This is a genomic window from Streptomyces sp. NPDC002467 (assembly GCF_042889825.1).
Classification (GTDB): Bacteria; Actinomycetota; Actinomycetes; order Streptomycetales; family Streptomycetaceae; genus Streptomyces.
This window is the reverse complement of sequence record NZ_JBIARJ010000004.1, coordinates 349,368-463,984: the sequence shown is the minus strand read 5'-3', so window position 1 is coordinate 463,984 and position 114,617 is coordinate 349,368. Positions and strand designations below refer to the sequence as shown.

The window sequence follows — 114,617 nt, the reverse complement described above, 5'->3', positions numbered from 1 at the left end:
GTCAGGCATCGTGACAGCGGAGAGTAGTCGCTTCGTATCCCACGTGGGCGTCGTGGCAATGGACGATTCATGCGATGTGCCGTCGTCGTCGTTTCCTCAGACTGATCAAGAACCGCGGAATGCAGAAGTCCGCGGGGAGCAGTTGATCGAGAGAGGAACAGCGCATGACCGCAAGGCTCCAGCGAGCCCGCCCCGGCAGCCCCGAACTCCAGGCACTCGTCGACGAGCTCGCGGAGCGGCTCGGCCGGTCCGTCGCCGTCGACGACCCGCTGGTCCGCATGGTCTGCACGAGCCGCCACTTCGGCGACGAGGACCCGGTCCGCATCGGCACCCTGTTGCAGGGCCGCGCCGACAACGCGACCATCCGCCACGTCCTCGCGCAGGGCGTGACCCGGTGGTCCCGAGCCGGATTCATCGACGGCCGTGACGATCTCGGACTGCTGCCCCGTTACGTCGTGCCCCTGCGCGAGCGCGGGCATCTCCTCGGACTGCTCGTCGTGGTCGTGCCCGAGAAGACGCTGGCGGAGCACGAGACGCGTGCCATCGCCCGTGCCGCGGACGCGATGGCCGCCCAGATGTACGGGGAGCACATCGCCACCGACACCCGGAAGGCCGACGAGCGGGACCTCGTCCTCGAACTCGTCGGCACCGACGTCGCCGCCCGTACCTCCGCACGTCGCCGGGGCAGGGAACTCGGACTGCTCGGAGCGGCCGAACACGTCCTGGTCACCGTCGTCCAGTTGAGCTGCGCGACCGAGCTCGGGCGACAGTCCGAGGTGGCCCTGTGGGGAGCGCTGGAGGGGTTCCGGCAGACGCGTTCGGCCCGGGGCCTCGTCGCGATCGGCAAGGAGCGCGCGACGCTGCTCCAACTCCGCGACCGCCCACCCGGCCCGGACGAGGTCGCTGCCCAGTCCGCTCGCATCCTCGATGAACTCCGCACCTTCCTGGGCCCGTCGGCGGATCCCGTGATCGGCATCGGTGGCCGGCACCCCGGCCTGGACGACGCGTGGACGTCGTACGAGCAGGCGCTCGTGGCGGCGCGTGCGGCACGCCGACTGCCCGCCCTGAAGAGCGTCGGTGACTGGGAACTCCTCGGGGAACTCACCGTGCTGCTCCAGCTCCCCGAGCACGTCCTGAACACGTCCCTGGTCCCGAAGGCGCTCCGCACCCTGACCGAGGCGCATGGCGGCGACCGCCTGCGGGACACCCTGCGCTGCTTCCTCGAACACGGGGGATCGATTCCCAGGACCGCGGGCACGCTGGGAATCCACCGCACCTCGCTCTACTACCGCCTGCGCCAGATCCGGGAGATCACCGGACTCGACCTCGACGACGGCGCGAACCGGCTCACGCTCCACCTCGGCCTCAGGGTCGGGGAACTCCTCGCCCCGGGCGACGACGCGGCCGCCTGACCACGGCCTCGCTTCGACAAAGCGAGGAGGATCCACGGCCCGATTCCTACAGCTCGCGGTGGTGCGGGCAGCGGGCCCCATTCGATGATGTTCGGGACGGGCGGGGGCGACGCACCGCCTCTGACCAGGGAAGAGGTCAAGGAAGAACCCCCGTCCCCGAACCGAACCTACGGCAAGGACCCCCATGCCCCACACCCTGATGTCGCGCGCGCCCGAACGGGTGCCCGAACGGGTGCCCCGGCAAGCGCCGGCGCCGCCCGGGTGGCTGGTCCAAGTACTGTCCGAGATGCCGGACACGAACGACCGGAACCACGTGTACCTCGGCGTCCATGTCCGTGGGCCCGTCACCGTCGACCACGGGCGTGCCAGGACCCCGCTGGAGCCGAACGACCTGGTCTTCTGCGACCCGGCCCGACGGCACCTGCTGCAGTTCGGCGAGGACTGCCAGATGATCTTCTTCCGGGTGCCCCGCTGCTATCTGGGCGTCACGGAGTCGGAACTGAACCGGGTGCTCGGCGTACCCGTACGCGGAGGGGAGGGGATCGGTGCGCTGGCGTCCGACTTCCTGACCGCGCTCGCCACCAAGGCGGAGTTCCGCCGGTCCTCGATCGGGAACCGGCGTGCCCGCACGGCCGTACGTCTCCTCTCCGTCCTGGTCATGGAGCTCCTCGAAGCCGACACCACGGACGAGACCGACGACGGGACGCTGTCCCGCATCCACGCCTACATCGAAGAACACCTGATGGACCCGGACCTCTCGCCGGAGTCGATCGCCCGCGCCCACCACATCTCCGTCCGGTACCTGCAGAAGCTCTTCCAGAACGACCGCAGCACGGTGAGCCAATGGGTGCGGCAGCGCAGGCTGGAGTTCTGCCGACTCGAACTGGGCCGCTCCAACCGGCGCATCACGATGGCCGCAGTGGCCCACCGCTGGGGCTTCAGCAGCCCCTCGCACTTCAGCCGCACGTTCCGCGGGGCCTACGGCATGAGCCCCAGCGAATGGCAGGCCCTGGCGACCTCGGCCACCACACCCACGACGGCCGACGCCCAGGCCGACCGAAGGCGCTGATCCGCGCGTGCGCCGCCATGACAGCGCGGATGCGCGCACGTACAAGTGCCGCCGGTACCACGGCCCTACGGTGAACAACCGTCGCACGAACCTCTCGCCGAATCCCGGGCCGCGCCCTGACCGTCCTGACGACGCCCCGCACGTGGCCCGAACCCGAGAAGAGAACCCGCATGCCCCACCCCACCGTCGTCCTCGTGCACGGGGGCTTCGCCGACGCGACCGGCTGGATCGGCGTCATCGCGGAACTGCGGAGCAGCGGCATCCCGGTGATCGCTCCGTCGAACCCGCTGCGGGGCCTGACGTCGGACGCCGCCTACCTCGCCTCCGTCCTTGCGCAGGTCGACGGCCCGGCCGTGCTCGTCGGCCACTGCTACGGCGGTGCCCTGATCACCGTGGCCGGCGCCGCGGAGAACGTCGTCGCCCTCGTCTACGTGGCCGCCTACGTGCCCCACGAGGGTGAGAGCCTCGGCAGGCTCCAAGAGAGCTTCCCCGCGCCCTCGTTGACGGGCAACCTGAAGGAGTGGACGTACCCGCTCCTCGACGGGGACTCGGCGGTCGAGGTCACCATCGAGGAGACGGCCTTTCCCTCCGTCTTCGCGGCGGACGTGCCCGAGGAAGTCGCCGGCGTCCTGGCTGCCGCCCAACGCCCGCTCGCCACAGCCGCCTTCACCGAGACCGCGTCCGCTGCGGCGTGGCGGACGAAACCGTCCTGGGTTCTGGTGGCCGGGGCCGACCGCACGATCAGCCCCGAGGTCCAGCGCTTCGGCGCAGCACGGGCCGGAGCCGTGGTCGTCGAACTCCCGCACGCCTCCCACGCCGTCCTCCTGTCCGAGCCCACACAGGTCGCAGACCTGATCAGGGACGCGCTACGGGCGACGAACTGACCGAGGGCCGGCGAGACGACAGGAGCGGACGACTCCTTGCCGTGCATTCCGCCCGGATTCTCCTCACGGGGCTTCTGGGGCGTGACCCGAGGTTCGCTCGCGCTGAGTCGATCAAGCCAGTGCGCCGGCTCGCTACAGCCAGTCCCGCTTCTTGAAGATGACGTACAGGCTCGTGCAGACCACCGCCATCAGCAGGATCGCGAAAGGGTAACCCGCTGCCCAGTGCAGTTCCGGCATGACCTCGAAGTTCATGCCGTAGATGGTTCCCACGAGTGTGGGTGCAAACAAGATGGCGGCCCAGGAGGAGATCTTCTTGATCTCCTCGTTCTGTTCGAAGCCGGCTTCCGCCAGGGCGCGCATTTCGGCGTTCTGTTGTTGGGAGACCAGGGTGGCGTTCACCGTCAGGATTTCCGTGAGGGCCTGGCGGAAGCCGTCGACGCGTTCGCTGGTGTGCGTGACGTGGTCCGCCACGTCGCGGAGGTAGCGCTGGAGTTCCTCGTCCGTGCCGTACTTCGCGAAGCCCGCCATCAGGCCGTGCAGCATGCCGACCAGGGGGCGGGTGGCGCGTTGGAACTCGACCATTTCTCGTGAGAGTTCGTAGATGCGGCGGGAGACCGCCGGGTCGCCGCGGAAGACTTCCGTCTCGATCTCGTCGATGTCGGTCTGGACTCCCTCGACGACGGGGGCGTAGCCGTCGACCACCGCGTCGAGGATCGCGTACAGGGCGGCCTCCGGCCCCAGGCGGAGGAGCTCCGGCGTTTCCTCCATGCGGTGGCGGACGGTGGAGAGGTCCGGGGCGCCGCCGTGGCGGACCGTGATCAGGAAGTCCGGGCCGACGAAGACGTGGAGTTCGCCGAAATCGACCTCCTCCTGGGCGTCGAGGTAGCGGGCCGCGCGCAGGACGACGAAGAGGGTGTCGCCGTACCGTTCCAGCTTGGGGCGCTGGTGGGCTTCGAGGGCGTCCTCGACGGCGAGTTCGTGGAGGTTGAACTCGGCGGCGAGGGAGTGCAGTTCGGGTTCCGTCGGGCGGTGCAGGCCGATCCAGGCCATGCCGTCGGGCTCCTCGCGCAGCCGTCGGAAGGTGTCGGCCAGGGTGGTGGGGGAGGCCACGCGGCGGCCGTCGCGGTAGACGGCCGAGTCGATCACGCTGCGGTGGTTCTGGGGAGCGGGTGCGGGCGGGGCCGGCTGGGGGGAGGTCGGTGACCCCGGCGGGGGCGTGGCCGGGGCGGCGGGGCGGCGCCAGCCGGTCCGCTTCGCGGCGGATGGCGAGGGGCGGCGGGCTGGGCGCTCCGACATCGCAGTTCTGCTCCCGGTCGGACGTGTGCTGCTGGGTTTGCGGGCAATGGGCAGGATATAGGGCATAAGGCGTGAGGGGAGGGGGAGGGGGAGGGGTGGGCGCGGGAGTGAGCAGGGGAATCGGGGTTGCGGACAGAAGGTGTCCGCAAAGGGGGCTAGCTTGCTGTCATGGCTTCCAGGACAGCACTTCCCGTACTCGACACCCGCGCTCTGAACCGTGCCACGCTCGCCCGCCAGTTGCTGCTCGGCCGCGTCGAGATGTCCGCGCGTGGCGCCGTCGCGCACCTCGTCGGGTTGCAGGCGCAGAACGTGAAGCCCCCGTACTTCCAGCTCCACGCCCGCCTCGCCGGGTTCCGGCCCGCCGAGCTGGCCGGGCTCATGGAGTCCCGCGAGGTGGTCCGCATGGTCACCATGCGTTCCACCATCCACACCCACACGGCGGACGACGCCCTGACCCTGCGCCCGCTGGTCCAGCCCGCCCGGGACCGGGAGGTCAACTACTTCCGGAAGGGGCTCGTCGGGGTGGACCTGGACCGGCTCGCCGGGCTGGCCCGCGCGTTCGTCGAGAGCGAGCCGCGCACGATGGCCGAGATCCGGGAGGAGCTGCTCAAGGAGTGGCCCGACGCCGACCCGCAGTCGCTGTCCGTCGCCGCCCGCTGCAGACTGCCGCTGGTCCAGGTCACGCCCCGGGGAGTGTGGGGGCGGGCGGGGCAGGTCCGGCTGACCACGGTCGAGAACTGGCTCGGCCGGCCCGCCGCCGAGCCCGACGCGTCGCAGGCCGTGGACGACGTCGTACGGCGCTACCTCGCCGCCTTCGGGCCCGCCTCCGTCAAGGACATGCAGACCTGGGCCGGTCTCACCCGGCTGCGCGAGGCCTTCGAGCGGCTGCGGCCCGGCCTCCTCGCCTTCCAGGACGAGAACGGCGTGGAGCTGTTCGATCTGCCCGACGCGCCCCGACCCGCGGCGGACACGCCCGCCCCGCCCCGCTTCCTGCCCGAGTTCGACAACCTGCTCCTCTCGCACGCCGACCGCGGTCGAGTGATCACCCCCGAGGGCAAGGGACGCTCCTGGACCGGCAACCAGGCGCACTGCGTGCTGCTCGTCGACGGGTTCCTCGCCGGGCTCTGGGGGCTGGACGGGGGGCTGCTCACCGTCGAGCTGTTCGACGGGAAGCCGTCCGAGGCGCGCCGGGCGGAGATCGTCGCGGAGGGGGAGTCCCTGGTCGAGCAGATGACCGACGGGAGCGGGTCCGGCGTGCGGTTCGCGTCAATCCGGGGCTGACGGGGCCGGCGGGGGCCTGGTGGCGGTTCCCCCGGACGCGGCACGATGCCTGCCATGACGGCTGTCATTCGTTATCAATGACAGTCGAGTGGTTTGTGTCGTTGTCCCGATACGCAGGAGTGAGCAATGCGGATTCCGATGACCGTCGCGGACTTCCTCGACCGGGCCGAACTGGGGTTCTCCTCCAGTCCCGGCGTGGTCGACGAGCCCGACCAGCCCGCCCCGCCCGTGCCCGTGTCGACGTACGGGCGGCTCGGTGACCGGGTCCGGGCCTGGCAGGCCGGCTTCGACCGGCTCGGGGTCGGCGAGGGCGAGCGGGTGGCCGTGGTGAGCCACAACTCCTCGCGGCTGCTGGAGCTGCTGTTCGCGGTGCCGATGAGCGGCCGGATCTGCGTGCCGGTCAACTTCCGCCTCAAGCCCGAGGAGATCGAGTACGTCGTCCGGCAGAGCGGGGCCTCGGTCCTGCTGGTCGACCCGGAGCTGGACGAGGCCCTCGCCGGGGTCAAGGCGCGCCACCGGTTCGTGCTCGGCGCGCAGACGGAGGACGAGCTGATGCGCTTCGGCGTCGAACCCCGTCCCTGGTCGAGGCCGGACGAGGACGCCACCGCGACGATCAACTACACCTCGGGCACCACCGCCCGACCCAAGGGCGTACAGCTCACCCACCGCAACATCTGGGTCAACGGTCTGACCTTCGGCCTCCACACCCGTGTGTGGGAGCGTGACGTGTACATGCACACGCTGCCGATGTTCCACTGCAACGGCTGGGGAATGCCGTACGTGATGGCCGGCCTCGGCGTGAAGCAGGTCGTGCTGCGCAAGGTCGACGGGGCCGAGATCCTCCGCCGGGTCGACGAGCACGGCGTGACGCTCATGTGCGGCGCGCCCGCGGTCTGGAACGCGGTGCTCGACGCGGCGGCCGGCTGGGAGGGCGAGATCCCCGGCCGTGACCGCGTACGGATCGTCTGCGCGGGTGCCCCGCCGCCGAGCAAGATGATCCAGCGGGTGGACGAGGTGCTGGGCTGGGAGTTCACGCAGATCTACGGCCTGACCGAGACCTCCCCCCTGCTCACCTTCAACCGCGCCCGGCCGGCCGACGCGGATCTGCCGGCGGAGGAGCGGGCGCACAAGCTGTCCCGCGCGGGACTGCCCGCGCTCGGGGTCAAGCTGAAGGTCTCGGAGGGCGGCGAGGTCCTGGCCCGGTCGAACGTCGTGCTCGACGGGTACTGGGACAAGCCCGAGGAGACCGCGGCAGCCCTGGAGGGCGACTGGTTCCACACCGGCGACGGCGGCACGGTCGACGAGGCGGACGGGCACCTGACGATCTCGGACCGCAAGAAGGACGTGATCATCACGGGCGGCGAGAACGTTTCGTCGATCGAGGTGGAGGACACGATCTTCAGCCACCCGGCGGTCGCCGAGGTCGCCGTCATCGGCGTGCCGCACGAGAAGTGGGGCGAGACGATCAAGGCCCTGGTGGTCCTCGCCGAGGGCACGACGGCGGACGAGGCCGAGATCATCGCGCACTGCAAGCAGCGGATGGCCGGCTACAAGGCGCCGACGTCGGTGGAGTTCCGTGACGCCATCCCGCGCACGGCCACCGGCAAGATCCAGAAGTTCAAGCTGCGGGAGCCGTACTGGGCCGGGCTCGACCGCGGGATCAACTGACCGCTGGACGCTGGATCAACTGACCGGGGAGCGGGCGGGCGGCGGCGGGCGGGCCCGGGGCGGCCCTGGGCCGGTCCCCGCGTCGGCCCCCGCGTCGGCCCGGGAACGGCGCTCGTGGAACGCCGACCGGCCCCGACCGGCCCCGACCGGCCCCGGCCGCCCCCGGCCGTTCCGCGTGCGGGTGGAGCTCACCGCGACCGCCCCCCGCCGGCCTGCGGTGATGCGCCACGGGCAGGCGGGTCAGGCCGGCAGGTTGGCCTCGATCGCGGCGAGGACCTCGGGGGCCTCGGGCTCGGTGCGCGGGCGGAAGCGCGCCACGACCTCACCGGCGGGGGAGATCAGGAACTTCTCGAAGTTCCACTGGACGTCCCCCGCCTCGCCGTCCGCGTCCGCGAACTTCACCAGCTCCTGGAAGAGCGGGTGCCGGTTCTCGCCGTTGACCTCGGACTTCTCCAGCATCGGGAAGGTGACCCCGAAGCCCGCCGCGCAGAACGTCTGGATGTCCTCGGCGGTGCCGGGCTCCTGCTCGCCGAACTGGTTGCAGGGCACGCCGATGACGGTGAAGCCCTTCGCCTCGTACTTGAACTGCAGGCGGGCCAGTCCCGAGTACTGCGGGGTGAGCCCGCACTGCGAGGCGGTGTTCACCAGCAGGATCGCCTTGCCCTTGTGGGCCCCCAGGGTGGTGGGCTCGTCGCTCAGGGTGGTCAGCGGGATGTCGTACAGGCTCATCGGGTTCTCCTCGGCAGGAAGGAACGACTCAAAGGGATCACCGTGATCGAGGTGATCCGATCGAGGTGATCGGGGTGATGCAGGTGATCAAGGGGAAAGGCTAAGCTCCCGCGCCGATCAGTTCGTCCGCCGGGTCGTTCACCGGCTGCGGCATGCCCGTGAGGTCCATGACGAACAGCGGTATCCCCAGATCGTCCGCCCGGGCGCGGGCCTCCTCCGTGTATCCGGCGAGCGCGAAGTAGACGCTGGTCGCGGACGCCGTGAGTCCGTTCAGCCATACGCACTCCACCGCCCGCAGCCCGGCCGGAGCGGTGGTCGGGTCCACCTGTGCGACCAGGCCCGGCGCCCGCAGGTCCACGGCCGCCGAGGGGATCGGGCGCCCGTCGGGCTGTCGTACGTCCTGGAAACCGAGCCAGCGCAGGTACAGCGCGGCCGTGGCCACCGCGTCCCGGGCCGTACGGATGGTCACCGGGCGGAACGCGGGGCGAGGCACCCGGACCGGGCCGGCCGGGGCCGGCGGTGACGAGTCCGGCGCGTCCGGTCCATCGGCGGCCGCCGGCCGCCGCCCCGCAGGGCCCCGCGCACCCGGCCGCCGGGCCGGATGCACGCCTCCCACCGGGTCGACCGGATCCACCGGGTGCACCGGCAGCCGCACCACCGTGCCGCACGAACCGCACCCCAGCTCCGGGTACGGCCATTCGCTCTCCCTCCCGCAGGACTCGCACCGCACCGTCACCCAGGTGTCCGACCAGGTGCGGTGGGTCAGCGGCAGAGGGGGCGCCGTCAGGTCCAGCGGCGGATGGACCGGGCTCCCGCAGGCGCAGGGGAAGACCGGTGCGGTGTAGCCGTTCTCGCGCAGGCACGCCGGGCAGCGCACCGGTACCGCTTCCGCCATGAGACCTGGACCCCCTCCGTCGCTGTGCGTAGGTCCATGCTCCACCACCGGCGACGGCGGGGGCGCGAGACGGACCATTTCCGGTCGGCGGCTCGGTCATTTGTGTAAGTCACCGAGCGAGAAGCGGCTTTTGGTGGCATCCGTGCAGCCCCGCCGCCTTGACGTCGCGAGAGCCGCCGCTTAGCTTGTTCCGTATAGCAGAACAAAACTTCCGGATGACGGAAAAGCCTGACCGCCACACCCGCAGGAGAACCTGATGCCTCGTATGACAGCCGCCGCCGCTGCAGTTGAGATCCTCAAGCTTGAGGGTGTCGAACAAGCGTTCGGCGTGCCCGGTGCTGCGATCAACCCGTTCTACCGCGAGCTGAAGAACGTGGGCGGCATCGCGCACACGCTGGCCCGCCACGTCGAGGGCGCCTCGCACATGGCGGAGGGTTACACCCGCGCCCAGGCCGGCAACATCGGCGTCTGCATCGGTACCTCGGGCCCGGCCGGCACCGACATGATCACCGGCCTGTACTCCGCCATCGCGGACTCGATCCCGATCCTCTGCATCACCGGTCAGGCTCCGGTCTCGAAGCTCCACAAGGAGGACTTCCAGGCCGTCGACATCGCGTCGATCGCCAAGCCCGTCACCAAGGCCGCCACCACGGTCCTGGAGGCCGCGCAGGTCCCCGGTGTCTTCCAGCAGGCCTTCCACCTGATGCGCTCCGGCCGTCCGGGCCCGGTCCTCATCGACCTGCCGATCGACGTCCAGCTGACCGAGATCGAGTTCGACCCCGAGACCTACACCCCGCTGCCGGTCTACAAGCCGCAGGCGAGCCGCGCCCAGGCCGAGAAGGCCCTCGGCTTCCTCCTCGAGGCCGAGCGTCCGCTGATCGTCGCCGGTGGCGGCATCATCAACGCCGACGCCTCCGACCTGCTGGTCGAGTTCGCCGAGCTGACGGGCATCCCGGTCATCTCCACCCTGATGGGCTGGGGCACCATCCCGGACGACCACGAGCTGGCCGCCGGCATGGTCGGTGTGCAGACCGCTCACCGCTACGGTAACGCGACCTTCCTCGAGTCGGACACCGTCATCGGTATCGGTAACCGCTGGGCAAACCGTCACACCGGTTACAACCTGGACGCCTACACCAAGGGCCGCAAGTTCGTCCACGTCGACATCGAGCCCACCCAGCTGGGCAAGATCTTCGCCCCGGACTTCGGCATCGCCTCCGACGCCAAGGTCGCCCTGGAGCTCTTCATCGAGGTCGCCAAGGAGTGGAAGGCCGAGGGCAAGCTCCCCGACTTCTCCGCCTGGGCCGCCTCCGCGCAGGAGCGCAAGGCCACCCTGCAGCGCCGTACGCACTTCGAGAACATCCCCATGAAGCCGCAGCGCGTCTACGAGGAGATGAACAAGGCGTTCGGTCCGGAGACCCGCTACGTCACCACCATCGGTCTCTCCCAGATCGCGGCCGCGCAGTTCCTGCACGTCTACAAGCCGCGCCACTGGGTCAACTGCGGCCAGGCCGGCCCGCTCGGCTGGACCATCCCGGCCGCCATCGGTGCCGCCACCGCGCAGCCCGACGTCCCGGTCGTCGCCCTCTCCGGTGACTACGACTTCCAGTTCATGATCGAGGAGCTGGCGGTCGCCGCCCAGCACAAGGTCCCCTACGTCCACGTCCTCGTGAACAACGCCTACCTGGGTCTGATCCGCCAGGCGCAGGGCGGCCTCGGCATCAACTTCGAGGTCAACCTCGAGTTCGAGAACATCAACACCCCGGAGCTCGGCGTCTACGGCGTCGACCACGTCAAGGTCGCCGAGGGCCTGGGCGTCAAGGCCATCCGCGTCACCGACCCGGACAAGCTGGGCGAGGCCTTCGAGGAGGCCAAGAAGCTGGCGCAGGAGTTCCAGGTCCCGGTCGTCGTCGAGGCCATCCTGGAGCGCGTCACCAACATCGCGATGAGCAAGACGGTCGACATGAGCGACGTCACCGAGTTCGAAGAGCTCGCGACCGAGCCGGGCCACGCCCCGACCGCGATCAAGCCCATCCAGGCCTGATCACCCCGCTTGTACGCAGCGGCCCCCGCCCCTCCACGAGGAGGGCGGGGGCCGCTCCGCGTTCCCCGGCCGCCCTCCAGCCCCACCCGCCCCGTCCGGCTCGTCCGTTCGGGGCTCCGTCGTGTGCGTCGGCCGTCGCCGCCCGTGCGGGGGCAGCCCGGACCAGGACACTGGCCCGGGGCCTGCCGAGGCCGTGGCGGGCCGCTGGAGGACGAGAGGTGGCCGGGGTGGCGCAGGGTACCGGGGGAGCGCGGGGCGGGGGCGGGGGCGGGGCCGCCGAAGCACCCGCCGGCGATGTCGAGCGCGGGGGCCACCGGCAGGAGCTGAAGCGCACGCTGGGCCCCTTCCAGGTGTTCGTGATCTCGTTCGCCTTCATCTCGGTGGCGGTCGGAGCCTTCGGCACGTACGACGACGTCCTGCGCAGCGCGGGACCGGTGGGGATCTGGCTGTGGCTGATCGCCGCGGCGGGGCAGACCCTGGTGGCGCTGGTGGTGGCCCAGTTCGCGGCCCGCATCGTGCTCAGTGGCTTACCGATGGGCCTCCCGGCTGGCCGACCCGCGGACGGGGTGGTGGTTCGGCCGGCTCACCTTCTGCTTCCTGGCGATCGCCGTCGTCGCGATCGACAACGCGCCGGCGAGTCAGGCCTTCATGCCCCTTGCCGGGATGAAGCAGGACGAGGACATCGCGCGGGTGATCACGCTGATGGTGCTGCTCGTCCAGGCCGTCGTCGCCATCGCCTCGACGCGCCTGGTCGGCTGGATCAACTCGGCGGCGGTGGGATTGGAGGTGGCGCTCCTCGTGGTGGTGGCGATCGCCCTCCTCATCGCCGTGCTCGTCACGGGCGACGGCTCGGCGGCCAACCTGACCTCGCGCGGCGTCGCCGCGGACGCGCCCGGCTACTTCGCCGTCGACGGCGGGCTGATGGTGGCGATGATCATGGGGCTGGCCACTCTCGTCGGCTTCGACTCCGCCGCGAACCCGGCCGAGGAGGCCAAGGACCCCCACCGCACCGTTCCGCGCGCGATCGTGGGGTCGGTCGTGGCCGCGGGTCTCCTCGGGATGCTCTTCCTGATCGCGCTCACCGTCGCGATCGAGGATGTGCCGCGGATCAGCGCCGACGGGTCGCCGGTCGCGGCGATCATGCGCGAACGGCTCGGTCCGGTCGCCGAGAAGGGGCTGCTCGTCGCTGTCTCGTTCGCGTTCTTCGGCGCCGGGATCGTGGTGATGGTCTCCTGCTCCCGGCTGATCTACGCGATGTCGCGCGACGCGCGGTTCCCCGGGCACCAGGTGATGCGGAAGGTCGACCCCCGTACCCGGACGCCGGCCCCGGCGACCCTGCTGATCCGCGTCCTCGGGTTCGTCCTGATGGTCGTGCTGCCCGGCCGGGCACTGCTGGAGCCGATCACGGCGTCGACGATCCTGCCGGCCCTCATCTACGGCGCGATCATCGTCCTCCACCTGGCCGTGCGCGGCCGTCTGGGCCGGCAGGAGGGCGCCTTCGACCTCGGGCGCACGGAGCTGCCGGTGGCGGTCTGCGCGCTGCTCTGGACGGTGCTCGCGCTGTTCGTCCTCGTGACGCCGAAGGAGGCGCTGGTGCCCGTCGTGGTCGCGGGAGGCCTGCTCCTCCTGGGAGGGCTGTTCTTCCTCGGCATGCTCCTCTTCGACCGCGAGGCGCTGGACACCGAACCGGGAGAGGACCCCCTCCGGTAGGACGCCCGGCGGGCCGGCCACGGCACGCGAAAGGGGGCTGCGGCCGAGCCGCAACCCCCTGCGCCTTCCACGCCCCCGATGCCGCGGGGCTCGGGGATCAGCCCCGGTACCACCACTGGTCGGCGAAGGGCTCGTGGCAGTCGTACTGGAAGGGCACCGCGCCGTCGCCGCCGCCCTGGACGACCAGGCACTTCCAGCTGTTGCGGTTGGCCAGCATGTAGTAGTTGTTGCCGTTGGCGTCGAACCGGACCTGCCACCGCTGATCCGCGAAGTTGTGGTCGCAGTCGTACTGGAAGGCGGGCGAGTTGTTCGCGGTGCCCTGGACCACGAGGCACTTGTTGCTGTTGAAGTTCCTCAGCTCGACGTTGTCCGTACTGCTGCCGATGAAGTACCAGTACTGGTCGTCGAGAGTCGTGCAGGTGTACTGAATGGCACGGGTGCCGTTCGCCTTGCCCTGGAGCACGAGGCACTTCCCGCTGTTCTCGTTGCGCACGCGGAAGGCGCCGGTGGCGGCAGCGGCAGCGGCCGGATCCGCCGAGGAGGCCACACGCTGGGCCGTCTCCGGAGACATGAGGACGGGCGGCTCCTTGGCGGAGCGCTGCGGGGTGTCGTCGGCGGTCGTGGCCGCCGAGGCGGGACCCGAGAGAGAGGCGGCGACGAGACCCATGGACCCGATGGTGAGGGCAAGACGGCGGAGCAAAACATTCCCCTTAAATGCTTGATCGGACATTCCGATCAAGATCATTTTTAGGTAATCGCGCGCCGTGGACAAGTGCCTTCGGAAACGACAAAGCGCCGAGTCACGGGACCGTCCGTAACGACAAAGCGCCGAGTCACGGGACCGTCCGTGACTCGGCGCTCTGGTTGTTACCGCCCGACGGTGCGAGGCTGGCGCGACAGGACGTTCGCACCGCCGGGCGGAGTAGGAGGCTCCTTCGCCTCGTACGGGGGGCTCTGTGCGTAGCCCCCGTACGAAGGGAAGGAGTTGGCTGGGACCGTGGCGAACGGCGACGAGAACTCCGGCTTCGTCTCCCTCAGGTCAAGAGACGGGCCTCGGAACCCATTACCACCGCACTGGCTCGCACGCTCGCCACGGTCCTCGTCCTGCCCTCACCGCGTACCACCCCTCATCCGGGTAAGCGGGTCGGGCTCGGTACCCGGGGCCTGACCTCCCGTCAGACCCCCGGTACAGCTTTGCGGCTCAGGCGTCGCGCAGGGCGCGGACGGCCTCCTCGACGCGCTTGCCGTAGTCGGCGTCGGCGGCGTGGAAGTGAGCCAGGTTCTTCTCGATGACGTCCTCGAGGGTGACCTGAGACAGGCCGCCGGCGATGTTCGCCACCAGACGCTGCTTCTCGGCCTCCGACATCAGGCGGTAGAGCTCACCGGCCTGGAAGAAGTCGTCGTCCTTGGTGTGGGCCGGCGCGGCGTGGGTGCCCGTGTAGCCGGAGACGGCCTTCGGGGCGCCGAGCGCGAGACCGGTCTCGGCCGGACCCTGGTACGAGTTGGGCTCGTAGTTCTTGTCGTGGCGCGAGCCGTTGCGCAGCGCCATGACGCCGTCGCGGCCGTAGTTCTCCGCCTTCGTCGCCTTCGGGGCGTTGACCGGCAGCAGGGTGTGGTTCACACCGAGGCGGTAACGCTGGGCGTCGGCGTACGCGAACAGACGGCCCTGGAGCATCTTGTCCGGCGAAGCGGTGATGCCCGGAACGAAGTTGTTCGGGGAGAAGGCGGACTGCTCGACCTCGGCGAAGACGTTGTCCGGGTTGCGGTCGAGGACCAGACGGCCCACGCGCTGCAGCGGGTAGTCGCTGTGCGGCCACACCTTGGTGAGGTCGAACGGGTTGAAGCGGTAGTCCGCTGCCTCGGCGGCGGGCATGATCTGCACGTACAGGGTCCACGAGGGGTTCACACCGCGCTCGATGGCCTGCAGCAGGTCGGTCTGGTGCGAGTTGGCGTCGGAACCGACGATCTCGGCGGCCTGCTCGCCCGAGAGGCAGCGGATGCCCTGGTTCGTCTTGAAGTGGTACTTGACGAAGAAGGCCTCGCCCGACTCGTTGGTCCACTGGTACGTGTGGGAGCCGTAGCCGTTCATGTGACGGTACGACGCGGGGATGCCGCGGTCACCCATCAGCCAGGTGATCTGGTGCGTCGCCTCGGGGGCGTGCGCCCAGAAGTCCCAGACGTTGTCCGGCTCCTGCTTGCCCGTGAAGGGGTCGCGCTTCTGGGAGTGGATGAAGTCGGGGAACTTGATCGGGTCCTTGATGAAGAACACCGGGGTGTTGTTGCCGACGAGGTCGTAGTTGCCCTCTTCGGTGTAGAACTTCAGCGCGAAGCCGCGCGGGTCACGGACGGCGTCCGCGCCACCGAGCGAGTCCGCCACGGTGGAGAACCGCAGGAAGGTCTCGGTCTTCTTGCCGACCGTGTTCAGGAACGCGGCGCTGGTGTACGCGGTGACGTCGTCGGTCACCTCGAAGTAGCCGTACGCGGCGGAACCGCGGGCGTGCACCACGCGCTCCGGGATGCGCTCCCGGTTGAAGCGGGCAAGCTTCTCGATCAGCTGCTGGTCCTGGACCAGCAGGGGGCCACCGACGCCGGCGGTGGCGGAGTTCTGATTGTCGGCGACCGGGGCGCCGGACTCGGTCGTCAGCGTGCGCTTCGACATGGTGACCTTCCGTACGGGTAACTGCTGACGGAAAGTGTCTTCCGCCATGCGGAGCCTAATTTCGGCATGAACTAAACGTCAACAGTTTGTTGAACAAAGTTGAGGAGAGGTGATCCGGACGGCGTCGGCACTTGGGCGCGACAGGACAGGTGTCAGCACCGACGCCATCCGGAAACTCAGGTCCCCCAAGGGGGAAGGGTGCTCTGGAAGATCAGAGCTGGGCGCCGGAGAGGCGCTCGACCGCACGGAGCAGGGCGGAGTGGTCCAGGCCACCGTCACCCTGGGCGCGCAGCGAGGCGACCAGCTGGGCGACGACCGCGCCGACCGGGAGGGCCGCACCGACGTTGCGGGCGGCGTCGGTGACGATGCCCATGTCCTTGTGGTGCAGGTCGATCCGGAAACCGGGCTTGAAGTCGCGGTTCAGGAAGTTGTCCTTCTTGCGGGTCAGGACCGTGGAGCCGGCCAGACCGCCGTTGAGCACGTCCAGAGCGGCTTCGAGGTTCACGCCGGACTTCTCGAGGAAGACGACGGCCTCGGCGCACGCCTGGATGTTCACCGCGACGATGAGCTGGTTGGCGGCCTTCACCGTCTGGCCTGAGCCGTGCGGACCGCACAGGACGATGACCTTGCCGAGGGCCTCGAGGATCGGCAGGGCCGCGTCGAAGTCGGCCTGCTCGCCACCCACCATGATCGACAGGACGGCCTCGATGGCGCCGGCCTCGCCGCCGGACACCGGGGCGTCGATGACGCGGATGCCCTTCTCGGCGGCGTTCTTCGCCAGGTCGATGGAGGTCTGCGGGGTGATCGACGACATGTCGATGATCAGCGCACCGGACTTGGCGTTCTCGAGGATGCCGTTCGGGCCGTAGTTGATGGCCTCGACCTGCGGGGAGGCGGGCACCATCGTGATGATGACGTCGGCGTCGGCCACGGCCTCGGCGATCGAGCCGGCCGCGGAACCGCCGGCGGCGGCCAGACGGTCCAGCTTGTCCTGCTCCAGGGTGAAACCGGTGACCGAGTAGCCGGCCTTCAGGAGGTTCTCGGCCATGGGGGAGCCCATGATGCCGAGACCGATCCACGCGATCTTGGGGAGGTTGCTCATGATGAGGTCCTTCTCTTAATGCTTCGTACGAAAAGTGCGAGAGGTGCCTGGCCGATCGCCCGGACTTTGTCCTCTTACTTGGCGGCGCGGGCCTCGGCCGGCAGCCACTCGAAGGACGCGGCGGCGTCGGCAGCCTTGTACTCCAGGCCCACGTAGCCCTGGTAACCGGCCTTCTTCAGCTGGTCCAGCAGGTCTTCGAGGGGCAGCTCTCCGGTGCCGGGGGCACCGCGTCCGGGCTTGTCCGCGATCTGGACGTGCCCGGTCTTGGCGGCGTACTTTTCGATGACCTCGGAGAGGTCCTCATCGTTCATCGCCAGGTGGTACAGGTCGAGCAGGAACTTGGCGTTGCCGAGGCCGGTGGCCTCGTTCACCTTGTCCACTACCTCGATGCCGGCCGGGGCGCTCACCAGCGGGTAGAGCGGCGACTCGGGCTTGTTCAGCGTCTCGATCAGGAGGATCGCGCCGACGCGGTCCGCGGCCTGGGCCGCGACGACCAGGTTCTTCAGGGCGAGCTCGTCCTGGACGGCCGGGTCCACGCCTTCGACGCGGTTGCCGTACAGGGCGTTCAGCGCCTTGCAGCCGACCGAGGCGGCGAAGTCCGCCGCCACGTTGATGTTGGCGTTGAAGCGCTCCGACTCCTCACCGGGAACCGAGACCGCGCCGCGGTCCGGGCCCGGCAGCTGGCCGGCGTAGAAGTTCAGGCCCACCAGCTGCGTGCCGGCGTCCTCGAGAGCCTTCTTGAGGGCGTCCAGCTCTGCCTGGGCGGGGGTGGGGGTCTCGATCCAGGGCCACCACAGCTCGACCGCCGTGAAGCCCGCCGCGGCGGCAGCCGCGGGGCGCTCCAGGAGCGGGAGTTCCGTGAAGAGGATCGAAAGGTTTACATCGAAGCGCTGGTCCGTGTATCCCATGAGGGGTGTGCGCTCCTTCCGTATTGCGGAAGTTTGTTTCTGCCTGATGGAAGACTGCATGGGCTTGCGCGTGGATGTCAAGTGCGGACTCCCGGAAAATCGTGACCGAGAGGTAGCTTGACCGCGTGCGATTGAGAGTGGAGTTCACGACCGAGCCCTTCGACCTCGAAGAGGCTCCTGCCCACGCCGTGGCGGCCCGCGAGGTCATCCAGAAGGCCCAGCTGGAGGCGGTGGACGTCGGCCCGTTCGGCAACACCGCCGAGGGCGAGGCCGAGCGGGTGCTGGACGCCGTGCGCGCGCTGCTGCGCGATTCCCTGGAGGCCGGCGCGACGCGCGTCTCGCTCCAGGTCAACGTGATCGGGGAGGAGGCGCCATGACCGAGCCCCGCGACCACCCCTTCGTCGCCGCGGTCAAGCCGCTGATCGACGCCATGGGCGGCGAACTGATGGATCCGGCCCTGGCGCAGCCCGACGACGTCGTGCTGACCTGGGAGGGCGAGGAGCTGCTGGCCGTGCGCCTGCCCCAGCTCTCTGACTCGCTGGACCACATCCTGGCCGCCCTGGAGCGCCGTCACGGCGTACCGTTGTCACAGCTCGACCGGAAGTCCAAGCAGGACGTCGTACGCATACTGGAGGCGCGAGGCGCCTTCTCCGTGCGGCACGGTGTGGAAACGGTCGCGGGCGCACTGGGCGTAAGCCGATTCACGGTCTACAACTACCTGAACCGGGACGCCGGGGCTCAAAAGGGATCCGGCAAAAACAGCCAAACGTGAACGTAAACTCACCCACAGTGACGAGCCGCCGCCCAATTCACCCGGGCGGCGGCTTTTGTGTACGCGAAGTTTCAACAAAGTGTTGACGCCGTGTTGTCGAGGGCGTTAGCTATGCGGAGCCCGTCAAGCAACAACAGGCCACGGAGGCCTACCGTGACTTCGAGTCCGACCCCGGGTCTCACCCGGTTCAACGCCTTGGATGACAGCGCGGCCACGGCCGAGCTGCACGAGGTGTGCGCCAGTTCGGCATGGGGGAGCAAGATGCTCGCCCAGCGCCCCTTCGCCAGCGCCGATTCCCTGTTCTCCGCGAACGAGGCCGCCATGGCGGAGCTCACCGCGGACGACCTGGGCGAGGCCATGGGAGGCCACGCGCCGATCGGCCGGCCGAAGCCGGGAGACCCGACCTCCGCCCGCGAGCAGCGTGGCATGGCCGGTGCCTCGGAGGAGCTCAAGAGCGAGCTCCTCGAACTGAACCTGGCCTACCAGGAGAAGTTCGGCCACGTCTTCCTCATCTGCGCCACCGGTGCGACCGGTGAGTTCATGCGGGACGCGGTCAAGGTCCGGATCGACAACTCGCCGGAACAGGAGCGAGAGATCGCCCGTGGTGAGCTCGTCAAGATCAACAAGATCCGCCTGACCCGACTCGTCGAACTCGTAGAAGAAGGAGCGTGAGCATGAGCACCGAGACCACCGCGTCGGTGTCCACGCACATCCTGGACACCAGCATCGGCAAGCCCGCCGAGGGCGTCGCCATCTCCCTGTCGGCCCGTACGGGTCTCGACGGCGAGTGGGCGGCCCTGGGCGGCTCCGCCACCGATGCGGACGGGCGCTGCAAGGACCTGCCGGCCCTGCCGGAGGGCACCACACACGTGCGTCTCGACTTCGAGACCGAGACGTACTTTTCCAAGAAGCAAGCCGCCGAGGCGCAGCAGGACGCCCCCCGCGTAAGGGACAGCAGTACGTTTTTCCCCGAGGTCACCATCACTTTCGCGGTGAACCCGGGCGAGCACTACCACGTACCGCTGCTGCTCAACCCGTTCGGCTACTCCGTTTACCGAGGGAGCTAGCATGGCCACGATTCTGGGCCAGAACCAGTACGGCAAAGCAGAGAACCGCGTAGTCAAGATCACGCGGGACGGCGACACCCACCACATCAAGGACCTGAACGTCTCGGTCGCCCTCTCCGGCGACATGGACGACGTCCACTACAACGGTTCGAACGCCAACTGCCTTCCGACCGACACCACCAAGAACACGGTGTACGCGTTCGCCAAGGAATACGGCATCGAGTCGGCCGAGCAGTTCGGCATCCATCTGGCGCGCTGGTTCGTCACCAGCCAGGAGCCGATCAAGCGCGCGCGCATCCGGATCGAGGAGTACGCCTGGGACCGGATCGCCACGTCCGACGCCAACTCCAAGTTCATCGGCGCCGACGAGGTGAACCACTCCTTCGTCCGCAAGGGCATGGAGACCCGCGTCACCCAGATCACGTACGACGGTCAGAACTGGGAGGTCATCTCCGGCCTCAAGGACCTGATCGTCATGAACTCCACGAACTCCGAGTTCTGGGGTTACGTGAAGGACAAGTACACGACCCTGCAGGAGGCGTACGACCGCATCCTGGCCACCCAGGTGTCGGGTCGCTGGCGCTTCAACTGGTCGGACGACGAGCAGCGGATGCCCAACTGGGAGAAGTCCTACACCGAGGTCAAGAAGCACATGCTTCAGGCCTTCGCGGAGACCTACTCCCTCTCGCTGCAGCAGACCCTGTACCAGATGGGTTCGCGCATCATCAACCACCGCTCGGAGATCGACGAGGTCCGCTTCTCGCTCCCGAACAAGCACCACTTCCTGGTTGACCTTGAGCCCTTCGGCCTCAAGAACGACAATGAGGTGTACTTCGCCGCGGACCGTCCGTACGGTCTCATCGAGGCCACGATCCTCCGCGACGGCGTGGATGCCCGCATTCCCGTGGACATGACCAACCTCTAAGGGTCCGGTCGAAGCTCGGCACGTGCCGTCCCGGGGCTCCGCAGTGGCCCCGGGACAGCGCGACACTCTTCAACTTCATGATCGAGATCATGAATCGGCACCCGGTAGCAACATATGGGGCGGCAGTACTGTCAGCTGCCAAGGCCCCCGGCTCCGGCACTCAAATCCCCTGGGTTTTGCCGTGCCCGCATCGCCACTGAAACAGGGAAGTCCCATGGCAGCATCTTCCGCGATCGACGCCTCCGCAGAGCGGATCGTCATCGAAAACTGTGCGATTGCAACCGTCGACGCCAACGACACCGAGTACGCCTCGGGTCACGTGGTCGTAGCGGGGAACAAGATCGAGTTCATCGGTGCGGGCAGTGCCCCCGAGAACCTCGACAACGTAGTCCGTCGTATCGACGCCACCGGGCACCTCGTGACCCCCGGTCTGGTCAACACGCACCACCACTTCTACCAGTGGATCACCCGCGGCCTGGCCACCGACCACAACCTGTTCAACTGGCTCGTGGCGCTCTACCCGACCTGGGCGCTCATCGACGAGCAGATGACGTACACGGCCGCGCAGGGCTCCCTCGCCGCGATGGCCAGGGGTGGCGTCACCACTGCGATGGACCACCACTACGTCTTCCCCAAGGGTTCCGGCGACCTCTCCGGGTCGATCATCCGCGCCGCCTCCGAGATGGGCGTCCGCTTCACCCTCGCCCGCGGTTCCATGGACCGCAGCGTGAAGGACGGCGGCCTGCCGCCGGACCACGCCGTCGAGACCCTCGAGGGTGCGCTCGCCGACACCGAGGCGACCGTGAAGAAGCACCACGACGCCTCCTTCGACTCGATGACCCAGGTCGCCGTCGCGCCTTGCTCCCCCTTCTCGGTCTCGACCGAGCTGCTGAAGCAGGGCGCCGAGCTGGCACGCCGCCTGGGTGTGCGCATGCACACGCACGGTTCGGAGACCGTCGAGGAAGAGCAGTTCTGCAAGGAACTCTTCGGCATGGGCCCGACCGACTACTTCGAGTCCACCGGCTGGCTCGGCGAGGACGTGTGGATGGCCCACAGCGTCCACATGAACGACTCCGACATCGCGGCCTTCGCCCGTACGAAGACCGGTGTCGCGCACTGCCCGTCCTCCAACGCCCGTCTGGCCGCCGGCATCGCCCGCGTTCCGGACATGCTCGCCGCCGGTGTTCCGGTCGGCCTCGGCGTGGACGGCACCGCCTCCAACGAGTCCGGTGAGCTGCACACCGAGCTGCGCAACGCGCTCCTGATCAACCGCCTGAACCCGATCCACCGCGAGCGCGCCCTGAACGCGCGCCAGGCCCTGCGCCTGGGTACGTACGGTGGCGCCCAGGTCCTCGGCCGCGCCGACAACATCGGTTCGCTGGAGGTCGGCAAGTGCGCCGACCTGGTGCTGTGGAACCTGAGCACGTTCCTCCACTCCTCGATCGCCGACCCGGTGACCGCGCTGGTCTTCGGTGCGGCCGCCCCGGTGACGGCCTCGTTCGTCAACGGGAAGCAGATCGTGGAGGACAACCGACTCCTCTTCGCCGACGAGGACGCCATCGCCGCGTCCACGCGGGAAGAGGCCCAGCGCCTCGCGCGGATCACCGCGCAGGCCTGACCCCACGGAGTCCGGCCGGGGGGGACGGCCCCCGGCCGGTCGCCGCGGACCCGAGCGGGGTCCGCGGCAGCCGTTCCCGGGAGCGCCCGAGGAATTTCCTCGGGCGCCCCTGGGGGCGGTGAAACCTGCCATCCGGCATCTCCACACAGCGTTGCCTCACGGCTCCGCCACGCGTGGGAACAGCAGCAGAACCGTTTTGGGCGAACCGTTCCGCCGTCGTTTCCGCACCCCTTGGGAAAAGCATTCGCACCACCACAACTCCATACAGGCTCGACTCGCACAGCTTTCGCACCACCTCCCTGAACCCATGTCCTTGGCGACGTGTCTAAATAACGACCGGAGGAAGCCGTGGCCCTGCCGCCCAGGTTTCGCAAAGAAGCAGTCGCAGTACCAGAGGGCTCCGGGGACAAACACCCGGTCGATGAGACCCTTCCCCCGCTCAAGATGGTCACCAGCGGGCTCCAGCACGTGGCGGCCATGTACGCGGGTGTCGTCGCCCCGCCCATGATCGTCGGCCCCGCCGTCGGCCTCTCGGCAACGGAGACCGCCTTCCTGATGGGCGCGTCCCTCTTCACCGCGGGCCTCGCCACCCTGCTCCAGACCCTCGGGTTCTGGAAGATCGGGGCCAAGCTCCCCTTCGTCAACGGCGTTTCGTTCGCCGGTGTCACCCCCATGATCGCGATAGGCAAGGGGGAGGGGGACAACGCGATCCCCGTCATCTTCGGCGCGATCATCGTCGCCGGAATCCTCGGATTCTTCGCCGCTCCCTACTTCGGCAAGCTCGTCCGGTTCTTCCCGCCGGTCGTCACCGGCACGGTCATCACCCTGATCGGCGTCTCGCTCCTGCCCGTCGCCTTCAACTGGTCGCAGGGCGGGAACCGCACCGCCGCCGACTACGGCTCGATGAAGAACATCGGCATGGCCGCGCTCACCCTGGTCATCGTCCTGCTGATGCGCAAGTTCCTGACCGGCTTCCTCCAGCAGATCTCCATCCTGCTCGGCCTGGTCGCCGGCACGCTCGTCGCGCTCCCGCTCGGCATGACCAACTTCGACGCCGTCAAGAACGCTTCGGTCATCGGCTTCCCGACCCCGTTCCACTTCGGCGCCCCGCAGTTCCAGGTCGCCGCGATCATCTCGATGTGCATCGTCATGCTGGTCTGCATGACCGAGTCCACCGCCGACATCCTGGCGCTCGGCAAGATCGTCGGCCGTCCGGCGGACTCGAAGACCATCGAGGGCGGCCTGCGCGCCGACACCCTCGGCAGCGCGCTCAGTCCGCTCTTCAACGGGTTCATGTGCAGCGCCTTCGCCCAGAACATCGGGCTCGTCGCCATGACCAAGGTGCGCAGCCGGTTCGTCGTCGCCGCCGGCGGCGGCATCCTGATCCTGCTCGGCCTCTGTCCGATGGCGGCCTCCGTCATCGGCGTGGTCCCGCTGCCCGTCCTCGGCGGCGCCGGCATCGTCCTCTTCGGTTCGGTCGCCGCCAGCGGAATCCAGACCCTGGCCGGGGCCGCCATGGAGAAGGGCGAGAACGCCCTGATCGTCGCCGCCTCCGTGGGCATCGGCCTGATCCCGATCGCCGCGCCGAACTTCTACCACGCCTTCCCGAAGGACCTCCTCGTGGTCCTCGACTCCGGCATCAGCACCGGTTGCGTCGTGGCGATCCTGCTCAACCTGGCCTTCAACCACCTCGGTGCGAAGAAGGACGCCGCCCTGGCCTCCGGACCGGAACCGGTGCCCGTGCACTGACCCGGCCCGGCCCGGCCCGGCCCGGCCCGGCCCGGCCCGGCCCGGCCCGGCCCGGCCAGTCCAGTCCAGTCCGGGCCAGGCCCCGTACGAACCGTTCACGGCTGTGCGCACGTCACCCACTGCGGGTGTGGCGTGCGCACAGCCGTGTCCGCGTCCCCTCGGCCCCTCAGACCATCCGGGAGGAGCCCGGCGCCGGGTCCGACCAGATGTCCGGCGGGACCGTCCGGATCCGGCGGCCCTCGTGGTCCAACTCCTGCGCCTCGCACTTGCGTACGTACAACGACACCGCCGAGTCCGTGATCCGGAGCCCGGGCAGCCGCCGGGCGAGATCGGAGGTGTAGCGCGAGAGGTCCTCCAGCGTGCGCAGCCGCGCGCTGATCACGAAGTTCCAGCGCCCGCTCACGGACATGCACATACGGGTCTCGCGCAGTCCCGCTGCCGCCGCCGCGCAGTCCGCCACCTCGTACTCGGCCACCTCCGCCCACACCGTCGCCGCGACCGGCCACCCCGACAGCCCCGACGCCAGCGCACTGCTGAAGCGCAGGCCCTGCCCCGCCTCCAGCCGGGCCAGGCGCCTGCGCAGGGTCGACTCGCTCATGGCGAACTCCCTGGCCAGCGAGGCCACGCTGCGCCGCGCGTCGGAGGCGAGGGCCAGGACGAGCGGCCTTTCCTCCGCCGCCATCGTGGCCGTGGCCGACGGCGCCGCCGAGAGCGGTCCGCCGGGCGGGCGCCGGGTCCGGCCGGTCCGCCCGGTCAGCCGGTCGCTCTGCGCCGGGGTCAACTGGTCGAGCCGCCAGCGGTCGGGGGCGTAGTGCACGGCCGTGACCACCGAGGACCGGGTCGAGACCACCCCGGGGATCAGCTGCACCCGGAAGGACAGGTACCGGTACAGCGCGTGCAGGTCCGGCACCGCCACGAAGACCAGCAGGTCACGGCCGCCGGTGACGTGCTCCACGCCCAGGGCGTGCGGATCGCCGGCGAGTGCGGCGCCCACCGCCGGGGAGGTGCCCGCGGCGCAGGTGACCTCCACCCAGGCCATCCGGGGCGGCGTGCTGCCGGTGCGCAGACCGATACCGCTGATCCATGCCTCGCCGGACTCCGTCAGCCGCTCCCAGCGGCGTGCGAGCGTGTCCGGGCGGGCGCCGAGCACCGGTCCCAGCCGCTCCCAGCTCGCGCGCGGGGCGAGTTGCAGCGCGTGGACGAGCGCCCGGTCCATGTCGTCCATGGCGGAAATGGCCGAATTCATCACCCTCACCTGGTGGATCTCCCGGTAGCCGTTCGGTCATCCGGACTTTCGGCCGATCATCTCTCTTCCTGCATTGAACAGCTCACCCGGGCTGCCGCAGGCGGGTTCAGGACATCGGGGGAGGATCTGTGGGGGAGGCCGGCTCGGGCATGCGCCAGACGGTGCCCGCGGAGCTGTCCAGCTTCATCGGTCGGGAACGGGAGTTGGCCGCCGTCGCGAAACTGCTCGCGGTCGAACGCCTGGTCACCCTCACCGGCCCGGCCGGCATCGGCAAGACCCGGCTCGCCGTGCGCACCGTACGGTCCCTGACCAGCAGCGACGGCAGCGACGTGTGCTGGGCCGAGGCGGCCCGGGTGGACCCGCCGCGGCTGCCGGAGCTGGAGGCCGGGCTGGCGGCCGCGCTCGCGGGTCGCGAGGTGCTGCTGGTGCTCGACGGCTGCGAGCAACTCCCCGGACAGGCCCGGGGTCTGGCCGGACGGCTGCTCGCCGCGCTTCCCGGGCTGCGGATTCTGGCCACCTCGCAGCGCCGTCTGTGGCTCCGCGAGGAGGTCGAGGTGGCCGTTCCGCCGCTGTCGCTGCCGCCGGGGCCCGTGGTGGTCGGTGGGCACGGCGGGCCCGGCGCGCCCGCGGAGCGCATGCCGGTGGCGGAGATGGCCGGGTACGCGGCCGTACGGCTCTTCGAGGAACGGGCCCGGGGCGCCGATCCCTTGTTCGTGCTGACCGAACGCAACGCCGCGGACGTGGCGGCCTTGTGCCGGGCCCTGGACGGGATCCCGGGCGCGCTGGAGCTCGCCGCCGGACGCTCGCACCAGTACGCCCCGGACCAGGCGCTGCGGCGGCTGGCCGCGGATCCGCTGACCTTCCTCGCGGGCGGCGCGGGGCGGGGCACCCGGGTCGACGCGGAGCGCTCGTACCGGCTGGCGCCGCCCGCCGAGCGGCTGGTGCGGGAGCGGCTGTCCGTGTTCGCCGGTTCCTTCGACCTGGCGGCCGCCGCGGAGGTGTGCGGGTTCGGCGTGCTCACCCGGGAGGGCGCCGCCGAGGTGCTGCGGGACCTCGTACCCGGTCTGCTCGCCGACGGTGGGCCGGGCCGCTACCGGCTGCCGCTCTCCGTACGCGCCCACGCGGCCCGGCGGCTCGCGCACGGCCCGGCCGGGGACGGTACGACGGCCGCCCGGCGCCACCACGAGCGCTGCCGGGTGCTGGCGGAGAAGGCGGCGCAGCTGTGGCGGGAGGGCGCCCAGGAGGCGGCGCGGGAGTTGGCCCTGCGGGAGCTGCCGGAGCTGCGGGCGGCGATGAACCCGCTGTCCGCGACAGGCCCGGCCGCCGCCCTGGAGATCGCCGTGTCGCTGTGGTTCCTGTGGTCCGCCTGCGGGCTGACGGAGGAGGGCCGGCGCCATGTGGAACGCGCCCTCGCCCTGCATCCGGCGCCGCGACCGGCCCGCGCGCTGTGGCTGGCCGCCTGGCTGGTGGCGAGCCTCGGCGAGGCGGCCGCGGCGGACCCGCTGCTGGTCGAGGCGTGGAGTGCGGCCGTGCAGGAGGGGGAGGACACCTGCCTCGCCTACCTCGCGCACGTGCGGGGCACGGTCGCGCTGTGGGAGGAGCGGTACGAGGACGCCGCCGGGGAGTGCCTGGAGGGGCTGGAACTGCTGCCGGAGGAACCGGAGTTCGGCCCCGGCCGGGAGGCGCTGCGAGCCGCGTACGCCATGGCCCTCGCCCACACCGACCCGACGCCGCCCCCGGCCGAGGACGGCCTTCCGGGCCCGCTCCCGGGCCCGTCGGGTGGCCCCCTCGCCGGGCCGTCGGCCATCCTGCCGGGTGGCCCCGGCAGCGGCCCGTCGGGTCGCCGTGGCGATCCGTGGGCGCGGGCCTGGAGCGACTTCGCCCGCGCCGTGGTCCACCGCCACGAGGGCCGTCAGGCCGCGGCCCGGGCCGCCCTGCTGCGCACCCTGGGAACCCTGATCGCCCTCGGCGACGGCGTGGGGCAGGCCTTCGCGGCGGAAGTGCTCGCGGAACTGGAGGCGGACCGGGGACGGTACGCGGAGGCCGCACGGCTGCTCGGCTGCGTCTCCCGCACCCGCCCGGCCGCCGCGCCCGCCCCCCGAGCCGAACGGGTCCTGCGCGCCCGGCTCAGCCCCGAGGCCTTCCGCTCGGCCCTCCGCGAGGGCGCCCGCACGCCGCTGAGCCGCCTGCTCCCGGAACCCTGAGCCTCGGGGCGTCGGTCGTCAGGTCTCACGGCGTCAGGGCCTCATGGCCTCACGGCGTCCAGAGCATCAGATTGCTCATCAGTTCGGCCTGCTCCACGGCGTCGTCGAGCGCGTGGTGCGTGTGCCGGCGCGTGGAGCGCAGTTCGCGCGGCATCCGGCCCTTGACCGCGGCGCGCAGCGGCACCCGCGCCTTCGTCGCGTACAGGGTCTTCATGTCCAGGCAGCCGGAGTGTCCGAAGGGGCTGTCCCCGCCGAACCGCATCAGGTACCAGTACAGGAAGGTCCAGTCGAAGGAGGCCGGATAGCCGCACATCACGGGCTGTGCGCCCGCCTCCGCCGACACCTCGCGCACCCAGGCGCGGAACGCGTCCATGGCGGCCGCCGGGTCCTCGCCCTCGCGGACGAGCCGGTCGCGGTCCAGCCCGCTGACGGCGAGCGCCTCGGGCACGTACGCGTCGCTGATCGGCCGCAGCTCCCGGTAGAAGGTGTGCCGCTCGGGGTCGGCGGCCGTATACGAGTCGCCGTCCTGCCGGCCGGCGACGGCGGCCCCGAAGCTGATCATCGAATACGGTCCGGGAATGGGTCCGTCGGCCTCGATGTCGACGGAGACGTACAGGCTGGGACGTGCGTTGCGGACTGCCATGCGCGAGAGCATGCCGGCCGAGCCCCCGGGCGATCACCTCATTTCCCGGTCGACGGCGGTGGGGCCCGGGAGCAGACTGGGAAGAGGGACGCGCGGCGGATCGAGGTAGTGATCATGTTCGAGGACACCAAGGCGTTCAGCGGCTTCTCCGTCGACGACCTGGGTCGGGCCAAGGAGTTCTACGGAGGCACGCTCGGGCTCCGCGTCACCGAGGACGAGCCGCGGATGCCGCTGCTGACGCTGCACCTCGCCGGCGGCACGAAGGTGATGGTCTACGCGAAGGACGATCACGAGCCCGCGTCCTTCACGATCCTCAACTTCCCCGTGGCCGACGTCGAGAAGGCGGTCGACGAACTCACCGCGAAGGGCGTCCGTTTCGAGCGCTACGAGGGGTTCGAGGCCGATGCGAAGGGCATCGTCCGCCAGGACGACGGGCCCGCCGCCATCGCCTGGTTCAAGGACCCTGCGGGCAACGTCCTGTCCGTGCTCAGCGAGTCCGTGTAGGAGCCGAGTCCTTGGAGGAGCCGAATCCATGGAGGAGCGGGGCCGCGGCCGCCGGACCGCGGCCCCGCCGTATCACTACGGGGCCGGGGTCAGGTACATCCCCGTCTCGTCGGCGCCCGCGGTGTTCTTGCAGCCGACGCTCGAAGCGGCGGGCTGGGCGAGGGCCAGGGCGAGGCAGCGGCCGGCCGCCAACTGGCCGTAGTGGTTGGGGTGCATGGACTCCTGGACCAGGCCCTGGGTCTCGCTGCTGTCGATCCAGCGCGCCCACTCGCTCGTCTTCGCCGAGGCCGGCACCGTCGAGCTCACCAGCTTGCTCGCCTTGGCGCACACCTCGCGACCCTGGAGCATGTCGCGCAGGTCCAGGAACTGCACGCCCTTGGCCGCGGCGACGCCCTTGATGCGGTTGGCGATCTGCGGCACGAGGGAGTCCCGCGCCCAGTCCGAGTCCCGGTTCCAGAAGGGGCAGCCACCGCTGTTGAGGCGGCTCCAGTCGCTCTGCGTGTACCGGTTCTCCGCGCCGCGCGGGATCGGCGACGGGTAGGACTGCAGCACGATCCGGTACGAGGCGTCGGCGTAGCCGGCCGCCCGCATCACGGCCCGGATCTCGTCCACGGACTTGCCGACTCCGGCCATCGCCGCGTCGATCTTCCCGTCGACCACGGCCTGCTGGTCGTCGTAGCAGTAGGAGTACCAGAGGCTGAAATCGAGCGCGCACTCCTTGATGATGTCGGCGAAGCCCAGGTCGTTCCCGCCGACGGACAGCGCGATCACCTTGACGTCGTGGCTCGCGGCCACCGCGGCGAGCTGATCGGCCTGCGGGGCCTCGCCCTTGAAGGCCACACCGCCGTTGGCCGCCCGGAACACGTTCTGCGAGACCGCCCCGGAGCAGGCGAGGTTCACGGCCACGTCGGCGACTCCACCGGCGCTGCGCACCTCGGCGGAGTCCGACCGGTGACACCCGCCGGCGGTGGTCCCGTACACCTTGGCGGGGTCGTACGTGCTGCCGCTGACCCAGGCCCGGTCGGTGCCGTTGCGGCTGCCGGTGTTGGTGAGGCTGTTGCCCTTCCAGCGCCCGGCCTCGCCGGAGATGTAGCTGTCGCCCATGGACACCACGGCGGTGGGGCCGCTCCCGGTGCTCGCGGAGGAGGTCCCTGCCCCGGCTGCCAGCAGCGCCCCGACGGCGAGCGGCAGGACCATCCCGGCTCCGGCCACTCGTCGCACCCGACGGCGTGCCCGGTCCTTGCTTGCGGTGCGGAATCCGATCACTGCGGAACTCCTGCGTTCGGCCATGCCGAAGTTGGCAACGACTCCGTCGCATGGCTGTGAAGTGGGGGTACCGCCGGCCGGTGGCAACGGAAAGGTGCCACGGGCCGGCTTGTTACCGCTAGGTACAGGCAAGTTACGAACGAGTAACGACCGACCGGTCGTTCGGCTCGCCCACGCCCTGGGCCCCGCATTCCGCTTCCGTGGCCGTATTCGCTGCGGGCCGCGACCATCCGCCCGTACGGTCGCCCGGGGATGCGTCGGCGCTATGACCAGCGGGTGCTCACCTTGGTCGAAGTCAGGGGTGAGCGGCGGGACTTCGAACAGGCGAGGGAGGAGTTCGCGCGCCGGGGGTGACCCGTCGTGGAGGAGTTGGGCCGGGCGGTCGAGGCGACGAAGGCCGCGGCGCGGCAGCGCCGCGAGGCACCCTCGTACTTCGGGGTGGAGCCGGAGTGGATGTGCGTCCAGCCGACCGTCCGGGTGGCCGAACTCAACGCCGAGGGGGGCTTGCTCGACCCGGCCGGGCCGTACCTGTTCTTCGGCGTCGCCGACGGTATGGCCCTGCTGTGGAGCACCGATACGGACGCCCCGCTGAAGGAGCCCGCGGACGAGGTGCGGCTGGTTCCGGCCGAGGAGCCGGCCCGCGCCTGTCCGTCACCGCCGGGGTGAGCCGGAGCTGTGGGCCCGCGAAACGGCTCCGCCCCCGTGCCGGAGGGCAGCGGGGGCGGAGCCGTTCACGCGCGGCTGCTGTGCGATGGTCAGCCGGCGAGCTGGTCGTACGCGGGGAGGGTCAGGAAGTCCGCGTAGTCGGCGTCCAGGGAGACCTGGAGGAAGAGGTCGTGGGCCTGCTGCCACTTGCCGGAGGTGAAGGCGTCCTCGCCGACCTCGGTGCGGATGGCGGCCAGTTCCTCGGTCGCGATCTTGCGGGTCAGGTCGGCCGTGGCCGTCTCGCCGTTCTCGAAGACGACACCGGCGTTGATCCACTGCCAGATCTGCGAGCGGGAGATCTCCGCGGTGGCGGCGTCCTCCATCAGGCCGAAGATGCCGACGGCGCCGAGGCCGCGCAGCCAGGCCTCGATGTAGCGGATGCCGACCTGGACCGCGTTGCGCAGGCCGTCGTAGGTGGGCTTCGCGTCCAGGGAGTCGATGGCGATGAGCTCGCCCGGGGCCACCGAGACGTCCTCGCGCAGACGGTCCTTCTGGTTCGGCTTCTCGCCGAGCACCGCGTCGAAGGAGGCCATCGCGATCGGGACCAGGTCCGGGTGGGCGACCCAGGAGCCGTCGAAGCCGTCGCCCGCCTCGCGGTCCTTGTCGGCCTTGACCTTGGCGAAGGCGATCTTGTTGATCTCGGCGTCCTTGCGGGACGGGATGAAGGCCGCCATGCCGCCGATGGCGTGCGCGCCGCGCTTGTGGCAGGTGCGGACGAGCAGCTCGGTGTACGCCCGCATGAACGGGGCGGTCATCGTCACCGCGTTGCGGTCCGGCAGGACGAACTTCTCGCCGCCGTCGCGGAAGTTCTTGACGATGGAGAAGAGGTAGTCCCAGCGCCCGGCGTTCAGGCCCGCCGCGTGGTCGCGCAGCTCGTAGAGGATCTCCTCCATCTCGTACGCGGCGGTGATCGTCTCGATGAGGACGGTCGCGCGGACGGTGCCCTGCGGGATGCCGACGTAGTCCTGGGCGAAGACGAAGATCTCGTTCCAGAGGCGAGCCTCCAGGTGCGACTCCGTCTTCGGCAGGTAGAAGTACGGGCCCTTGCCGAGGTCGATCAGGCGCTGCGCGTTGTGGAAGAAGTACAGGCCGAAGTCGACCAGCGAGCCGGAGGCCGGGGCGCCCTCGAACCGGAGGTGGCGCTCCTGGAGGTGCCAGCCGCGCGGGCGCATGACGACGGTCGCCAGCTCGTCGGCGGGCTTGAGGGCGTACGCCTTGCCGGTGCGGGCGTCGGTGAAGTCGATGCGGCGCTCGTAGGCGTCGATCAGGTTGAGCTGGCCGAGGACGACGTTCTCCCAGGTGGGGGCCGAGGCGTCCTCGAAGTCGGCGAGCCAGACCTTGGCGCCCGAGTTCAGGGCGTTGATGGTCATCTTGCGGTCGGTCGGACCGGTGATCTCCACGCGGCGGTCGTTCAGCGCGGCCGGGGCCGGGGCGACCTTCCAGTCTCCCTCGCGGACCTGTGCGGTGTCCGGGAGGAAGTCGAGGGTGGAGGTGCGGGCGATCTCGGCACGACGCTCGGCGCGGCGGGCGAGGAGCTCGGCGCGGCGGGGGGCGAACCGCCGGTGGAGCTCCGCCACGAAGGCGAGGGCCGCCTCGGTCAGGACCTCGTCCTGCCGGGGCAGGGGCTCGGCGTCGACGATGGCCAGCGGGGACGGCGCTGGTGCGGACATATCTGTCACTCCTTCAGCGGCGGTGCCTGGCGGCCGCGGGGGAATGCTCGCGCTGGACGGCACGCAGTGTCGTCGGGTGTGGAGAGTTCCGGCATACGGTCGCGGGCGCCGAATGTGGTTCAGGGCGCTTCTGACCAGTGGATAGTAATTTCCTCATGGTGGAAGTTCAATGGTTTGTTGATGTCGAGATTCTCTGAGTCGACAGATTCCACTTTCTCGTGGCCCTCAGTGCCATCACCGTCACACCGTGCTCAGGAGAGACGGGCCAGGTCGGGGGGCGTGTCGATGTCGAAGGCCTCGGCCACGTCCCCGCACTCCACCAGGACGAGCTCCCCGGCATGTCGCGCGAGGTGCCCCCGCGCGCCCTTGTCGCCCGTCGCCGTCGCCGCGATGTCCGCCCAGCGCTCCGCGCCGAACAGCACGGGATGGCCGCGCTCCCCGTCGTACGCCGCCGCGGCCAGGCTCGCCGGAGAGCGGTACGCCTCCCGGACCCGGACGGTGGCGGCCGGACCGATCCCGGGCTGGTCCACCAGCGAGACCAGGGCCGCGCTCGCGCCGGTACCGGCCAACGAGGCGAGCCCGGCCCGCAGGGAGGAGCCCATGCCCTCGGCCCAGTCCGGGTTGTCCACGACCGTGCAGCCGTCCAGGTCGGCGCGCTCGCGGACCTCGGCGGCCGAGGCGCCGAGCACCACGTGCACCGGGCCGCAGCCCGCCTCGCGCAGCACCCGCACGGCGTTCTCGACCAGCGGACGGCCCCGGTAGGGGAGCAGCGCCTTGGGGCGGCCGCCGAGGCGCCGGCCGCCGCCGGCCGCCAGGAGCAGCCCCGCGATCACCGGGGGACCGGCGTGGGCAGGGGGGTCGAAGTCTGTGACGGTGTCGGCCTGCATGTCTCCGATTCTCGCTCCTGGGGCGAGGCCCGGCGTCGCTTCAGGACACCCAGTACGGAGGCCAGCGCGGCGCCGACGCGCAGCGGTGCGGAGATCCGGTTCTCGGTGGAGGCCAGCAGGGCGCGTTCGTCACGGTCGGTCAGCATCTCGGCTTCTCCTTGCCAATCGGGGGCCAATACGGCGAGTCTGGTCCTCGATTGGCCTGGTCGGCAGAGCCAATCAGGGGAGGTTGGCATGGCAAACGGGCGAGTCGTCCACACAGCGGACAGGACGATCGGCAGCCGCCAGCTCGCGGCCCTGCTCCCCGCCGAGGTCTTGGCCCGCCCCGGCTACCGGTCCCTCGCCGACGCGATCCGCACCCTGATCCTCGACGGCCGCATCGCCCTGCACGTGCGGCTGCCCGCCGAACGCGAGCTCGCCGAGGCCGTCGGCGCCAGCCGGGCCACCGTCACCGGCGCCTACGACCTGCTGCGCGAGAGCGGCTACGTCCGCAGTCGGCGCGGCGCCGGCACCTGGACCGAACTCCCCGACGGCCACCTCCCCGTCGGATCCCCCGCGATCGTCGGGACGGGCGCGCGCGCCGACGGCGACTCCGGCGTGGACCTCGCCATCGCCGCCATGGGCGCCCCCGAGGGCAGCCTCGCCGAGGCCTTCGCCTGGGCGGCGCCCCGGCTGCCCCTGCTCGCCCGCAATCCCGGCTACCACCCGTACGGCCTGCCCGACCTGCGCGCCGCCGTCGCCGGCCGGTTCACCCGGCGCGGGCTGCCCACGCGGCCCGAGCAGATCCTGGTCACGGCCGGAGCCCAGCAGGCCTTCGCGCTGGTCGTCAGCCTCCTGTGCCGGGCCGGCGACCGGGTCGTCACCGAGAACCCGACCTACGCCAACGCCCTCGACGCCCTGCGCCACGCACGGGTGCGCACCGGCTCCATAGCCGTCTCCGACGCCGGCTGGGACATGGAGATCGCCGAGTCCACCCTGCGCCAGACCGTGCCGCGGCTCGCCTACGTGATCCCCGACTTCCAGAACCCGACGGGCAACCTCATGCCGCCGGAGCAGCGGCTGCGGCTGCTCGCGGCGACCCGGGCCACCGGGACCTGGCTCGTGGTCGACGAGACCATCGCCGACATCGCCCTCGACGTCCCCGCGCCCCCGCCGCTGGCCTCGCTCGCCCCGCGCGGCGGCGCCGACCACGTGATCACCATCGGCTCGCTGAGCAAGACCCACTGGGGCGGCCTGCGGGTCGGCTGGATCCGGGCCACCGCCAAGATGATCACCGAGCTGACGGCCGTGCGGGTCTCGGCGGACATGACCGGCTCGGTCCTCGACCAGTTGGTCGCCCTCCCGCTGATGGCCGGCCTCGACCGGACCCTGCCCGCGCGGCTCGCGGAGCTCCGCACGCGGCGCGAGGCCCTCGTACGCTCCCTCCAGCGGCACACCCCCGAATGGTCCTGGCAGCTCCCTCCGGGCGGCCTCTCGCTCTGGGTGGACCTCGGGGAGCCGGTGAGCTCCGCCCTGGCCGAGCGGGCCGCGGCGGCCGGCGTCCACATCGGCCGGGGTGCCCGCTTCGGGGTGGACCCGGGCACCTTCGAACACCGGCTCCGCATCCCGTACACCCTCCCGGCGGACCGCCTGGACGAGGGCGTCCGCCGCCTGGCGACCGCCTTCCACGACGGCGTCCCCCTGGCCCCGGCGGTGGAACGACCGCACTGGGTGGCGTAACCCCCGGCACTCAGCCGCGGGCCCGGAAGTACGTGTTCGCCGCCGGGCGGAACATCAGGGTCACGGCGGTGAGGACCGCCGCCACGTGCACGGCCCGGCTCGTGCCGAACAGCCAGTCCAGGGCGTCCGCCTGTGACAGGGCCGCCGACAGCGAACCGCCGTCGGCGAGGTGGGCGAGCGGCTGCGCCACCATCGAGGCCGTACCGAGCACCCCGAGGCCGAGCGCGAGGGTGACGCGGGCCCAGCGGGCGCCGCCCCGCATCCTGCCCGCGACAAGCACGGCGGCGGTGAAGACGGTGAGCCGCACGGCCAGGCCGACGCCGATCTCCCCGGCGGAGGCGGTCCCGTCGGCCACCATCCTGCCGATCGCGAGCACGGTCTCGAAGGCCCCGGCGGCCACGGCCGTGAGCCAGAGCCGGTGGGCCGTACGGACCTCGGCGGGCGGTGCGGCGACGGGAGGGGTGAGCAGGGCGGTCTTCGAGGTCTGCATCGGAGGCTCGCTCTCGGGTCGGGAACTCGATGACCCGATGCTCCCGCCGCGCAGCCCGCGTGCGCCCGCCTGCCTGCCGGTGTCCCGTCACGGGGGCCAGCCCCACCGGGGAAGGCCCTACGGCGTGCGGATCAGGCGGCGGGTCGCGGCGGCGGCCACCGCCGCGGTGCGGGAGTCCACGCCGAGTTTGGCGTAGATGTGCACCAGGTGGGATTTGACCGTGGCCTGGCTCAGGAACAGCTTCTTCGAGATCTGCTGGTTCGACAGGCCGTCCGCGACCAGTTGCAGCACCTCCAGCTCCCGCTTCGTCAGCGCCTCCGCGGGCGTCCGCATCCGGTCCATCAGCCGCAGAGCCACCGCCGGCGCCAGCGCCGACTGTCCGGCCGCGGCCGTGCGGACCGCCGCCGCCAGCTCCTCCGGCGGGGCGTCCTTGAGCAGGTAGCCCGAGGCGCCCGCCTCCACCGCCGCCAGGATGTCCGCGTCCGTGTCGTACGTGGTCAGCACCAGGACCCTCGGGGCGCCCGGCCGGGCCGTGATCAGGGCCGTCGCCGCGGAGCCGTGCATGCCGGGCCCGAACTGGAGGTCCATCAGGACCACGTCCACCGGCTCGGCGGCCGCCAGTTCCACGGCCCGCTCGGCGGTCGCGGCCTCGGCGACCACCGCGAAGTCGGGTTCGGTGTCCAGCACCGCGCGCAGCCCGGCCCGGACCACCGGATGGTCGTCGGCGAGCAGCAGCCGGATCGTCATCGGGACGCCTCCAGGGGCAACGGCAGGGTGACGGCCACGGCGGTGCCCTGGCCCGGATCGGATTCCACGGTGAACAGCCCGCCCAGCGTCTCGGCGCGCGAGCGCATCGCGGGCAGTCCGAAGCCCCCGTCGCCCGAGGCCGACGCGGCCGAGGAGGGGTCGAAGCCCTGCCCGTCGTCGACGATGTCCAGGGTGACCGAGGCGTCCATGAAGGTCAGCGTGATCTCGGCGCGGTCCGCTCGCGCGTGCCGCACCACATTGGCCAGCGCCGACTGGGCGATCCTCAGCAGGGCCACCTCGTACGGGGTCGGCAGCTCGCGCGGGCTGCCGCTCAGCGAGAACCGCACCCGGGGCCCCGGCGCCCCCGCGCACAGCCGTTCCAGCGCCGCGGCGAGCGAGCCGTGCTCCAGGTCCGGCGGGGTCAGGGCCCGTACGAAGCGCCGCGCCTCGGCGAGGTTCTCCTGCGCGGCCTCCCGCGCCCGGGCGATGTGCGCGAGTGCGGCCGCCTGCCCGCCGGAGACCTCGGCCCCGTCCTCGGCCGGCGCGGGGACCGCCGCCGAGCCCTCGGAGAGGGCCCGCTCCGCCGCCCGCAGCAGCAGCTGGATCGAGGACAGGCCCTGGGCGAGGGTGTCGTGGATCTCCCGGGCGAGCCGTTCCCGCTCGGCCATGATCCCGGCGCCGCGCTCGGCCGCGGCCAGCTCGGCCCGGGTCGCGATGAGCTCCTCGATCAGCTCCCGGCGCCGCTCGCTCTCCCGGTACAGCGCCTGGTAGCCCAGTACGGTCGCCACCGCCACGGCGCCGCCCAGCAGCGGCCCCAGGAAGGCCCCGGGGGTCACCGCGCCGCTGTGCCCGAGGAAGCCGCCGATGGCCGCGCAGGCGGTCACCGCGACGGCCGTGACGCCCCAGCGCAGCGGCAGCAGGTGCAGCTCCAGGAAGTACAGCGGGAAGGCGATCCAGAGCCCGTCGGGCGAGACCACGAGCAGGGCGGCCCAGACGGCGGCCAGCGCGGCCAGCCACACCGCCGCGGCGCGCGGCGAGCGGTGCACCGAGGGGGCCCGTACGCCGGCCGCGTACACGGCGGCCAGCAGCACGCAGACGGCGATCACCCAGCCGGCCCGGGGCGCGGAGTCGGCGACGGCGCGCCCGGCGGCCAGCGCGAGCAGCCCGAGGAGCAGCGCGTGCAGGCACAGCCGCAGGACGCGGGAGACGGGGGTGAGGGGACGAGGTGCGGGGGGATTCAGAACAGCCATGGGCCTACCAGCGTAAGTCGGGCGTCGGCGCTCCCGGTCAACCGAAAGTTTGATGTCCGAGTGCGTCCTTCGATACCGGGAACGCTCCCGTGGCGCGATGCCCCGGACCCGCCCCGAAGACCAAGGTGGGGGACATGTTCGTCGCATGGAGAGATCTACGGTTCGCCAAGGGCCGCTTCGCCCTCATGGGCTCGGTCGTGTTGCTGATCACGCTGCTGGTCGGCCTGTTGTCCGGGCTCACCTCCGGCCTGGCCCGGGAGAACATCTCGGCCATCACGGGTCTGCCCGCCACACAGCTGGCCTTCGCCGCGCCCTCCGGGGACCAGAAGGTGTCGTTCACCAACTCCCAGGTGCCCGAGAGCGCCTGGGAGGCCTGGCGGAAGCAGCCCGGGGTGAGCTCCGCGGAGCCGCTCGGCATCCGCACCACCAACGCCGTCTCGGGCGACCGTACCGCCGGCGTCTCCGTCTTCGGCGTGGACCCGGCGGGCCGGCTCGCCCCGAGCGGGGCCCGGCCCGCCCCGGGGCAGGTGGTCCTCACCGAGAAGGCCGCGAAGGAGCTCGGCGGACTCGCCGCGGGCGCCAAGCTCAGGATCGGCCCACTGGAACTGACCGTGGCCGGCGTCTCCGGCACCGCCGCCTTCAGCCACACCCCGGTCGTGTGGGCGGACCTGGCCGACTGGCAGCGCGTCGGGAACCCCGGCACCTCCACCACCCCCGTCGCCACCGTCGTCGCCGTCACCGCGGACGGGAGCGCGGACCTCGCCGCCGCGGACAAGGCGGCCGGGACCAAGGCCATGACCGTGGACGAGGCGCTGAGCGCCATCGGCTCGTACACCTCCGAGAACGGCTCGCTCCAGCTGATGCGCGGCTTCCTCTTCGCGATCTCCGCGCTCGTCATAGGAGCCTTCTTCACGGTGTGGACGATCCAGCGCAGCGGCGACATCGCCGTCCTGAAGGCACTGGGTGCCTCCACGCCCTACCTGCTCAAGGACGCCCTCGGCCAGGCCGTGGTCATGCTCGCCATCGGCACCGGGTTGGGCACCGCCCTCGCCGCCGGCTTCGGCGCCCTGATCAGCGGCGGGGACGTGCCCTTCGTCCTCGACGCCGCCACCGTGCTCGTCCCCGCCGCGATCATGATCGTGCTCGGTGCGCTCGGTGCCGCCCTCTCCATCCGGCGGATCACCGCCGTAGACCCGCTGACCGCCCTCGGGAGCGCCCGATGACCCTCCTCGTCCACGACGTCACGCTCACCTACCCCGACGGCGACGGGAGGCTCACCGCCCTCGACTCGGTGGGCCTGGAGGTCCCCCCGGGCACCCTGACGGCGGTCATCGGGCCCTCCGGCTCCGGAAAGTCCAGCCTGCTCGCCGTGGCCGCCACCCTGGTCACCCCCGACTCCGGCCGGGTCGTGGTCGCCGGTACGGACGTCACCGGGCTCGGCCCGGCCGAGAAGGCGGCGCTGCGCCGGGAGAAGATCGGCATCGTCTTCCAGCAGCCGAACCTGCTCGCCTCGCTCACCGCGGCCGAACAGCTCCAGGTGATGACGCACCTCTCGGGCGGTCCCACCCGCGCCGTGCGTCGCCGCGCGCTGGAGCTGCTGGACGCGGTGGGGCTGGCCGACAAGGCCGACAAGCGCCCCCACCAGCTCTCCGGCGGCCAGCGCCAGCGGATCAACATCGCCCGCGCCCTGATGAACGAGCCGGCCGTGCTGCTGGTCGACGAGCCGACCAGCGCCCTGGACCACGAGCGCGGCGCGGCCGTCCTCGACCTGCTGGTCACCCTGACGCGGGAGCGCTCCACGGCCACCGTGCTGGTCACGCACGACCACGCGCACCTGGACCGGATGGACCGCACGGCGACCATGACGGACGGCCGCCTGACCCAGGGCGCCGAGCCGGTACCGGCCTCCTGACGCCTCCCGAGGCGCGTCCCGGCGTCCTCGGGCGGGCACGCGAAGGCCCCGGCCCCCCTCGAAGCGGGGGAGCCGGGGCCTTCGTGCGTACGGAACCGGTCGCTACGCGGGGTTCTGGTTCGCCAGTGCGACCGAGAGCTCCTCGGCCACGCCCTGCAGGATCGGCACGAACGACTCGGCCACGGCCTCCGTGACGCGCCCCGCGGGACCCGAGATGGAGATCGCCGCGGCGGTCGGCGAGTTCGGCACGGAGACCGCGAGGCAGCGGACCCCTATCTCCTGCTCGTTGTCGTCGACCGCGTACCCGACGTTGCGGACCTGCTCCAGGGCCTCCAGGAAGCCCTCGGGCGTGGTGATGGTCTTCTCGGTCGCGGCCGGCATCCCGGTGCGCGCCAGCAGGGCCCGTACCTCGTCCGCGGGGGTGTAGGCGAGGAGCGCCTTGCCCACACCGGTGGAGTGCGGCAGCACCCGGCGGCCGACCTCGGTGAACATGCGCATCGAGTGCTTGGACGGCACCTGGGCGACGTAGACGATCTCGTCCCCGTCGAGCAGGGCCATGTTGGCCGTCTCGCCGGTCTCCTCGACCAGGCGGGCCAGGTAGGGGCGGGCCCAGGTGCCCAGCAGGCGCGACGCGGACTCGCCGAGGCGGATCAGACGCGGCCCGAGGGAGTAACGTCGATTGGGCTGCTGGCGTACATAGCCGCACGCCACGAGGGTGCGCATGAGACGGTGGATCGTCGGCAGCGGCAGTCCGCTGGCGGCGGAGAGCTCGCTGAGACCGACTTCGCCCCCCGCGTCGGCCATGCGTTCGAGCAGATCGAAGGCGCGCTCAAGGGACTGGACGCCACCGCCGGCGGCGGTGGTCTTGGCGGAAGCGTCGGTGGTGCTGGCGCTGGACGTCGGCACGGCGCGGTCCTTTCGGTGCTGGCAGGCAAGGAAGCAGCCTACCGGTCAGTCGGCGTCGGCCCTAGACCAGGGGCGACGCCGTCTCCGCCGGTCAGAGGCGGTATGTCCGGGGGCGGACGTCCTCGCGAAGTTACCTGCCCGACTCCCGGTGGTGGTAGCTACATTCTGTATAGCGAAATCTTAATTCCATCCTGTGGAAACATCCAATTGCGGTGCTGGTGGGTCAGTGGTCCCTCCGGGCGGTCTTGACTGGATTCCCCATCGCCCCGCAGACTCCGTCAACAGAACGTTGAATTTCGCTCTGTGGAAGTAGATGGGGAGGTTCCGGTGTCCGACGTGGCTGTGGAACTGGTACTGCGCTCGACGCGCGTCATCACCCCCGAGGGGACGCGCGCCGCATCGGTGGCCGTCGCCGGCGGGAAGATCACGGCGGTGCTGCCGCACGACGCCGAGGTACCGGCCGGAGCCCGGCTGGAGGACTTCGGCGACGACGTCCTGCTCCCCGGCCTGGTCGACACCCACGTCCACGTGAACGACCCGGGTCGCACCGAGTGGGAAGGCTTCTGGACGGCCACCCGCGCCGCCGCCGCCGGTGGCATCACCACGATCCTGGACATGCCGCTCAACTCCCTGCCGCCGACCACCACGGTCGACAACCTGCGCGTCAAGCAGGAGGTCGCCCGTGCCAAGGCGCACATCGACGTCGGCTTCTGGGGTGGAGCCCTGCCGGACAACGTCAAGGACCTGGCACCGCTGCACGACGCCGGCGTCTACGGCTTCAAGTGCTTCCTGTCGCCCTCCGGCGTGGACGAGTTCCCCCTGCTGGACCAGGAGCAGCTGGCCACCTCGCTCGCGGAGATCACCGGCTTCGGCGGCCTGCTGATCGTGCACGCCGAGGACCCGCACCACCTGGAGTCCGCCCCGCAGAACCCGGGCCCCAAGTACGCCGACTTCCTGGCCTCCCGCCCCCAGGACGCCGAGAACACCGCGATCCAGAACCTGATCGACCAGGCGAAGCGGCTGAACGCCCGCGTGCACGTCCTGCACCTGTCCTCCGCCTCCGCGCTGCCGCTGATCGCCGCGGCCAAGGCCGAGGGCGTGCGGATCACGGTCGAGTCCTGCCCGCACTTCCTCACCCTCACCGCCGAGGAAGTCCCGGACGGCGCCACCGAGTTCAAGTGCTGCCCGCCCATCCGCGAGGCCGCGAACCAGGACGTCCTGTGGGATGCGCTCGCCGACGGCACCATCGACTGCATCGTCTCCGACCACTCGCCCTCCACCGCGGACCTCAAGACCGGCGACTTCGCCACCGCGTGGGGCGGCATCTCCTCCCTCCAGCTGGGCCTCCCCGCGATCTGGACCGAGGCGCGCAAGCGCGGACGCACGCTCGAAGACGTCGTCCGCTGGATGTCCGCCGCCCCGGCCGCCCTCGCGGGGCTGGCACAGAAGGGCGCGATCGAGGTCGGCCGTGACGCCGACTTCGCCGTCGTGGCCCCCGAAGAAACGTTCACCGTGGACCCGGCCGAGCTCCACCACCGCAACCAGGTGACGGCCTACGCGGGCAAGACCCTGCACGGCGTCGTCAAGTCCACCTGGCTGCGCGGCACCCAGATCGCCGACCACGGCACTCCGACCGAGCCCACGGGCCTCCTCCTCGAAAGGCAGAACTGACAGTGGCGATTCCTTCCTTCACCGGTAACGCGAACCCGTACGGAGGCGGCGACCCGTACGCGGACTACCGCACCGCGGACTTCCCGTTCACCCAGTACGCGAACCTCGCCGCCCGTGAGCTGGGCGCCGGTGTCATCGCCGCCAACGACGAGTTCTTCGCCCAGCGCGAGAACCTGCTGATCTCCGAGGCCGCGCACTTCGACCCCGAGGACTTCGGCCACAAGGGCAAGGTCATGGACGGCTGGGAGACCCGCCGCCGCCGTGGCGTCTCCGCCACCCAGCCCTGGCCGACCCCCGAGGACCACGACTGGGCGCTGGTTCGCCTGGGCGCCCCCGGCGTGATCCGCGGCATCGTCGTCGACACCGCCCACTTCCGCGGCAACATGCCGCAGGCCGTCTCCATCGAGGGCACCAACTGGGAGGGCGCCCTGGCGCCGACCCCGGAGGAGCTCCTGGGCGACGACGTGAAGTGGACGACCCTGGTCGAGCGCACCCCGGTCGGCGGCCACGCGGCCAACGGCTTCGAGGTCGCCGCCGAGCAGCGCTTCACGCACCTGCGCGTCAACCAGCACCCCGACGGCGGCATCGCCCGCCTGCGCGTCTACGGCGAGGTCCTGCCGGACCCGAAGTGGCTCGCGGCGCTCGGTTCCTTCGACGTGGTGGCGCTGGAGAACGGCGGCTCCGTCCAGGACGCGTCGAACCGCTTCTACTCCCCGCCCACCAACACCATCAACCCGGGCCGCTCCCGCAAGATGGACGACGGCTGGGAGACCGCGCGTCGCCGTGACAACGGCAACGACTGGATCCGCTACCAGCTCGTCACCGAGTCCGAGATCCGCGCCGTCGAGATCGACACCGCGTACCTGAAGGGCAACTCGGCCGGCTGGGCCTCGCTGTCCGTCAAGACGGGCGAGGAGGGCGAGTGGACCGAGTTCCTGCCGCGCACCCGCCTGCAGCCCGACACCAACCACCGCTTCGTGCTGGACGCCCCGGCGGTCGGCACGCACGTCCGGATCGACATCTTCCCGGACGGCGGTTTCTCCCGCCTGCGTCTCTTCGGCTCGCTGACGGAGAACGGCGCGGCCGCCCTGGCCGCCCGTCACCAGGAGCTGGGCGGCTGACGCCACCCACATCCAGCCCCGGGGGCCGACACCCCCGGGGCGCGCACGGCCCGGAGGGGCGCACCGCTCGACGGTGCGCCCCTCCGGCGTATTTTCATGTGAACTCCGTTACGGGTGGGGCAGGATGGGCCCCGGCGGCCCGGCCCGCGGGCCCCCACGCCACGGGGAGGGCACGTACATGACCGAGTTTCCCGACGCGCCGCGCGAGCGCGAGACCCGCCGCAAGGACACCCTCGCGCGCTTCCGGGACGGCAACGACGTCTGGGTCGCCACCGCCGACGCCGACGGCGTCCCCTGCCTCGTCCCGCTCTCCTTCCGGTGGGACGGCGAGACCTTCCTGCTGTCGACGCGCGCCACCGTGCCCACCGGCCGCAACCTCGCCGCGAACGGCAGGGTGCGTCTCGCCTTCGGCCTCACCCGTGACGTGGTCCTCGTCGAGGGCACCGCGACCACGTTGGACGTGGCGGACCTCGCCCCCGGCGAGCAGGAGGCCTTCGCGGCCCACACCGGCTTCGACCCCGGCGCCTTCGCCGTCCCCTACCCGTACTTCCGGATCGTGCCGGAGTGGATCCAGGCCTGGCGCGAGGTGAACGAGATCGCCGGCCGCGACCTGATGGCGGGCGGCCGCTGGCTGCCGTGACCGGCGGTGTCCGGGCGGCCTACGCGGCGTGGCCGCCGTCGACGGAGAACTCCGCGCCCGTCACGAAGGCGGCCCGGGAGCAGGCGAGGAAGCCCACCATCTCGGCCACCTCCCGCGCGGTGCCGAAGCGCCCCACGGCGGTCAGCGCCGTCTGCCCGCCGGCGTACGGGCCGTCCGCCGGGTTCATGTCGGTGTCCACCGGCCCCGGGTGGACGATGTTCGCGGTGATGCCGCGCTCGCCCAACTCCCGTGCGAGGGCCTTCGTCAGCCCGATCAGCGCCGACTTGCTCATCGCGTAGAGCGTGCCGCCGGGGCCGGGCACCCGCTGGGTCATGCAGGTGCCGATGGTGATGATCCGCCCGCCGGGTCCCATGTGCCCGGCCGCCGCCTGCGCGGTGAGGAACACCCCGCGCACGTTGACGGCGAGCACCCGGTCCACGTCGTCCGTGCCGAGGGAGTCCAGCGGCCCGAGCACGCCGATGCCCGCGTTGTTGACGAGTACGTCCAGCCGCCCGAGCTCCCGGACGGTCCGCTCCACCGCCAGGGCGGCGGCCGCCGGGTCCGCGGCGTCGGCCCGTACGGCGACCGCGCGCCGCCCGAGCGCCTCGACCTTGCCGACGACTTCGGCCGCCGCCCGGGCGTCGTTGACGTACGTGATCGCGACGTCGGCCCCGTCCTCGGCGAGCTTCAGGGCGCTCGCCGCCCCGATCCCGCGGCTTCCGCCGGTCACCAGGGCCACTGCGTTGCCGTCCATACCGTTTCCTCCTGTATCGATCCCGCTGATTGGTTGCGAGTTCAATGAAATCTCCGGGAGGTCCGGGCCGCTGGCGGGATTCCGACCTCGCGTTTCGCGGCGCGTACGCGGCGGGCGGAGTCGACGGCGGGAAGCGTCAGCAGTGCCAGGAACACGCAGACCCCGGGCCAGCCGGCGTGCCGGTGGATCTGCAGGCCGAGCCAGGAACCGGCGCTGCCGCCGAGGTAACCGCAGGTCATGTACGCGGTGTTGAGCGCGCTGCGGGAGTCGGCGCGCAGGGCGTAGAAGCGGGCTTGGTTGGCGACCATGCCGCACTGCATGGCGGTGTCCAGCACCAGCGTGCCGAGGACGAGGGCGACGAGCCCGGTGGTGCCGCCCCGGGCGCCGACGGCGAGGACACCGGCCGCCGCGAGGGTGGCGAGGAAGCAGACCAGGTTGACCCGGTCGGGGCCGAGCCGGTCCACGAGGCGGCCCGCGACCGGGGTGCACGCCATGGTGACCACGCCGGTGAGCGCGACGAGCCCCAAGGCCTGCGGGCCGTAGCCGTAGACCGGGCCGGTGAGGAGCAGCGCCAGGCAGACCCACATGGCGGAGAACCCCGCGAAAAGGGAGGCCTGGTACCAGCCGGAGCGGCGCAGCTCGGGCTCGGCGCGCAGCAGCCGCAAGGGCCGCAGCGGCAGCGCCCGCAGCGGCACCCGGGGCGCGGGGGAGACCCCGGTCGCCGGCAGCGCGCGGGCCAGTACGACGGCGAGGCACAGCACCACGAGCCCGGCGACCCCGTACGGGGCCCGCCACCCGAACCGCTCGCCGAGCGCACCGCTGAAGGTGCGGGCCAGGAGCATGCCGCCGATGGATCCGCTGAGCAGGGTCCCCATCACCGCACCGCGCCGCCCCTCCGCGACCAGGCCGACGGTCATCGGGCCGATCAGCTGTGCGGCCGTGGTGGTCACCCCGACGAGGACGCCGGCGGCGAGGAGTTGGGGCAGGGTGCGGGCGAGGGCGGCGGCCGCCAGGGCCGCGCCGCTCGCGGCGAGCAGGGCGACGAGGAGACGGCGGTACGGGAGCCGGTCGCCGAGGGGGACGAGCAGGAAGACGCCGAGGGTGTAGCCGACCTGGGTGGCGGTGACGATGCCGGCCGCCTCACCGGGCGAGGTCCCGAGCCCGGCCGCGACCAAGGGGCTGATCGCCTGCGGGAAGTAGATGTTCCCGACGGCGACGGCGCAGGTCACCGCGAGGATCGCGATCAGCCGCCGATCGGCCTCCGGGCCCGCGTACGCCGCTCCTCCGGCCCCCACGGCCCGCGCCGCGGGGGCCGCCGGCCCCACCGGTCCACCCGCGTCCGTGCCCGCGGACCCGGTTGTCGCCGCTCGTGCCGCCGGCCCGTCTGACGGGCCGGCGGCGCCCGGTGCCGCGGCTTCGACCGCCGCCGCCGGGCCGGCCTCGGCCCCGTGCCCCGCCCGGGCTGCCGGGGACGCCTGCCCCGCGGGCGCGGTCGTCGCGGCCGGTGCCGCGCGCACCGCGCTCGTCCGGGCTGCCCGAGCCGCCGGGGTGGCCGGGGTGGCCGGGTCCGCGAGGTGAGCGGGTCCGCTGTGCGGGCCCCGGCGGGGGGCGGGGGCGCCCGTGGTGGGGGGTCTCTGCGTCATGCCCGGCAGTCCAATGCACCCGGCCGGGCCCGCCAATGGATGTAGCCTCGGGCTTAATGATCAGCTTCGGGCTCGACGCCGACGACCTCGCGGACACCCGCTTCGCCCTGTCCCCGCTCATGGACACCGTGCTGAGCCTCCGCGTGCTCCGCGAGCCGGGACTGTCCACGATCCACGCCCCCTGGCGCAGGGCGGCCGTCGAGCGGGTCGGCGGTGCGCTCGACACCGCGCTCCTCGCCTCGCTCGTCGCGCGACACCGCACGACGCCCGACTTCCTGACCCCCCGCCCGGAGCGGTTCTCCGCGACCTTCGCCGAGGAACTGGCCGTCGTACGCCGCACCCCGGCCGCCGTCGTCCGCCGGGACCTGCTCGACGCGCACCACCCGGACCCGCTCCCCGCGGCCCTGCTCCCCGCGCTCGCCGACGACGACCGGGAGGTCGCCGCCCTGCGCGACACCATCTGCGAACTGCTGCACCGGTACTGGACGCTCGCGCTCCAGCCGACCTGGCCCGCGATGCGGCTCGTGCTCGAAGCCGACATGACCTACCGGGCCCGGCAACTGGCCGTCGGCGGCGCTCGCCGGCTCTTCGCCGACATGCACCCCAACCTCCGCTGGGCCGGCGGGATCCTGCGCATCGCCGACGTCCTCGGCGACTTCCACATCCCGGCCGCCGGCCGCGGACTGCTGCTGATCCCCTCCGTCTTCGCGCACAAGCCCGCCCCGCCCGTCACCGCCGACCAGCCGCCCGGTCTGGCCTACCCCAGCCGGGGCGTGGCGACCCTGTGGTCCGACCCGGCCCCGCCCGACGCCAAGGCCCTCCCCGAACTCATCGGCGCCCCCAAGACCGCCCTCCTGGCCCTCCTCGACGGCCCCCTGCCCACGGTCGAGCTCGCCCGCCGCCTGAGGGTCACCCCCAGCGCGGTCTCCCAGCACCTGGCCGTCCTCCACCGCACCGGCCTGGTCGCCCGCGCCCGCGACGGCCGCCACGTCCTCTACCGCCGCACCCCCCTCGGCGACCGACTCCTCGACCCGGCAGACGCCACTACCCTGGCGCGATGACCGCCACCACACCCCTCGACAGAGCCCTGTACGGCATCGCCGACCCCGAACTGCTGCCCCTGCCGGACGACGTGGCGGATCTCCTGTCGCTCCTGGAGGCCCCGCCACGACTGGCGGCGCACCTGCGTGCCGTCCACGACGTCGCGCACCGACTGGTCGACTGGGTCGCACACCACTGCCCGCCGGCGGGCTTCGACCGCGAAGCGGTCCTCTTCGGCGCGGCGACGCACGACATCGGCAAGACCGTCCACGTGGCCGAACTCTCGGGCCCCGGTTCGGAGCACGAGCCGGCCGGGCGGGACCTGCTGCTCCGCCACGGCGTCGGCCCGGCCCGGGCCCGCTTCGCCGTCACCCACGCGTCGTGGCCCTCCGCACGACGGCGCCCTGCCGAGAGGAATCTCCGGACAGGGCGCCGTCGTACGCGTCGGCTGTTGTGCTTTGTCGGTTATCCGATGGTGAGGAAGGTGTTCCAGCCGTCCTCGTCGCGTCCTGTGGGCCCGCCGATGGTGGTGGTTCCGCCTTGGTGGAGCCATTGGTTGCCGTCGGTGCCGACGCCCCAGATGTCGGGGATGCCGTCGCCGGTGGCGTCGGCGGTGCCCAGGACGATGGGGAGTGCGGCCCGGCCCCAGCCGGTGGTGGCGTAGGTGAGGTCCACGCCGCCTTCGGAGCCCGCCTGGGAGGCGAGGGAGGTGAGGTCGGCTCCGCCGTTGGGTCCGGGCTTGCCCTTGCGCAGGGCCAGGCCGCGGTTGGCGTTGGCGTTGTCCCGGAAGATCAGGTCGGGGACCTTGTCTCCGGAGACGTCGCGGACGCCGACGATGTCGCGGGCGGCCCAACCGGTGGCCAGCTTGCGGTAGGAGGTGAAGCTGGAACCGGTGTAGCCGGAGAACGCCCAGAACCCGTCGGCGTCCAGGGCGAACATGTCACCGAGTCCGTCACCGTCCATGTCCTCGACCACCACGATCTGCCGGAAGGTGGCCGGGTCCGGTGCCGACAGCGGCAGCTGCATCTCCTGGCGGCGCCCGGCGTCGAACTGGCCGGTGCCGGTGCCGGGGTAGATGTACAGCTTCCCGTCGGGCATCCGGGCGATCAGGTCGGTCAGCCCGTCACCGGGATACCAGTCCGTGGCGTGCCCGATCAGCGCGGGGGTCGCGCCGGCCGGGTCCTTGAAGTGGCCGGCGGCGACGGGCTTGCCGTTCTCGACGGCGCCGGGGATGTAGGCGTCGGTGTCGCCCTGCTTGTCTCCCGCGTAGGTGCGCAGGTTGCCGTCCTTGTCGACGGCGAGGATGTCGGGGAAGCCGTCACCGGTGACGTCGCCCGGCTTGTCGGTGCCGACGCGGGCGCTGACGTAGAAGAGGTGTTCGGTGGGCACCGAGATGTTCCCGGCGGTGTTGACGGTGCGGACGTAGAGGACGTTGGGGCCGGCGGTGTCGACCTGGAGTTTGATGGAGGCCAGGTCGTTCTGCCAGGGGGTGATCTTCTGGTCGTAGGTGGGCCGGTTCAGGGACCACTGGTACTCGCGGATCGCGGAGGCCGGGGTGCCGTTGCCCAGGACTTCGATCCACTGGTCGGGGGTGCCGGCCGGGGCCAGGGACCACTGGTCGCCGTCGGGGCCGGGAGCGGGGAAGTGCACGGAGCGCACGAGGGGGTTGGCGGGGGCGGTGTGGTCGACGGTGAAGGTGCACCAGCCGCCGCCACCGGAATCGGCCGGGCCCGAGCCGGGCGATCCCCAGCCGTCCCAGTCGTTCGTCCGGGCGAGCCAGAAGTACTTGCGGCCGGAGGTGAACTTGTCCAAGGGCACGCTCTTGGTGACCACGCCGTCGCTGTTGGGCCACAGCCACTCGTTGTAGACGCCGGCTCCGGAGTCGGCGTCCCAGACCTCGATCTGTACCTGCTTGAGGTTGCCGTCCCGGTCGGTGCCCTTGACCTGGAAGGACACGTCCGTCTTGCCGATGCTCGTACCGGGACTGGTGGTCAGGCACGGTCCGCCCGGCGAGGTGTTCATGTTCGACGCGACGGGGACGTCGGGCGGGGTGTTGTAGACGACCTCGATGTAAGGGGCGGACTCGCCGTTGGCGAGGATCTTCTTCCAGTAGTACGAGTCCGACTCGTTCGGCGCCTTGAAACCCAGCGACAACGTGCCCCAACGGCTGCTCGCGGCCTGGGTGACCAGGCCCTTGATGTCGGGGGCGACCCAGTTGTCGGGGCAGGAGGAGTTGTAGCCGTACCCGGCCATCTCGGTGGCGACCTTGTTGCCCCACCAGCCCGTCGTGTTGTTCCACGTCGACGACGACGTCACCAGCGGTGTGGAATAGATGTCCATCGCCTTGCGGTCACACGACCACGAATACGTCTGCAGGGCACGCATGGACGCCGACTGGATACCGGCACCGTGCAGCTCGGATCCGAAATAGAAATTGAACACCGAACGCGAGGTGCCGCCCGAGTCGGATTCATATCCCACCCGGGCCTCGTTCGTACCCGACGCGTTGTAGTTCTGGCCGTTGTAGAAGCTCGAATTACCGGCCGTCTTGTAGAGGAGTGACCAGGCGTGCTTGTGACCCTTGTAGGAGGGGTCGATGAATACCGGGTACACCGTGTCCGGGGCATTCAGCAGTGCCGCATCCGGCTTCAGGGAAAGCGTGCCGTCCTTGAACGACGCCGCCGCGACCGACAGGTGCGCTCGCTCCGCACCGGCCAGCCCAGCCAGGCCCAGGGTGGGGTGCTTCTTCGCCGCCGCCGGAGGCTTCCACGCCGGAACATCGTCGGTGGTGGCGACCTTCCCGGAGGAATCCCACATCAAAGGCGACGGAGAACCGGCGATCTCCTCGCCCTTCGCGTCGCGGGCCGACATGGCACCCGACTCCGCGTCCAACTGGAACTGGAGATCGGGAGAGGTGAGGCGGTAGTTCAGCTCCGCGAGCAGCGGATCGGCGACGGCCTGCTTGTCCTTCACGACCAGCAGATGCGAATACCCGCCGTCCTGCGCCGTCATCAAAAGATCCACACCCGGACGGACATTCTCATACAACGCCCGCGGACCATCGATCACCGGCTCCGGCAGCACACCGGGCCAACTCACCGACATGTCATGCCCGTCGACACTCAGACGCACCAGTTCGGTCCACACCGGACCCGGCGCATCCACCGTCAACGCCGACCGCACCACACCACGACCAGCACGCTCACCACCCGGCGAACCGCCGCTGAACACGACCGCCCCGTTCACCGCCTTCGCGGCAAACCCGCCCTCGACACGCGCCAGATCCGTATCGATCGGCTTCCACTCGTCTCCGACCTTCGCCCGCACGGCGGAGCTGGAGATCTGTTTCCTGAACAGACCATCGGGCTGCGCCCACGTCGTGGTGTTCGCACTGCGCTCGGCGGACACCTCGACGTCCTTGCCCCGCTCGCCAGCCAACTTCCGCGCCTGAACGGCCGTCACCGGGCCGCTCGCCTCATCGGAAACCTTCTTGCGCGGCCCCGCGTCCCCGCCCAGGTGCACGCCGACCGGCACCGCCACGGCCACCGCCACCAGGGCGGCCAGGCCGCCCATGGTCATTCGGCGCTTGAACCAAGGACGTCTCGGTGGATCGTCCGCCACGGAAACGGTATCGGTAGCGGAATCACTGACTGCCATTTCTTTCCCCCCTCGAACGCATGGATTCGCTCCCCGCTCATCTCACGCGATGGATGTGCGAGCTGAGCATGAGTCATCCGACGCGGATCGTCACGCCCTCCTTTCACCCCACACCCCACCCATTCGGGTCGATTTACATCGAATATTCCGCAGTGTGGGGGCGGTGAGGTGATTAAGGCCACAGCCGGATATCGGGCAATGGCATTTCTGATCGACTGGCCGCAGAATCGAGTCGCTATATGTCAGTCTCGTGCCGCCCATGCGCCTCTGCGATGGCGGCAGAGCGTGGGGGGTCCACATGTCGCCGTTGTCGGCGCACAGTTTTCGCCTGCCCGGAAACAGAGGGTCGCGCGCGAAACGCGCGCGCCTCGCCGGGCGCACCGGCATCACAATGTCCGTGATGCTGGTCGCATCTCTATTGCCCACCCAGGCCTGGGCGGCGCCACCAGGCGACCGCACGGGGGTCAGCCTTCCAGGCCTTCAGCAGGACCTGAAGGCCAAGCTCGACAAGGTCGAGGCCGCGAAGCTGCTGGGCTGGGACGGTGCCGCAGCGGCGCCGCCTGCCGGGTACGAGCCCTCCAAGGTGGCTCCCCCGGCGGCAGGTTCGGAACCTGTCGCACTGACCCCTGACAGCGGGACGCAGCTGGTGAAGGCGGGCGCGCTGCCCATCAGCATCGGCAAGGCTTCGCCGTCCGAGAGCAACCCGACTCCGCCGGCCCCGTCCGGTACCTGGCAGGTGGCCGTAGAGGCCCGTACGGCCACCGAAGCGGCCGGCATCGATGGCGCGATCATCAAGGTCACACCTCCGACAGGCAGTGCCACTCCGGTCGACGTACAGCTCGACTACAAGAAGTTCGAGGACCTCTACGGCACCGAATGGGCCTCCCGGCTGGAGATCAAACAGCTCCCCGAGTGCTTCCTGACCTCACCGGAGCTGCCCGAGTGCTCCGCAGCCGTGGACGTCCCGAGCAGCAACGACCCCAACACCGGGACCGTCAGAGCGACTGTGGACCCCACGGTCGCCGTGTCCGGGCAGGGCTTGCGCACCATGACCGGTGGCGGCTCGATGGTCCTGGCTGCTTCCGACGGGGCCACGGGTGCCGGTGGCTCGTACAAAGCCACCTCGCTTTCGCCGTCCGGCAGTTGGTCGGCAGGAGGGAGCGGTGGCGGCTTCTCGTGGGCGTATCCGCTGACCGTGCCGCCGAGCCCGGCCGGTCCGCAGCCGACGATCGCCTTCTCCTATTCCTCGCAGGCCGTGGACGGCAAGACGTCCGTGGCCAACGGGCAGGGGTCGTGGATCGGCGACGGCTGGGGCTATGAGCCGGGCTACATCGAACGGCGCTACCGGGCTTGCTCGGAGGACCGTGACACGACGGCGGCCACGCCGAACAACAACAACAGCACGGACAAGAAGAAGGGCGATCTGTGCTGGGCCGGTGACAACCTGGTGATGTCGCTCGGCGGTGCCACCACCGAACTGGTCCGCGACACCGTGTCGGGGCAGTTGGTCCCCGCGTCCGACGACGGTTCGAAGGTCGAGCGGGTGACGGGCGGCGCCAACGGCGCGAAGGACGGTGAGTACTGGGTCGTCACCACTCGCGACGGCACGCGCTACCACTTCGGACGCCACAACGTCGGCACGCACGGAGTCGGCACCTCGCCGCAGAACGTCACGGACTCGGTCTTCACCGTCCCCGTCTTCGGCAACCACCCCGGTGAGCCCTGCTACCAGGCGGCTTACGCCAACTCCTCATGCCGCCAGGCCTGGCGCTGGAACCTCGACTACGTCGAGGACGTCCACGGGAACGCCATGGTGATCGACTGGAAGCAGGAGCAGAACCGCTACGCCAAGAACGCGAAGTTCAAGGAGAAGAACGCCGCCGAGGTCGGTTACACCCGAGGTGGATACCCCACCCGGATCCTGTACGGCCTGCGCTCCGACAATCTTGCGGGTGCCCCGGCCGGCCTGGTCGAGTTCACCCTCGCGGAGCGTTGCCTGGAAGAGGGCGGCATCAAGTGCGGTGACGCCCAGTTCGAGTCGAAGAACTACGGTGACAAACAAGCCTGGTGGGACACCCCCTCCACCCTCAACTGCAAGATGGACGCGGAGAACTGCTACGTCTCCTCGCCCACGTTCTGGTCGCGCAAGCGACTGACCGGCGTCACCACCTACGCCCAGCGCACCGAAGGCTCCACGGCTCTCAGCACGGTCGACCAGTGGTCGCTGGCCCAGTCGTTCCCCAAGCAGCGCACCGACACCCACCCGCCGCTGTGGCTGGAGTCCATCACCCGCACCGGCTACGGCACCGCGAAGGACAGCGCCGGCAACCCGATCGGGATCCAGCTGCCGCCGGTGTCCTTCCTGCCCAACGTGCAGGACATGCCGAACCGCGTCGCGAAGAGCTCCACCGACGCCACCCCCGACTACGACCGCCTCCGCGTGGAGACCATCCGCAACGAGACCGGCGGTGAGATCTACGTCGACTACTCCGCCCCCTGCGCGGTGGGCGCCTCACACCCGAAGCCCGAGGAGAACACCACCCGCTGCTTCCCCGTCCACTGGTCCCCGGACAGCGAGCTGGAGACCCCGCCGCTCGAGTGGTTCAACAAGTACGTCGTCGACAAGGTGATCGAGAAGGACCGGGTCGCCCGCCAGCCCGACGTCACCACCAGCTACACCTACGAAGGCGACGCGGCCTGGGGCAAGGACACCGACGAGTTCTCCAAGCCCGAACGCCGCACGTACAGCCAGTGGCGCGGCTACGCGTCGGTCGTCACGACCAAGGGAGTCACCGCCAACGCGGGCAAGCCCGACGCCACCGAGCAGTCGCAGACCCGCACCCGCTACTTCCGCGGAATGTCCGGCGACGGCGGTCGCGCGAAGGTAAGGATCAAGGACTCCACGAACACCGAGGACCTCGGCGAGGACATCCTCCCGCTGCAGGGCCAAGCCGCCGAAACGATCAGCTTCACCAAGGCCGGCGGCAGCGTCGTCTCGCGGGTGCTCAACTGGCCCTGGAGCCAGCGGACGGCCTCGCGTCCCCGGCGCGGTACGACGGACCTGGAGGCCTTCCGTACCGGCACGGCACGTTCCGACGCCCACCAGTCGACCAGCGACGGCGGGACCCGAATGGTCCGCACCGTCAACACGTACGACGAGGCGGCGTACGGTCTGCTCAAGACTGCGCAGGCCGAAGTGCTGACGCCGAACGGCACGGGATGGACCACGTCGGAGCAGAACTGCACCACCACCACGTACGTGCACAACACGGCGAAGCACATCATCGGCCTCGCCCAGCGGGTGCGCAGTACGGCCGGTGACTGCGGCAAGGCCGCCACCGGAGAGGTACTGGCCGACGCCCGTACCTCCTACGACGCGCTCGGCGCGTTCGGCACCGCCCCGGTGAGGGGTCTGCCGGTCCAGGTCGACAGCCTCGACGGCGCCGGCACCGGATGGGTCACCACGACCCGCACCGAGTACGACGCCCTGGGCAGGCCCACCAAGTCCTACGACGCGGCCGGCAACCCCACCTCCACGACCGTCAGTCCGGCCACGGGTCCGGTCTTCTCCACCACGATCACCAACGCCCTCGGCCACACCCTGACGACGAAGTCGGACCCCGGCCGCGGCAGCGTGCTGGAAAGCACCGATGCCAACGGTCGCAAGGTGAGCATGGCCTACGACGAACTGGGCCGCACCACGGGCGTGTGGACCCCGTCCCGGAAGGCCGGTACGGACAAGGCCACGTACGTCTTCTCGTACGACACGTCCGTCGACAAGCCGCCGACGGTGATCTCCGGCGCCCTGCGGGACAACGGGACGTACGAGAACACGGTCACGATCTACGACGGCCTGCTGCGCCCGCGCCAGACCCAGAGGGAAGCGTTCGGCGGCGGCCGCTTGGTCACCGACTCGCTCCACAACGCGAACGGCACGGTCCGGCAGACCAACAACGCCTACTACGCGGAAGGGGAGCCGGACCAGAAGATCTTCGTCCCGGAGACGGTCTTCCAGGTCCCCAACGCCACCGCGACCGCTTACGACGGCCTCGGCCGCCCGGTGCGCTCCACCACGCTCCACAAGGGCACCCCGCACCACTCCGACGTCACGACGTACGGTGGGGACTGGACCGTCCAGCGCAGCGGCATGTCGGCCGACGGATCGGCTCCGATGCCGGGCAGTGAGGCCACCAAGACCTGGACCGACGCGCTGAACCGCACGGTCCTGGTCCAGAAGTACACCGCCGTCGACCTGACCACGTGGACCACCACCGGCTACGCGTACGACGTGCGGGGCAAGCTGGCCAAGGTCACCGACGCGGCCGCCAACAATTGGACGTACACCTACGACGCCCGCGGCCGTCTGACCGGCACCAGCGACCCCGACCTGGGAATCGGGTCCTTCGGCTACAACAACCTCGACCAGCGGGTATGGGCCGAGAACGCGGCCGGGCAGAAGACGTACACCAACTACGACAAGCTGGGCCGCAAGACGGCCGAGATCGAGGACGACCCGAACGGGACTCCGACCGCCACCTGGACCTTCGACACCCTGTCGGGAGCGAAGGGCTACCCGGTCGCGTCCACCCGCCGCAACGGCAGCCTCACGGTGACCAGCCAGGTGACCGGTTACGACGCCGAGTACCGGGCGACCGGCAACACCGTCACGATCCCGGACGGTCCGGCGACCAAGGGTCTGGCGGGCACGTACGCCTACACCACCAAGTACACGCCCACCGGCAAGATCCAGTCCACCACCGTCCCGGCCACCCCCGGCGGGCTCGCCGCGGAGAAACTGATCACCCGCTACAACGAGGACGGTGCGCCGGTAACGCTGTCGGGCCTGTCCTGGTACACGGCGGACACGGTCCTCAGCCCCTTCGGTGAGGTCCTGCGCACCGCATCCGGCAACGCCCCCCAGCGGGTGTGGACGACCACCCTCTACGAGCCGGAAACGGGCCGCGTCACCAACACCTTCGCGGACCGGGAGACGCCGGGACCCAACCGGATCAACGCCGTTTCCTACAAGTACGACACGGTCGGCAGGATCACCTCGGTCACGGACACCCAGCCCGGCGACCGCGTCGACCGCCAGTGCTACGCCTACAACGCACTGGGCCAGCTCGCCAAGGCGTGGACCGGCAGGACCGAGAACTGCACCGGCCCCAGCCTGAGCGACGTCACCGCCGGCCCCGACGGTGACGGCTACTGGCAGGAGTACGAGTTCGACGCCATCGGCAACCGGACCAAGCTCGTCGACCGTGATCTCACCAGCGGTGCGCTGGACGACTCGACGACGTACGCCTACGGCGTCGACGTCGCGGCGGGCGGCCAGCCGCCGGTCAAGACCCATCCGCACGCTCTCACCGAGGTCAAGAAGACCACCAAGACCCCGAACTCGACGGTCACTTCCCTCTCCACCTACGGCTACGACAGCGCGGGCAACACGGCCCGGCGCACCATCGACGGCGATACCCAGACCCTGAACTGGGACCGCCGCAACAAGCCCACCTCGGCGAGCAGCCCGGGTGTCGGTGCCGTCGCCGTCACCGGCATGGCGGGCAAGTGCCTCGACGTCGCCGATGGCGCCACGGCGGACGGCACCGCCGTCCAGATCCTGCCCTGCAACGAGACCAAGGCCCAGCAGTGGAAGCTGACCGGTGACACCGTCCAGGCCCTCGGCAAGTGCCTGACCGCACAGGGCGCGGACGCGGTGCTGGCCACCTGTGACGGCGGCACCAAGCAGAAGTTCCAGTCCCGAGCGGACAAGACCCTCTACAACCCGGCATCCAACACCTGCGTCACCGTCCCCAACGACAACCCGGTCGACGGCAACGACCTCGACATGTACACCTGTGTCGCCGGCGCCGCCGCCCAGCAGTGGACGCTCGCGGACAACACCACCACCTACGTCTACGGCCCTGACGGCAGCCGCCTCATCCAGGAGACGGGCAGCGCCCGCACGCTGTACCTCGGCGAAGCCGAGGTGACGGTCAACAAGGCGGGCCAGGCCGTCGACGCCATCCGCTACTACACCGGCCCCGGTGGGGTCACCACCACGCGCCAGACCGGCGGCAAGAACACCGGCCACAAGCTGACCGTGCTGCTGTCCGACAACCACAACACCGCGACCACGGCCGTCGAACAGAAGCCCGGCCAGGCGGTCACCCGCCGCAAGTACGACCCGTACGGCAACCAGCGCGGTGCCCTCGCCGCCAACTGGCCCGGCAGCCGCACCTTCCTCGGCACCGGCAACAACGACGCGGCCACGGGCCTCACGCACATCGGCGCCCGCGAGTACGAACCGGCGAACGGCCGCTTCATCAGCGTCGACCCGGTCATCGACATCACCAACCCGATGCAGATGAACGGCTACGTGTACGCGAACGGCGACCCGGTCAACCAGATGGACCCCACCGGGCTCGAAAGCTGCTACCCCAACTACTGCGCCGGCTCGAACGGCACCTACGGGGACTACAAGCCCGAGAACGACCCGGAGGTGGAACGCAAGAAGAGCTCCGGAGGCAGCGGGTCGAAGGGAGGATCGACGGGCGGCGGCGGCAAGCCGAGCACCGTCAAGCTGGTCATCGCCGGCAAGACCCTTCCCACCGAGGAGGAACTGCTCCGGCGTGGCTACTGGCCCACCCGGACCTACCAGGAGAACCTGCGGCGCTGGGCGGACGGCTACTGCTTCAGCATGTACGACCAGGCCACGTCCTTCTGCGACACAGCGAACAGGATCGGCCTCACCAGCCCCAGCGGTGACTGGATGGAGGCCCTGGGAATCCGGAACGCCTGGGAATGCGCCAAGAATCCGGGGTGGAACAAGAACTGCGGCATGGCCGCCGTGGACATCACGATCACGATCGCCACGGGCGCCATCGGCAGGGCGGCCAAGGCCGGCAAGGCCGCCAAGGCCGGGGCGGGCGGTCTGTCGGCCCATGAAGCGGTCGACGTGGCCATCTCCTGTCTCCGGCGCAACAGTTTCACTGAAGAAACGCTCGTGCTGATGGCTGACGGCACGAGCAAGAAGATCGAGGAGATCGCGGTCGGCGACAAGGTCCTCGCCACCGACCCCGAGACGGGAGAAACCGCATCCAAGACCGTCACCGCCGAAATCCGGACGGAGGACGACAAGAAGTACGTCGACCTGACCGTCGGCTCGGAGGATGCCGATCAGGTCATCACGACCACGGACCACCACCCGTTCTGGTCCGTATCGGCAGGTGCCTGGGTCGATGCGGCGGACCTCAAGGTCGGCATGACCCTGCGCACGGACGACGGGAGCGCGGTCTCCGTCGTGCGGACGCGTACCTATCGTGCGGAACAGCCGACATACAATCTGACGGTCTCCGACCTTCACACGTACTATGTGCTGGCTGGAAAAATGCCAGTGCTGGTGCACAACACGACTCCGTGCCCGCCCGGCGTCCCGGACTCCTGGCACCCGGGCAGTTTCGAAACGTCTGAGGCGAGCTTCGAATGGCATTACACGGAGCGGCACGGAGCCCGGGCAGGTGTGACGCGCGAGCAGTACCTGAAGGACGCTTCGGACTGGGCCGCCCGCCTGGCGCAGCCGGGAGGCAAGATCGGGCTGGATGCGAAGAGGATGCCCATGGATGGTGGAAAGTTCGGCGTGAAGTATGTCGACAAGAGCACGGGCATGGGCGGAATCCTCGGACCTGACGGAAGGGTCGTTTCCTTCTGGTACACCGCTGAGAGGTGAACTCTGTGACGCTGACCCTTATGGATTCGTACACTCTGTGGCGCCGCATGCCGTTCCCGTCGGGTGGCGCGACCGAGGGGTTGAGGATGACGTACGCCGATCTGGCGGAAGTCGATGAATACCTCACGACGGTCATCAGGTTCATCGAGCGCGGGATCTTCAAACCGTCCCCGGCCGATGTGCCGGCGATCGTGAGCGAGCTCATGGAGCGGATCGATCGGCTCTGTGCGGAATCCTCAGGCAAGGATCTCGAAGTCGCGCGAGCGCAGCATGCGTACGCGGCACTGATGGCCCTTCTGTACCGACAGTTCCTCGAGGCGGCCCCGGCGGCGGAATAGCGAACGCCGAGTTCCGCAGCGTCGCCTGCGGGGGTTCGTGCAAGCGCCCGATTGGGACTTCCCAGCCGGGCGTTTCGCGTGGGCGGTGCCGATCCGGGTGACAGAGACGCCTCGTCGTGCGCAGGAACGGACGGGGATCGTGCATGGCGTGGCGGCGCGATGAGCTGCGCGGGGTCCGGGAGTCTGAAGGCGTGTGACAACTGCCGAGCAAGGAGCGCAGAGCCATGGGCAAGCTGACCCTCACCACCTTCCTGACCCTCGACGGGGTGATGCAGGCCCCCGGCGGGCCCGACGAGGACCGCAGCGGAGGGTTCGAGTACGGCGGGTGGCTCGTGCCGTACGCCGACGAGGGGATGGGGGAGTTCATCACCGAGGTCTTCGGCCGGACCGGGGCGTTCCTGCTCGGGCGGCGGACGTACGAGATCTTCGCGGGCTACTGGCCGCAGCACGACGACCCGGCCGACCCCGTGGCGGGCAAGCTGAACCGGCTGCCCAAGTACGTGGCCTCGACCACCCTGAAGGAGCCGGCGTGGGGCCCGGTCACCGTCCTCGACGGGGAGCAGTTGCAGAGCGAGATCGTCCGGGTCAAGGACGCGCTCGACGGGGAACTCCAGGTGCACGGCAGCGGGCGGCTCGCGCAGTGGCTGCTGGCGCGGGACCTCGTCGACGAGCTGAACCTGCTGGTCTTCCCGGTCTTCCTGGGCGGCGGCCGGCGGCTGTTCCCGACCGGCGGGCTGCCGACCGCCTTCGAGCTGACCGGGTCCAGGACCACCTCGAGCGGGACCGCCATCCAGACGTACCGGCCCACCGGGCGCGCCGCGTTCGGGACGTTCGAGGACTGACCCGCGACGGGTTCGGCGGGCACCGGGTCAGCGGGGGTCCAGGGCCACCTGGACCACGCGGCCCTCGCGCAGGACGAGGAGGTCCGGGGACTCGTGCCCCCAGTGCCGGATCCGGCCCACCGGGCCCGGCCGGCGGATGTGCGGGGCGAGGACCAGCAGGAGGTCCTCCAGGGCGGGGAGCTCCTCCTCGGCCACCTCCTGGCGGCTGGTCAGCGCCCAGCCGGGGCCGGACGCCGGGGCGAACTCGCCCACGAGCATGCCTCCGATCCGCTCGGCCGGGCCGCGCGAGGCGAGGGTCCCGCCGGGCGCGAGCTGCCGGCGGAGCTCCGCGAGCACGGGCTCCGGGGTCGATTCGAGCAGGTCGAACGCCAGGTCCAGGGCGTAGAAGTCGGCCATGCGGCGATGCTACGGGGCCGGTCTGACAGGTAGGGAAATCGTTGGAACGGCATGATCGCCTCCGGTACGGTGACCCCGCACCGTGGGAGCCGCCGAAGTCTCCACTTCCCCAGCGTCGTTGGAGAGCTTCGATGACCGTGATCGCGCCCGCCCCCGCCACCACCCCCCGCCGGGCCTGGCTCGCCGACCTGCCCGTACTGGCCGTCGCCGTCGTGTGGGGCGGCAGCTACCTCGCCGCCAAGGGCATCACCACCGCCCACACCGTGATCGCCGTGCTCGTGCTCCGGTTCGCGCTCGTCCTGCCCGTGCTGGTCGTCGCCGGGTGGGCCCGACTGCGGGCGCTGACCCCCGCGCAGCTGCGGGGCGCCGGTGGGCTGGGTCTCGTACTCGGCGGGATCTTCCTGCTGGAGACGTATGGGGTCGTCCACACGTCCGCGACCAACGCCGGGCTGATCATCAGCCTGACCATGATCTTCACGCCGCTCGCCGAGGCCGCCGTGCGACGGCGCAAGCCCTCCCTCGGGTTCCTCGGGGCCGCCGGGGTCTCGATCGCCGGCGTCCTGCTGCTGACGCAGGGGGCGGGGTTCACCGCGCCGAGCCTCGGTGACCTCCTCATCCTCGGCGCCGCCCTCGCCCGGACCCTGCACGTGCTGCTCATGGCCCGGATCCCGGCCGTACAGGACGCGGACTCGCTGTCGCTGACCACCGTGCAACTCGGCGGGGCCGTCGCCGTATTCGCCCTGCTGGCGGCCGTGCCCGGGACGGGGGAGAGCCCCTGGTCCACCGCCGCCGGCTTCGGGGCGGCCGAATGGGCCGGGCTGGCGTTCCTCTCCCTCTTCTGCACGCTCTTCGCCTTCTTCGTGCAGATGTGGGCCGTACGCCGCACCTCGCCCTCCCGCGTCAGCCTGCTGCTGGGCACCGAGCCCCTGTGGGCGGCCGCCGCCGGCATCGCCATCGGCGGCGAGCACCTCGCCCCGCTCGGCTTCGCGGGCGCGGCCCTCGTTCTCGCCGGCACGGCCTGGGGTCGGCGCGCCGCCTCCTGAGGAGTGGCCGAAAACGCCGGGTCGGGCGGCGAACGGCCCCCGTACTGTGGGCCAATGCCAGTCGTGGACATCAGCGCGAACGCCGCGGACTTCTCCGCCGACCCCCACTCGTTCTACGCACGATTACGCGAGACGGGACCGGTCCACCGGGTCACCGCCCAGGCCCCCGAGTACGACCCCACTTATCTCGTCGTCGGCCACGCCGAGGCCCGCCGGGCACTGGGCCACCCCGGTCTGGCGAAGGACTGGCGCGAATCCGGCCACTTCCCGGACACCCTCGCCGCCGCGAGCAACGCGAACATGCTCGAATCGGACGCGCCCCGGCACACCCGGCTGCGCCGCCTGGTCGCCCGCGAGTTCACCGCCCGGCGGGTCGAGGCCCTGCGCCCCCGGGTCCGGCAGATCACCGACGAACTCCTCGACGCGATGGCCGCCCGCCGCGAGCGCACCGCGGACCTCGTGGAGGCCCTGGCCTTCCCGCTGCCGATGACCGTGATCTGCGAGCTGCTCGGCGTCCCCGACCTCGACCGCCGGCGGTTCGGCTCCTGGTCCCGCGAGATCGTGTCCCCGGGCGCCGGCAGCCCCGACGGCGCCGCCCACCGGCAGCTCAGCGGCTACCTCGCGGACCTCGTCGCCGCCAAGGCGAAGGATCCCGGCGAGGACCTGCTCAGCGCCCTGATCCGCACCCGGGAGGAGGGGGAGGACGGGGAGGAGGCCCTCTCGTCCGACGAGGTGATCGGGATGGCCTTCCTGCTGCTCGTCGCGGGCCACGAGACCACCGTGAACCTGATCGGCAACGGCGTACGCGCCCTGCTCGCCCACCCCGACCAGCTGGCCGACCTGCGCGCCGACCCCGACGGGCTCCTCGACGGCGCCGTCGAGGAGATGCTCCGTTACGAGGGCCCCGTCCAGAACGCCACCTACCGCTACGCCCGCGAGGACGTCGACCTCGGCACGGCCGTCATCCCGGCCGGGGCCACCGTCCTCGTCTCGCTCGCCTCCGCGGACCGCGACCCGGGCAAGTACCAGGACCCGGGGCCCGACGTGTTCGACATCCGCCGCGCCCCGCAGGGCCACCTGGCCTTCGGGCACGGCCCGCACTTCTGCATCGGGGCCCCGCTGGCCCGGATGGAGGGCCGCATCGCGCTCCGCGGCCTGTTGGAGCGCTTCCCCGAGCTGGAGGAGGACCCGGCCGGCGGACCGCCGGCCTGGCAGCGGGGCAGCCTGATGCGGGGCGTGACCAGGCTCCCGGTGCGCTGGTAGGCGTACGGAATGGTCACCCGCTCACAGATCCGGGAGCTCCTCCATCCGCACCCGGCGCCCCTCCCGCCGCGAGCGCTCGCACGCCTCCGCCACCCGCAGCGCGGCGAGCGCCTCCCGGCCGTCGCACGCGTTGACGCCCTCGCCCCGCACCAGGTGCACGAAGGCCGCCAGCTCCGCCTCGTACGCCGGGGCGAACCGCTCCAGGAAGCCCGTCCACGGCTTGCTCGCCGGGGGCGGACCGTGCGGTTCCGTCGAGGCGATCGGCGTACGGTCGTCCAGCCCGGCGGAGACCTGGTCCAGCTCCCCGGCCAGCTCCATCCGCACGTCGTAGCCGGCGCCGTTGCACCGGGTGCCGGTCGCGGTGACGAGGGTCCCGTCGTCGAGGGTGAGGAGGGCCGCCGCCGTGTCGACGTCCCCGGTCTCCCGGAACCTCGGCGGCCCCGCGTCGGAGCCGACCGCGTACACCTCCGTCACCTCGCGCCCGGTCACCCAGCGCACCATGTCGAAGTCGTGCACGAGGCAGTCCCGGTACAGCCCGCCCGAGGTCGCCAGGTACGCGGCGCTCGGCGGCGCGGGATCGGCCGTCATCGTCCGTACGGTGTGCAGCCGGCCCAGCGCGCCCGAACGCACCAGCTCCCGCGCCGTGCGGTAGCCCGCGTCGAAGCGCCGCATGAACCCCACCTGGAGCACGCCGCCCGAGGCCGCCACCTCGCGCAGCGCCGCCAGGGTCCGGGCCAGGTCCGGGGCCAGCGGCTTCTCGCAGAACACCGGAAGCCCACCGCGCACCGCCCGTACGACGAGGTCGGCGTGCGCGTCGGTCGCGGAGGCCACCACCACCGCGTCCACGCCCCAGGTGAAGACCTGCTCCACGGAGGGCGCGGCGGTGGCCCCGAGCCGGTCGGCGAGGCGTGCCGCCCGCGCGGGATCGGCGTCGGCGAGCAGGAGCGAGCCCGCCTCCGGGTGGCGGGTCAGTGCCGCCGCGTGGAAGGACCCGATCCGGCCCGTCCCGATGAGCCCGATGCGCATGCACTCAACGTGACCCCGTACGGGGGACCTGTCAATCTGCCCGGGCATGCCCCGATGGGCCCGCATGGTCCACTGTGGCGGATACTGAGCGGCTGGAACCGGAATGACCGAATCATGACGGTCGTGACGGACGTGATGGACGTGACTGACGTGACGGACGAGGGAAGGGCGCGGCGACGTGGCTAGGGTTGGGACAGGGGTGCGCGTCGTGGGCGCGGTGCTCGCGGCGGTACTGGGGGCCTCGCTCGCGGGCTGCAGCAGTACGGGCGGCAAGCGCGCCGAGGAGCGCGCGAAGGCCGCCGAGGCGGGCCGGCCCGCCGTGTCCACCCCGCGCTGGACCTTCGCGATGGTCACCCACGCGGGCGACGGCGACACCTTCTGGGACATCGTCCAGAAGGGCGCCAAGGAAGCGGCGGCGAAGGACAACATCAACTTCGTCTACGCCCACGACGACCAGGCCCAGCAGCAGGCCCAGTTCGTGCAGAACGCCATCGACCAGAAGGTCGACGGGCTCGTCGTCAGCCTCGCCAAGCCCGAGGCCCTCAAGGACGTCATCGCCAAGGCCGTCAAGGCCGGCATCCCGGTGATCACGGTCAACTCCGGATCCGCCCAGTCCGCCGAGTACGGGGCGCTGACCCACATCGGCCAGGACGAGACGATCGCCGGCGAGGCCGTCGGCACGGAGCTGGCCAAGCGCGGCCGCAAGAAGGCCGTCTGCGTCCTGCACGAGCAGGGCAACGTGGGCCACGAGCAGCGCTGCGCGGGAGCCAAGAAGACGTTCGACGGAACGATGGAGAACCTGTACGTCGAGGGCACCAACATGCCCTCCGTGCAGGCCGCCATCCAGGCCAAGCTCCAGGCGGACCCGTCCGTCGACGCGATCGTCACCCTCGGCGCGCCCTTCGCCGCCACCGCGATCAAGGCCAAGGACGCGGCCGCGAGCAAGGCCGAGGTGGACACCTTCGACCTGAACGAGGCCGTCGCCCGCGACCTGAAGTCCGGCGCCCTCGGCTTCGCCGTCGACCAGCAGCCCTACCTCCAGGGCTACGAGGCCATCGACCTGCTCTGGCTCTACCGCTACAACGCGAACGTGCTCGGCGGCGGCCGCCCGGTCCTCACCGGGCCGCAGATCGTCACCGGAGCCGAGGCCGCCAAGCTGGAGGACTACATCAAGCGGGGCCGGCGATGAACGCCACCGCCACCGCGGACGAACGGCTCGCGCCGACCTCCCTGGTCCGCAAGCTGCTGGGGCGTCCCGAGTTCGGCGCGGTCGTCGGCGCCGCCGCCGTCTTCGTCTTCTTCTCCATCGCGGCCCCCACCTTCCTCCAGGCCTCCAGCCTGAGCACGATCCTGTACTCGGCCTCCACCATCGGGATCATGGCCTGCCCGGTGGCCCTGCTGATGATCGGCGGCGAGTTCGACCTCTCCGCCGGTGTCATGGTCACGACGTCGGCCCTGGTCAGCTCGATGTTCAGCTACCAGATGACCGCGAACGTCTGGGTCGGGGTCCTGGTGTCCCTGGTCGTCACCCTGGCCATCGGCTTCTTCAACGGCTTCATGCTGACCCGCACCAAGCTGCCCAGCTTCATCATCACGCTCGGCACCTTCCTGATGCTGACCGGCCTGAACCTCGGCTTCACCAAGCTGATCAGCGGCTCGGTCTCCACCAAGTCCATCGCCGACATGGAGGGCTTCCCCTCGGCCCGCGCCCTGTTCGCCTCGCAGTGGACGATCGGCTCGGTCACCCTCAAGGTCACCATCCTGTGGTGGCTGGTCCTGGTCGCCGTCGCCACCTGGATCCTGCTGCGCGCCCGCGCCGGCAACTGGATCTTCGCCGTGGGCGGCGGGGCGGACGCGGCCCGCGCGACCGGCGTCCCCGTGGTGAAGACCCGTATCGGGCTCTACATGGGCGTGGCCCTGTGCGCCTGGATCTCCGGCCAGCACATCCTCTTCTCGTACGACGTGGTCCAGTCGGGCGAGGGCGTCGGCAACGAGTTCCTGTACATCATCGCGGCGGTCATCGGCGGCTGTCTGATGACCGGCGGATACGGCTCCGCCATCGGATCGGCGGTCGGCGCGTTCATCTTCGGCATGACCAGCAACGGCATCGTCTACGCCCAGTGGAACCCGGACTGGTTCAAATTCTTCCTCGGCGCGATGCTCCTGCTCGCGACGCTCCTCAACGCGTGGGTCCGCAAGCGGGCGGAGGCAAAGTGAGCACCGCACTGGTGGAGCTGACCGACGTCAGCAAGTACTACGGCAACATCCGCGCCCTCCAGGGCGTCTCCCTGGAGGTCTCGGCGGGCGAGATCACCTGCGTGCTCGGCGACAACGGCGCCGGCAAGTCCACCCTCATCAAGATCATCGCAGGGCTGCACCGGCACGACGCCGGCACCTTCGAGATCGAGGGCGAGGAGACCGTGCTCGCCAACCCGCGCGCCGCCCTCGACCGCGGCATCGCCACCGTCTACCAGGACCTCGCCGTGGTCCCGCTCATGCCCGTCTGGCGCAACTTCTTCCTCGGCTCCGAGCCCACCAAGGGCCGCGGACTGCTGCGCCGCCTCGACGTCCCCTACATGCGCGAGACCACCCGCGCCGAGCTGCTGCGCATGGGCATCGACCTGCGCGACGTCGACCAGCCCATCGGGACCCTGTCGGGCGGCGAGCGGCAGTGCGTGGCCATCGCCCGCGCCGTCCACTTCGGCGCGAAGGTCCTCGTGCTCGACGAGCCCACCGCCGCCCTCGGCGTCAAACAGTCCGGGGTGGTCCTCAAGTACGTCGCCGCCGCCCGTGACGCGGGTCTCGGCGTGGTCCTGATCACCCACAACCCGCACCACGCGTACCTGGTCGGGGACCGCTTCGTCCTGCTCAAACGCGGCACCATGGCGGGCAGCCACACCCGCGACTCGATCACCCTCGACGAGCTCACCCGGCAGATGGCGGGCGGCTCCGAGCTCGACGAGCTGAGCCACGAACTGGAGCGGGTGGCAGAATCGGGGGACGACCGCACCAAGCCCACCGCCACCACCGACAGGGACGACACGACTCGATGAGCACGTACCGGGACTTCACGCTCGCCCACCGGGGGGCGGCGAGGAGCACCGTCCTGCGGACCATCGGGACCCGTGAGCGCCGGTCGCACCTGACCGCCCCGCGCGTCCCGACCGTCGGCATCGACATCGGCGGGACCAAGGTGATGGCCGGCGTCGTCGACGCCGACGGGGTCATCCTGGAGAAGATCCGCACCGAGACCCCCGACAAGTCCAAGAGCCCCAAGGTCGTCGAGGACACCATCGTCGAACTGGTCCTGGACCTCTCCGACCGGCACGACGTGCACGCCGTCGGCATCGGCGCGGCCGGCTGGGTCGACGCCGACCGCTCCCGGGTCCTCTTCGCCCCCCACCTGGCCTGGCGCGACGAGCCCCTGCGCGACGCCCTCCAGTCCCGGCTCGCCGTCCCCGTCATGGTCGACAACGACGCCAACACCGCCGCCTGGGCGGAATGGCGCTTCGGCGCCGGCCGCGGCGAGGACCACCTCGTCATGATCACGCTCGGCACCGGCATCGGCGGGGCCATCCTCGAAGGCGGCCAGGTCAAGCGCGGCCGCTACGGGGTCGCCGGCGAGTTCGGCCACATGCAGGTCGTCCCCGGCGGGCACCGCTGCCCCTGCGGAAACCGCGGCTGCTGGGAGCAGTACAGCTCCGGCAACGCCCTGGTCCGCGAGGCCCGCGAGCTGGCCGCGGCGGACTCCCCGGTCGCGTACAACATCATCGCCAGGGTCGGCGGGAACGTTTCGGAGATCACCGGGCCGCTCATCACCGAGCTGGCCCGCGAGGGCGACGCCATGTGCGTCGAGCTGCTCCAGGACATCGGCCAGTGGCTCGGCGTCGGCATCGCCAACCTGGCCGCCGCCCTCGACCCCTCCTGCTTCGTCATCGGCGGCGGCGTCAGCGCCGCCGACGACCTGCTCATCGGCCCCGCCCGGGACGCCTTCCGGCGCCACCTGACGGGCCGCGGCTACCGCCCCGAGGCCCGTATCGCCAAGGCGCAGCTCGGCCCCGAGGCGGGCATGGTCGGCGCGGCCGACCTGGCCCGGCTCGTCGCCCGCCGCTTCCGCCGCGCCACCCGCCGCCGGGTCGAGCGCTACGAACGGTACGAGCGCTACGCGCAGCAACTGGGCCGCCGCGACACGACGGCCCGCGACACCGGGACCCCCGAAACCAAGGCCCGCGAAACCAAGGCCCCCGAGACCCCCGGTCCCCACACGCCCGGCTCCGAGATCCGCGGCCCCGAGAACCTGGACGACCAGCAGTGAACCCGCCCACCCTGCCCCGCCAGGCCCCTCCCCCCGACGGCGACGCCACCCCGCGCCCCGTCGAGGACCGCCGGCACGTCGTCAAGCGCCGCTGGATCACCGCCGTCATCATCCTGCTGCTGATCGGCGTCCCGGCGGGCTACCTGGCGATCTCCACCCAGCAGAGCCGCGAGAGCGGCCGCGACAAGGCCGCCCGGGTCGGCGCCTCCACGGTCCGGCCGGGCTGGCCCTCCAAGGTGCAGCGCAGCATCTACGAGGTGCCCATACCGCCGAAGGCCTGGCGGGTCGGCTTCCTGGAGACCAACAACTGGCACACCAGCCGGCTGTTCACCGCCTTCTCGGTCACCCCGGCCGACCTGGACGCCTTCCTCGCCTCCGTCGGCACCAGCCGCGACGCCCTCGCCCAAGGGGAGATCGCGATCTCCCCGCACGACTCCGAGGTCGCGGGTTGGAGCTGGAGCCCGAAGGCGAGCTGGTACGGGATCACCCTGGAACAGCCGGAACCGCGCCCGACCCGGGACATCACGGTCGACCTCACGAACCCCGAGAACCCCAAGGTCTACGTGGTCTCCACCGCCGTTCCGTAGCCTGGGATCATGAAGCTCACCAAGCGGCTGCACTCCTGCGTCCAGCTGGAGAAGGACGGGCGCGTGCTCGTCATCGACCCGGGCGCCTTCAGCGAATCCGATGCCGGTCTCGGGGCGGACGCCCTGCTGGTCACGCACGAACACCCCGACCACTTCGACGAGGGGCGGCTGCGGGCCGCGCTCGACGCGAATCCGGCGGCCGAGCTGTGGACCCTGCGCAGCGTCGCGGAGAAGATCGCGCCCGCCTACCCGGGCCGGGTGCACACCGTGGGCCACGGCGACGCGTTCACCGCCGCCGGGTTCGAGGTGCGGGTCCACGGCGAGCTGCACGCCGTGATCCACCCGGACCTGCCCCGGGTCACCAATGTCGGCTACCTCGTGGAGGGTTCCCTCTTCCACCCCGGGGACGCGCTGACCGTGCCCGACGCGCCCGTGGACACCCTGATGCTCCCGGTGCACGCGCCCTGGAACAAGATCGCCGAAGTGATCGACTACGTCCGCGAGGTCAAGCCGCGCCGGGCCATCGACATCCACGACGCCTACCTCGCCGACATCGCCCGGCCGATCTACGACTTCGCCCTGGACTCCCTGGGCGGCACGGACCACGGGCGACTCACCGCCGGGGGCACCGCCGAGCTGTGATGTCGGTGCCGGGCGGTAGGTTGAACGCATGCGTATCGCCACGTTCAACGTCAACTCCATCACCGCCCGGCTGCCGCGCCTGCTGGCTTGGCTGGAGAGCTCCGGCACGGACGTCCTGTGCATCCAGGAGACCAAGTGCTCCGCCGAGCAGTTCCCGTACGACGCGCTGAGCGAGCTGGGCTACGAGGCGGCCGTCAACGCCACCGGCCGGTGGAACGGCGTGGCCCTGCTCTCCAAGGTCGGCCTGGAGGACGTGGTCACCGGCCTGCCCGGCGGGCCGCTCTACGAGGAGGTCGACGAGCCCCGCGCCGTCTCCGCCACCTGCGGCGGGGTCCGCGTCTGGTCGGTCTACGTGCCCAACGGGCGCGAGGTGGAGCACGACCACTACGGCTACAAGCTGGAGTGGTTCCGCGCCCTGACCGCGGCCGTCGCCGAAGACGCGGCCGGGCCCCGCCCCTTCGCGGTGCTCGGCGACTTCAACGTGGCCCCCACCGACGAGGACGTCTACGACCCGGCCGTCTTCGAGGGCCTCACGCACGTGACCCCCGCCGAGCGGGCCGCCCTGGAGGCGCTGCGCACGGCCGGGCTCTCCGACGTCTTCCCGCGCGCGCTCAAGTACGACCGCCCGTACACGTTCTGGGACTACCGGATGCTGGCGTTCCCCAAGAACAAGGGCATGCGCATCGACCTGGTGTACGGCAACGAGGCCTTCGGCAAGGCCGTCAAGGACGCCTACGTGGACCGCGAGGAGCGCAAGGGCAAGGGCGCCTCCGACCACGCCCCGGTCGTCGTGGACCTGGAGCTCTGACGACCCTCCGGACAGAACCGTGCCGTCCGATCCAGGCGCGCCCTGTGGCCGGCGGCGGATCCTGGTGCGACGCTGGGCGGTATGAACATCCCCTTCCTGGGCAACTGGCTTAACCGACACGAAGCGGAACAGGGCGCGGGACTTGCCGCCGCCTTCGCGGACGACCCCGAGGGCGTGGCCGAGTTGTTCTCCGAGTGCGAGATGCTGCGCGTCCAGGCGAGGGCGGCGGGGCTCGAACTCGACGAGAGCGTCGCCTCGTTGGGAGCCCTCGACCAACTGATGCCCCGCTGGCGGCGGGACCCGGAGATCGTGCCGTGGCTCGGCAACGACGCAGGCTTCTACCTCGGCACCGTGATCATCCGCACCGTCCCGGGAACGGGCTGGGCGGTCCGGCCGAGCGGCCAGCCGGTGATCCGGCTGGCCTCGGGCCGGGAGCTGAACGTGATCGAGTCGGGGGTCTCCTGGGCGATGACCGGTTCCCCCGAGCTCGGCCAGGCCTACGCCGAGGCCTCGGAGGGATGAGCGGCATGGCCGTCGACACGTTGATCGAGCTGCGGGGCGTCAACAAGCACTTCGGGGACCTGCACGTGCTCCGGAACATCGACCTCTCCGTGGGCCGCGGCGAGGTGGTGGTGATCATCGGTCCCTCCGGCTCCGGGAAGTCGACCCTGTGCCGGGTGATCAACCGGCTGGAGACCATCGAATCGGGCACGATCACGCTCGACGGGCAGCCGCTGCCCGAGGAGGGCAAGGAACTGGCCCGGCTCCGCGCCGAGGTGGGGATGGTCTTCCAGTCCTTCAACCTCTTCGCGCACAAGACCGTCCTCGCCAACGTCTCGCTCGCGCAGGTCAAGGTCCGCGGACGCAAGCGGGCCGAGGCCGACAAGCGGTCCCTGGAGCTCCTGGACCGCGTCGGCCTCGCCGACCAGGCCCCGAAGTTCCCGGCCCAGCTCTCCGGCGGACAACAGCAGCGCGTGGCCATCGCCCGCGCCCTCGCCATGAACCCCAAGGCCCTGCTCTTCGACGAGCCCACCTCGGCGCTCGACCCGGAGATGATCAACGAGGTGCTGGAGGTCATGCGGCAGCTCGCCCAGGAGGGCATGACCATGGTCGTGGTCACCCACGAGATGGGCTTCGCCCGGTCCGCCGCCAACCGCGTCGTCTTCATGGCCGACGGGCAGATCGTCGAGGACCACACTCCGGAGCAGTTCTTCACCGCCCCGGAGAGCGACCGGGCCAAGGACTTCCTCTCGAAGATCCTCAAGCACTGAGGCGCTCGGGGACCCGCCGCAGGCCTACGGCTCGCGCAGGGGAACCGAGACGTACGAGGGATCGGTGCGCGGCGAGGAGAAGGTCAGCTGCGCGCCGAAGGGGTTGTGCTCGATGTACAGCGGGTCGACGGTGTCGACGACGAGGGCGAGCCGGTGGCCGGCGGGCACGTCGTAGGCGGTGGAGAAGAGCTCCAGGTCGACCCCGAAGGCCCGGTTCGGGGTCTTGCCGTGGAAGGTGTACGGCGCATTGCTGACGAGCTTGCCGACGCCGAGCGGGCCGACGTCGTAGAGGTAGGCGACGAAGGTGCCGTCGGCCTTGGTGGGGGTGACGGTGGTGTGCAGCCTCACGGTGCCCCGGACGCGGCGCTCCTCGGAGTACCGATCGGACTGCCAGACGGCGGCGAAGGCGCGGGGGAGGAGCGGGATCGAGGCGGTCGGCGGCGCCTGGGCGAGCTGGTCGAGGAGGCTGGAGAGGAAGACGACGCCGCCGTCGGCCCCGGAGTCGACGTTGGCGAAGACGTGCTCGCCGTCGGAGAGGGCGAGCTTCTCGGTGCCGCCCGCGCCGACCGACTTCCAGTCCGGGTAGCCCTCGTACCCGGCGTCGCCGCGGGACTTGATCTGCACCGGGGCCTCGGTGTCGACGCCGTTGTGCTCGCCCTTGAGGTAGCGGTCGAACCAGCGGTGGGCGTTGGTCCAGGTGTCGTTGGGCAGCCCGAGCAGCCCGGTCCCCTCGGCGGTGGCGTGGTCGCCGGGGCGGAACTCCAGCCGCTTGGGTCCGGTCAGCTCCTCGAAGAACTTCGCGTACTGGTTGGGCGGGAAGATGGTGTCGCCCCAGGCGTTGCCCAGCATGATCGCGGCGCCGTTGGCGTTGATCCGGTCCACCTGTTCGGCGGCGGAGCGCCCCCGGCCCCACTCGATCATCGCGGGCTCGTTCTCCAGCCTCGATCCGAGGAAGTCGCCCAGGATCTGCTGGAGTTCGGGGCCGGGGCGGCCCGTGAGGTAGCCGGCGCCGCCGAGCAGGGCGGCGGCCTGGAGGTGCTGGGTGCGGTCCGAGTAGATCGACTCGATGAGGTCGGCCCAGCCGCTGAGCGCGACGACCGCCTTGACGCGGCTGTCGTGCGCCGAGGCCAGCAGGCTGATGCCGGCGCCGTACGAGACCCCGCCGAGGCCGATCCGGTCCGCGTCGGCGGGGGTGTGGGCGAGGGCCCAGTCGATGACGGCCGAGACGTCGGCGACGTCCGGAGGGCCCGCCACCTCGATCTGCCCGCCGGAGAGCCAGAAGCCGCGGGAGGTGTAACTCACCACCACGTAGCCGGAGTCGGCGAGCTGCTTGGCCTGGGCGACGTATTCGATCTGCGGCACGCCCCAACTGGTGGGCAGCACGATCAGGGGGTACGTACGGCCGGTTTCGGCGCCAGTCGGGGTGAAGACGTTGCCCTTGAGGGTGATGCCGCCGGAGCCCGGGATGTCGTGGAAGGTCAGCCCGGACGAGGTGCCGGATGCCGTGGTGATCGCGGGGGCGGGGGCCGCCTGGGCCTGGTGGGGGGCCAGGCCCAGGGCGGTGGCCGCCAGTACGGCTGCCACGCCTGCGGCGGCGGCGGTGGTGGTGCGGGTGCGCTGCATCGATCGCTCCTCGCGTGCGCCGGGTCGTCAAAGTGACCCGACGGTAACGGGAGGGGATTACCGGAGGTAACCCACTGGTGAGTTGCGTGCCGGTAACGATTGAACGAAAGTCAGTCGCGCTCGATCGCCGGCGTCAGCCGTTCTGCGGGGCTCCGGACGCGGCGCTCTTGGCCTTCCACTGGTCCCAGGACAGGTTCCACTCGCCGTAGCCGTTGCCGAGGTCGGCCTGTCCCTTGGAGCCGTCGCCGACGACCTCGAAGGGGTCGCCGACCTGGGCCTCGGCGTAGAAGGACGCGGCATTGGCGTCGCTCATGCCCACGCACCCGGAACTGGCGTTGGCGCGGCCGAAGTTCCCCGAGTTCCAGGGCGCGGCGTGTGCGTACATGCCCGACCAGGTGAGCCGCATCGAGTAGTCGACCATCTTGTCGTAGGCGTTGCCCAGGCCCACCGTCTCGGAGTTCATCCGGATGGTGCCCTCCTTCGCCATCACCACCATCTTCCCGGACCAGGAGGCCTTCTGGCCGCCCGGTGTACCGGCCGAGATCGGGATCGTCTTGGCCGTCTGGCCGTCCTCGGTCACCGTCAGCTTCTTGGTGTCGAGGCTGACCTCGATCCGGCGGTCCTTGCCTATCTTGAACTCGGTGTTGTAGTCGCGGGCGAACAGGCCGCCGCCCTTTCCGGAGTCCACGCCGTTCAGGTTCATGTCGACCTTCACGTCGGTGCCGGACTTCCAGTAGTCCTTCGGCCGCCAGTCGACGCGGTCCTTGCCGGAGTAGTCCTTGATCCAGCCCCACGACCCCTCGGTGCCGTTCGAGGTGGTGACCTTCAGCGCCTTCTCCACCTCGGCCTTGTTGGCGACCGGGTTGTCGAAGACGAGCGAGACGGGCATGGCCACGCCGACCGTGCTGCCCTTCGATATGTTGATCGAGACCTTGTTGACCTTGTCGGCCGCACCGGTCTTGAACTGGGCCGTGGCGTTCTGGCTGTCGGTGTTCGTCGCCTCGACCTTGTAGTCGGTGCCGGGCGAGGCGTTGCGTTCGGACGTCCACGTCTTGCCGTCGGCGGCTATCTGCCCCGCCAACTCGCCGCCCTTGGCGTCCGTCACCTTCACCTGCGCGAGCTTGCCGTCGGCGACGGTCACCTTCACGGGCTCGCCCGCCTTGACCTGATCGCCCGTGAGGTTCACCGATATCGCCATCGGCGCCTTCTGCTTGACCTCGGCATTGGCTTTCGCCGTGTCGCCGCCCCCGCTTCCGCCCGAACAGGCGGTCAGTGCGGCGGCCAGGACTGCGGTGCCCGCCATCACGGCGTGACGAGTGCGTATACGGCTCAACGAAAACCCCTCCGAAGTGTGAACGTCCGCAAAGTAAGAGCGCACGAACCGACTTTAGGTTGCCGAAGTCGACGAAAAGTTCGCCGAGGCCGCTGTGACATCGACCGCAGCAGAACGGTCATCGTCCGGTCACAATCGCCGCGCATGGCGGTCACGCGTGGCTGTGAGAGTCCTGTGAGCCATCGAAAAAGGCGAACAGGAAGGCAGCCGGCCGTGTGTGCACTGCTCGTGACCCCCACTCAGCGCGACGAGCACCAGGAGCTCCGGGTGCGCGCCCTGTCCGTCGCCGAGTACCGGGACTTCCTTTCGGAGCATCGGCGGGCGAGTTTCCTCCAGTACCCGTCATGGGCGGAAGTGAAGGACCTTTGGCGCTCGGAAAGGGTCGGATGGCACTACCCGGACGGCCGGATCCAGGGGGCCGGACTCGTTCTCTACCGCCAATTTCCCGGCACCCGCAAATACTTCGCCTACTTGCCCGAGGGCCCCGTCGCCGACTGGTCCGACCCCCACATAGACCGCTGGCTGACCCCGCTCATGCGCCACCTCAAGGCCGCCGGAGCCTTCGCCGTCCGCATCGGTCCCACCCCCGCCTACCGCCGCTGGGACGCGGCCACCGTCAAGGCCGCCACGGGGCCGGGCCGGCAACTGTCCGACGTCCTCGCCACCGAGGTCGACCCGGTCGGCGCCGCCCTCGCCGACCGGCTGCGCACCCGGGGCTGGAAGCGGTGCGGCGGCGAGGACGACGGCGACGCCCAGCCCCGCCACGTCTTCCGCGTGCCGCTCGCGGGCCGCTCCCTCGACGAGCTGTGGTCCGGCCTGAACCAGGAGTGGCGGCGCAACGTCCGCAAGGCCGGCAAGGCGGGCGTGGAGACGGTGATCGGCACCGCGGCGGACCTGCCCGAGTTCTACCGGCTGCTGCGGATCACCGAGGAGCGCGACGGCTTCCGGCTCGGTCGTGACCTCGCGTACTACCAGCGCCAGTACGAGGCCCTCAACGCCGAGGAGCCGGGCCGGATGCGCCTCTACCTGGGCGTGCACCAGGGCGAGATGCTCGCCGCCCACACGATGATCGTGGCCGGGCGGCGGGTCTGGTACCAGACCGGGGCCTCCGCCGACCACCGCCGCGACGTGCGGCCCAGCAACGCGCTCCAGTGGCGCATGATGTGCGACGCCCACGCGCTCGGGGCGGAGGAGTACGACATGCGCGGGGTACCCTCCACCCTTGACCCCGACGAACGTGCTTTCGGGCTGCTGCGCTGGAAGCTCGGCACCGGCGGGCAGGTCGTCGAGACGCTCGGCGAGTGGGAGACCCCGATGGACGGATACGCCAACACGGCGCTCTACAAGGCCTTCCAGGCCTACCTGGCCCGCCGGTGAACCAGGGCACGACAACAGCGGCGGCCGCCACGGCCGCCGCACCCGCGCCGCAGCCGAAGAGCTCGGTGCTGCGCAGCGGCGCCGTCATGGCCGCCGGTTCGATCGTCTCCCGCGCCACCGGGTTCGTCCGCTCCGCCGTGGTCGTCGCCGCCCTCGGCACCGGACTGCTCGGCGACGGCTACGCCGTCGCCAACACGGTCCCCAACATCCTCTACATCCTGCTCATCGGCGGCGCCCTCAACGCGGTGTTCGTCCCCGAGCTGGTCCGCGCCGCCAAGGAACACGAGGACGGCGGCGCCGCCTACACCGACCGGCTGCTCACCGCGTGCACGGCCGCGCTGCTGGTCGTCACCGCCGCCGCCGTGCTCGCCGCCCCGCTGATCGTCTCCGCGTACACCGGCTACGGCGGCGGCCAGGAGTCCACCACCGTCGCCCTGGCCCGCTACTGCCTGCCGCAGATCCTCTTCTACGGGCTGTTCACCCTGCTCGGGCAGGTGCTGAACGCGCGCGGCCGGTTCGGCGCCATGATGTGGACCCCGGTCCTCAACAACCTCGTCGTCATCGCCGTCTTCGGGCTCTTCCTGTACCTCTCCCACGACGCCGGAGCCGGCCTGACCGCCTCGGAGACCCGGCTGCTGGGCCTCGGCACCACCGCCGGCATCGTCGTGCAGGCCCTCGCGCTCGTCCCCTCGCTGCGCGCCGCCCGCTTCCGCTGGCGCCCCCGCTTCGACTGGCGCGGCAGCGGCCTCACCCGCCCGCTGCGCAACGCGGGCTGGCTCGTCCTGCTCGTCCTGACCAACCAATTCGCCTACTGGGTGGTGACCCGGCTCTCCACCGCCACCGGGCAGCAGGCCGTCGACGCCGGCCTCGCCGCGGGCGTCGGCTACACGGCCTACAGCAACGCCTACCTGCTGTGGATGGTCCCGCACGGCATCGTCACCGTCTCCCTGGTCACCGCCCTCATGCCCCGGATGAGCGCCGCCGCCACCGACGGCGACCTCGCGCGCGTGCGCGCCGACGTCTCCTACGCGCTGCGCGCCGGCGCGGCCCTCGTCGTCCCGGCCGCCGCGCTCTTCGCCGCCCTCGCGCCCTGGGTGATCGGCAGCGTCTTCGAGTACGGGCGCACCGGCGCGGCCGACGTCGCCGTCATGGCCGGCATGCTGGCGGCCTTCGCGCCCGGCCTGATCGCCTACTCCGCGCAGTACGCGCTCTCCCGCGGCTTCTACGCCCTGTCCGACACCCGGACCCCCTTCTTCCTCAACCTGGTCATCGCCGCCCTCAACGCCGGGCTCTCGGCGGCCGCGTACCTCCTGCTGCCGCCGCGCTGGGCGGTCACCGGCATGGCCGCGGCCTGCTCGATCGCCTTCACCGCGGGCGCCGCCGTGACGGCGTACGTCCTCGCCCGCCGGCTCGGCCCGCGCGCCGGAACCCGTACAGGACCCCGTACCGAACGGCGCACGAGCGCCGTCGGCACGCACCTGCGGCTGGTGGTCGCCTGCGTGCCCGCGGCGGCCGCCGGGTACGCCGTCGCCCGCGCCGCCGACCCCCTCGGGAACTTCGCCGCCGTGGCGGCGGGAACCGCGGCCCTCGCGCTCGTCGTCGTCCTCCTCGCCGGGCCGTTGCGCCTGACGGAGATCACCGACCTGCGCGACTCCCTGCGGCGCAAGATCGGCCGTTAGGGGGAGGTCGCCCCAAAAAAGATCTTGGATACTGACCGCATGCCACGCGTACTGCTGATCGAGGACGACCCCTCCGTCCGGGAGGGCGTCGGCCTCGGCCTGCGCCGCCGCGGCCACGAGGTGAGCGCCGCCGAGACCGGCGAAGACGGGCTCGCGCTGCTCGCGAGCTTCCGTCCCGAGCTGGTCCTGCTCGACCTGATGCTGCCGGGGATCAACGGCGTGCAGGTCTGCCGCCGGATCCGCGACACCAGCGAGGTGCCGATCATCATGCTCACCGCGCGCGGCGACGACTTCGACGTGGTCGTCGGCCTGGAGGCCGGAGCCGACGACTACATCGTCAAGCCCGCCCGCACCGAGGTCATCGAGGCCCGCATCAAGGCGGTCCTGCGCCGCCACAGCGACCCCACCGGCGGCCGCCCCGGGATCGAGTTCCACGCGGAACTGGCCATCGACCGTGCCGGCCTGACCGTCGCCAAGAACGGCGCGCGCGTACCCCTCGCCCCCAGCGAACTCAAGCTCCTGCTGCACCTGTCGGCCTCGCCCGAGCAGGTCTTCTCCCGCCAGCAGCTCCTGGAGTACGTGTGGGAGCACAGCTACCACGCCGACGCCCGCCTCGTGGACGCGTGCGTCCGACGCCTGCGCCACAAGATCGAGGACCCCGACGCCGCCCCCCGCTACATACAGACCGTGCGGGGCTTCGGCTACCGCTTCGGCCCCCTGTAGGAGGCGGCGTTGAGACGGATCGCACCCCTGGGCCTGCGCACCCGACTGATCGCGGCCTTCCTGCTGGTCGCCGCGATCACCGCGGTGTCCACGGCCGCCCTGACCTACCAGAAGGCGCGGACCGCGATCCTCACCCAGACCCAGGACACCGCCGTCTCCACCCTGCGCGACCAGATCGAGCAGGAGGGCATCCAACTGCCCATGGACCAGAAGGAACTCCAGGGCCGCGTCATCGACCTCGCCAAACGCGGCAAACCACACCCCTGGACGATCTTCGCCGAGTACGGGGCCCTGCGCGCCTCCTCCAACGTCAGCCCCGCCACCTCCACCGTGGTCACCGACGCGCTCCGCAACAAGGTGACGGCCCACCCGCACGGCGCCTTCCAACGGGTCGAGGACCGCTCCGGGAACCCCTACCTGGTCGTGGCGATGCCGGCCGTCTTCGTCCGCGACGGAGTCCGCCAGGCCACGGGCGTCGTCTACTACGCCACCATGCCGCTCGACACCGAACAGGCCACCGTCAAGGCCATGGTCGACGCCGCCCAGCAGGGCGCGGTCCCCGGTCTCGCCATCGCCCTGATCCCCGCCCTGCTCGCCGCGCGCAGCGTGCTCCGCCCCGTACGGGACATGCGCACCGCGGCCCGGCAGCTGGGCCGGGGCCGGCTGGACACCCGTATCGAGGTCAGGGGCGCCGACGAACTCGCCGGACTCGCCCGCACCTTCAACGAGACCGCCCGCGCCCTCGAACAGTCCGTGACCGAACTCCGGGAAGCCGAGGTCAGGGCCCGCCGCTTCGCCGCCGACGTCTCCCACGAACTGCGCACCCCGCTCGCCGGGATGCTCGCCGTCACCGAGGTGCTCGACGAGGACGCCGAGCACTTCGACCCGGACACCGCGAAGGCCCTGCGGCTGATCAGCGCCGAGACCGGCAAGCTCGCCGTCCTCGTCGAGGACCTCATGGAGATCTCCCGCTTCGACGCCCGGGCCGCCGAGCTCAACCTCGACGACGTGGACCTGGCCGAAGCCGTCGGCAAGACCCTGGAGCGCCGCCACTGGGACGACGGCAGGGTCGCCGTCGTCACCGACCCGGACGTCGAGGTCCGAGCCCGCCTCGACCCGCGCCGCTTCGACGTGGTCCTCGCCAACCTGGTCGGCAACGCCCTCAAGCACGGCAGCGCGCCCGTCCGGGTCACCGTACGGACCGGCCCCGGGCCGGACGGCGACGCGGACGGCGAGCGGCTGCTCATCGAGGTCGCCGACAGCGGACCGGGCATCGCCCCCGAAGTGCTCCCGCACATCTTCGACCGCTTCTTCAAGGCCGACGCTGCCCGCACCCGCTCGGCGGGCAGCGGCCTCGGCCTCGCCATATCCCTGGAGAACGCCCGCCTGCACGGCGGCACCCTCCGCGCGGCCAACGGGCCCGCCGGCGGGGCGGTCTTCACCCTCGACATGCCCCTGGAGGCCCGCGCATGACCCGGGTACGGGCGACGGCCGCCGCGACGGCGCTGCTGGGCCCGCTGCTGCTCGCGGGGCTCGCCGGATGCGGGATCAAACCCACCGCGCCGGTCGACAGCGGCTCCGCCGCCACCGTGCTGGTGGCCGGGCCGGAGGGCTTCTCCATGCTCTACTTCCTCGGCCCCGACGGCCGCCTCGTGCCGTCCCCGCAGCGGGACCTGCCCAAGGTGCCGCCGATCGAGCTGCTCAACCGGCTGCTGGACGGCCCCGGCCAGCGGGAGCGGGAAGCCGGCCTCACCTCCGAGGTCCCCTCCCTCCACGGCAAACGCGTGGACGCCCCGGCGATCTCGTCCCCGTCACGTGACGTGATGACCGTCCACCTGCCCTTCGACGCCGAGGACCTGACGCCGAACGCCCGACTCCAACTGGTGTGCACCCTGGGCTCCACGGCGTCCAAGGGGGTCCGACTCACCGTCGCCGTCAAGGGCGCCTACGGCACCCTCGAAGCGATCGGCTGTGACGGCCGGCCGTAGGCCGTCCTTTCCGGATCCCGCCCGACCCGCCAAGAACCGGAAGTGACGACCCGGGCGGGCTTGCGCGAACGGCCCGGCGGCCGACACCGTGGCCCCATGGACCACGCCGGTGACGTCCCCGACGTCTTCGACCCCCGCGTCTACGCCGAGGGCGTCCCCCACGAGCGCTACCGGCTGCTGCGCGACCGGCACCCGGTGGCCTGGCAGGCGGAGCCCGAGATCCAGGGCTGGCCCGCCGGCCCCGGCTTCTGGGCCGTCACCCGGCACGCCGACGTCGTACGGGTGCTGCGCGACCACCGCACGTACTCCTCCTGGCTCGGCGCCACCCAGATCCGCGACCCCGACCCGGCCGACCTGCCCTTCCTGCGCCGCACCATGCTCAACCAGGATCCCCCCGACCACGGCCGACTGCGCCGGCTCGTCTCCCGCGCCTTCACCCCCGCCCGCGTCGACGCCTTCGCCGACCGGGTCCGGGACCGCGCCCGCTCCCTGCTCGCCGCCGCCCGGGACGGCGCCGAGGACGGCTCCGCCGACCTGGTGCGGACCGTCACCGACGAGTACGCCCTGCTGAACCTCACCGACCTGCTGGGCGTCCCGGCCTCCGACCGCGCCCTGCTGCTGGAGTGGACCGTACGGATCATCGGCTACCAGGATCCCGAGGACGCACCGGCCCCGCTCCTCGGCCCCGACGGGAAACCCCTCAACCCCCGCTCCCCGGCGCTGCTCGGCGAGATGTTCGCGTACGCCCGAGAACTCGCCGCCCACAAGCGCGCGCACCCCGGCGACGACGTGATGACCGCCCTGGCCCTGGCCGGACTCGCCCCGGCCGAACTGGAGATGTTCTTCTTCCTGCTGACCGTCGCCGGCAACGACACCGTACGCAGCGCCGCCCCCGGCGGACTCCTCGCGCTCGCCGGTGCCCCCGACGCCTACCGGACGCTCGCCGACGGGCGCGCCCCGCAGGACCGGGCCGTCGAGGAACTGCTGCGCGTCCACCCGCCCGTGCTCAGCTTCCGCCGCACCGCCGCCGTGGACCACACGCTCGCCGGGCAGCCGATCCGGGCCGGTGACAAGGTGGTGGTCTTCCACGCCTCCGCCAACCACGACGAACGCGTCTTCGCCGACCCCGGCCGCCTCGACCCGAACCGCACGCCCAACCCGCACGTCTCCTTCGGCGACGGTCCGCACGTCTGCCTCGGCGCCCACTTCGCCCGGCTCCAGCTGCGCACCCTCTACGAGGAGTGGTGCGCGACCATGCCGCCGCCCGAACTGACCGGTGTTCCGCGCCGGTTGGTCTCCAACTTCATCAACGGGATCACGCGGCTGCCGCTACGGGTCTCCGGGCCGCCGCGGTGACGTCCGCGACCAGCTCCGACACGTCGGGCCCGTAGGCGTCCGAGTTGACGACCTTCAGCACGAGGCAGAAGGAGTTCCCGTCGTACTTGCGGGCGAGCTTGCGGTGGTGCCGGGCCAGGTAACGGGCCGCGGCCTGGTTGCTGTTGGCGGTCTGCCCCGACAACAGGAACACCGGCCGGGAGCCCCGCTCCGTCGTCAGCCGCGCCAGCAGCACGTACTCGACCAGGCCCCTCTCCCACCGGTACGTCTCCTCGCCGACGCTGATGGAACCGCGGTCCGGGCCGGGCTCGGTGGACACGTCGACGCGCACTCCGGGGAGCATGGAGGCCAGGTGGGCCGTCGTCCGGGCGTTGGACACCGGCCCGCCGACGCAGAACTCCGCCCGCTCGCCGAAGCCCTGGCGGGCCGCGTCGTGGGTGACGATCTGGAGGTTCGCCCCGCAGTCCTTGATCAGGGCCGATATCTCCAGCAGTGCGAAGGCGTCGTTGCGGTGCAGGGACGCGTCGGTGCCGCCCATCTGCCGGTTGACCACGAAAAGGCAGTCGGAGCCGGTGGGCAGACCGAAGAAGGCCTGCTTGCGGCGCAGCGCCCGCCGCCACTGGTAGGTCCGGGTGAACCAGCCGAAACCGCCGCTTACGGCGGTCGCGATCACCCCGAGCACGATGTTGCGCAGGTCCTCGTTCATGCGCGGGATGCTAGGGCATCCGGGTGGCGGGTTCACGGGGCCGGTCCCGCTCCGGCGCGACGCGATGCCCTGACGGGGCGCCGGCTCGGCCGCTAGGCTCGGCCGCACGCTGCCACTGGAGGTCCGGATGCACCGTCGCGCCGCACATCGGTTAGCCCTCGTAGCCCTCGCCGGGGCACTCGTATCCACCGGGGCGGCCGCCCCGCCCGGCACCGGAACCCCGGCCAAGGTGCCCGTCGCGGCCGGCTACGGCGGGGCCGTCGCCAGCGTCGACGCCGACGCCTCCGCCGCGGGCATCGCCGTCCTGCGCTCGGGAGGCAACGCCGTGGACGCGGCCGTCGCCACCGCCGCCGCGCTCGGGGTCACCGAGCCGTACTCGGCGGGCATCGGCGGAGGCGGCTACCTCGTCTACTACGACGCCAAGTCCCGCCGCGTGCACACCGTCGACGGCCGCGAGACCGCCCCCGCGACCGCCGGCGCCACCCTCTTCCAGGAGAACGGCGTACCGATCCCCTTCGCGGAGGGCCAGACCAGCGGCCTCGGCGTCGGCGTCCCCGGCACCCCCGCCACCTGGAAGAGCGCCCTCGACGCCTGGGGCACCCGCCCGCTCGGCCAACTGCTGCGGCCCGCCGAGAAACTGGCCCGCGACGGCTTCACCGTGGACGACACCTTCCGCTCGCAGACCGCCCTCAACGAGGCCCGGTTCAGGGACTTCCCCGACACCGCGAAGCTGTTCCTGCCGGGCGGCGCCCTGCCGGTGGTCGGCTCCACCTTCAAGAACCCGGACCTGGCCGCCACGTACGAGGAACTCGGCCGCAAGGGCACCGGAGCGCTCTACCGCGGCCCGCTCGCCGAGGACATCGTCCGGGCCGTCCGCACGCCCCCCGTCGACCCGGCCGCCAGCCGCAAGGTCCGCGCCGGCGACCTGACCACCGGCGACCTGCGCGCGTACGGGACCAAACGCCAGGCCCCGACCCGGATCGGCTACCGCGGCCTGGACGTCTACGGCATGGCGCCCTCCTCCTCCGGCGGCACCACCGTCGGCGAGGCGCTGAACATCCTGGAGGGCAGCGACCTCTCCAAGCTCTCCGAGACCCAGTACCTGCACCGCTTCATCGAGGCCTCCAGGATCTCCTTCGCCGACCGGGGCCGCTGGGTCGGCGACCCTGCCGCGCAGGACGTCCCGACGAAGGAACTGCTCTCCCAGGCGTTCGCGGACTCGCGCGCCTGCCTGATCAAGCCCGATCGCACCCTGACCAGCCCGCTCGCCCCCGGCGATCCGCACAGTCCCGCGCCCTGCGCGAGCACCGGGCAGGCCGCCCCGACCACGTACGAGGGCGAGAACACCACCCACCTGACGGTCGCCGACCGCTGGGGCAACGTCGTCTCCTACACGCTGACCATCGAGTCCACCGGCGGCAGCGCGATCACCGTGCCGGGCCGCGGCTTCCTGCTCAACAACGAGCTGACGGACTTCTCCTTCGCCCCGGCCGCCCCCGGCGTCCCGGACCCGAACCTGCCCGGCCCCGGCAAGCGGCCGCGCTCCTCCATGTCCCCGACGATCGTCCTCCAGGACGGCCGGCCGGTCCTGGCCGTCGGTTCCCCGGGCGGCGCCACCATCATCACCACCGTCCTGCAGACCCTGATCGGCCACCTGGACCGCGGACTGCCGCTCGTCGACGCGATCGCCGCGCCGCGGGCCAGCCAGCGCAACCAGACCACCACCGAGCTGGAGCCGGGCCTGTGGAACAGCCCGCTGCGCGCGGAGCTGGAGGCCCTCGGCCAGGGCTTCCGGCAGAACCCGGAGATCGGCGCCGCCACGGGCGTCCAGCGCCTCCCGGACGGCCGCTGGCTGGCGGCCGCCGAAACCACCCGCCGGGGAGGCGGCTCGGCGATGGTCGTACGCCCCTACGGCAAGCCGTAACGCCGACAACACGCCTACGACGCGCCTACAACGCGGTCAGGATCCTCGGCCCGTCGGCGGTGATCGCGACCGTGTGCTCCGCGTGGGCGGCGCGGCTGCCGTCGACGGTGCGCAGGGTCCAGCCGTCCGCGTCGCAGGCGTAGTCGTCCGTGCCGCCCGCGATCAGCATCGGCTCGATCGCCAGGACCATGCCGGGGCGCAGCCGCACGCCGCGCCCCGGCGGGCCCTCGTTCGGTACGCCCGGGTCCTCGTGCATCGTGCGGCCCACGCCATGGCCGCCGAAGCCGTCCGGGATCCCGAACCCGGCGCGGCGGCACACCGTGCCGATCGCGTGGGCGATGTCGCCGATCCGGTTCCCGGGCACGGCGGCGGCGATGCCCGCCGCGAGGGCGGCCTCCGCGGTCGCGATGAGCCGCAGGTCGGCGGGGCGGGGCCGGCCGACCGTGAAGCTGACGGCCGCGTCCCCGACCCAGCCGCGCAGCTTCGCGCCGCAGTCGATGCTCACCAGGTCGCCGTCGCGCAGCCGGTACCCGTCCGGGACGCCGTGCACGATCGCGTCGTTGACCGAGGCGCAGACCACGGCCGGGAAGGGCACCGGCGCGAACCGCGGCCGGTAGCCGAGGAAGGGCGAGGAGGCGCCCGCCTCGCGCAGCACGGCCCGCGCCACCCCGTCCAGTTCCAGCAGGGACACCCCGACCCGCGCGCTCTCGCGCACGGCGGCCAGGGCGTGCGCGACCACCCGACCCGCCGCGCGCATCTCGTCGATCGACCGGTCCGTCTTCAGCTCCATCATGCCAATTACTATACCGGTATAACTTTACCGGGATACTTATTGGCGTGACGGGGTAGGCTGACGGCATGGTCCGTACCCCCTTGACCCCGGAAGAGCGCGAGCGCGGCGAGAGGCTGGGCGCGCTGCTGCGGGAAGCCCGCGGCGCGCGCAGCATGGTCGAGGTCGCGGCCGGCGCCGGGCTGTCCGCCGAGACCCTCCGCAAGATCGAGACCGGTCGGGCCCCCACCCCCGCCTTCTTCACCGTCGCGGCCCTCGCCGAGGCCCTGGGCCTGTCCCTGGACGACGTGATCCGCCGCTGCGCCCTCGTCCCCGCCTGACGGCCGGGCCCGTGCCGTTCCGCCGCGCGCGGCGGTTACCGAGGGCTAGGCTCACGCCATGACTGGGACCGCGACTCTCGACGAGCTGAACCGGGGCAGGTACGTCAGCCTCACCACCTTCCGCAAGGACGGCACGCCCGTCGCCACGCCGGTGTGGGCGGTGGCCGACGCCGGTGAGCTGTACGTGTGGACGCGCACCGCGACCTGGAAGGTGAAGCGGATCCGCAACAACGGGCGGGTCACCGTCGCCCCGTGCGACGTGAAGGGGCGGGTGCCCGAGGGGGCGGCGGTCGTGGAGGGCGAGGCGCGTCTGCTGGACGAGGCGGGCCTGAAGCGCGTGCGCAAGCTGATGTCCCGGAAGTACACGTGGCAGTTCTGGGCACTGGACCTGCCGGGCGCGGTGGCCCGGCTGGGGAAGCGTCCGCACACCGCGATCGCCGTCAAGCTTTGAAGTGCGCGTAGTCCTCCCGTAACACTGGTGCGATCCAATGCGGTGCATGGAGACCGCGACTTCGCTGGTGATCATTCAACTCTCCGACTACTTGCGGGGGTTGACGCAGAGGCTGGACCCGGGGGCGGGGTGGTACGGGGAGTTCCTGCACCGGGACCCGGACGGTATGCGGGCCTGTCTCGACGGGCGCGCGATGGCGCCGTGGGACGTGGTGGAATCCCTCCTCGCGGACCTGGCGGCGGCCCGGGGCGCGGAGTTCGCGGAGCGGGAGACCACGTACGCGGCCCGGCTGCGGGCGGCGGCCGTCACGGCGTGGGACCGGCTGCCGGGCGGCGAGGCGGAACTGCGGACGCTGCTGGCGGCGTCGGCGGCGCAGCGGGCGGACTCGGAGGCGGCGCTGCGGCACCTCACGGCGCGGCTGTCCGCCACCGCCGACCCGGCCGAGACGGAAGCCCTCTCCCGGGAGCTGGCGTGGACCCGAGACGACGCCACCCGTGCCAGGTCCCGCCAGGCCGACCTGACGTCCCGGCTGGCCGCCGTGTCCCCTCCCGGGGAGGCGCCGCCGACCCCGGCCCCCGCTGCCACGGGCCCGGAGGCGGGGCTCGGCGGAGCAGGGTACGTCGACGGATCGGCCCGGCCGGGGCCCGCGGCGCCCGTGACCCCCGTCCCGGCGGGTGCCGGGCCTTCGACGGCCGGGCACGCCCGGCCGGAGGCCGAGCCGTTGGAGGGCGTGCCGAGGCAGCGGGTGCCCGAGGGCGGTGAACCGCCCGTCGGGCGTGCCGAGGGGCGGTGGCTGCGGGGCGGGCGCCGATCCGGTGGCGCCCGGTACGCGGGCTCGGCGGCCCCCGAGCCCCCGGCCTTCACCCCGCCCCCGGGCACCGGCCCGGGCCCCGCCCCCCGAGGAGCCCGCTTCGGCCTCCCGCAGCAGCCGCCCCCCACCCCGGCGGAGCCCGGACCCACGTCCGACGCCCGCCCCTGGCCGGACGGCTTCCCCGGGGATCCCGCGGGGCTCCGGGAGCGGTACCCCGAGACCCCCGCGGGAATGCCGACGGGTCACGGCGGCCCGCCACCGCACGCCTTCCAGGGGGATCCCACGGGCCTCGGTGCCGGATCCGGAGCGGGGCGGCACCCCGAGGCCCGGGCGGGAGGCCCGGCCGGGCGGGGCGAGTCGGTGCCGAGTGCTTTCCCCGCTGGTTCCGCGGGGCCCGGTGGGCCGGTGGCGGGGGCGACGGCAGGGGCTGCGGCGGCGGGATCGGTGCGGGGGGTCGTGGAGGCGCTGCACGTGTTGCGGGCGCAGCACCGTACCGGCGAGGCGCACGCCTTGTTGTGCGAGGCCGCGGCCTGGCCCGCCGGGCGGTTGCCCGGGCTGGCCGCGGAGTTGAACCGCGCCGGGCTCGCGGCCGACTGGGCCACCCTGCTCTGGGAGGCGGCCTCGCTCCCGCCCGAGCGTCTCGCCGCGGCCGCGGCCGCCCTCGGCGAAGCCGGCCGCGAGGCCGACTGCGACGTCCTGCTCCGCCAGGGCGCGGCCCGCCCCGCCGCCGAGATCGCCGATGCCGCCCTCGCCCTCGGCGCCGCCGGCCGGGACCGGGAGGCCCAGGCCCTGCTCGGCGCCTACGTCCGACTGCACACCGCCGAGGAGTCCGCCGCCCTGGCCCGCCACGACCCGCAGTGGTTCGCCCCACGCCTGCTGCACGCGGCCCGCGCCCTGTCCGGCACCCACCACCGCGACCTCTCCCACGCCCTGCGCGTGTCCGGCGTCGCAGTTCCGTAGGCGGCCGAGACCGGCCGCGTGACTGGTAGACCCCCGACTCTCCCAGCCTGCCCGGCCGTTCAGCCTCGCCGGCGTTCGAGGCGCGGGGTCTGGGGCGGGCATTTCAGCCCGTCCGGCGTTTGAGGACCGGGGGTCCGGGGGCGGAGCCCCCGGCGGGTCCGGGCGGAGCCCGGGGAACGGTGGAAGGGCGGGTAGGGGACGGCTCCGCGCAGCGGCACCCGGGCCGGGGCGGGCCGCGGGGTGGGCCGTCGGGGCCGGGCGCGCGCCGGGGCACCTCCTCGGGCGTCGAACCCGGTGCGGCACAGGTAAGGCGAGCGGGTTTCGTTCGACGCCCCGCGGGGGCGCCCCACCGCACACCCGACCCCGACGGCGCGGTGGTGTCACGCCGGGGCCGGCCCCGGCGGCGCGGGGGTACACGCAAGGGCCGGTACGCGGAGCAGCGGCGTTCGACGCCCCACGGGGGCACCCCGTCGCTCCCCCGACCATGCCGGCGCGGCGGTGCGCGGAGGGTCGGACCCGCCCGGCACGAGCGTTCCGCACCCCGCGCATCGGCCGCCCACCAACCGGTCGCCCGGCGACCGCAAACGACCGCCCGGTGACCTAACTTGATCGACTACTCCAACTGCGCATGGTGGTCTTGCCCCAGGCTGTGACGAGGCCTACGTTCTACTCCCTACGTACACCGTCTACGTGCGTAGAACCGGCGTTCCCGTCGCGAGGAGCAGCTCATGGCCCAAGTCGTCCGCGCCGCGCTGGTCCAGGCCACCTGGACCGGAGACACCGACTCGATGATCGCCAAACACGAGGAGCACGCCCGCCGAGCCGCCGCGCAAGGCGCGCAGATCATCGGCTTCCAGGAGGTGTTCAACGCCCCCTACTTCTGCCAGGTCCAGGAGCCCGAGCACTACCGCTGGGCCGAGGCCGTCCCCGACGGCCCGACCGTCCGACGCATGCAGGACCTGGCCCGCGAGACCGGCATGGTCATCGTCGTCCCGGTCTTCGAACTCGAAAGCGCCGGCTTCTACTACAACACCGCCGCCGTCATCGACGCCGACGGCAGCTACCTCGGCAAGTACCGCAAGCACCACATCCCCCAGGTGAAGGGATTCTGGGAGAAGTACTACTTCCGCCCGGGAAACCTCGGCTGGCCCGTCTTCGACACCGCCGTCGGCAGGGTCGGCGTCTACATCTGCTACGACCGGCACTTCCCCGAGGGTTGGCGCCAACTGGGTCTGGCGGGCGCGCAGCTGGTCTACAACCCGTCCGCCACCTCGCGGGGCCTGTCCGCGTACCTGTGGCAGCTGGAGCAGCCCGCCTCCGCCGTCGCCAACGAGTACTTCGTCGCCGCCATCAACCGCGTCGGCCAGGAGGAGTACGGCGACAACGACTTCTATGGCACCAGCTACTTCGTCGACCCGCGCGGCCAGTTCGTCGGCGACGTGGCCAGCGACAAGGAGGAGGAACTCCTCGTCCGCGACCTCGACTTCGGCCTCATCGAAGAGGTCCGCACCCAGTGGGCGTTCTACCGCGACCGCCGCCCCGACGCCTACGGAGGGCTCGTACAGCCGTGACCAACCCCACCCCGCTCCACAGCCGCCACCGCACCGTCATGCCCGACTGGCTGGCGCTCTACTACAAGCACCCCATCGAGCTCACGCACGGCGAGGGCCGCCACGTCTGGGACGCCGACGGCAACCGCTACCTCGACTTCTTCGGCGGCATCCTCACCACGATGACCGCCCACGCCCTGCCCGAGGTCACCAAGGCCGTCTCCGAACAGGCCGGGCGGATCATCCACTCCTCCACCCTCTACCTCAACCGGCCGATGATCGAGCTGGCCGAGCGGGTGGCGGCCCTGTCCGGGATCCCCGACGCCCGGGTGTTCTTCACGACCTCGGGCACCGAGGCCAACGACACCGCCCTGCTGCTCGCGACGACGTACCGCCGCTCCAACCAGATCCTGGCGATGCGCAACAGCTACCACGGCCGGTCCTTCTCCACCGTCTCGATCACCGGCAACCGCGGCTGGTCCCCGACCAGCCTCTCGCCGCTCCAGACGTACTACGTCCACGGCGCGGTCCGCGGCCGCGGCCCCCTCGCGCACCTCGACGACGCCGATTTCACGGCCGCAGCCGTCGCGGACCTGGAGGACGTGCTGGGCCAGGCCCGCGGGGGAGTGGCCGCCCTCATCGCCGAGCCGATCCAGGGCGTCGGCGGCTTCACCTCCCCGCCCGACGGCCTGTACGGGGCCTTCCGCGAGGTCCTCGACCGCCACGGCATCCTGTGGATCAGCGACGAGGTGCAGACCGGCTGGGGCCGTACCGGCGAACACTTCTGGGGCTGGCAGGCCCACGCCCAGAACGGTCCGCCGGACATCCTCACCTTCGCCAAGGGCATCGGCAACGGCATGTCGATCGGCGGGGTCGTGGCCCGCGCCGAGGTCATGAACTGCGTCGACTCCAACTCCATCTCCACCTTCGGTGGTTCGCCCGTCACCATGGCCGCGGGCGTCGCCAATCTCGCGTACCTCCTGGAGCACGACCTCCAGGGCAACGCCCGCCGTGTCGGCGGCCTGCTCCTGGAGCGGCTGCGGGCGATCTCCGCGCACGTGCCCGCCGTGCGGGAGGTCCGCGGCCGCGGTCTGATGGCCGGCCTGGAGTTGACCCGGCCCGGCACCGACCAGGCCGACCCCGACGCGGCCACCGCCGTCCAGGAGGCCGCCCGCGAGGCCGGCCTGCTGATCGGCAAGGGCGGCGGCCACAACACCAGCGTGCTGCGCATCGCGCCGCCGCTCTCCCTCACCGTCGCCGAGGCGGAAGAGGGCGCCGACATCCTCGAACAGGCACTTCACCGAGTTCACGGGATCCAGTAGAGGGGGACGCACCGCACATGAGCATCCGCACCCTGATCCGCGGCGGCCTCGTCATCACCGCCGCCGACGAACTGCACGCGGACGTCCTGATCGAGGACGGACGCGTCGCGGCCCTGGCCGCGCACGGCTCGGCGGCCGCAGAGGCCTGGACGGCCGACCGTACGATCGACGCGAGCGGGAAGTACGTCATCCCCGGCGGGGTCGACGCGCACACCCACATGGAGCTGCCCTTCGGCGGGACCTCCGCCTCGGACACCTTCGAGACGGGCACCCGGGCCGCCGCCTGGGGCGGCACCACCACCATCGTCGACTTCGCCGTGCAGAGCGTGGGCCACGCCCTGCGCGAGGGGCTCGACGCCTGGTACGCCAAGGCGGACGGGCAGTGCGCGATCGACTACGCCTTCCACATGATCCTCTCGGACGTCAACGAGGGCACCCTGAAGGAGATGGACCTCCTCATCGGGGAGGGGGTCACCTCCTTCAAGCTGTTCATGGCCTACCCCGGCGTCTTCTACAGCGACGACGGACAGATCCTGCGCGCCATGCAACGGGCCTCCGGCAACGGCGGGCTGATCATGATGCACGCGGAGAACGGCATCGCGATCGACGTCCTCGTCGAACAGGCCCTGGCGCGCGGGGAGACCGACCCGCGCCACCACGGCGAGGTCCGCAAGGTGCTCCTGGAGGCCGAGGCCACCCACCGCGCGATCCAGCTCGCGCGGGTCGCCGGCTCCCCGCTGTACGTCGTGCACGTCTCGGCGGAAGAGGCCGTCGCCGAGCTGGCCGCCGCCCGCGACAAGGGGCTGCCCGTCTTCGGGGAGACCTGCCCGCAGTACCTGTTCCTGTCCACCGACAACCTCGCCGAGCCCGATTTCCAGGGCGCCAAGTACGTCTGCTCCACCCCGCTGAGGCCGCGGGAGCACCAGGCGGCGCTGTGGCGCGGCCTGCGCACGAACGACCTCCAGGTGGTCTCCACCGACCACTGTCCGTTCTGCTTCCGCGGTCAGAAGGAGCTGGGACGGGGCGACTTCTCCAAGATCCCCAACGGGCTGCCGGGGGTGGAGAACCGCATGGACCTCCTCCACCAGGCGGTCGTCGACGGGCACATCGGCCGCCGCCGCTGGATCGAGATCGCCTGCGCGACCCCGGCCCGGATGTTCGGCCTCTACCCCCAGAAGGGCACCATCGCGCCGGGCTCCGACGCCGACATCGTCCTCTACGATCCGCACGCCGAGCAGGTCATCTCCGCCGAGACCCACCACATGAACGTGGACTACTCGGCGTACGAGGGCAAACGGATCACCGGACGCGTCGACACCGTCCTCTCGCGCGGCGAACTCGTCATCGACCGGCGCGAGTTCACCGGCCGGGCCGGCCACGGGGCGTACATCCCCCGCTCCACCTGTCAGTACCTGTAAGCCGCTCGGACCCGCAAGGAGCCACCCCATGGACTTCGGCCTCGTCCTGCAAACCGATCCGCCCGCCTCGCAGGTGGTCAGCCTCATGCGCCGCGCCGAGCGCAACGGCTTCCGCTACGGCTGGACCTTCGACTCCGCCGTGCTGTGGCAGGAACCGTTCACCATCTACAGCCAGATCCTGGAGCACACCCGCAAGCTCCACGTCGGCCCCATGGTCACCAACCCCGGCACCCGAACCTGGGAGGTCACCGCCTCCACCTTCGCCACCCTCAACGACATGTTCGGCAACCGCACCGTCTGCGGGATCGGGCGCGGCGACTCGGCGATGCGGGTCGCCGGGCGCAAGCCCAACACCCTGGCCAGGCTCGGCGAGGCCATCGACGTCATCCGGGACCTGGCCGAGGGCCGCGAGGCCGTCGTCGACGGCAACCCCATCCGGATCCCCTGGATCCGGGACGGCAAGCTGCCCGTCTGGATGGCTGCGTACGGGCCCAAGGCCCTCGCCCTGGCCGGTCAGAAGGCGGACGGCTTCATCCTCCAGCTCGCCGACCTCTACCTCACCGAGTGGATGGTGAAGTCGGTCCGGCAGGCGGCGGTCGACGCGGGCAGGGACCCGGACGCCATCACCATCTGCGTGGCGGCCCCCGCCTACGTGAGCGAGGACCTCGCGCACGCCCGCGACCAGTGCCGCTGGTTCGGCGGGATGGTCGGCAACCACGTCGCCGACCTCGTCGGCCGCTACGGAGAGCACTCCTCGATGGTCCCCGACGAGCTCACCGAGTACATCAAGGCCCGCGAGGGCTACGACTACAGCCACCACGGCCGCGCCGGGAACCCATCCACCGACTTCGTCCCGGACGAGATCGTCGACCGCTTCTGCCTGCTGGGCCCGGCCGAGGCCCACATCGAGAAGCTGCGGGCCCTGCGCGACCTCGGCGTCGACCAGTTCGCGGTCTACGACATGCACGACGCGAAGGAGGCGACGATCGACGCGTACGGGCAGCACGTCATCCCGGAGCTGCGCGACTGACCAACCCGACCCCACCAGCCGGTCCGTCGCGCGCCCTGCCGCGAGGAGCCCGGGCCCGGAGCGAATGCGAGCCCCGGGCCCGGGTAGGCGCCTCGTGAAGCCACACGTGGAAGGGGGTCCCCATGGATTCCACAGCGGAGGGCGACCGGTTCACCGTCGAGGTGAGACAGGTGCCCGGGGCCACCGTGCTCAAACTCGGTGGCGAGCTGGACCATGACACGGCCGAGCCCCTGCGGCAGGCGCTGGGGGACGCTCCCGCCGAAGGCGGCGATCGCGTGCTGGTGGACTTCTCCGACGTGGGCTTCTGCGATTCGACGGGGCTGAACGTCCTGCTGCAAGGCCGGCTCACGGCCGAGAAGGCCGGGAACACGATCGAGATCGTGGGCCTGCGCCGGCCGGTCCAGCGCATGTTCCGCATCACCGGAGTGGATGAGATCTTCTCCGTGTACGCCGACGTCGGCGAGGCACTGGCAGGACGTCCGCGGCACCACTAGCGGAGGCGCACCATGAGCGAGCGCCGTTCACCGGAACGGAGTCGGGTCTTCGTGCTGGGCCCCGACGACGACAACGTCGTCACACGATGCCTCGACTTCACCCGGAGCGCCCTGACCGACTGGGAGTGGCTGCCGGTCCCGGACGATGACGAGGACGCCGCCGAATACGCCGAGGACGTGCTGCTCCTGGTGTCCGAGCTGGTGGCCAACGCCCGCCTGCACGGCGGTGGGCCCGTTTCGCTGGCGCTCCTGCGGACCGGTGACGGCCTGCGCATCGAAGTGACCGACCGGAGTTCCGTGCTCCCGGTGCGCCGGCGCAACACCCACCCCGCCCGGCCCGGCGGACACGGACTGCTCATCGTGGAACGGCTGGCGCGGCGCTGGGGCGCGGAGCCTCTGGACGGCGGGAAGTGCGTCTGGCTCGAGGTCTCCGTACCCGCGACCGGTGACGCGCGACCGGTGACGCCTGACGTCAGTACCGGGAGATGACGAGTGACGCCTGATCCGGGACCCTACCGCTGCGGCTCCGCCTCGGGCTCGTCGGTCAGCAGCCCCGTCCGCAGCGTCGTCATGATCCGGCCCAGCAGCCGGGAGACCTGCATCTGGGAGACGCCGAGCCGGTCGCCGATCTCCGCCTGGGTGAGGTCCTCGCCGAACCGCAGCGAGAGGATCAGCCGGTCGCGTTCGCCGAGCTCGGCGACGAGCGGCTTGAGGGACTCCAGGCTTTCGATCAGGTCGTACGCGGGCTCCTCGACCCCGAGCGAGTGCGGCGCCGTGCCGCCCTCCGGCTCGTCCCCGGCGGGCCGGTCGAAGGACCCCGCCGTGTATCCGTTGGCGGCCCGGCGCCCCTCGACCACGGAGGTGTCGTCGATGCCCAGGCGCTCCGCGAGCTCGTGGTCGGTGGGCTGCCGGCCCAGCCTCTGCTCCAGCGCGTCGTGCGCCTTGGCGATGTCGAGCCGCAGCTCCTGCATGCGCCGGGGAACCTTCACGGCCCACGAGGTGTCGCGGAAGAACCTCTTCATCTCGCCGACGACGGTGGGCAGTGCGAACGTCGCGAACTCGACGCCGCGTTCGACGTCGTACCGGTTGATGGCCTTGATCAGGCCGATCGTGCCGACCTGGACGATGTCCTCCAGAGGCTCGCTGCGGCCCCGGAACCGTCGGGCGGCGTACTTCACCAGGCTGAGGTTGAGTTCCACGAGCGTGTTGCGCACGTACGAGTACTCGGCGGTGCCCTCGGTGAGTTCGTTCAGCCGCCGGAACAGCGAGACCGACAAGGTCCGGGCCTCGGAGGTGCTCACTCCGAGCGGATCCTCCGGGATGTCCGGCGCGGTGGCGCCGCACACGGTATGGACGGGCTCCGCGGTGCCGCGGGAACTGGGTGACATGGGGATCCTCCGACGGATCGGTTCCGGCGCCTGCCCGGCGCATCGGGGCCGTCGTGGCCTTCCAGGGGGATATACCCGCCTCAGGACGGTTCGACCCGTCCGCGTGGGACGGTGGATGCAGCGAGGTCACACATGACCGATTCCGATCGGATCCTGGAAAGGCTGCTCGCGAGCCTCACCGCCGTCCATGACGGGGACCTCACCGCCCGGCTGCCGGACGACGCCGAAGGCCTGCCCGGCGAGATCGCGGCCGTCTACGACCGCATGGTCGAGCGCTTGTCCCTGGTCGCCTCCGAGGTCACCCGTGTCGCCCAGAGGTCGGTGGACGGGGACTGCTCGGCGGACACGCCCGGGTCCCGCGCACCGGCGGCGTCTGGATCGGGCTCACCACGGGCGTGAACAGCATGGCCGACAACCTGACCTCGCAGGTGCGCAACATCTCCCAGGTGGCGACGGCCGTGGGACGCGGCGACCTCACCCAGCGGATCCGGGTGGACGCGGGCGGTGAGATCCCGGAGCCGGCACCGGGCTCGTGTCGACGGTGTCCCACACCACCGCGGCCCGCTCCCTGGCCAGGGCCGGCACCTTCACGTGCGCCATGCGCGGCCACAGGAGGACCGCGCGCACGCCGAGCGGGCCGAGACCGCCCTCCAGCAGGGTGTCCAGGGGCGCACCGGCACTGTCCGAGGCCAGGGCGCCAGCCATGCCGCGACGGGCCCGGCGCGCCTCGGACCGGGCGCCGGGCTGCTCTTCGGGGGCCTCGACGACATGACCGCCGGTGGCGGCGTTGACGATGTCGGCGGCGGTGTCCACGGCCCCGAGCCCCGTGGACACCGCCAAGTGCACAAGTGGTCCGCGGCCTCGTCGGGCGGAATGCGCAGCTGGGCCGAGAAAGCCCCGGTGGCGAGGTCGAACAGCCGCCGGCGGGCCCGGTCGGCACGGAGCGTCTGCCCCCGGCTCCGGGTACGAAACGACACGGCGGGGCCGGGCGGGCCGGTTCACCGGGAGTACACCCGGTGTCCGGGCCGCTGCCCGAACCGGCGGTGGGGATTGTCGTCCGGGCGTGCTTTGCTGGGGGCATGATCAATGAGTTCCTGGCCAAGGGCCTGTCCGATGTGGAAGAAGCCGTCCGCAAGGCGGCGGCGGTCGAGATCATGCCGAGGTTCCGGCAGTTGGCCGAGCACGAGGTCGACCAGAAGAGCGGCCCGCACGACCTGGTCACCGTGGCCGACCGGAAGGCCGAGGAGCACCTGACGGCCTCCCTCACCCGGCTCCTGCCCGGCTCCGTCGTGGTCGGCGAGGAAGCCGTGCACGCCGACCCGGGCGTCTACGGGGCGCTGCGCGAGGACGCCCCCGTGTGGATCGTGGACCCGGTCGACGGCACCCGGCAGTTCGTCGAGGGAGACCCCGCCTTCTGCACCCTGGTCGCGCTCGCCCACCACGGCGAGATCCTCGCCTCCTGGACCTTCGCCCCCGCCCTGGACGAGCTGGCCACCGCCGTGCGCGGGGAGGGTTCGTACGTCAACGGCGAGCCGATCCACAGTGGTTCGCCCGAACCGGGCGCCGAGCTGCGCGTCGCCATGGCCCACCCGCTGTACACCTCCGACGAGCACAAGCGGATCCTCTCCCGGCTGGACGTGCCCGGGGTCGCGGCCCGGCCGTGCGGTTCGGCGGGCCTGGAGTACCTGAAGGTGGCCCGCGGCGAAATGGACGCCCTGGCCTTCACCTGGCCCTCGGCCTGGGACCACGCGGCCGGTCTGCTGCTGGTCACCGAGGCGGGCGGCACGCACAGCACCGTCGACGGGGTCCCCTTCCGGGTGGACCGGGACAACGCGCTGCCCTTCGCGGTCGGCCGCGACGAGGCCACCACCGTCCGCGTCCGGGACCTGCTGCGCACGCGATAGCCGTCAGGCACACCGTCCGCGGAGTCCGCCGCAGTCCCGGCGGTCGGTGCGGGCGCAATATCCTGGAGGCGCAGGAGCCGCCGGACGAAGGAGTCGCAAGTGCCGTCGATTCTCGATGCGGTCGTGGTGGGGGCGGGGCCCAACGGGCTGACGGCCGCCGTGGAACTGGCCCGGCGCGGCTTCTCGGTGGCCGTCTTCGAAGCCGGTGAGACGGTCGGCGGCGGGGCCCGGACCGAAGAGCTGACCCTCCCCGGCTTCCGGCACGACCCCTGCTCGGCGGTCCACCCGCTCGGCGTCGGCTCGCCGGTCTTCGCGACGATGCCGCTGAAGCGGTACGGGCTGGAGTGGTTGCACGCCCCCCTGCCCATGGCGCACCCGTTCGACGACGGCACGGCCGCCGTGCTGTCCCGCTCGGTCGCGGAGACGGCCGCGTCCTTCGGGCCGCGCGACGCGGGTACGTACCGACGCCTCGTCGAACCCTTCCTCGGCAAGTGGGACACCCTCGCCCGGGACTTCATGTCGCTGCCGAACACGGCGCTGCCCCGCGACCCGCTCACCCTCGCCCGGTTCGGGCTGGTCGGGCTGCCGCCCGCCACCTGGCTGCTGAGCCGCTTCCACGACGACCGGGCGCGGGCCTTGCTCGCCGGGCTCGTCGCGCACGTCATCGCCCCGCTCGGCGGGATCGCCACCGGCGCCGTCGGCATGGTCTTCGCCCTCGCCGCGCACGCGAACGGCTGGCCGATGCCGCGCGGCGGCTCGCAGTCGATCTCCGACGGGCTCGCCGCGTACCTGCGCGACCTGGGCGGCACGATCCACACCGGTTTCGAGGTGAAACGGCTCGACGACCTCCCGCCCGCCCGGGCGTACGTGTTCGACACCTCGCCGACCGCGCTGGCCCGGATCGCCCGCCTGGGGCGCGCGTACGACGGCTACAAGTACGGCGCCTCCGTGTTCAAGATCGACTACGCGCTCGACGGCCCCGTGCCGTGGACCGCGCGGGAGGCGCGCCGCGCCGGCACCGTCCAGATCGGCCCGGGCAGCCGGGACATCGACGCGGCCCTGCAACTCGTCTCGGGCGGCCGGGCCCCCCGCAACCCCTTCCTCATCACCTCGCAGCCCAGCCTCGTCGACCCGAGCCGGGCACCCGACGGCAAGCACGTGTTCTGGGCGTACGGACACGTCCCGGCGGGCTGGGAGGGCGACCTCACCGAAGCCGTCGAACGCCAACTGGAGCGCTTCGCCCCGGGCTTCCGCGATCTGGTGCTGGCCCGTGCCACGGCCGGCCCGCCGCAGCTCGCCGCCCGCAATCCCAACTACGTCGGCGGCGACATCGCCTGTGGCTCCGCCGCCGGACTCCGGCTCCTACTGCGGCCCAAGCTCTCCCTCAGCCCGTACACGACGGCCCACCCGGCGGTCTTCCTGTGCTCCTCGGCCACCCCTCCGGGACCGGGAGTGCACGGGATGTCCGGCCACAACGCGGCCAAGGCGGTCTGGCGCAGGCTGCGCGCCACGTCCTGAGCCCCGCGAACGATTCGAGAAAGGCGCGATCATGGTGCAGGTGACCCTGGTCCAGGGGGACATCACCACCCAGCAGGCGGACGCGATCGTCAACGCCGCGAACTCCTCCCTCCTCGGAGGCGGCGGAGTCGACGGCGCCATCCACCGCCGCGGCGGCCCGGAGATCCTCGCGGCCTGCGAGGACCTGCGCCGCTCGCACTACGGCAAGGGCCTGCCGACGGGCAAGGCAGTCGCCACCACCGCGGGCCGGCTCCCGGCCGCCCACGTCATCCACACCGTCGGCCCGGTCTGGTCGAAGGAGCAGGACCGCTCGGAGCTGCTCGCCTCCTGCTACCGCGAATCCCTGCGCGTCGCGGACGAACTGGGGGCGCGTACGGTCGCCTTCCCCGCCATCTCCACCGGCATCTACGGCTGGCCCATGGACGACGGGGCGCGCATCGCCGTCGCAACGGTCCGCGCGGCGAACACCCGGGTGGAGGAAGTGCGGTTCGTCCTCTTCGACGCGGCGGCGTACGCGGCCTTCGAGGCCGCCGCGGGGTGATCCCGCCCGTGGTCCTCCCCTCCCGCCCGCTCCTGTCCACCCCCGCCCGTCTGTGTTCACGGTGTGGAGAAGCGGGAATTGGTCATCCCGACGCCGAGTGATCCACGGCACGGCCGTCGTAGCCTGAGGCCCTCAGGGGGAGGGGATCGACTGATGGAACAACTCGGCGCCGCCGATCCGTTGCGCATCGGGCCCTACGCGCTGGCCGGCCGGCTGGGGTCGGGCGGGATGGGCACGGTGTATCTCGGACGATCGGCGGGCGGCCGGACCGTCGCGGTGAAGGCCGTACGGCCCGAACTGGCCGGGGACACCGAGTTCCGAGACCGCTTCCGGCGCGAGGTGGCGGCGGCCAGGCGGGTGTCGGGGGCGTTCACGGCCCCCGTGGTGGACGCCGACCCGGACGCCGAAATCCCCTGGATGGCAACGGCGTTCGTCGTGGGCCTCTCCCTGCGGCGGGTGGCCGCCGCGCACGGACCGCTGCCCGGGGCCGCGCTGGAGATGTTGACGGCCGGCCTCGCCGAGGCGCTGGTGTCGGTGCACGGCGCCGGGGTGATCCACCGGGACCTGAAGCCGGCGAACGTCCTGCTGGCCCTGGACGGCCCGCACGTCATCGACTTCGGCATCGCCCGCGCCGCCGAGGGCACGGCACTCACCTCGACCGGCTCCGTCATCGGCTCGGCGCCCTACATGTCCCCGGAGCAGGCGACGGGGCGCCGGCTCACCCCGGCGAGCGACGTCTTCTCCCTCGGTGCCACGGTCGCGTTCGCGGCGAGCGGCACGAGCCCCTTCGGCGACGGGGCCGGGGCGGCCGTCCTGTACCGGGTGGTCCACACCGAGCCGGACCTGTCCGCCCTGCCCGAGGGCCTGAGACCGCTGATCGAGCACTGCCTGGCCAAGGAGCCCGCCGACCGCCCCGCCCCGGACGAGATCGTCTCCCACGTCGCCCGGGCGGACCGGTCCGCGCCCGGTGCGCAGGGCTGGCTGCCGGGGCCGGTGGCGGCGGACGTCCTCGCGCTGCGGGCGGCCCTCACGGCGTTGCCCGCACCCGCGCAGACCCTGCAGCTCACCGGCCCGACCGAAGTCCTTCCGGGTGGATCCGGCGCCCGGCCGGGCCCCCCGGAGGACGGCCGGGGCCCGAGCCGCCGCAAACTGCTCCTGGGGCTGGCGGGCGGCGCCCTCCTCGCCGGTGCGGCCGGGGGAGCGGTCCGGGCGCTGACCCCGGAGACGCCCGAGCGGGCCGCGGTCTCCGGCACGCGACGCCCCTCCGGGAACGAGGTCATCGAGGCGAAGCTGGGATGGCAGGTGCGCCTGCCCGCCGCGTGCCCCCAGGTGCTCTCGGCGAACGGCACCGTCGCCTGCGTGTCGCTGCGTCGGATGTGGGGACTCGACGGCCAGGGCCATACCAAGTGGACGGTCAACGGCGACGATCACGGCCTCGTCTTCTCCGTCACCGGACCGAACCCGACGAACGTCGCCGCGGTGGACGGCGGGCGCCTCCACGTGGGCGCGGCGGTCCCGAGTGCGGCCGGGGCGGCCCCCAGGACCGCCGTCCTCGGCATCGGGATGGCCGACGGAGAGGACCCCTGGACCGCCGTCCTGAAGGAGGCGGAGGGCTCGGGGGTCGCCGACTTCTGCGGAGTGCGCGGGGGCCGCGCCTACACGATCTCCCAGAAGCCGGGCAGTTCCCCCGCCGAGGGATACGGCGTGTGGGCACTGGACCTCGGATCCCGTGCCACCGCCTGGTACCGCGCGGCGGATTCCCGCCCGCTCCTACAGGCCCTGCCGTACTCCGGGGACGGCGTCCTGTACGCGGGCATCGACCGGCTGGCCGCGCTCGACGCGAAGGGGGCCGCGGCCTGGTCGAAGGAGGTCAGGACGGGCGCGCTCGCCACCACCGCGCGGTACGCCGTCCTCATCGACTCCCGGGGCGTGATGACCGCCCTGGACCCGGCGACGGGCGGGCAGGCGTGGCAGGTGCCGGGAGCCGAGCCGGGCGTGCCCACGGCCCAGGACGACGGCATCGCCACCGACGAGCAGGGCACCGTCGTCTACGCCCTGTGGCGTGACGAGGACGGCGGCCTCTCGCTGGCCGCCTCGGAAGCCGCGAGCGGCAGGACCAGGTGGCGGACGCCGCTCCCGCCCGACGAAACCGGCTCGGCCCGGCTCGGCGCCCGGCTGCTGTACGCCGACGGCAACGTGTACCGGATGGGAGCGGACTGCGTGCTCCGGGCCTTCGACGCGTCGAACGGCAGACCACGCTGGAAGTACTCCGGCTGGAAGGGGATCGATCCCTTCAGCCTGGGCTGGAGCGCCGGTGACGGCCGGCTCTGCCTCACGAATCCGAACACGACGACGGTCGCCGTCCTGCACGCGAACGGATCCTGATGACGAACCCGCCACAGTCGCCGCATCCGCCGCATCCGCCGCATCCGCCGGAGCCGTTGGAGCCGCTCGGCCCCTCGGATCCGCCCCGGGTCGGCCCGTACACCCTCCTCGGCAGGCTGGGCGCCGGTGGCATGGGCGCCGTGTACCTCGGGCGCTCGCCCGGGGGCCGGACCGTCGCCGTGAAACTGGTAAGGCCGGAGCTGGCGGCCGACCCGGGCTTCCGGGCCAGGTTCCGCGCCGAGGTGACGGCCGCGCGGGCCGTCTCCGGCGCCTTCACGGCCCCCGTCGTCGACGCGGACCCCGACGGCCCGGCGCCCTGGATGGCGACCGCGTACGTCCCGGGCGTCCCGCTCGGCCGGGCCGTGGCCCTCGCGGGCCCGTTGCCGCGGACCGCGTTACGGGCGCTCGCCGCCGGGATCGCCGAGGCGCTGGAGTCGATCCACGCGGCGGGCCTGACCCACCGGGACCTCAAGCCGGGCAACGTGCTGCTCGCCCTCGACGGCCCGCACGTCATCGACTTCGGGATCGCGAGGTCCGTGGACGGGACCGTCCTCACGGCGGCCGGCACCGTCCTGGGGACCCCGGGGTACATGTCGCCGGAACAGGCCACGGCCGGCCGGGTCGGTCCGGCGAGCGACGTCTTCTCGCTCGGGACGACCCTCGCCTTCGCCGCGCGCGGCGTGGGGCCGTTCGACGGCGGGCGGAACGTGGACGTCCTGGAGCGGGTGGTGCGGGAGGAACCTGACCTGTCGGCGGTCCCGGAGGACCTGCGGCCCCTGGTCGCCGGCTGCCTTTCGAAGGACCCCGCCGACCGGCCCACCCCGCGCGAGGTCGTCGAGTACGTCGCAGGGGGCGCGGCCACGCCCCCCGTGGGAGCCTGGCTGCCTCCCGTCCTGACGGCGGCCATCGAGGCGGCCGCGGCGGTCATGGCACCCGAGGTGGCCCCGTCGCCCGCACCTCCGGGCCCGTCCCTCTCGCGGCCGCTCCCGTCCTTCCCGCCCGGGCCGCCGCCGCAATCGCCGTCGGGAGCGTCGGGAGCGTCGGGAGCGTCGGGAACATCGGGAACGTCGGGAACAGCGGACGCGCCGGGGACGCCGTCCGGCCCGAAGTCAGGCCCGGAGGACGCCGAACCGGGCCGACCGAGCCGCCGTGCCCTGCTGTTCGGCGTGGCCGGCGGAGCCGTGGCGCTGGCGGGCGGCGGTACGGGGCTGGGGCTGTGGCTCACCCGCGACCGTTCCGCCGGGCCGGGTGACGCGAAGAAGTCCGGGCACGGCGTGACCGACCCGGCGCGCCCGCTCGGAACCGACGTGACGGCGACCCCGTTGTGGACGGCGCCGGTCACCGAGCCGCTCGTGCAGATCACCGGCGAGGGCGAGACGGTCCTCGCACTCAGCGCCAAGAACGTCTGGGCCGTCGGCCGGACCGGTCTTCCCGTCTGGGGTCCGGTGGCCCTCACCTCCGAGGGGCCGCTCGCAGGTCTCGCGACCCTCGTCGCGACCGTCGCCGACGGTACGGCGTACACCGTGGTGACCGGCGGTGCGAGCGGACGGGAGTCGGTCCTGCGGGCCATCCGTCTCGACACCGGCGCGGACGCCTGGACCCTGTCCCTGAACCCCCAGCAGTCGTCGCTCGTGCCGGCCGAGACAGCGGTCGGCGTGTCGGTGCTGGGCATGCTCGGCGGGAAGGTCTACGTCACCGGCACGGCGTCGTACACCACCGTGAACCCCTCCGCCGAACCGTCGAAGCGCTTCGACTTCCGGAGCGGACCCACGATCTGGGCGGTGGACCCGGCCGAGCGGAAGGTCACCTGGAAGGTACGGCTCTCGGACCCGGACGTGAAGTACAGCCAGGGCAGGGCGTTCCTACCGTCCTCCGGGACGCGGCTGATGTGGGTGACGGCCAACAGTGACGGCAGCCCTGCCAAGATCGCGGGCATCGAGACGGCCGGCGAGGGGAAGGTCGTCTGGGAGCAGCCCTCTCCGGGCGCCGGCGCGACGACGATCGACCAGATGGTGCACGACGCCAGGGGCCGGCTGAACGACGGGCCGCACTCCTCCGCCGGCGGCTACTTCCTCCACATGACCGACGGGCTGTACGCCATCGACCAGGCCAACGGCCAGATCGGCTGGCGAGCTCCCAAGACCCTCTTCGGGACCGTGGTGGCGGCCCCGGACGGGAAGACCGTCTACGCCGCGGGCATGGGCAGCCCGGTCGCCGTCGCCGGGATGCAGGCCATCGAGGGCCTCGCCACCATCGGCATCGTCGTCTACGCCTTCGACGCCGCCACCGGTGCCGTCCGCTGGGCGGGCAACATCGAGCACCAGATCTCCGGCACCCTCACCCTCCTGAGCGCGGACGACACCGTCTACCTCAACTCCGGCGGCCACCTGTGGGCCCTGAACGCCGAGGACGGCAAGGCCCGTTGGACGTACGGGCTGAACCCCGCCCTGACGTACGGCTCGGTCCCCGTCTGGGCGGGCGCCGACCGGGTGTACGGCGCGGGCACGAACGGCCTGGTGGCGCTGGGCGAGAAGTGAACGCCCAGCGCCGGGCGCCGTCAGGACGGGGTGACGGTCAGCGGCACTGTCCCGTCCGGGGACCCTGGACCTGGGTGCCCGTGTGGTCGAGGGACGGTGCGTTGCCCTCGCAGCGCAGCGGACCGGTGACCCGGTTGGCACGGAAGGCCGGGACGGCGTCCTCGGGGAGGAGGCCGCTGCCGCTGTTGCCGTCGATCCGGACCGTGCCGGTGACGGTCGTGGCCGATGCGGCCAGGCCGCCGGTGTTGCCCTCGAAGGTCAGCGGGCCGTTGACGGTGTTGCCGGCGCAGGCCGCCGTTTCACGGTCGGAGCCGAACAGGACGTAGCCGGCGCTGCCCTTGACGGTGACCGGCCCGGTCAGCCCGGACCGGCACACCGTCAGTGCGGCGGCGCCCTCGGAGGAGAACGGACCGGCGATCCGGGCGTCGGAGACGGCCAGCGAGCCGCCGGGCCGGACCGTGACCGGACCGGTCTGGCTGCCGCCGGAGGCGATGCAGAGCGCCTGCCCCTCGGCGACGGTCAGGGCGCCGACGTGGGCCGTGGTGATGCAGGGCTCGCTGAAGCCGACCGTGACGCCGGTGGGAGCCGCGGTCGTGGCGGGTGTGTGGCTGCCGTCGCCCTCGTACGCCGCGGTGATCGCGTGGGAGCCGGGCTGGAAGGCGGACGTACGGAAGATCGCGCGTCCCTCGTCGAGCGGCACGCTCGCCAGGCGGGTCGCCCCGTCGGAGAACACGACCTTGCCGGTCGGGGCGGGCGCGCCCGGGTTCGCCGGGTCGACGGTGGCGGTGAAGGCGACCTCGTGGCCGAACAGGGGTTCCGTCGTGTCCGCGGCCACGGTGACCGAGGCTCCGTACCGGAACGTCACGATCGCCTTGCCGTTGCCGCGGTTGACGCCCTTGAGGAGGGAGACGCCGGTGGCCGTCGGGGCCGCGTAGCTGCTGCCACCACCGCCGCCGGCCGCGGGGATGTTGCCGGGGGCGCCGGGTCCGGAACGGCCGCCGCCGGAGCCGCCGCCGCCCGCGAAGTACCCGCCGCCACCGCCGCCGCCGCCGGAGCCGCCGGCACCGCCGTTCCCGCCGGAGCCGCCGCTGCCGGGGTTGGGCTTGCTGCCCCACGAGTCGATGTCGCTGCCCGGGGCGCCGGGAGCGCCGACGGTGTTGTTGCGGGGGCCGCCCGCCCCGTGGGCCGACTGGGTTCCGCCGCCGCCCGCGAGGCCGGAGCCGTCGAGGCCACTGCCCTGGCCGGGGTCGGCTTCCGGGCCGCCGCCGTGGCCGCCGCGTAGCAGCGGTCCGCCGTTGCCCGCGCCGCCTCCGCCGCCGGCGACGAGGACCCGGTCGGTCCCGTCGAAGGCACCCGTACGCAGGTCGGTGCCGCCGCCGCCGGAGCCGCCGCCGCCGTGGGAGCCGCCGCCGCCGGAGCCGTGGCCGGTGCCGCCGGGACGGGCGAACTCGCCCTTGCGGGCGGTACCCGAGCTGCCGACCCCGCCGACGGTGAGCTGGAGGGTCTGGCCGGGCGTGACGGCCAGGTCCGCGCGGGTCTCGCCGCCCAGGCCGCCGGGCGCGCCGTCGTTCGGGGGTGAGGGGCTGACGTAGCCCGCCGCACTGCCGCCCTCGGCGCCGAAGAGGTCGACCGTCACCGAGGTCACCCCCGCCGGCACGGTGAAGGTGTCCGTGCCGACGGCGGAGTAGGTGCAGGTGGGTGCCGCGGTGGTGAAGACCCCGCCGGCTCCGCAGGGGGAGGCCGGGGCCGCCTCGTCGGCGTTCGCGGGGAGGGCGGCGAGGATGGCCGCCAGGAGACCGGTCGCGCCGGCCGCCATCACTGACTTGGATCTGAAGAGGTTCAACTGGGGTCCAAACGAAGACACATGGGGCACCTGGGGTGCCGGAGGAAGAAGGCTCAGACGCCGTCGTTGGCGCACAGCGCCCAGACGTCGGTGTAGGTGTTCGGCGAGGAGGGCGCGCCGGTGTGGGAGAAGGCCGACCAGTACGAGGCCGTGGTGGTGCCGTCCGAGACCGGGTTGCCGCCGGAGTCGCTGGGATAGCTGCCGTTGAGGTGGTCGCCAGGGGAGCCCGGACCGGTGAAGTTCGTGGTGGTGACGGATCCGCCGCTGATCGCGGCGCCGCCGCTGACGAGCTTCCCGTCGTTCTGGCCGCAGCCGACGCCGGCGGTCAGACCGGCGGTGCCCGCGGTCGGGCCGCTCACCTCGCTGAACCGCACCTTCACGGTCGTACCGCTGATGTCGATGTTGTTGCCGCTGCAGATGGCGTACGCATAGGTGGTGTTGCCGCTGTCGCCACCGCCGCCGTTCCAGCCGACGGCGCTCCAGGAGTCGGGGTTGGTCTCACCGTCGGCCGCGGCCTTCTGCCCGTAGCCGTGCGCGGAGTCGTTGAAGGTGGGGAAGCTCGCGATCGGCTTCAGGCTGCCGATGGAGGCCGGGGTGATGCGGGCTCCGCCGCCGAGCAGCCGGGTGTTGGCCGGACAGGTCGCGGTGACCAGGCCCACCGTCGAAGCGGTGGTGGGTCCGGCGACCTTGTTCATGACCACCTGGGTGTGGTTGATCAGGTTGCTGGTGAAGCACATGGCGTACGGGGTGCTGGAGAACGAGGCGTTCACCGCGCCGCCGCTGCCGCCGATGCCGAGCCAGTAGGCCACGTCGGTGCCGACGACCCCGGTGGAGCCGGTGTACTCGGTGCTGCCGTCGGGGCTCGGCGAGGTGCCGTTGATCTTGTTGCCGTTCGACGAAGTGCCGGTGCCGATGGCCTGGTTGATCCCGCCGCCGGAGATCAGGCCGCTGCTGCAGTGGGCGTTGGTCGAGATCTCGGAGAACGCGGATCCGGGGCCGGAGGTGGCGCCGGGGGTCTTGACCGTCACGCCGACCGTGTTGGCGTAGGCGGAGCCGGGTACGGCCAGGGCCAGCAGGGCGCCGAGGACCAGGGCCCTTCCGGCGACAGGGCGACGCAGGAGCATCTTTCGCATGGACTTCCCTCATTCGGAGGTGGTGGTGCCCCGGACGGGAGGCTGCGGATTGCGCTTGCGGAATGTATCAGCCAGATAAGCGTGCAGGTAAGGCCGATTCCATGAAATTGCCTTGCAAATGCGGTACTCGTGGGTAGGGTGCGACGGCGCATCGCGGGCATGCCGGTGAGCGGACCGCCGAAGGGCGGCCCGCTCGGGGCGAGTCGGGTGGCCCGGATCGCCGGGCGCCTCTCAGAGGCGGCGCGCGGAGGCGCCCGGGGTGGGCCGCGGGTAGGTCCGGGACTGCTTCACGCTGCCGTAGGCGAAGCTCGACTCGATCGAGGCGATGCCGGGGATGGCGTGGATCCGGTCGCGCACCAGCGACTCGTACGCCTCCAGGTCCTCGATGACGATCCGGAGCAGGTAGTCGCTGCTGCCCGCCATCAGGTAGCAGTCCTGGATGTGCTCGATGACGTGGACGTGCTCCTCGAAGGCGCGGACCGCGTCCGCCGTGTGGCGCTCCAGCCGGATCCGGACGAAGACGGTGATCGGCAGTCCGAAGGCGACCTGGTCGACCATGGCCGTGTAGCCGCGGATCAGGCCCGCCTCCTCCAGCCGCCGGACCCGGCGCAGGCAGGGCGAGGGGGAGAGGCGCACGCGGTCGGCGAGGTCCTGGTTCGACAGCCGTCCGTCGGCCTGCAATTCCCGGATGATCTGCAGATCGACTGCGTCCATGGCCACTCCTTGGCAGATTCTGCCCCAAACGTATGTGCGGGCGGCAGAACTGGCAATCGACTGCCCCGGCCCAGGCCCTAGCGTTGCGGTGTACGGAATCCCGTACGCGTGAGCCCGAAGCTGGAGCCGCCACCCTTGGTCGCCATCGACACCACGGCCGCCGCCGCACACCCCGCGACGGCCGGCCGTCTCCGGCTCTCCCCGCAGACCCGGGGCATGGCCGCCCTGCTGGTCACCGTGGCGATCTGGGCCGCCTTCGCGCTCAGCGCCCGTGCGCTGAGCGCCTCCTCCCTGCTGCCGGCCGACGCCGCACTGCTCCGCTTCGGCGTCCCGCTCGTCGTGCTGGCCCCCGCCCTGTGGCGGCGCAGGCACCGCATCGCGGCGGTCCGGCCGGGCGCCGCGATGAAGATCGTGTGCGGCGCCGGGGTGCCCTTCTTCCTCGCGGCGATGCACGGCGGGGCCCTGACCTCCGCCGCGTTCGTCGGCTCGATCGTCCCCGGAATGGTCCCGCTCTTCGTCTCCGCGCTCATGATCGCCCGCGGACGCAGCGTGCCCCGCGGCACGCAGGCGGCCGGGCTGGTACTGATCGCGGCGGGCGTGGCCGCCCTCGTCTGGCGCTACGTGGTCCCCGTGGACACCGACGTGCTGGCCGGCTCCGGGATCCTGCTGGTCGCCAGCGGACTGTGGGCGCTGTACACCGTCGGGCTCAAGGAGGTCGACCTCGACCCCGTCGGGTCGATCGGCCTGCTGTGCCTGCCCTCCTTCGCGATCATCGGGATCCTCGTCCTGACCGGGGTGCTCCCGACCGGCCTCGCGCACGCCGCCGGCTCGGACATCGTGACGTTCCTCGTCGTCCAGGGCCTCGGGGTCGGCCTGTGCGCCGGTCTGCTGTACGCCTTCGCCATCCGCCGGCTGGGCGCCGAACGCAGCTCCGTCGTCGGCAGCCTCAGCCCCGTCGCCGTCGTCCTGCTCGCCATCCCCGTGCTCGGCGAGTCGCCGACCGTCGCCGTCCTCGTCGGCGTCCCCCTCATCACCACCGGCGTCGTCCTCGCCAACCGCCGCCCACGACACAAGGTTCCCGCAGATGCTTGAGCTCCTCCCGCCGCCGCCCGCCGATCCGCTGTGGGTCCTCACCGACGAGTTCGGCGCCGACGAGCGCCCCGAACGCCTCAACCTCGTCCTCGGCGTCTACCGCGACGAGTCGGGCCGCACCCCCGTCATGGCCGCCGTACGGGAGGCCGAGATCCGGCTGGCGGAGCGCTCCGCCTCCAAGGAGTACCGGGGCCTGTCCGGCAACACCGCCTTCAACCGGGCCCTGCTGACGATGGTCCTGGGCGCCGGTGGCCCCGCGGACCGGGCCGCCGCCGTGCAGACCGTCGCCGGCTCCGGGGCCCTGCGCCTGCTGGCCGACCTGATCTGCCGGACCCGACCGGGCACCACGGTGTGGATCAGCGACCCCGCCTACGTCAACCACCGGCCCATCCTGGAGGCCGCCGGGCTGAAGGTGCGCACCTACGGCTGGCGCGACGCCGAGGGCGCCTTCGACACCGAGGGCGTGCTGCGCGAGCTCGCCGGCGCGGGCCGCGACGACGTCGTCCTGCTCCAGGGCTCCTGCCACAACCCCACCGGGGTCGACCCGCTCCTGGACGATTGGGAGGCGCTGGCCGAATCCGCCGTCAGCGGCGGCTGGGTGCCCTTCGTCGACCTCGCCTACCACGGGCTCGGCGACGGGCTGGAGGCCGACCTGCTGCCCACCCGGATGTTGGCGGCCCGCGTGCCGGAGATGCTGATCGCCGTCAGCTGCTCGAAGAACTTCGGCCTCTACAGCGACCGCGTCGGCTGCGCCATCGTGCTCGGCGCCTCGGCCGGCGCCGCCCGGCACGCCGAGACGGCCCTGCAGAACGCCGCCCGCACGCAGTACTCGATGCCGCCCGAGCACGGCGCGGCCGTGGTGACCACGATCCTGGAGGACGCGGGGCTGCGGGACCTCTGGCGGGCCGAACTGGACCTCATGCGCGCCCGGATCACGGGTAACCGGGCCGTGCTGACCGCGCACCTCGGCGCGCTGGGCCTGGGCGCGGAGGCCGGTGTGCTGGCGCGCCAGAAGGGCATGTTCTCGATGCTGCCGCTCACGCCGGCGCAGATGCTGGTGTTGCGCAGGGAGTTCGCGATCTACGGGACGACCTCGGGGCGCGTCAACATCGCGGGCATCCCGGGGGAGCTGATCCCCCGCCTGGCGCAGGGCGTCGCCGCCGTCATGTCGTAGGCGGTCGCGGTCACGTCGGGGGCATCGGCCCCCGGCTTCCGACCCTCGGGCAGGGCAGTCCCCGGCGTGCCGGTCGATCCACGAGCCATCCGCCGTCGCAGGTGGCTCCCATGGTCGAACTCGGCCCGCCGGGGGCCTGGCCAGAGCCTGGACAAGGGTCGTGCGGGCCTCTGAACGTCTTCAGAGGGCGGCTGCGGCTCTTTCCGGTGATCCGGTGTAAAGATGAGTTTCCTCCCTATTCGTCCAGAGTCAAGAGGTTCCCGGACGTAAGCTGAAAGAGATCTGCGTCGTGCTCGGAGACGAGCCCGAACGAAGGTGCTGCCATGACCGCATGGTCCATTTCAGCCGGGCCCGGAGCCACCGCCTGGGCACCCGAAACGGTCACGTCCGAGCCGTACAACGCGCAGACGCCGCCCGCCGCCCTGATCGAGTCCGTCACGCCCGCGGGGGCCTTCTTCGTACGCGACCACTTCGGCATCCCGCGGACCACGCCCCAGTTGTGGCGCATGCGCGTCGGCGGGGAGGTCGCCACGCCCTTCGAGATCGGCTACGAGGAGCTGCTCGGGCTGGAACGCCGGGAGTTCGACGCGGTCCTGGAGTGCGCGGGCAACGGCCGCGCCCTGATGACCCCCCGTCCGCCGGGCCTGCCCTGGAGCCTGGGGGCCGTGGGCTGCGCGCACTTCGCGGGCGTTCCCTTCCGCGCCCTCGCCGCCCGCGCCGGGATCCGTCCGGCCACCGTGGAGATCGTCTTCACCGGGGCCGACTCCGGCACGGTGCACGGTCTGCCCACCCCCTTCGAACGCAGCCTGCCCCTCGCCGCGGCCCTGCACCCGGACACCCTCCTCGTCACCCACATGAACGGCGAGCCCCTCGCGCCCGAGCACGGCGCCCCGGTCCGCCTGGTGGTCCCCGGCCGGTACGCGGTCGCCGACGTGAAGTGGCTGGTGGGGGCGCGGGCCGTGACGGAACCGTTCGCCGGGGTCTTCCAGGCCGAGGAGTACGTCTACACCGCCTCGCGGGGCACCCCCGAAGGCCCCGTCACCACGGTCAGGGTCAAATCGCTCATCACCGAACCCGAACCGGACGCCGCCGTGCGCCGCGGCCACGAGACCCTCGTCCGCGGCCGGGCCTGGTCCGGCGACGGCGTGTCCGTACGCCGCGTCGAGTTCAGGGCCGCGTACGGGGGCGACGACGTCCCGGGCGGCGGCATCGGCGACCTCGGCCGGCTCGGCGACCGGCACTGGTACGACGCCGTACTGGAGCCGCCCGCCGGACCCTACGCCTGGACCGGCTGGTCCCACCGGTGGACCCCCGAACGCCCCGGCCCGTACAGGCTGCTCGCCCGCGCGACCGACGAGCACGGCGACACCCAGCCGCCGCGCGCGCCGTGGAACGCCCGGGGCTACGGCTGCAACCCGGTGGCCTCGGTCGAGGTGGTCGTCGTCTAGGGCCCGGGAAACCCGATCAGGGGCCGGACGGCTGCGGCCCCGGGGCGGTGAGGGATGTGAGCGAGATCGAGGTCATGACCACCGCGTCGCTCGGCGACACCAGCTACCTCCTCGTCAGCGGCGACGAGGCGGCCTTGGTGGATCCGCAGCGCGACAGCTGGGAGCTGCTGGAGTCCTGTACGCGCAGGGGGGTGCGGATCCGGTACGTGCTGGAGACCCACGTGCACAACGACTACGTCTCCGGCGCCCTGGAGGTCCGCGCGGCGACCGGCGCCACCGTGGCCGGCCCGGCCCGCGCGCCGTACGCCTTCGACCACCTCGGGCTGGCCGAGGACGACGAGATCTCCGTCGGCGACGTGACCGTGCGGGCCATGGAGACGCCCGGCCACACCACCGAGCACACCTCCTACCTCGTCTTCGACGACCCCGACCGGCCGCCGACCGCCGTCTTCACCGGGGGCAGCCTCCTCGTCGGCAACGCGGGCCGCAGCGACCTCGCCGGCCCCGCGCACACGGAGGAACTCGCGCGCGCCCAGTTCCGCACCCTCGGCCGCCTCGCGCTGCTGCCCGACGCCACCCGAGTGCTGCCCACGCACGGCGCGGGCAGCTCCTGCGCGGCCGGCCCGGTGGCGGGGGAGCGGACCAGCACCGTCGGCGCGGAACGGCGCACCAACCCCGTCCTGGCCGCCCGCGACGAGGAGGAGTTCGTCCGGGGGAGGCTGACGGGGCTGCCGCCGTACCCCGCCTACTACCGCCACATGGCACCGATCAACCGCAGGGGACCCCACGTGCTGGGCGGCCCGCCCGCGCCCCGGCCGCTCACCCCGGCCGTGGTGGAGGGGCTGGCCGGGGGCGGCGCGCAGATCGTCGACGGGCGCGGGCGCGCCGAGTTCGCCGCCGCCCACCTGCCCGACTCGCTCTGCGACGAACTGGACGACCGCTTCGCGAGCCTGGTCGGCGAGATCGTGCCCTTCGGCACCCGCCTGGTCCTGGTGCTCCCGGAGCCGGAGGAGGACGCGGCCCGCGAGGCGATGACCCAGCTCCTGCGGATCGGCTACGAGGACGTCGCCGGATACCTGGCGGGAGGCGTCGCCGCCTGGGCGGCCGCCGGCCGCCCGCTGCGCTCCTTCCGCACCGCGGACGCCCGCGAACTGGCGGGCCGCCTCGACGGCCGGCGGGTGCTCGACGTCCGCCCCGGGCACCCGGAGGGCGGGATCCCCGGCACGCTCCGCGTACCACTCGCGGAACTGCCCTACAGGCTCGGCGAATTGCCCCGGGACGAGGAGGTCTACGTGGTATGCGGCACCGGCCGCCGGGCGGCCGTCGCGGCGGGGCTGCTCGACCGCGCCGGGATACCCGTGACGGCGGTGATCAGCGGCGGAGTGCGGGACCTGACGCAACACGAGAGGAGCGGACCATGAGCGGCAGCGGATACGCCCGTCCGGAGACCCTGGTGGACACCGAGTGGCTGGCCGCCCACCTGGACGACCGGACGGTACGCGTCATCGACGTGGACGAGGACACCACCGCCTACGAACAGGGCCACATACCCGGCTCCGTGGGCTGGAACTGGACCACCGACCTGCACACCGCCGTGGGCCGGGACTACCTGGACCGAGAGGCGCTCGGCCGGCTGCTCGCGGACGCCGGGGTCGGCTACGACACGACGGTGATCCTCTACGGCGGCAACAACAACTGGTTCGCCGCGTACGCCTACTGGATCATGCGGCTGCGCGGCTTCAACCGGGTCAAGCTGCTCGACGGCGGCCGCAAGAAGTGGGAGCTGGAGAGCCGGGAGACGACCCGGGACGTCCGGATGTACGCGCCCACCGACTTCACGGTCACCGGCCAGGAGAACCCGCAGTTCAGGGCGATGCGGACCGAGGTCCTGGAGGGCGTCGGGGGCGCGGTCCGGATGGTCGACGTCCGCTCGCCGGAGGAGTACCGCGGAGAGCGGCTGGCGCCCCCGCACCTGCCGCAGGAACAGGCCCAGGTGCCCGGGCACATCCCCGGGGCCGCCAACGTCCCCTGGTCGCAGGCCGCCAACGACGACGGCACCTTCAAGTCCGCCGACGAACTGCGGATGCTGTACCTGGGCAAGGGCATCACCCCGGACCGGGAGGTCATCGCCTACTGCCGGATCGGCGAGCGCTCCTCGCACACGTGGTTCGCCCTCCACGAACTGCTCGGCTACCCGGACGTCAAGAACTACGACGGCTCCTGGACCGAGTACGGCTCGCTGGTGCAGGCGCCCGTCGCCCTGGGCTGAGCCCCCGGACGCTCCCATCGGCAGAGCCCCGCGTCCGCGCCTCGGATAGGGTGAATCGGTAGGAATCGGGCCCCCCGGGGTGAGGTTGGTGCATTGGACACGTACCAGTCGGCGAGCGAGGTGCCGGACCAGCCGGCCGCGGCTGTCGGGTACGCGGGCGTGCTGCGCGAGCTGCTGCCGATCGCCCTGTGGCGGGAGGACGCCGACGGGCGGGTCGTGGAGTGGTCGCTGGCCGCCCAGGACCTGCTCGGACACCGCCCCGAGGAGATCATCGGCCGCATCGGCTCCGAGGTGCTCGTCCCCGAGGCCAACCACGAACTCGCAGGTCAGCTGACCCGGCGCGTCCAGTCCGGCGAGACCGTCATCGGCACCCTTCCCGTACGCCACCGCGACGGGCACCGCGTCCCGATGGAGATGTGGATCGTCCCCGCCGCCGACCCGCAGGGCCGTACGGGCGCCATGCTCGTCGCCGTGGAGACCTCCGAGGTCCACCACATGCGCGACTCGCTCGCAGCCCTCCAGAGCCTCTTCACGCAGTCGCCCATCGGCCTCGCCACCCTCGGCCCCGACCTGCGCTTCCTGCGGGTCAACGACGCCCTGGCCCGGATGAACGGCGTCCCCGCCTTCGAACACCTCGGCCGACGCCTCACCGAGGTGGCGCCCGGGGTCAACGCGACCGCGCTGGAAGCCACGATGCAGCAGGTCCTCGACCGCGGCACGGCCGTCGTGGACGTGCGCCGCACCGGCCGGACCCCCTCCGACCCCGGGCACGACCACACCTGGTCCTGCTCCTACGCCCCCCTGCTCGACGGCTCCGGGCGGCCCCTCGGCCTGATCGCCTCCCTCATCGACATCACCGAGGGCCAGCGGGCCCAGGCCGACGCGGAACGGGCCCGACACCGCTTCGCCCTGCTCGCCGAGGCCGGCACCCGCATCGGCACCACCCTGGACCTCCAGCAGACCGCCCAGGAGATCGCGGAGGTCCTCGTACCGCAGCTCGCCGACTCGGCCGACGTACAGCTGCTCGTGGGGGTGCTCGACCCCGACGACACCGCCGCCGCCGGATCCTCCCGCGGCGTCCTGCGCCGCCTCGCCGCCATCTTCCCCGACCCGGCCGCGCCCACCGCGAAGCTGGCCGCCGGACAGACCTTCCAGCTCCCCGTGGACAGCGTCTACGAGCGGGTCCTCACCGAGGGCCGGCCCATGGCCCTGTACTCCTCCGACGTCCCCGCGCTGATCACCGACCCGCGCGCGGGCGCCCTGCGCGACTACCTCGCGACCCTCGGCTCGGCCCGCATGGTCCCGCTCACCGCCCGCGGCAAGGTGCTCGGCGCCGTCGCCGTGACCCGGCTGCGCACCCGCGAACCCTTCGACGAGGAGGACTGCGTGCTCATCGACGAGCTGGTCGCACGCGCCGCCCTCAACATCGACAACGCCCGCATGTTCACCGCCCAGCGCCGCGCCGCCCTCACCCTCCAGCGCAGCCTCACCAACAGCGCGCTGCCCCAGGTCGCCGGCCTCGAACTCACCGGGCGCTACCTCCCCGCCAGCGACCACGACGTCGGCGGGGACTGGTTCGACGCCATCCGGCTCCCCGGCGGACGCACCGGACTGGTCATCGGCGACGTCATGGGCCACGGCATCCACGCCGCCGCCGTCATGGGCCAGCTGCGCACCGCCGTACGGACCCTCGCCCGCCACGACGTGCCCCCGGACCGGCTGCTGCGCTCGCTCGACGCCGTCGTCGCCGACCTGGGCGCGGACGAGATGGCCACCTGCGTGTACGCCGTCCACGACCCGGCCACGAGCGAGTGCGTGATCGCCCGCGCAGGGCACCCGCCGCCCGCCGTGGTCTCCGCGGACGGGACCATCGGATTCCTCGACGGACCGCCCGGCACCCCGCTGGGCACCGGCACGGGCTCGGGAGGCGGCCAGGAGTTCCGCACCGAGCAGGTGCGGCTGCCCCCGGGAAGCCTGCTCGTGCTCTACACCGACGGACTCATCGAGGCCCGCGACCGCGACCTCGACCAGGGCATGGCCCAGCTGGCGGCGGCCCTGCGCGGGGCCGGACGCCCGCTTGAGGAGGTCTGCGACAGCATCCTCGCGCGCCTGCTGC

96 protein-coding genes and 3 pseudogenes (2 of these 99 cut by a window edge) are annotated in these 114,617 nt (G+C 71.8%); 68 read left to right on the top strand and 31 right to left on the bottom strand.

Translation table 11 applies throughout. The features are described 5' to 3' along the window. From ACFYYJ_RS11750 to ACFYYJ_RS11735, 4 genes are all read left to right on the top strand, one after another. Window positions 1-27, top strand: partial view of an AAA family ATPase gene (locus ACFYYJ_RS11750; protein ID WP_389131165.1) — the 3' portion only. It extends 2,853 nt beyond the left edge of the window; the window shows 27 of its 2,880 coding nt (coding positions 2,854-2,880); its start codon lies beyond the left edge, outside the window; its stop codon occupies window positions 25-27. Between the two features lie 137 nt (window positions 28-164). Continuing rightward, the gene (locus tag ACFYYJ_RS11745) at window positions 165-1,412 is read left to right on the top strand and encodes a PucR family transcriptional regulator (RefSeq protein WP_389131162.1); all 1,248 of its coding nucleotides are present in this window, start codon (window positions 165-167) and stop codon (window positions 1,410-1,412) included. Window positions 1,413-1,596: 184 nt separating this feature from the next. Continuing rightward, window positions 1,597-2,481: a helix-turn-helix domain-containing protein gene (locus tag ACFYYJ_RS11740; RefSeq protein ID WP_389131160.1), complete on the top strand. Its 885-nt coding sequence runs from the start codon at window positions 1,597-1,599 to the stop codon at window positions 2,479-2,481. A gap of 170 nt (window positions 2,482-2,651) precedes the next feature. Continuing rightward, entirely contained in the window at window positions 2,652-3,365 is a 714-nt protein-coding gene (locus ACFYYJ_RS11735) for an alpha/beta fold hydrolase (RefSeq protein ID WP_389131157.1), read from the top strand. A 132-nt stretch (window positions 3,366-3,497) separates the two neighbouring features. Here ACFYYJ_RS11735 and ACFYYJ_RS11730 read toward each other — a convergent pair whose 3' ends face one another. Further along, window positions 3,498-4,661: a magnesium and cobalt transport protein CorA gene (locus ACFYYJ_RS11730; RefSeq protein WP_389131154.1), complete on the bottom strand. Its 1,164-nt coding sequence runs from the start codon at window positions 4,659-4,661 to the stop codon at window positions 3,498-3,500. A gap of 168 nt (window positions 4,662-4,829) precedes the next feature. On the opposite strand from ACFYYJ_RS11730, the gene ACFYYJ_RS11725 reads away from it, so the two are divergent. Together ACFYYJ_RS11725 and ACFYYJ_RS11720 are read left to right on the top strand one after the other, a co-directional pair. Further along, on the top strand, window positions 4,830-5,942 hold the full coding sequence (locus ACFYYJ_RS11725; RefSeq protein WP_389131151.1) for a winged helix DNA-binding domain-containing protein: 1,113 nt from the start codon (window positions 4,830-4,832) through the stop codon (window positions 5,940-5,942). 126 nt (window positions 5,943-6,068) lie between these two features. Then, entirely contained in the window at window positions 6,069-7,610 is a 1,542-nt protein-coding gene (locus ACFYYJ_RS11720) for an AMP-binding protein (protein ID WP_385121432.1), read from the top strand. A 240-nt stretch (window positions 7,611-7,850) separates the two neighbouring features. Here ACFYYJ_RS11720 and ACFYYJ_RS11715 read toward each other — a convergent pair whose 3' ends face one another. Both ACFYYJ_RS11715 and ACFYYJ_RS11710 read right to left on the bottom strand, forming a co-directional pair. Then, complete coding sequence (locus ACFYYJ_RS11715) at window positions 7,851-8,339, bottom strand: glutathione peroxidase (protein ID WP_389131148.1); 489 nt, start codon at window positions 8,337-8,339, stop codon at window positions 7,851-7,853. Window positions 8,340-8,439: 100 nt separating this feature from the next. Beyond that, window positions 8,440-9,234, bottom strand: coding sequence for a hypothetical protein (locus tag ACFYYJ_RS11710; RefSeq protein WP_385362276.1), 795 nt, complete (start codon window positions 9,232-9,234; stop codon window positions 8,440-8,442). Between the two features lie 256 nt (window positions 9,235-9,490). Between ACFYYJ_RS11710 and gcl the strand changes: the two genes are divergently transcribed. Next, entirely contained in the window at window positions 9,491-11,278 is a 1,788-nt protein-coding gene (gcl, locus tag ACFYYJ_RS11705) for a glyoxylate carboligase (protein ID WP_385121439.1), read from the top strand. Between the two features lie 522 nt (window positions 11,279-11,800). After that, window positions 11,801-12,988: an APC family permease gene (locus ACFYYJ_RS11700; protein ID WP_389131144.1), complete on the top strand. Its 1,188-nt coding sequence runs from the start codon at window positions 11,801-11,803 to the stop codon at window positions 12,986-12,988. Window positions 12,989-13,085: 97 nt separating this feature from the next. Here ACFYYJ_RS11700 and ACFYYJ_RS11695 read toward each other — a convergent pair whose 3' ends face one another. The 4 genes from ACFYYJ_RS11695 to ACFYYJ_RS11680 form a co-directional block, all read right to left on the bottom strand. Further along, window positions 13,086-13,655, bottom strand: coding sequence for an RICIN domain-containing protein (locus ACFYYJ_RS11695; protein ID WP_389131142.1), 570 nt, complete (start codon window positions 13,653-13,655; stop codon window positions 13,086-13,088). Window positions 13,656-14,189: 534 nt separating this feature from the next. Next, window positions 14,190-15,647: a catalase gene (locus tag ACFYYJ_RS11690; protein ID WP_385121447.1), complete on the bottom strand. Its 1,458-nt coding sequence runs from the start codon at window positions 15,645-15,647 to the stop codon at window positions 14,190-14,192. 211 nt (window positions 15,648-15,858) lie between these two features. Further along, window positions 15,859-16,749: a 2-hydroxy-3-oxopropionate reductase gene (locus ACFYYJ_RS11685; RefSeq protein ID WP_385362282.1), complete on the bottom strand. Its 891-nt coding sequence runs from the start codon at window positions 16,747-16,749 to the stop codon at window positions 15,859-15,861. A gap of 74 nt (window positions 16,750-16,823) precedes the next feature. Continuing rightward, complete coding sequence (locus ACFYYJ_RS11680) at window positions 16,824-17,657, bottom strand: TIM barrel protein (protein WP_385121452.1); 834 nt, start codon at window positions 17,655-17,657, stop codon at window positions 16,824-16,826. Window positions 17,658-17,782: 125 nt separating this feature from the next. Here ACFYYJ_RS11680 and ACFYYJ_RS11675 point away from each other — a divergent pair, with 125 nt between their 5' ends. From ACFYYJ_RS11675 to ACFYYJ_RS11645, 7 genes are all read left to right on the top strand, one after another. Beyond that, window positions 17,783-18,034, top strand: coding sequence for a thiamine-binding protein (locus ACFYYJ_RS11675; protein WP_385121454.1), 252 nt, complete (start codon window positions 17,783-17,785; stop codon window positions 18,032-18,034). Further along, entirely contained in the window at window positions 18,031-18,429 is a 399-nt protein-coding gene (locus ACFYYJ_RS11670; protein WP_385121456.1) for a helix-turn-helix domain-containing protein, read from the top strand. The genes ACFYYJ_RS11675 and ACFYYJ_RS11670 overlap by 4 nt, the downstream gene beginning before the upstream one ends. 153 nt (window positions 18,430-18,582) lie before the next feature. Beyond that, entirely contained in the window at window positions 18,583-19,101 is a 519-nt protein-coding gene (uraD, locus tag ACFYYJ_RS11665) for a 2-oxo-4-hydroxy-4-carboxy-5-ureidoimidazoline decarboxylase (protein WP_385121458.1), read from the top strand. A 2-nt stretch (window positions 19,102-19,103) separates the two neighbouring features. After that, window positions 19,104-19,496: a hydroxyisourate hydrolase gene (gene uraH, locus ACFYYJ_RS11660; protein ID WP_376658319.1), complete on the top strand. Its 393-nt coding sequence runs from the start codon at window positions 19,104-19,106 to the stop codon at window positions 19,494-19,496. A gap of 1 nt (window position 19,497) precedes the next feature. Further along, complete coding sequence (gene pucL / locus ACFYYJ_RS11655) at window positions 19,498-20,421, top strand: factor-independent urate hydroxylase (protein WP_384747269.1); 924 nt, start codon at window positions 19,498-19,500, stop codon at window positions 20,419-20,421. 214 nt (window positions 20,422-20,635) lie between these two features. Then, window positions 20,636-22,039 carry an 8-oxoguanine deaminase gene (locus tag ACFYYJ_RS11650; protein WP_385362286.1) on the top strand — a complete coding sequence of 468 codons (1,404 nt, stop codon included), beginning with the start codon at window positions 20,636-20,638 and terminating at the stop codon, window positions 22,037-22,039. A 348-nt stretch (window positions 22,040-22,387) separates the two neighbouring features. Further along, entirely contained in the window at window positions 22,388-23,788 is a 1,401-nt protein-coding gene (locus ACFYYJ_RS11645) for a nucleobase:cation symporter-2 family protein (protein ID WP_389131134.1), read from the top strand. A 166-nt stretch (window positions 23,789-23,954) separates the two neighbouring features. Here the strand turns inward: ACFYYJ_RS11645 and ACFYYJ_RS11640 are convergent, their stop codons facing one another. After that, complete coding sequence (locus ACFYYJ_RS11640) at window positions 23,955-25,034, bottom strand: Lrp/AsnC family transcriptional regulator (protein WP_385364955.1); 1,080 nt, start codon at window positions 25,032-25,034, stop codon at window positions 23,955-23,957. 149 nt (window positions 25,035-25,183) lie between these two features. Between ACFYYJ_RS11640 and ACFYYJ_RS11635 the strand changes: the two genes are divergently transcribed. Next, the gene (locus ACFYYJ_RS11635) at window positions 25,184-27,238 is read left to right on the top strand and encodes an ATP-binding protein (RefSeq protein WP_389131132.1); all 2,055 of its coding nucleotides are present in this window, start codon (window positions 25,184-25,186) and stop codon (window positions 27,236-27,238) included. Between the two features lie 49 nt (window positions 27,239-27,287). Here the strand turns inward: ACFYYJ_RS11635 and ACFYYJ_RS11630 are convergent, their stop codons facing one another. After that, window positions 27,288-27,881 (bottom strand): 3'-5' exoribonuclease domain-containing protein, encoded by a 594-nt coding sequence (locus ACFYYJ_RS11630; protein WP_389131129.1) that lies wholly within the window; start codon window positions 27,879-27,881, stop codon window positions 27,288-27,290. A gap of 114 nt (window positions 27,882-27,995) precedes the next feature. On the opposite strand from ACFYYJ_RS11630, the gene ACFYYJ_RS11625 reads away from it, so the two are divergent. Further along, a complete protein-coding gene (locus ACFYYJ_RS11625; RefSeq protein ID WP_389131126.1) occupies window positions 27,996-28,385 on the top strand; it encodes a VOC family protein in 390 nt (129 codons plus the stop codon). A gap of 75 nt (window positions 28,386-28,460) precedes the next feature. On the opposite strand, the gene ACFYYJ_RS11620 is transcribed toward ACFYYJ_RS11625, so the two are convergent. Beyond that, on the bottom strand, window positions 28,461-29,582 hold the full coding sequence (locus ACFYYJ_RS11620) for a GDSL-type esterase/lipase family protein (protein ID WP_389131361.1): 1,122 nt from the start codon (window positions 29,580-29,582) through the stop codon (window positions 28,461-28,463). 429 nt (window positions 29,583-30,011) lie between these two features. Here ACFYYJ_RS11620 and ACFYYJ_RS11615 point away from each other — a divergent pair, with 429 nt between their 5' ends. Further along, window positions 30,012-30,317, top strand: a complete 306-nt coding sequence (locus tag ACFYYJ_RS11615; protein WP_389131123.1) for a hypothetical protein — start codon at window positions 30,012-30,014, stop codon at window positions 30,315-30,317. Between the two features lie 89 nt (window positions 30,318-30,406). On the opposite strand, the gene aceB is transcribed toward ACFYYJ_RS11615, so the two are convergent. The 3 genes from aceB to ACFYYJ_RS11600 all read right to left on the bottom strand — a co-directional run bounded on the left by aceB (window position 30,407) and on the right by ACFYYJ_RS11600 (window position 33,059). Beyond that, window positions 30,407-32,026: a malate synthase A gene (gene aceB, locus ACFYYJ_RS11610; RefSeq protein WP_385121482.1), complete on the bottom strand. Its 1,620-nt coding sequence runs from the start codon at window positions 32,024-32,026 to the stop codon at window positions 30,407-30,409. Window positions 32,027-32,277: 251 nt separating this feature from the next. Beyond that, window positions 32,278-32,913: an NTP transferase domain-containing protein gene (locus tag ACFYYJ_RS11605; protein WP_385364947.1), complete on the bottom strand. Its 636-nt coding sequence runs from the start codon at window positions 32,911-32,913 to the stop codon at window positions 32,278-32,280. After that, the gene (locus ACFYYJ_RS11600; protein ID WP_385364945.1) at window positions 32,856-33,059 is read right to left on the bottom strand and encodes a hypothetical protein; all 204 of its coding nucleotides are present in this window, start codon (window positions 33,057-33,059) and stop codon (window positions 32,856-32,858) included. The genes ACFYYJ_RS11605 and ACFYYJ_RS11600 overlap by 58 nt, the downstream gene beginning before the upstream one ends. An 88-nt stretch (window positions 33,060-33,147) precedes the next feature. Between ACFYYJ_RS11600 and ACFYYJ_RS11595 the strand changes: the two genes are divergently transcribed. Then, window positions 33,148-34,632, top strand: a complete 1,485-nt coding sequence (locus ACFYYJ_RS11595) for a PLP-dependent aminotransferase family protein (protein ID WP_389131118.1) — start codon at window positions 33,148-33,150, stop codon at window positions 34,630-34,632. 10 nt (window positions 34,633-34,642) lie between these two features. Here ACFYYJ_RS11595 and ACFYYJ_RS11590 read toward each other — a convergent pair whose 3' ends face one another. The 3 genes from ACFYYJ_RS11590 to ACFYYJ_RS11580 form a co-directional block, all read right to left on the bottom strand. Continuing rightward, on the bottom strand, window positions 34,643-35,122 hold the full coding sequence (locus tag ACFYYJ_RS11590) for a hypothetical protein (protein WP_385121490.1): 480 nt from the start codon (window positions 35,120-35,122) through the stop codon (window positions 34,643-34,645). A 117-nt stretch (window positions 35,123-35,239) separates the two neighbouring features. Then, window positions 35,240-35,869, bottom strand: a complete 630-nt coding sequence (locus ACFYYJ_RS11585) for a response regulator (protein ID WP_385121493.1) — start codon at window positions 35,867-35,869, stop codon at window positions 35,240-35,242. Further along, a complete protein-coding gene (locus ACFYYJ_RS11580; RefSeq protein WP_385121496.1) occupies window positions 35,866-37,119 on the bottom strand; it encodes a sensor histidine kinase in 1,254 nt (417 codons plus the stop codon). Before ACFYYJ_RS11580 ends, ACFYYJ_RS11585 begins: the two co-directional genes overlap by 4 nt. A gap of 134 nt (window positions 37,120-37,253) precedes the next feature. Here ACFYYJ_RS11580 and ACFYYJ_RS11575 point away from each other — a divergent pair, with 134 nt between their 5' ends. Both ACFYYJ_RS11575 and ACFYYJ_RS11570 read left to right on the top strand, forming a co-directional pair. Beyond that, entirely contained in the window at window positions 37,254-38,342 is a 1,089-nt protein-coding gene (locus tag ACFYYJ_RS11575) for an ABC transporter permease (protein WP_389131113.1), read from the top strand. Beyond that, the gene (locus ACFYYJ_RS11570; RefSeq protein ID WP_385121502.1) at window positions 38,339-39,031 is read left to right on the top strand and encodes an ABC transporter ATP-binding protein; all 693 of its coding nucleotides are present in this window, start codon (window positions 38,339-38,341) and stop codon (window positions 39,029-39,031) included. Before ACFYYJ_RS11575 ends, ACFYYJ_RS11570 begins: the two co-directional genes overlap by 4 nt. A gap of 102 nt (window positions 39,032-39,133) precedes the next feature. Here ACFYYJ_RS11570 and ACFYYJ_RS11565 read toward each other — a convergent pair whose 3' ends face one another. After that, complete coding sequence (locus tag ACFYYJ_RS11565) at window positions 39,134-39,937, bottom strand: IclR family transcriptional regulator (protein ID WP_384756461.1); 804 nt, start codon at window positions 39,935-39,937, stop codon at window positions 39,134-39,136. A 336-nt stretch (window positions 39,938-40,273) separates the two neighbouring features. On the opposite strand from ACFYYJ_RS11565, the gene allB reads away from it, so the two are divergent. The 3 genes from allB to ACFYYJ_RS11550 all read left to right on the top strand — a co-directional run bounded on the left by allB (window position 40,274) and on the right by ACFYYJ_RS11550 (window position 43,369). Beyond that, entirely contained in the window at window positions 40,274-41,608 is a 1,335-nt protein-coding gene (gene allB, locus ACFYYJ_RS11560) for an allantoinase AllB (RefSeq protein WP_389131358.1), read from the top strand. Window positions 41,609-41,610: 2 nt separating this feature from the next. Then, window positions 41,611-42,729, top strand: a complete 1,119-nt coding sequence (gene alc / locus ACFYYJ_RS11555; RefSeq protein ID WP_385121506.1) for an allantoicase — start codon at window positions 41,611-41,613, stop codon at window positions 42,727-42,729. A gap of 178 nt (window positions 42,730-42,907) precedes the next feature. Continuing rightward, entirely contained in the window at window positions 42,908-43,369 is a 462-nt protein-coding gene (locus ACFYYJ_RS11550; protein WP_389131109.1) for a pyridoxamine 5'-phosphate oxidase family protein, read from the top strand. A 19-nt stretch (window positions 43,370-43,388) separates the two neighbouring features. Here the strand turns inward: ACFYYJ_RS11550 and ACFYYJ_RS11545 are convergent, their stop codons facing one another. Both ACFYYJ_RS11545 and ACFYYJ_RS11540 read right to left on the bottom strand, forming a co-directional pair. After that, a complete protein-coding gene (locus ACFYYJ_RS11545; RefSeq protein ID WP_389131107.1) occupies window positions 43,389-44,123 on the bottom strand; it encodes an SDR family oxidoreductase in 735 nt (244 codons plus the stop codon). A gap of 41 nt (window positions 44,124-44,164) precedes the next feature. Then, window positions 44,165-45,766, bottom strand: coding sequence for an MFS transporter (locus ACFYYJ_RS11540; protein ID WP_389131105.1), 1,602 nt, complete (start codon window positions 45,764-45,766; stop codon window positions 44,165-44,167). A 56-nt stretch (window positions 45,767-45,822) separates the two neighbouring features. Here ACFYYJ_RS11540 and ACFYYJ_RS11535 point away from each other — a divergent pair, with 56 nt between their 5' ends. Continuing rightward, window positions 45,823-46,827 (top strand): ArsR family transcriptional regulator, encoded by a 1,005-nt coding sequence (locus ACFYYJ_RS11535; protein WP_389131103.1) that lies wholly within the window; start codon window positions 45,823-45,825, stop codon window positions 46,825-46,827. Then, window positions 46,824-47,192: pseudogene (locus ACFYYJ_RS11530) on the top strand (phosphohydrolase); the annotation flags it as partial. The gene ACFYYJ_RS11535 and the pseudogene ACFYYJ_RS11530, both read left to right, overlap by 4 nt. Window positions 47,193-47,272: 80 nt before the next feature. Here the strand turns inward: ACFYYJ_RS11530 and ACFYYJ_RS11525 are convergent. After that, on the bottom strand, window positions 47,273-50,386 hold the full coding sequence (locus ACFYYJ_RS11525) for a DNRLRE domain-containing protein (RefSeq protein ID WP_389131101.1): 3,114 nt from the start codon (window positions 50,384-50,386) through the stop codon (window positions 47,273-47,275). Between the two features lie 478 nt (window positions 50,387-50,864). Here ACFYYJ_RS11525 and ACFYYJ_RS11520 point away from each other — a divergent pair, with 478 nt between their 5' ends. From ACFYYJ_RS11520 to ACFYYJ_RS11510, 3 genes are all read left to right on the top strand, one after another. Beyond that, a complete protein-coding gene (locus tag ACFYYJ_RS11520; RefSeq protein ID WP_389131099.1) occupies window positions 50,865-58,190 on the top strand; it encodes a polymorphic toxin-type HINT domain-containing protein in 7,326 nt (2,441 codons plus the stop codon). Window positions 58,191-58,195: 5 nt separating this feature from the next. Continuing rightward, window positions 58,196-58,528, top strand: coding sequence for a hypothetical protein (locus tag ACFYYJ_RS11515; protein ID WP_389131096.1), 333 nt, complete (start codon window positions 58,196-58,198; stop codon window positions 58,526-58,528). Between the two features lie 224 nt (window positions 58,529-58,752). Beyond that, the gene (locus ACFYYJ_RS11510) at window positions 58,753-59,370 is read left to right on the top strand and encodes a dihydrofolate reductase family protein (protein ID WP_385121525.1); all 618 of its coding nucleotides are present in this window, start codon (window positions 58,753-58,755) and stop codon (window positions 59,368-59,370) included. Window positions 59,371-59,397: 27 nt separating this feature from the next. Here the strand turns inward: ACFYYJ_RS11510 and ACFYYJ_RS11505 are convergent, their stop codons facing one another. Next, window positions 59,398-59,766, bottom strand: a complete 369-nt coding sequence (locus ACFYYJ_RS11505) for a hypothetical protein (RefSeq protein WP_385362494.1) — start codon at window positions 59,764-59,766, stop codon at window positions 59,398-59,400. Between the two features lie 131 nt (window positions 59,767-59,897). Between ACFYYJ_RS11505 and ACFYYJ_RS11500 the strand changes: the two genes are divergently transcribed. Together ACFYYJ_RS11500 and ACFYYJ_RS11495 are read left to right on the top strand one after the other, a co-directional pair. After that, on the top strand, window positions 59,898-60,809 hold the full coding sequence (locus ACFYYJ_RS11500; RefSeq protein ID WP_385362496.1) for a DMT family transporter: 912 nt from the start codon (window positions 59,898-59,900) through the stop codon (window positions 60,807-60,809). Between the two features lie 54 nt (window positions 60,810-60,863). After that, entirely contained in the window at window positions 60,864-62,072 is a 1,209-nt protein-coding gene (locus ACFYYJ_RS11495) for a cytochrome P450 (protein ID WP_389131091.1), read from the top strand. Window positions 62,073-62,093: 21 nt separating this feature from the next. Here ACFYYJ_RS11495 and ACFYYJ_RS11490 read toward each other — a convergent pair whose 3' ends face one another. Beyond that, window positions 62,094-63,098, bottom strand: coding sequence for a Gfo/Idh/MocA family oxidoreductase (locus tag ACFYYJ_RS11490; RefSeq protein WP_385362500.1), 1,005 nt, complete (start codon window positions 63,096-63,098; stop codon window positions 62,094-62,096). Between the two features lie 208 nt (window positions 63,099-63,306). Here ACFYYJ_RS11490 and ACFYYJ_RS11485 point away from each other — a divergent pair, with 208 nt between their 5' ends. The 9 genes and pseudogenes from ACFYYJ_RS11485 (at window position 63,307) to ACFYYJ_RS11445 (ending at window position 70,721) form a co-directional block, all read left to right on the top strand. Then, window positions 63,307-64,287 carry a substrate-binding domain-containing protein gene (locus ACFYYJ_RS11485; RefSeq protein WP_385362523.1) on the top strand — a complete coding sequence of 327 codons (981 nt, stop codon included), beginning with the start codon at window positions 63,307-63,309 and terminating at the stop codon, window positions 64,285-64,287. Next, entirely contained in the window at window positions 64,284-65,315 is a 1,032-nt protein-coding gene (locus tag ACFYYJ_RS11480) for an ABC transporter permease (RefSeq protein ID WP_385121543.1), read from the top strand. Before ACFYYJ_RS11485 ends, ACFYYJ_RS11480 begins: the two co-directional genes overlap by 4 nt. After that, window positions 65,285-66,151 carry an ATP-binding cassette domain-containing protein gene (locus ACFYYJ_RS11475; protein WP_385121546.1) on the top strand — a complete coding sequence of 289 codons (867 nt, stop codon included), beginning with the start codon at window positions 65,285-65,287 and terminating at the stop codon, window positions 66,149-66,151. The genes ACFYYJ_RS11480 and ACFYYJ_RS11475 overlap by 31 nt, the downstream gene beginning before the upstream one ends. Next, window positions 66,148-67,311, top strand: a pseudogene (locus ACFYYJ_RS11470) (ROK family glucokinase); the annotation flags it as partial. The gene ACFYYJ_RS11475 and the pseudogene ACFYYJ_RS11470, both read left to right, overlap by 4 nt. Window positions 67,312-67,409: 98 nt before the next feature. Further along, window positions 67,410-68,000 carry a hypothetical protein gene (locus ACFYYJ_RS11465; RefSeq protein ID WP_385121549.1) on the top strand — a complete coding sequence of 197 codons (591 nt, stop codon included), beginning with the start codon at window positions 67,410-67,412 and terminating at the stop codon, window positions 67,998-68,000. Between the two features lie 9 nt (window positions 68,001-68,009). Further along, window positions 68,010-68,642: an MBL fold metallo-hydrolase gene (locus ACFYYJ_RS11460; protein ID WP_385121552.1), complete on the top strand. Its 633-nt coding sequence runs from the start codon at window positions 68,010-68,012 to the stop codon at window positions 68,640-68,642. Window positions 68,643-68,670: 28 nt separating this feature from the next. Next, window positions 68,671-69,450 carry an exodeoxyribonuclease III gene (locus tag ACFYYJ_RS11455; RefSeq protein WP_385362506.1) on the top strand — a complete coding sequence of 260 codons (780 nt, stop codon included), beginning with the start codon at window positions 68,671-68,673 and terminating at the stop codon, window positions 69,448-69,450. Window positions 69,451-69,531: 81 nt separating this feature from the next. Next, window positions 69,532-69,972, top strand: coding sequence for a DUF6278 family protein (locus ACFYYJ_RS11450; protein WP_385121558.1), 441 nt, complete (start codon window positions 69,532-69,534; stop codon window positions 69,970-69,972). A gap of 5 nt (window positions 69,973-69,977) precedes the next feature. Further along, window positions 69,978-70,721: an amino acid ABC transporter ATP-binding protein gene (locus tag ACFYYJ_RS11445; RefSeq protein ID WP_389131085.1), complete on the top strand. Its 744-nt coding sequence runs from the start codon at window positions 69,978-69,980 to the stop codon at window positions 70,719-70,721. A gap of 24 nt (window positions 70,722-70,745) precedes the next feature. On the opposite strand, the gene ACFYYJ_RS11440 is transcribed toward ACFYYJ_RS11445, so the two are convergent. Further along, window positions 70,746-72,344, bottom strand: a complete 1,599-nt coding sequence (locus ACFYYJ_RS11440) for a CocE/NonD family hydrolase (RefSeq protein WP_389131082.1) — start codon at window positions 72,342-72,344, stop codon at window positions 70,746-70,748. Window positions 72,345-72,477: 133 nt separating this feature from the next. Beyond that, window positions 72,478-73,647: an Ig-like domain-containing protein gene (locus tag ACFYYJ_RS11435; RefSeq protein ID WP_385121675.1), complete on the bottom strand. Its 1,170-nt coding sequence runs from the start codon at window positions 73,645-73,647 to the stop codon at window positions 72,478-72,480. 243 nt (window positions 73,648-73,890) lie between these two features. On the opposite strand from ACFYYJ_RS11435, the gene ACFYYJ_RS11430 reads away from it, so the two are divergent. From ACFYYJ_RS11430 to ACFYYJ_RS11405, 6 genes are all read left to right on the top strand, one after another. Continuing rightward, window positions 73,891-75,054 carry a lipid II:glycine glycyltransferase FemX gene (locus ACFYYJ_RS11430; RefSeq protein ID WP_385121567.1) on the top strand — a complete coding sequence of 388 codons (1,164 nt, stop codon included), beginning with the start codon at window positions 73,891-73,893 and terminating at the stop codon, window positions 75,052-75,054. After that, the gene (murJ, locus tag ACFYYJ_RS11425; RefSeq protein WP_389131079.1) at window positions 75,051-76,733 is read left to right on the top strand and encodes a murein biosynthesis integral membrane protein MurJ; all 1,683 of its coding nucleotides are present in this window, start codon (window positions 75,051-75,053) and stop codon (window positions 76,731-76,733) included. The genes ACFYYJ_RS11430 and murJ overlap by 4 nt, the downstream gene beginning before the upstream one ends. Window positions 76,734-76,772: 39 nt before the next feature. Beyond that, window positions 76,773-77,456: a response regulator gene (locus ACFYYJ_RS11420; protein WP_385121572.1), complete on the top strand. Its 684-nt coding sequence runs from the start codon at window positions 76,773-76,775 to the stop codon at window positions 77,454-77,456. 9 nt (window positions 77,457-77,465) lie between these two features. Further along, on the top strand, window positions 77,466-78,929 hold the full coding sequence (locus ACFYYJ_RS11415; RefSeq protein WP_385362514.1) for an ATP-binding protein: 1,464 nt from the start codon (window positions 77,466-77,468) through the stop codon (window positions 78,927-78,929). Continuing rightward, the gene (locus tag ACFYYJ_RS11410) at window positions 78,926-79,444 is read left to right on the top strand and encodes a GerMN domain-containing protein (RefSeq protein ID WP_385121578.1); all 519 of its coding nucleotides are present in this window, start codon (window positions 78,926-78,928) and stop codon (window positions 79,442-79,444) included. Before ACFYYJ_RS11415 ends, ACFYYJ_RS11410 begins: the two co-directional genes overlap by 4 nt. Window positions 79,445-79,540: 96 nt before the next feature. Next, window positions 79,541-80,800, top strand: coding sequence for a cytochrome P450 (locus ACFYYJ_RS11405; protein WP_389131075.1), 1,260 nt, complete (start codon window positions 79,541-79,543; stop codon window positions 80,798-80,800). On the opposite strand, the gene ACFYYJ_RS11400 is transcribed toward ACFYYJ_RS11405, so the two are convergent. Continuing rightward, window positions 80,760-81,485, bottom strand: a complete 726-nt coding sequence (locus ACFYYJ_RS11400; RefSeq protein WP_385121583.1) for a hypothetical protein — start codon at window positions 81,483-81,485, stop codon at window positions 80,760-80,762. The genes ACFYYJ_RS11405 and ACFYYJ_RS11400 overlap by 41 nt on opposite strands. Before the next feature lie 127 nt (window positions 81,486-81,612). Here ACFYYJ_RS11400 and ggt point away from each other — a divergent pair, with 127 nt between their 5' ends. Next, the gene (ggt, locus tag ACFYYJ_RS11395) at window positions 81,613-83,409 is read left to right on the top strand and encodes a gamma-glutamyltransferase (RefSeq protein ID WP_385362518.1); all 1,797 of its coding nucleotides are present in this window, start codon (window positions 81,613-81,615) and stop codon (window positions 83,407-83,409) included. 25 nt (window positions 83,410-83,434) lie between these two features. On the opposite strand, the gene map is transcribed toward ggt, so the two are convergent. Continuing rightward, on the bottom strand, window positions 83,435-84,202 hold the full coding sequence (gene map, locus ACFYYJ_RS11390) for a type I methionyl aminopeptidase (protein WP_389131071.1): 768 nt from the start codon (window positions 84,200-84,202) through the stop codon (window positions 83,435-83,437). Between the two features lie 65 nt (window positions 84,203-84,267). On the opposite strand from map, the gene ACFYYJ_RS11385 reads away from it, so the two are divergent. From ACFYYJ_RS11385 to ACFYYJ_RS11345, 9 genes are all read left to right on the top strand, one after another. Continuing rightward, entirely contained in the window at window positions 84,268-84,519 is a 252-nt protein-coding gene (locus tag ACFYYJ_RS11385; RefSeq protein ID WP_384595243.1) for a helix-turn-helix domain-containing protein, read from the top strand. 58 nt (window positions 84,520-84,577) lie between these two features. Beyond that, entirely contained in the window at window positions 84,578-84,970 is a 393-nt protein-coding gene (locus ACFYYJ_RS11380; protein WP_385121592.1) for a PPOX class F420-dependent oxidoreductase, read from the top strand. Window positions 84,971-85,016: 46 nt separating this feature from the next. Continuing rightward, window positions 85,017-86,741, top strand: coding sequence for a hypothetical protein (locus tag ACFYYJ_RS11375; protein ID WP_389131066.1), 1,725 nt, complete (start codon window positions 85,017-85,019; stop codon window positions 86,739-86,741). Between the two features lie 728 nt (window positions 86,742-87,469). Beyond that, window positions 87,470-88,312 (top strand): nitrilase-related carbon-nitrogen hydrolase, encoded by an 843-nt coding sequence (locus ACFYYJ_RS11370; RefSeq protein WP_376656798.1) that lies wholly within the window; start codon window positions 87,470-87,472, stop codon window positions 88,310-88,312. 38 nt (window positions 88,313-88,350) lie between these two features. Then, window positions 88,351-89,613, top strand: coding sequence for an aspartate aminotransferase family protein (locus ACFYYJ_RS11365; protein ID WP_389131356.1), 1,263 nt, complete (start codon window positions 88,351-88,353; stop codon window positions 89,611-89,613). A gap of 17 nt (window positions 89,614-89,630) precedes the next feature. Next, window positions 89,631-91,031 (top strand): dihydropyrimidinase, encoded by a 1,401-nt coding sequence (gene hydA, locus ACFYYJ_RS11360; protein ID WP_385121598.1) that lies wholly within the window; start codon window positions 89,631-89,633, stop codon window positions 91,029-91,031. Between the two features lie 28 nt (window positions 91,032-91,059). Beyond that, on the top strand, window positions 91,060-92,061 hold the full coding sequence (locus tag ACFYYJ_RS11355; RefSeq protein WP_385121601.1) for a TIGR03842 family LLM class F420-dependent oxidoreductase: 1,002 nt from the start codon (window positions 91,060-91,062) through the stop codon (window positions 92,059-92,061). A gap of 122 nt (window positions 92,062-92,183) precedes the next feature. Next, window positions 92,184-92,555, top strand: coding sequence for an STAS domain-containing protein (locus ACFYYJ_RS11350; RefSeq protein WP_385121604.1), 372 nt, complete (start codon window positions 92,184-92,186; stop codon window positions 92,553-92,555). A 12-nt stretch (window positions 92,556-92,567) separates the two neighbouring features. Then, window positions 92,568-93,044, top strand: a complete 477-nt coding sequence (locus tag ACFYYJ_RS11345) for an ATP-binding protein (RefSeq protein WP_389131060.1) — start codon at window positions 92,568-92,570, stop codon at window positions 93,042-93,044. A gap of 23 nt (window positions 93,045-93,067) precedes the next feature. Here the strand turns inward: ACFYYJ_RS11345 and ACFYYJ_RS11340 are convergent, their stop codons facing one another. Further along, window positions 93,068-93,943 (bottom strand): SigB/SigF/SigG family RNA polymerase sigma factor, encoded by an 876-nt coding sequence (locus tag ACFYYJ_RS11340; protein WP_385366287.1) that lies wholly within the window; start codon window positions 93,941-93,943, stop codon window positions 93,068-93,070. 132 nt (window positions 93,944-94,075) lie between these two features. Between ACFYYJ_RS11340 and ACFYYJ_RS11335 the strand changes: the two are divergent. Next, window positions 94,076-94,461, top strand: a pseudogene (locus tag ACFYYJ_RS11335) (HAMP domain-containing protein); the annotation flags it as partial. Here the strand turns inward: ACFYYJ_RS11335 and ACFYYJ_RS11330 are convergent. Then, window positions 94,418-94,783 (bottom strand): hypothetical protein, encoded by a 366-nt coding sequence (locus tag ACFYYJ_RS11330; protein ID WP_389131374.1) that lies wholly within the window; start codon window positions 94,781-94,783, stop codon window positions 94,418-94,420. The pseudogene ACFYYJ_RS11335 and the gene ACFYYJ_RS11330 sit on opposite strands and share 44 nt — an antisense overlap. Before the next feature lie 239 nt (window positions 94,784-95,022). Between ACFYYJ_RS11330 and ACFYYJ_RS11325 the strand changes: the two genes are divergently transcribed. The 5 genes from ACFYYJ_RS11325 (at window position 95,023) to ACFYYJ_RS11305 (ending at window position 102,828) form a co-directional block, all read left to right on the top strand. Further along, window positions 95,023-95,847: an inositol monophosphatase family protein gene (locus ACFYYJ_RS11325; RefSeq protein WP_385364031.1), complete on the top strand. Its 825-nt coding sequence runs from the start codon at window positions 95,023-95,025 to the stop codon at window positions 95,845-95,847. 99 nt (window positions 95,848-95,946) lie between these two features. Beyond that, the gene (locus tag ACFYYJ_RS11320) at window positions 95,947-97,365 is read left to right on the top strand and encodes a phytoene desaturase family protein (protein ID WP_389131057.1); all 1,419 of its coding nucleotides are present in this window, start codon (window positions 95,947-95,949) and stop codon (window positions 97,363-97,365) included. A gap of 31 nt (window positions 97,366-97,396) precedes the next feature. Continuing rightward, window positions 97,397-97,906, top strand: coding sequence for an O-acetyl-ADP-ribose deacetylase (locus ACFYYJ_RS11315; RefSeq protein ID WP_385121619.1), 510 nt, complete (start codon window positions 97,397-97,399; stop codon window positions 97,904-97,906). A 153-nt stretch (window positions 97,907-98,059) separates the two neighbouring features. After that, window positions 98,060-100,291, top strand: coding sequence for a protein kinase (locus tag ACFYYJ_RS11310; protein WP_389131053.1), 2,232 nt, complete (start codon window positions 98,060-98,062; stop codon window positions 100,289-100,291). After that, window positions 100,291-102,828, top strand: a complete 2,538-nt coding sequence (locus ACFYYJ_RS11305; protein WP_389131051.1) for a protein kinase — start codon at window positions 100,291-100,293, stop codon at window positions 102,826-102,828. The genes ACFYYJ_RS11310 and ACFYYJ_RS11305 overlap by 1 nt, the downstream gene beginning before the upstream one ends. 37 nt (window positions 102,829-102,865) lie before the next feature. Here ACFYYJ_RS11305 and ACFYYJ_RS11300 read toward each other — a convergent pair whose 3' ends face one another. The 3 genes from ACFYYJ_RS11300 to ACFYYJ_RS11290 form a co-directional block, all read right to left on the bottom strand. Further along, complete coding sequence (locus tag ACFYYJ_RS11300) at window positions 102,866-104,671, bottom strand: Ig-like domain-containing protein (protein WP_389131049.1); 1,806 nt, start codon at window positions 104,669-104,671, stop codon at window positions 102,866-102,868. 53 nt (window positions 104,672-104,724) lie between these two features. Further along, entirely contained in the window at window positions 104,725-105,804 is a 1,080-nt protein-coding gene (locus tag ACFYYJ_RS11295; RefSeq protein ID WP_389131047.1) for a hypothetical protein, read from the bottom strand. Between the two features lie 231 nt (window positions 105,805-106,035). After that, complete coding sequence (locus ACFYYJ_RS11290; RefSeq protein ID WP_384588867.1) at window positions 106,036-106,518, bottom strand: Lrp/AsnC family transcriptional regulator; 483 nt, start codon at window positions 106,516-106,518, stop codon at window positions 106,036-106,038. A 108-nt stretch (window positions 106,519-106,626) separates the two neighbouring features. On the opposite strand from ACFYYJ_RS11290, the gene ACFYYJ_RS11285 reads away from it, so the two are divergent. The 6 genes from ACFYYJ_RS11285 to ACFYYJ_RS11260 form a co-directional block, all read left to right on the top strand. Continuing rightward, complete coding sequence (locus tag ACFYYJ_RS11285; RefSeq protein WP_389131044.1) at window positions 106,627-107,610, top strand: DMT family transporter; 984 nt, start codon at window positions 106,627-106,629, stop codon at window positions 107,608-107,610. Next, the gene (locus ACFYYJ_RS11280; RefSeq protein WP_385121640.1) at window positions 107,603-108,784 is read left to right on the top strand and encodes an aromatic amino acid transaminase; all 1,182 of its coding nucleotides are present in this window, start codon (window positions 107,603-107,605) and stop codon (window positions 108,782-108,784) included. Before ACFYYJ_RS11285 ends, ACFYYJ_RS11280 begins: the two co-directional genes overlap by 8 nt. Window positions 108,785-109,107: 323 nt before the next feature. Then, window positions 109,108-110,232 (top strand): sulfite oxidase, encoded by a 1,125-nt coding sequence (locus ACFYYJ_RS11275; RefSeq protein ID WP_385121643.1) that lies wholly within the window; start codon window positions 109,108-109,110, stop codon window positions 110,230-110,232. Window positions 110,233-110,288: 56 nt separating this feature from the next. Next, window positions 110,289-111,653, top strand: coding sequence for a rhodanese-like domain-containing protein (locus ACFYYJ_RS11270; RefSeq protein WP_389131039.1), 1,365 nt, complete (start codon window positions 110,289-110,291; stop codon window positions 111,651-111,653). Continuing rightward, window positions 111,650-112,501: a sulfurtransferase gene (locus ACFYYJ_RS11265; protein ID WP_385364041.1), complete on the top strand. Its 852-nt coding sequence runs from the start codon at window positions 111,650-111,652 to the stop codon at window positions 112,499-112,501. Before ACFYYJ_RS11270 ends, ACFYYJ_RS11265 begins: the two co-directional genes overlap by 4 nt. 93 nt (window positions 112,502-112,594) lie before the next feature. Then, on the top strand, window positions 112,595-114,617 hold the 5' portion of the coding sequence (locus tag ACFYYJ_RS11260) for a SpoIIE family protein phosphatase (RefSeq protein ID WP_389131036.1). Its footprint extends 56 nt past the window's final position; 2,023 of the gene's 2,079 nt are visible here — the first part of the coding sequence; the start codon lies at window positions 112,595-112,597; its stop codon lies off the right edge, out of view.

Coding starts and splice junctions, on each gene's coding strand:
- ACFYYJ_RS11745 (WP_389131162.1), top strand. CDS start 165: ATGACCGCAAGGCTCCAGCGAGCCCGCCCCGGCAGCCCCGAACTCCAG.
- ACFYYJ_RS11740 (WP_389131160.1), top strand. CDS start 1,597: ATGCCCCACACCCTGATGTCGCGCGCGCCCGAACGGGTGCCCGAACGG.
- ACFYYJ_RS11735 (WP_389131157.1), top strand. CDS start 2,652: ATGCCCCACCCCACCGTCGTCCTCGTGCACGGGGGCTTCGCCGACGCG.
- ACFYYJ_RS11730 (WP_389131154.1), bottom strand. CDS start 4,661: ATGTCGGAGCGCCCAGCCCGCCGCCCCTCGCCATCCGCCGCGAAGCGG.
- ACFYYJ_RS11725 (WP_389131151.1), top strand. CDS start 4,830: ATGGCTTCCAGGACAGCACTTCCCGTACTCGACACCCGCGCTCTGAAC.
- ACFYYJ_RS11720 (WP_385121432.1), top strand. CDS start 6,069: ATGCGGATTCCGATGACCGTCGCGGACTTCCTCGACCGGGCCGAACTG.
- ACFYYJ_RS11715 (WP_389131148.1), bottom strand. CDS start 8,339: ATGAGCCTGTACGACATCCCGCTGACCACCCTGAGCGACGAGCCCACC.
- ACFYYJ_RS11710 (WP_385362276.1), bottom strand. CDS start 9,234: ATGGCGGAAGCGGTACCGGTGCGCTGCCCGGCGTGCCTGCGCGAGAAC.
- gcl (WP_385121439.1), top strand. CDS start 9,491: ATGCCTCGTATGACAGCCGCCGCCGCTGCAGTTGAGATCCTCAAGCTT.
- ACFYYJ_RS11695 (WP_389131142.1), bottom strand. CDS start 13,655: ATGGGTCTCGTCGCCGCCTCTCTCTCGGGTCCCGCCTCGGCGGCCACG.
- ACFYYJ_RS11690 (WP_385121447.1), bottom strand. CDS start 15,647: ATGTCGAAGCGCACGCTGACGACCGAGTCCGGCGCCCCGGTCGCCGAC.
- ACFYYJ_RS11685 (WP_385362282.1), bottom strand. CDS start 16,749: ATGAGCAACCTCCCCAAGATCGCGTGGATCGGTCTCGGCATCATGGGC.
- ACFYYJ_RS11680 (WP_385121452.1), bottom strand. CDS start 17,657: ATGGGATACACGGACCAGCGCTTCGATGTAAACCTTTCGATCCTCTTC.
- ACFYYJ_RS11670 (WP_385121456.1), top strand. CDS start 18,031: ATGACCGAGCCCCGCGACCACCCCTTCGTCGCCGCGGTCAAGCCGCTG.
- uraH (WP_376658319.1), top strand. CDS start 19,104: ATGAGCACCGAGACCACCGCGTCGGTGTCCACGCACATCCTGGACACC.
- pucL (WP_384747269.1), top strand. CDS start 19,498: ATGGCCACGATTCTGGGCCAGAACCAGTACGGCAAAGCAGAGAACCGC.
- ACFYYJ_RS11650 (WP_385362286.1), top strand. CDS start 20,636: ATGGCAGCATCTTCCGCGATCGACGCCTCCGCAGAGCGGATCGTCATC.
- ACFYYJ_RS11640 (WP_385364955.1), bottom strand. CDS start 25,034: ATGAATTCGGCCATTTCCGCCATGGACGACATGGACCGGGCGCTCGTC.
- ACFYYJ_RS11635 (WP_389131132.1), top strand. CDS start 25,184: ATGCGCCAGACGGTGCCCGCGGAGCTGTCCAGCTTCATCGGTCGGGAA.
- ACFYYJ_RS11630 (WP_389131129.1), bottom strand. CDS start 27,881: ATGGCAGTCCGCAACGCACGTCCCAGCCTGTACGTCTCCGTCGACATC.
- ACFYYJ_RS11625 (WP_389131126.1), top strand. CDS start 27,996: ATGTTCGAGGACACCAAGGCGTTCAGCGGCTTCTCCGTCGACGACCTG.
- ACFYYJ_RS11620 (WP_389131361.1), bottom strand. CDS start 29,582: ATGGTCCTGCCGCTCGCCGTCGGGGCGCTGCTGGCAGCCGGGGCAGGG.
- aceB (WP_385121482.1), bottom strand. CDS start 32,026: ATGTCCGCACCAGCGCCGTCCCCGCTGGCCATCGTCGACGCCGAGCCC.
- ACFYYJ_RS11605 (WP_385364947.1), bottom strand. CDS start 32,913: ATGCAGGCCGACACCGTCACAGACTTCGACCCCCCTGCCCACGCCGGT.
- ACFYYJ_RS11600 (WP_385364945.1), bottom strand. CDS start 33,059: ATGCTGACCGACCGTGACGAACGCGCCCTGCTGGCCTCCACCGAGAAC.
- ACFYYJ_RS11595 (WP_389131118.1), top strand. CDS start 33,148: ATGGCAAACGGGCGAGTCGTCCACACAGCGGACAGGACGATCGGCAGC.
- ACFYYJ_RS11590 (WP_385121490.1), bottom strand. CDS start 35,122: ATGCAGACCTCGAAGACCGCCCTGCTCACCCCTCCCGTCGCCGCACCG.
- ACFYYJ_RS11585 (WP_385121493.1), bottom strand. CDS start 35,869: ATGACGATCCGGCTGCTGCTCGCCGACGACCATCCGGTGGTCCGGGCC.
- ACFYYJ_RS11580 (WP_385121496.1), bottom strand. CDS start 37,119: ATGGCTGTTCTGAATCCCCCCGCACCTCGTCCCCTCACCCCCGTCTCC.
- ACFYYJ_RS11575 (WP_389131113.1), top strand. CDS start 37,254: ATGTTCGTCGCATGGAGAGATCTACGGTTCGCCAAGGGCCGCTTCGCC.
- ACFYYJ_RS11570 (WP_385121502.1), top strand. CDS start 38,339: ATGACCCTCCTCGTCCACGACGTCACGCTCACCTACCCCGACGGCGAC.
- ACFYYJ_RS11550 (WP_389131109.1), top strand. CDS start 42,908: ATGACCGAGTTTCCCGACGCGCCGCGCGAGCGCGAGACCCGCCGCAAG.
- ACFYYJ_RS11545 (WP_389131107.1), bottom strand. CDS start 44,123: ATGGACGGCAACGCAGTGGCCCTGGTGACCGGCGGAAGCCGCGGGATC.
- ACFYYJ_RS11540 (WP_389131105.1), bottom strand. CDS start 45,766: ATGACGCAGAGACCCCCCACCACGGGCGCCCCCGCCCCCCGCCGGGGC.
- ACFYYJ_RS11535 (WP_389131103.1), top strand. CDS start 45,823: ATGATCAGCTTCGGGCTCGACGCCGACGACCTCGCGGACACCCGCTTC.
- ACFYYJ_RS11525 (WP_389131101.1), bottom strand. CDS start 50,386: ATGACCATGGGCGGCCTGGCCGCCCTGGTGGCGGTGGCCGTGGCGGTG.
- ACFYYJ_RS11520 (WP_389131099.1), top strand. CDS start 50,865: ATGCTGGTCGCATCTCTATTGCCCACCCAGGCCTGGGCGGCGCCACCA.
- ACFYYJ_RS11510 (WP_385121525.1), top strand. CDS start 58,753: ATGGGCAAGCTGACCCTCACCACCTTCCTGACCCTCGACGGGGTGATG.
- ACFYYJ_RS11505 (WP_385362494.1), bottom strand. CDS start 59,766: ATGGCCGACTTCTACGCCCTGGACCTGGCGTTCGACCTGCTCGAATCG.
- ACFYYJ_RS11500 (WP_385362496.1), top strand. CDS start 59,898: ATGACCGTGATCGCGCCCGCCCCCGCCACCACCCCCCGCCGGGCCTGG.
- ACFYYJ_RS11495 (WP_389131091.1), top strand. CDS start 60,864: ATGCCAGTCGTGGACATCAGCGCGAACGCCGCGGACTTCTCCGCCGAC.
- ACFYYJ_RS11490 (WP_385362500.1), bottom strand. CDS start 63,098: ATGCGCATCGGGCTCATCGGGACGGGCCGGATCGGGTCCTTCCACGCG.
- ACFYYJ_RS11480 (WP_385121543.1), top strand. CDS start 64,284: ATGAACGCCACCGCCACCGCGGACGAACGGCTCGCGCCGACCTCCCTG.
- ACFYYJ_RS11460 (WP_385121552.1), top strand. CDS start 68,010: ATGAAGCTCACCAAGCGGCTGCACTCCTGCGTCCAGCTGGAGAAGGAC.
- ACFYYJ_RS11455 (WP_385362506.1), top strand. CDS start 68,671: ATGCGTATCGCCACGTTCAACGTCAACTCCATCACCGCCCGGCTGCCG.
- ACFYYJ_RS11450 (WP_385121558.1), top strand. CDS start 69,532: ATGAACATCCCCTTCCTGGGCAACTGGCTTAACCGACACGAAGCGGAA.
- ACFYYJ_RS11445 (WP_389131085.1), top strand. CDS start 69,978: ATGGCCGTCGACACGTTGATCGAGCTGCGGGGCGTCAACAAGCACTTC.
- ACFYYJ_RS11440 (WP_389131082.1), bottom strand. CDS start 72,344: ATGCAGCGCACCCGCACCACCACCGCCGCCGCCGCAGGCGTGGCAGCC.
- ACFYYJ_RS11435 (WP_385121675.1), bottom strand. CDS start 73,647: ATGGCGGGCACCGCAGTCCTGGCCGCCGCACTGACCGCCTGTTCGGGC.
- ACFYYJ_RS11420 (WP_385121572.1), top strand. CDS start 76,773: ATGCCACGCGTACTGCTGATCGAGGACGACCCCTCCGTCCGGGAGGGC.
- ACFYYJ_RS11410 (WP_385121578.1), top strand. CDS start 78,926: ATGACCCGGGTACGGGCGACGGCCGCCGCGACGGCGCTGCTGGGCCCG.
- ACFYYJ_RS11405 (WP_389131075.1), top strand. CDS start 79,541: ATGGACCACGCCGGTGACGTCCCCGACGTCTTCGACCCCCGCGTCTAC.
- ACFYYJ_RS11400 (WP_385121583.1), bottom strand. CDS start 81,485: ATGAACGAGGACCTGCGCAACATCGTGCTCGGGGTGATCGCGACCGCC.
- ggt (WP_385362518.1), top strand. CDS start 81,613: ATGCACCGTCGCGCCGCACATCGGTTAGCCCTCGTAGCCCTCGCCGGG.
- map (WP_389131071.1), bottom strand. CDS start 84,202: ATGATGGAGCTGAAGACGGACCGGTCGATCGACGAGATGCGCGCGGCG.
- ACFYYJ_RS11385 (WP_384595243.1), top strand. CDS start 84,268: ATGGTCCGTACCCCCTTGACCCCGGAAGAGCGCGAGCGCGGCGAGAGG.
- ACFYYJ_RS11380 (WP_385121592.1), top strand. CDS start 84,578: ATGACTGGGACCGCGACTCTCGACGAGCTGAACCGGGGCAGGTACGTC.
- ACFYYJ_RS11375 (WP_389131066.1), top strand. CDS start 85,017: ATGGAGACCGCGACTTCGCTGGTGATCATTCAACTCTCCGACTACTTG.
- ACFYYJ_RS11370 (WP_376656798.1), top strand. CDS start 87,470: ATGGCCCAAGTCGTCCGCGCCGCGCTGGTCCAGGCCACCTGGACCGGA.
- ACFYYJ_RS11365 (WP_389131356.1), top strand. CDS start 88,351: ATGCCCGACTGGCTGGCGCTCTACTACAAGCACCCCATCGAGCTCACG.
- hydA (WP_385121598.1), top strand. CDS start 89,631: ATGAGCATCCGCACCCTGATCCGCGGCGGCCTCGTCATCACCGCCGCC.
- ACFYYJ_RS11355 (WP_385121601.1), top strand. CDS start 91,060: ATGGACTTCGGCCTCGTCCTGCAAACCGATCCGCCCGCCTCGCAGGTG.
- ACFYYJ_RS11350 (WP_385121604.1), top strand. CDS start 92,184: ATGGATTCCACAGCGGAGGGCGACCGGTTCACCGTCGAGGTGAGACAG.
- ACFYYJ_RS11345 (WP_389131060.1), top strand. CDS start 92,568: ATGAGCGAGCGCCGTTCACCGGAACGGAGTCGGGTCTTCGTGCTGGGC.
- ACFYYJ_RS11340 (WP_385366287.1), bottom strand. CDS start 93,943: ATGTCACCCAGTTCCCGCGGCACCGCGGAGCCCGTCCATACCGTGTGC.
- ACFYYJ_RS11325 (WP_385364031.1), top strand. CDS start 95,023: ATGATCAATGAGTTCCTGGCCAAGGGCCTGTCCGATGTGGAAGAAGCC.
- ACFYYJ_RS11315 (WP_385121619.1), top strand. CDS start 97,397: ATGGTGCAGGTGACCCTGGTCCAGGGGGACATCACCACCCAGCAGGCG.
- ACFYYJ_RS11310 (WP_389131053.1), top strand. CDS start 98,060: ATGGAACAACTCGGCGCCGCCGATCCGTTGCGCATCGGGCCCTACGCG.
- ACFYYJ_RS11305 (WP_389131051.1), top strand. CDS start 100,291: ATGACGAACCCGCCACAGTCGCCGCATCCGCCGCATCCGCCGCATCCG.
- ACFYYJ_RS11295 (WP_389131047.1), bottom strand. CDS start 105,804: ATGCGAAAGATGCTCCTGCGTCGCCCTGTCGCCGGAAGGGCCCTGGTC.
- ACFYYJ_RS11290 (WP_384588867.1), bottom strand. CDS start 106,518: ATGGACGCAGTCGATCTGCAGATCATCCGGGAATTGCAGGCCGACGGA.
- ACFYYJ_RS11280 (WP_385121640.1), top strand. CDS start 107,603: ATGCTTGAGCTCCTCCCGCCGCCGCCCGCCGATCCGCTGTGGGTCCTC.
- ACFYYJ_RS11275 (WP_385121643.1), top strand. CDS start 109,108: ATGACCGCATGGTCCATTTCAGCCGGGCCCGGAGCCACCGCCTGGGCA.
- ACFYYJ_RS11265 (WP_385364041.1), top strand. CDS start 111,650: ATGAGCGGCAGCGGATACGCCCGTCCGGAGACCCTGGTGGACACCGAG.